110 protein-coding genes and 1 tRNA gene (2 of these 111 cut by a window edge) are annotated in these 115343 nt (G+C 35.7%); 64 read left to right on the plus strand and 47 right to left on the minus strand.

What is annotated here, in order from left to right; translation table 11 throughout:
* Positions 1 to 3521, minus strand: the 5' portion of a protein-coding gene (locus BHE19_RS06925) for an Ig-like domain-containing protein (RefSeq protein ID WP_070906465.1). Its footprint begins 2794 nt before the window's first position; only the first 3521 of its 6315 coding nucleotides appear in the window; it begins with the start codon at positions 3519 to 3521; the stop codon falls past the left edge of the window.
* Between the two features lie 32 nt (positions 3522 to 3553).
* Positions 3554 to 3997 (minus strand): hypothetical protein, encoded by a 444-nt coding sequence (locus BHE19_RS06930; protein ID WP_070906466.1) that lies wholly within the window; start codon positions 3995 to 3997, stop codon positions 3554 to 3556.
* 763 nt (positions 3998 to 4760) lie between these two features.
* On the opposite strand from BHE19_RS06930, the gene BHE19_RS22585 reads away from it, so the two are divergent.
* Complete coding sequence (locus tag BHE19_RS22585) at positions 4761 to 4973, plus strand: hypothetical protein (RefSeq protein WP_123923407.1); 213 nt, start codon at positions 4761 to 4763, stop codon at positions 4971 to 4973.
* 34 nt (positions 4974 to 5007) lie between these two features.
* Here the strand turns inward: BHE19_RS22585 and BHE19_RS06935 are convergent, their stop codons facing one another.
* Positions 5008 to 5598 carry a riboflavin synthase gene (locus BHE19_RS06935; protein WP_070906467.1) on the minus strand — a complete coding sequence of 197 codons (591 nt, stop codon included), beginning with the start codon at positions 5596 to 5598 and terminating at the stop codon, positions 5008 to 5010.
* A 57-nt stretch (positions 5599 to 5655) separates the two neighbouring features.
* On the opposite strand from BHE19_RS06935, the gene pdxA reads away from it, so the two are divergent.
* From pdxA to BHE19_RS07000, 13 genes are all read left to right on the plus strand, one after another.
* Positions 5656 to 6705, plus strand: coding sequence for a 4-hydroxythreonine-4-phosphate dehydrogenase PdxA (gene pdxA, locus BHE19_RS06940; protein ID WP_070906468.1), 1050 nt, complete (start codon positions 5656 to 5658; stop codon positions 6703 to 6705).
* Between the two features lie 106 nt (positions 6706 to 6811).
* The gene (locus tag BHE19_RS06945) at positions 6812 to 7354 is read left to right on the plus strand and encodes a YceD family protein (RefSeq protein ID WP_017496279.1); all 543 of its coding nucleotides are present in this window, start codon (positions 6812 to 6814) and stop codon (positions 7352 to 7354) included.
* Between the two features lie 9 nt (positions 7355 to 7363).
* Positions 7364 to 7558, plus strand: coding sequence for a 50S ribosomal protein L32 (rpmF, locus tag BHE19_RS06950; protein WP_007137315.1), 195 nt, complete (start codon positions 7364 to 7366; stop codon positions 7556 to 7558).
* 173 nt (positions 7559 to 7731) lie between these two features.
* A complete protein-coding gene (locus BHE19_RS06955; protein WP_017496278.1) occupies positions 7732 to 8730 on the plus strand; it encodes a beta-ketoacyl-ACP synthase III in 999 nt (332 codons plus the stop codon).
* 23 nt (positions 8731 to 8753) lie between these two features.
* Positions 8754 to 9245 (plus strand): acetyl-CoA carboxylase biotin carboxyl carrier protein, encoded by a 492-nt coding sequence (gene accB / locus BHE19_RS06960; protein WP_017496277.1) that lies wholly within the window; start codon positions 8754 to 8756, stop codon positions 9243 to 9245.
* Between the two features lie 107 nt (positions 9246 to 9352).
* Positions 9353 to 10702 carry an acetyl-CoA carboxylase biotin carboxylase subunit gene (gene accC / locus BHE19_RS06965; RefSeq protein WP_017496276.1) on the plus strand — a complete coding sequence of 450 codons (1350 nt, stop codon included), beginning with the start codon at positions 9353 to 9355 and terminating at the stop codon, positions 10700 to 10702.
* A 298-nt stretch (positions 10703 to 11000) separates the two neighbouring features.
* Positions 11001 to 11297 carry a hypothetical protein gene (locus BHE19_RS06970; protein WP_070906469.1) on the plus strand — a complete coding sequence of 99 codons (297 nt, stop codon included), beginning with the start codon at positions 11001 to 11003 and terminating at the stop codon, positions 11295 to 11297.
* Between the two features lie 73 nt (positions 11298 to 11370).
* Complete coding sequence (locus tag BHE19_RS06975; RefSeq protein WP_070906470.1) at positions 11371 to 11667, plus strand: hypothetical protein; 297 nt, start codon at positions 11371 to 11373, stop codon at positions 11665 to 11667.
* Positions 11668 to 11695: 28 nt separating this feature from the next.
* On the plus strand, positions 11696 to 11986 hold the full coding sequence (locus BHE19_RS06980) for a hypothetical protein (protein ID WP_070906471.1): 291 nt from the start codon (positions 11696 to 11698) through the stop codon (positions 11984 to 11986).
* A gap of 29 nt (positions 11987 to 12015) precedes the next feature.
* The gene (locus tag BHE19_RS06985) at positions 12016 to 12312 is read left to right on the plus strand and encodes a ubiquitin family protein (RefSeq protein WP_017496272.1); all 297 of its coding nucleotides are present in this window, start codon (positions 12016 to 12018) and stop codon (positions 12310 to 12312) included.
* A 47-nt stretch (positions 12313 to 12359) separates the two neighbouring features.
* Positions 12360 to 12665, plus strand: coding sequence for a hypothetical protein (locus tag BHE19_RS06990; RefSeq protein WP_017496271.1), 306 nt, complete (start codon positions 12360 to 12362; stop codon positions 12663 to 12665).
* An 11-nt stretch (positions 12666 to 12676) separates the two neighbouring features.
* Positions 12677 to 12973 (plus strand): hypothetical protein, encoded by a 297-nt coding sequence (locus BHE19_RS06995; protein WP_070906472.1) that lies wholly within the window; start codon positions 12677 to 12679, stop codon positions 12971 to 12973.
* A gap of 129 nt (positions 12974 to 13102) precedes the next feature.
* Positions 13103 to 14452 carry a sigma-54-dependent transcriptional regulator gene (locus tag BHE19_RS07000; protein WP_070906473.1) on the plus strand — a complete coding sequence of 450 codons (1350 nt, stop codon included), beginning with the start codon at positions 13103 to 13105 and terminating at the stop codon, positions 14450 to 14452.
* On the opposite strand, the gene BHE19_RS07005 is transcribed toward BHE19_RS07000, so the two are convergent.
* Together BHE19_RS07005 and BHE19_RS07010 are read right to left on the minus strand one after the other, a co-directional pair.
* Positions 14449 to 16890: an ATP-binding protein gene (locus BHE19_RS07005; RefSeq protein ID WP_070906474.1), complete on the minus strand. Its 2442-nt coding sequence runs from the start codon at positions 16888 to 16890 to the stop codon at positions 14449 to 14451. The genes BHE19_RS07000 and BHE19_RS07005 overlap by 4 nt on opposite strands.
* Positions 16891 to 17068: 178 nt before the next feature.
* Complete coding sequence (locus BHE19_RS07010; RefSeq protein WP_070906475.1) at positions 17069 to 18970, minus strand: S9 family peptidase; 1902 nt, start codon at positions 18968 to 18970, stop codon at positions 17069 to 17071.
* A 279-nt stretch (positions 18971 to 19249) separates the two neighbouring features.
* Between BHE19_RS07010 and BHE19_RS07015 the strand changes: the two genes are divergently transcribed.
* From BHE19_RS07015 to BHE19_RS07025, 3 genes are read left to right on the plus strand one after another with little or no spacing between them, the layout of a single operon-like run.
* Positions 19250 to 20362: an NAD(P)/FAD-dependent oxidoreductase gene (locus tag BHE19_RS07015; protein WP_070906594.1), complete on the plus strand. Its 1113-nt coding sequence runs from the start codon at positions 19250 to 19252 to the stop codon at positions 20360 to 20362.
* Positions 20362 to 21132 (plus strand): monofunctional biosynthetic peptidoglycan transglycosylase, encoded by a 771-nt coding sequence (gene mtgA, locus BHE19_RS07020; protein ID WP_070906476.1) that lies wholly within the window; start codon positions 20362 to 20364, stop codon positions 21130 to 21132. Before BHE19_RS07015 ends, mtgA begins: the two co-directional genes overlap by 1 nt.
* A complete protein-coding gene (locus BHE19_RS07025; RefSeq protein WP_070906477.1) occupies positions 21122 to 22078 on the plus strand; it encodes a lipid A deacylase LpxR family protein in 957 nt (318 codons plus the stop codon). The genes mtgA and BHE19_RS07025 overlap by 11 nt, the downstream gene beginning before the upstream one ends.
* A 155-nt stretch (positions 22079 to 22233) precedes the next feature.
* Here the strand turns inward: BHE19_RS07025 and BHE19_RS07030 are convergent, their stop codons facing one another.
* Positions 22234 to 22614, minus strand: coding sequence for a hypothetical protein (locus BHE19_RS07030; RefSeq protein WP_070906478.1), 381 nt, complete (start codon positions 22612 to 22614; stop codon positions 22234 to 22236).
* Between the two features lie 271 nt (positions 22615 to 22885).
* Between BHE19_RS07030 and BHE19_RS22735 the strand changes: the two genes are divergently transcribed.
* Positions 22886 to 23062 carry a hypothetical protein gene (locus BHE19_RS22735; RefSeq protein ID WP_165607907.1) on the plus strand — a complete coding sequence of 59 codons (177 nt, stop codon included), beginning with the start codon at positions 22886 to 22888 and terminating at the stop codon, positions 23060 to 23062.
* Between the two features lie 107 nt (positions 23063 to 23169).
* On the opposite strand, the gene BHE19_RS07035 is transcribed toward BHE19_RS22735, so the two are convergent.
* The 3 genes from BHE19_RS07035 to BHE19_RS07045 form a co-directional block, all read right to left on the minus strand.
* Positions 23170 to 23418, minus strand: a complete 249-nt coding sequence (locus BHE19_RS07035; protein ID WP_070906479.1) for a GIY-YIG nuclease family protein — start codon at positions 23416 to 23418, stop codon at positions 23170 to 23172.
* Positions 23419 to 23529: 111 nt separating this feature from the next.
* Entirely contained in the window at positions 23530 to 23778 is a 249-nt protein-coding gene (locus BHE19_RS07040; protein ID WP_070906479.1) for a GIY-YIG nuclease family protein, read from the minus strand.
* Between the two features lie 59 nt (positions 23779 to 23837).
* Positions 23838 to 23911: transfer RNA gene (locus BHE19_RS07045), tRNA-Ala, on the minus strand.
* Positions 23912 to 24106: 195 nt separating this feature from the next.
* On the opposite strand from BHE19_RS07045, the gene BHE19_RS07050 reads away from it, so the two are divergent.
* The 4 genes from BHE19_RS07050 (at position 24107) to BHE19_RS07060 (ending at position 26481) form a co-directional block, all read left to right on the plus strand.
* Positions 24107 to 24871 carry an enoyl-CoA hydratase/isomerase family protein gene (locus tag BHE19_RS07050; protein WP_070906480.1) on the plus strand — a complete coding sequence of 255 codons (765 nt, stop codon included), beginning with the start codon at positions 24107 to 24109 and terminating at the stop codon, positions 24869 to 24871.
* A 127-nt stretch (positions 24872 to 24998) separates the two neighbouring features.
* Positions 24999 to 25175, plus strand: a complete 177-nt coding sequence (locus BHE19_RS22740; protein ID WP_165607908.1) for a hypothetical protein — start codon at positions 24999 to 25001, stop codon at positions 25173 to 25175.
* Positions 25176 to 25206: 31 nt separating this feature from the next.
* Complete coding sequence (locus tag BHE19_RS07055) at positions 25207 to 25656, plus strand: 6-pyruvoyl trahydropterin synthase family protein (protein ID WP_017496258.1); 450 nt, start codon at positions 25207 to 25209, stop codon at positions 25654 to 25656.
* Between the two features lie 81 nt (positions 25657 to 25737).
* Positions 25738 to 26481: a UDP-2,3-diacylglucosamine diphosphatase gene (locus tag BHE19_RS07060; RefSeq protein WP_070906481.1), complete on the plus strand. Its 744-nt coding sequence runs from the start codon at positions 25738 to 25740 to the stop codon at positions 26479 to 26481.
* Between the two features lie 43 nt (positions 26482 to 26524).
* On the opposite strand, the gene BHE19_RS07065 is transcribed toward BHE19_RS07060, so the two are convergent.
* The 6 genes from BHE19_RS07065 to BHE19_RS07090 all read right to left on the minus strand — a co-directional run bounded on the left by BHE19_RS07065 (position 26525) and on the right by BHE19_RS07090 (position 32611).
* The gene (locus BHE19_RS07065) at positions 26525 to 26881 is read right to left on the minus strand and encodes a hypothetical protein (protein WP_017496256.1); all 357 of its coding nucleotides are present in this window, start codon (positions 26879 to 26881) and stop codon (positions 26525 to 26527) included.
* A 203-nt stretch (positions 26882 to 27084) separates the two neighbouring features.
* Complete coding sequence (locus BHE19_RS07070) at positions 27085 to 28368, minus strand: MFS transporter (RefSeq protein WP_070906482.1); 1284 nt, start codon at positions 28366 to 28368, stop codon at positions 27085 to 27087.
* Positions 28355 to 30058, minus strand: coding sequence for a single-stranded-DNA-specific exonuclease RecJ (recJ, locus tag BHE19_RS07075; RefSeq protein WP_070906483.1), 1704 nt, complete (start codon positions 30056 to 30058; stop codon positions 28355 to 28357). Before recJ ends, BHE19_RS07070 begins: the two co-directional genes overlap by 14 nt.
* A gap of 81 nt (positions 30059 to 30139) precedes the next feature.
* The gene (locus tag BHE19_RS07080; protein WP_070906484.1) at positions 30140 to 30484 is read right to left on the minus strand and encodes a HopJ type III effector protein; all 345 of its coding nucleotides are present in this window, start codon (positions 30482 to 30484) and stop codon (positions 30140 to 30142) included.
* Positions 30485 to 30631: 147 nt separating this feature from the next.
* Positions 30632 to 31351 (minus strand): 16S rRNA (cytidine(1402)-2'-O)-methyltransferase, encoded by a 720-nt coding sequence (gene rsmI, locus BHE19_RS07085; RefSeq protein ID WP_070906485.1) that lies wholly within the window; start codon positions 31349 to 31351, stop codon positions 30632 to 30634.
* Positions 31352 to 31477: 126 nt separating this feature from the next.
* Positions 31478 to 32611: a hypothetical protein gene (locus BHE19_RS07090; protein WP_070906486.1), complete on the minus strand. Its 1134-nt coding sequence runs from the start codon at positions 32609 to 32611 to the stop codon at positions 31478 to 31480.
* A gap of 236 nt (positions 32612 to 32847) precedes the next feature.
* Between BHE19_RS07090 and BHE19_RS07095 the strand changes: the two genes are divergently transcribed.
* Together BHE19_RS07095 and BHE19_RS07100 are read left to right on the plus strand one after the other, a co-directional pair.
* Positions 32848 to 33438, plus strand: coding sequence for a thymidine kinase (locus BHE19_RS07095; RefSeq protein ID WP_017496250.1), 591 nt, complete (start codon positions 32848 to 32850; stop codon positions 33436 to 33438).
* Between the two features lie 31 nt (positions 33439 to 33469).
* Positions 33470 to 33898, plus strand: a complete 429-nt coding sequence (locus BHE19_RS07100; protein ID WP_070906487.1) for a hypothetical protein — start codon at positions 33470 to 33472, stop codon at positions 33896 to 33898.
* 276 nt (positions 33899 to 34174) lie between these two features.
* Here the strand turns inward: BHE19_RS07100 and rpoN are convergent, their stop codons facing one another.
* The 4 genes from rpoN to BHE19_RS07120 all read right to left on the minus strand — a co-directional run bounded on the left by rpoN (position 34175) and on the right by BHE19_RS07120 (position 40482).
* On the minus strand, positions 34175 to 35635 hold the full coding sequence (gene rpoN, locus BHE19_RS07105; RefSeq protein ID WP_070906488.1) for an RNA polymerase factor sigma-54: 1461 nt from the start codon (positions 35633 to 35635) through the stop codon (positions 34175 to 34177).
* A 139-nt stretch (positions 35636 to 35774) separates the two neighbouring features.
* Positions 35775 to 37223, minus strand: coding sequence for an asparagine--tRNA ligase (gene asnS, locus BHE19_RS07110; protein ID WP_070906489.1), 1449 nt, complete (start codon positions 37221 to 37223; stop codon positions 35775 to 35777).
* A 305-nt stretch (positions 37224 to 37528) separates the two neighbouring features.
* Positions 37529 to 38059: an STM3941 family protein gene (locus BHE19_RS07115; protein WP_070906490.1), complete on the minus strand. Its 531-nt coding sequence runs from the start codon at positions 38057 to 38059 to the stop codon at positions 37529 to 37531.
* Positions 38060 to 38115: 56 nt separating this feature from the next.
* Complete coding sequence (locus BHE19_RS07120) at positions 38116 to 40482, minus strand: efflux RND transporter permease subunit (RefSeq protein ID WP_070906491.1); 2367 nt, start codon at positions 40480 to 40482, stop codon at positions 38116 to 38118.
* 178 nt (positions 40483 to 40660) lie between these two features.
* Here BHE19_RS07120 and BHE19_RS07125 point away from each other — a divergent pair, with 178 nt between their 5' ends.
* The 4 genes from BHE19_RS07125 (at position 40661) to BHE19_RS07140 (ending at position 45241) form a co-directional block, all read left to right on the plus strand.
* Positions 40661 to 40990 (plus strand): DMT family transporter, encoded by a 330-nt coding sequence (locus BHE19_RS07125; protein ID WP_017496243.1) that lies wholly within the window; start codon positions 40661 to 40663, stop codon positions 40988 to 40990.
* Positions 40991 to 41266: 276 nt separating this feature from the next.
* Positions 41267 to 42028 carry a sensor histidine kinase gene (locus tag BHE19_RS07130; protein ID WP_017496242.1) on the plus strand — a complete coding sequence of 254 codons (762 nt, stop codon included), beginning with the start codon at positions 41267 to 41269 and terminating at the stop codon, positions 42026 to 42028.
* Positions 41991 to 42710, plus strand: a complete 720-nt coding sequence (locus BHE19_RS07135) for a LytR/AlgR family response regulator transcription factor (protein ID WP_070906492.1) — start codon at positions 41991 to 41993, stop codon at positions 42708 to 42710. Before BHE19_RS07130 ends, BHE19_RS07135 begins: the two co-directional genes overlap by 38 nt.
* Before the next feature lie 260 nt (positions 42711 to 42970).
* Entirely contained in the window at positions 42971 to 45241 is a 2271-nt protein-coding gene (locus BHE19_RS07140) for a cation:proton antiporter (RefSeq protein WP_070906493.1), read from the plus strand.
* A gap of 296 nt (positions 45242 to 45537) precedes the next feature.
* Here BHE19_RS07140 and BHE19_RS07145 read toward each other — a convergent pair whose 3' ends face one another.
* The 3 genes from BHE19_RS07145 to pyrH all read right to left on the minus strand — a co-directional run bounded on the left by BHE19_RS07145 (position 45538) and on the right by pyrH (position 49583).
* Complete coding sequence (locus tag BHE19_RS07145) at positions 45538 to 48033, minus strand: DUF5686 family protein (protein ID WP_070906494.1); 2496 nt, start codon at positions 48031 to 48033, stop codon at positions 45538 to 45540.
* 118 nt (positions 48034 to 48151) lie between these two features.
* Positions 48152 to 48715: a ribosome recycling factor gene (frr, locus tag BHE19_RS07150; protein ID WP_017496237.1), complete on the minus strand. Its 564-nt coding sequence runs from the start codon at positions 48713 to 48715 to the stop codon at positions 48152 to 48154.
* Between the two features lie 160 nt (positions 48716 to 48875).
* Positions 48876 to 49583, minus strand: coding sequence for a UMP kinase (pyrH, locus tag BHE19_RS07155; protein ID WP_017496236.1), 708 nt, complete (start codon positions 49581 to 49583; stop codon positions 48876 to 48878).
* 187 nt (positions 49584 to 49770) lie between these two features.
* On the opposite strand from pyrH, the gene BHE19_RS07160 reads away from it, so the two are divergent.
* Both BHE19_RS07160 and BHE19_RS07165 read left to right on the plus strand, forming a co-directional pair.
* Positions 49771 to 50385 (plus strand): thioredoxin family protein, encoded by a 615-nt coding sequence (locus BHE19_RS07160; protein WP_070906495.1) that lies wholly within the window; start codon positions 49771 to 49773, stop codon positions 50383 to 50385.
* Between the two features lies 1 nt (position 50386).
* Complete coding sequence (locus tag BHE19_RS07165; RefSeq protein WP_070906496.1) at positions 50387 to 51124, plus strand: phytanoyl-CoA dioxygenase family protein; 738 nt, start codon at positions 50387 to 50389, stop codon at positions 51122 to 51124.
* 985 nt (positions 51125 to 52109) lie between these two features.
* On the opposite strand, the gene BHE19_RS07175 is transcribed toward BHE19_RS07165, so the two are convergent.
* The 5 genes from BHE19_RS07175 to BHE19_RS07195 form a co-directional block, all read right to left on the minus strand.
* Positions 52110 to 53408 carry an Ig-like domain-containing protein gene (locus tag BHE19_RS07175; protein WP_070906498.1) on the minus strand — a complete coding sequence of 433 codons (1299 nt, stop codon included), beginning with the start codon at positions 53406 to 53408 and terminating at the stop codon, positions 52110 to 52112.
* 86 nt (positions 53409 to 53494) lie between these two features.
* On the minus strand, positions 53495 to 54190 hold the full coding sequence (gene truB, locus BHE19_RS07180; protein WP_017496232.1) for a tRNA pseudouridine(55) synthase TruB: 696 nt from the start codon (positions 54188 to 54190) through the stop codon (positions 53495 to 53497).
* Positions 54190 to 54987: an undecaprenyl-diphosphate phosphatase gene (locus BHE19_RS07185; protein ID WP_070906499.1), complete on the minus strand. Its 798-nt coding sequence runs from the start codon at positions 54985 to 54987 to the stop codon at positions 54190 to 54192. The genes truB and BHE19_RS07185 overlap by 1 nt, the downstream gene beginning before the upstream one ends.
* 104 nt (positions 54988 to 55091) lie before the next feature.
* On the minus strand, positions 55092 to 55343 hold the full coding sequence (locus BHE19_RS07190; protein ID WP_017496230.1) for a DUF3098 domain-containing protein: 252 nt from the start codon (positions 55341 to 55343) through the stop codon (positions 55092 to 55094).
* An 82-nt stretch (positions 55344 to 55425) separates the two neighbouring features.
* Complete coding sequence (locus BHE19_RS07195; RefSeq protein WP_017496229.1) at positions 55426 to 56301, minus strand: cell division protein FtsX; 876 nt, start codon at positions 56299 to 56301, stop codon at positions 55426 to 55428.
* A 255-nt stretch (positions 56302 to 56556) separates the two neighbouring features.
* On the opposite strand from BHE19_RS07195, the gene BHE19_RS07200 reads away from it, so the two are divergent.
* The 5 genes from BHE19_RS07200 (at position 56557) to BHE19_RS07220 (ending at position 62989) form a co-directional block, all read left to right on the plus strand.
* Complete coding sequence (locus BHE19_RS07200) at positions 56557 to 59604, plus strand: leucine--tRNA ligase (protein ID WP_070906500.1); 3048 nt, start codon at positions 56557 to 56559, stop codon at positions 59602 to 59604.
* A 656-nt stretch (positions 59605 to 60260) separates the two neighbouring features.
* Positions 60261 to 61106 (plus strand): alpha/beta fold hydrolase, encoded by an 846-nt coding sequence (locus BHE19_RS07205; RefSeq protein ID WP_070906501.1) that lies wholly within the window; start codon positions 60261 to 60263, stop codon positions 61104 to 61106.
* 5 nt (positions 61107 to 61111) lie between these two features.
* Positions 61112 to 61585 carry an RNA polymerase sigma factor gene (locus BHE19_RS07210; RefSeq protein ID WP_070906502.1) on the plus strand — a complete coding sequence of 158 codons (474 nt, stop codon included), beginning with the start codon at positions 61112 to 61114 and terminating at the stop codon, positions 61583 to 61585.
* A complete protein-coding gene (locus BHE19_RS07215; protein ID WP_070906503.1) occupies positions 61572 to 62168 on the plus strand; it encodes a hypothetical protein in 597 nt (198 codons plus the stop codon). The genes BHE19_RS07210 and BHE19_RS07215 overlap by 14 nt, the downstream gene beginning before the upstream one ends.
* Before the next feature lie 134 nt (positions 62169 to 62302).
* Entirely contained in the window at positions 62303 to 62989 is a 687-nt protein-coding gene (locus tag BHE19_RS07220; protein ID WP_070906595.1) for a zinc metallopeptidase, read from the plus strand.
* A 181-nt stretch (positions 62990 to 63170) separates the two neighbouring features.
* Here BHE19_RS07220 and BHE19_RS07225 read toward each other — a convergent pair whose 3' ends face one another.
* From BHE19_RS07225 to BHE19_RS07235, 3 genes are all read right to left on the minus strand, one after another.
* On the minus strand, positions 63171 to 63641 hold the full coding sequence (locus tag BHE19_RS07225) for an Lrp/AsnC family transcriptional regulator (RefSeq protein WP_017496220.1): 471 nt from the start codon (positions 63639 to 63641) through the stop codon (positions 63171 to 63173).
* Between the two features lie 262 nt (positions 63642 to 63903).
* Entirely contained in the window at positions 63904 to 64653 is a 750-nt protein-coding gene (locus BHE19_RS07230) for a uroporphyrinogen-III synthase (protein WP_026109960.1), read from the minus strand.
* A 14-nt stretch (positions 64654 to 64667) separates the two neighbouring features.
* On the minus strand, positions 64668 to 65336 hold the full coding sequence (locus tag BHE19_RS07235; RefSeq protein ID WP_070906504.1) for a DUF4271 domain-containing protein: 669 nt from the start codon (positions 65334 to 65336) through the stop codon (positions 64668 to 64670).
* Positions 65337 to 65441: 105 nt separating this feature from the next.
* Here BHE19_RS07235 and BHE19_RS07240 point away from each other — a divergent pair, with 105 nt between their 5' ends.
* From BHE19_RS07240 to BHE19_RS07250, 3 genes are read left to right on the plus strand one after another with little or no spacing between them, the layout of a single operon-like run.
* A complete protein-coding gene (locus BHE19_RS07240; protein ID WP_017496217.1) occupies positions 65442 to 66167 on the plus strand; it encodes a polyprenol monophosphomannose synthase in 726 nt (241 codons plus the stop codon).
* Positions 66168 to 66177: 10 nt separating this feature from the next.
* Entirely contained in the window at positions 66178 to 67518 is a 1341-nt protein-coding gene (locus BHE19_RS07245; RefSeq protein WP_070906596.1) for a dihydroorotase, read from the plus strand.
* A 9-nt stretch (positions 67519 to 67527) separates the two neighbouring features.
* Positions 67528 to 67989 (plus strand): DUF4296 domain-containing protein, encoded by a 462-nt coding sequence (locus BHE19_RS07250; protein WP_070906505.1) that lies wholly within the window; start codon positions 67528 to 67530, stop codon positions 67987 to 67989.
* On the opposite strand, the gene BHE19_RS07255 is transcribed toward BHE19_RS07250, so the two are convergent.
* Entirely contained in the window at positions 67990 to 68994 is a 1005-nt protein-coding gene (locus tag BHE19_RS07255) for an NAD-dependent epimerase/dehydratase family protein (protein ID WP_070906506.1), read from the minus strand.
* Positions 68995 to 69189: 195 nt separating this feature from the next.
* Between BHE19_RS07255 and tyrS the strand changes: the two genes are divergently transcribed.
* The gene (gene tyrS, locus BHE19_RS07260) at positions 69190 to 70485 is read left to right on the plus strand and encodes a tyrosine--tRNA ligase (RefSeq protein WP_070906507.1); all 1296 of its coding nucleotides are present in this window, start codon (positions 69190 to 69192) and stop codon (positions 70483 to 70485) included.
* Between the two features lie 145 nt (positions 70486 to 70630).
* On the opposite strand, the gene BHE19_RS07265 is transcribed toward tyrS, so the two are convergent.
* Entirely contained in the window at positions 70631 to 70840 is a 210-nt protein-coding gene (locus BHE19_RS07265; protein ID WP_070906508.1) for a hypothetical protein, read from the minus strand.
* A 130-nt stretch (positions 70841 to 70970) separates the two neighbouring features.
* Between BHE19_RS07265 and BHE19_RS07270 the strand changes: the two genes are divergently transcribed.
* From BHE19_RS07270 to BHE19_RS07280, 3 genes are all read left to right on the plus strand, one after another.
* Complete coding sequence (locus BHE19_RS07270) at positions 70971 to 71186, plus strand: helix-turn-helix domain-containing protein (RefSeq protein ID WP_070906509.1); 216 nt, start codon at positions 70971 to 70973, stop codon at positions 71184 to 71186.
* 61 nt (positions 71187 to 71247) lie between these two features.
* Positions 71248 to 71838, plus strand: a complete 591-nt coding sequence (locus BHE19_RS07275; protein WP_070906510.1) for a uracil-DNA glycosylase family protein — start codon at positions 71248 to 71250, stop codon at positions 71836 to 71838.
* Between the two features lie 229 nt (positions 71839 to 72067).
* Positions 72068 to 72412 carry a hypothetical protein gene (locus tag BHE19_RS07280; protein WP_017496211.1) on the plus strand — a complete coding sequence of 115 codons (345 nt, stop codon included), beginning with the start codon at positions 72068 to 72070 and terminating at the stop codon, positions 72410 to 72412.
* Between the two features lie 59 nt (positions 72413 to 72471).
* Here the strand turns inward: BHE19_RS07280 and BHE19_RS07285 are convergent, their stop codons facing one another.
* From BHE19_RS07285 to BHE19_RS07300, 4 genes are all read right to left on the minus strand, one after another.
* On the minus strand, positions 72472 to 73452 hold the full coding sequence (locus tag BHE19_RS07285; protein WP_070906511.1) for a LuxE/PaaK family acyltransferase: 981 nt from the start codon (positions 73450 to 73452) through the stop codon (positions 72472 to 72474).
* Positions 73453 to 73592: 140 nt separating this feature from the next.
* Positions 73593 to 73931, minus strand: a complete 339-nt coding sequence (locus tag BHE19_RS07290; RefSeq protein ID WP_017496209.1) for a T9SS type A sorting domain-containing protein — start codon at positions 73929 to 73931, stop codon at positions 73593 to 73595.
* Positions 73932 to 74167: 236 nt separating this feature from the next.
* Complete coding sequence (locus BHE19_RS07295) at positions 74168 to 75301, minus strand: hypothetical protein (RefSeq protein ID WP_070906512.1); 1134 nt, start codon at positions 75299 to 75301, stop codon at positions 74168 to 74170.
* Between the two features lie 208 nt (positions 75302 to 75509).
* Complete coding sequence (locus BHE19_RS07300; protein WP_070906513.1) at positions 75510 to 78284, minus strand: TonB-dependent receptor; 2775 nt, start codon at positions 78282 to 78284, stop codon at positions 75510 to 75512.
* A 230-nt stretch (positions 78285 to 78514) separates the two neighbouring features.
* Here BHE19_RS07300 and BHE19_RS07305 point away from each other — a divergent pair, with 230 nt between their 5' ends.
* From BHE19_RS07305 to BHE19_RS07315, 3 genes are all read left to right on the plus strand, one after another.
* Positions 78515 to 79198: a response regulator transcription factor gene (locus tag BHE19_RS07305; protein ID WP_017496206.1), complete on the plus strand. Its 684-nt coding sequence runs from the start codon at positions 78515 to 78517 to the stop codon at positions 79196 to 79198.
* 238 nt (positions 79199 to 79436) lie between these two features.
* Positions 79437 to 80516, plus strand: coding sequence for a sensor histidine kinase (locus BHE19_RS07310; RefSeq protein WP_017496205.1), 1080 nt, complete (start codon positions 79437 to 79439; stop codon positions 80514 to 80516).
* A gap of 174 nt (positions 80517 to 80690) precedes the next feature.
* The gene (locus BHE19_RS07315; protein ID WP_070906514.1) at positions 80691 to 81995 is read left to right on the plus strand and encodes a porin; all 1305 of its coding nucleotides are present in this window, start codon (positions 80691 to 80693) and stop codon (positions 81993 to 81995) included.
* On the opposite strand, the gene BHE19_RS07320 is transcribed toward BHE19_RS07315, so the two are convergent.
* From BHE19_RS07320 to BHE19_RS22745, 4 genes are all read right to left on the minus strand, one after another.
* On the minus strand, positions 81992 to 83068 hold the full coding sequence (locus BHE19_RS07320; protein WP_017496203.1) for a glycosyltransferase: 1077 nt from the start codon (positions 83066 to 83068) through the stop codon (positions 81992 to 81994). The genes BHE19_RS07315 and BHE19_RS07320 overlap by 4 nt on opposite strands.
* A gap of 238 nt (positions 83069 to 83306) precedes the next feature.
* On the minus strand, positions 83307 to 83897 hold the full coding sequence (locus tag BHE19_RS07325) for a hypothetical protein (RefSeq protein ID WP_070906515.1): 591 nt from the start codon (positions 83895 to 83897) through the stop codon (positions 83307 to 83309).
* A 63-nt stretch (positions 83898 to 83960) separates the two neighbouring features.
* Complete coding sequence (locus tag BHE19_RS07330; protein WP_070906516.1) at positions 83961 to 87392, minus strand: hypothetical protein; 3432 nt, start codon at positions 87390 to 87392, stop codon at positions 83961 to 83963.
* A gap of 89 nt (positions 87393 to 87481) precedes the next feature.
* Positions 87482 to 87652, minus strand: a complete 171-nt coding sequence (locus BHE19_RS22745; RefSeq protein WP_017496200.1) for a hypothetical protein — start codon at positions 87650 to 87652, stop codon at positions 87482 to 87484.
* Positions 87653 to 88306: 654 nt separating this feature from the next.
* Here BHE19_RS22745 and BHE19_RS07340 point away from each other — a divergent pair.
* From BHE19_RS07340 to BHE19_RS07350, 3 genes are all read left to right on the plus strand, one after another.
* Positions 88307 to 88639 carry a helix-turn-helix transcriptional regulator gene (locus BHE19_RS07340; protein WP_017496198.1) on the plus strand — a complete coding sequence of 111 codons (333 nt, stop codon included), beginning with the start codon at positions 88307 to 88309 and terminating at the stop codon, positions 88637 to 88639.
* A gap of 81 nt (positions 88640 to 88720) precedes the next feature.
* Positions 88721 to 89794 carry a helix-turn-helix domain-containing protein gene (locus BHE19_RS07345; protein ID WP_070906518.1) on the plus strand — a complete coding sequence of 358 codons (1074 nt, stop codon included), beginning with the start codon at positions 88721 to 88723 and terminating at the stop codon, positions 89792 to 89794.
* A gap of 102 nt (positions 89795 to 89896) precedes the next feature.
* Positions 89897 to 92068 (plus strand): outer membrane beta-barrel family protein, encoded by a 2172-nt coding sequence (locus tag BHE19_RS07350; RefSeq protein ID WP_070906519.1) that lies wholly within the window; start codon positions 89897 to 89899, stop codon positions 92066 to 92068.
* 64 nt (positions 92069 to 92132) lie between these two features.
* Here BHE19_RS07350 and BHE19_RS07355 read toward each other — a convergent pair whose 3' ends face one another.
* Complete coding sequence (locus tag BHE19_RS07355) at positions 92133 to 92621, minus strand: hypothetical protein (RefSeq protein WP_123923409.1); 489 nt, start codon at positions 92619 to 92621, stop codon at positions 92133 to 92135.
* A gap of 152 nt (positions 92622 to 92773) precedes the next feature.
* Here BHE19_RS07355 and BHE19_RS07360 point away from each other — a divergent pair, with 152 nt between their 5' ends.
* Positions 92774 to 93127, plus strand: coding sequence for a helix-turn-helix domain-containing protein (locus BHE19_RS07360; RefSeq protein WP_070906521.1), 354 nt, complete (start codon positions 92774 to 92776; stop codon positions 93125 to 93127).
* A gap of 68 nt (positions 93128 to 93195) precedes the next feature.
* Here the strand turns inward: BHE19_RS07360 and BHE19_RS07365 are convergent, their stop codons facing one another.
* Together BHE19_RS07365 and BHE19_RS07370 are read right to left on the minus strand one after the other, a co-directional pair.
* Positions 93196 to 94455, minus strand: coding sequence for an aspartate kinase (locus BHE19_RS07365; RefSeq protein WP_026109956.1), 1260 nt, complete (start codon positions 94453 to 94455; stop codon positions 93196 to 93198).
* 117 nt (positions 94456 to 94572) lie between these two features.
* The gene (locus BHE19_RS07370; protein ID WP_017496191.1) at positions 94573 to 95061 is read right to left on the minus strand and encodes a GNAT family N-acetyltransferase; all 489 of its coding nucleotides are present in this window, start codon (positions 95059 to 95061) and stop codon (positions 94573 to 94575) included.
* 171 nt (positions 95062 to 95232) lie between these two features.
* Between BHE19_RS07370 and fbp the strand changes: the two genes are divergently transcribed.
* A complete protein-coding gene (gene fbp / locus BHE19_RS07375) occupies positions 95233 to 96240 on the plus strand; it encodes a class 1 fructose-bisphosphatase (RefSeq protein ID WP_017496190.1) in 1008 nt (335 codons plus the stop codon).
* A 174-nt stretch (positions 96241 to 96414) separates the two neighbouring features.
* On the opposite strand, the gene BHE19_RS07380 is transcribed toward fbp, so the two are convergent.
* Positions 96415 to 96846, minus strand: coding sequence for a tellurite resistance TerB family protein (locus BHE19_RS07380; RefSeq protein WP_017496189.1), 432 nt, complete (start codon positions 96844 to 96846; stop codon positions 96415 to 96417).
* Between the two features lie 171 nt (positions 96847 to 97017).
* On the opposite strand from BHE19_RS07380, the gene BHE19_RS07385 reads away from it, so the two are divergent.
* From BHE19_RS07385 to BHE19_RS07400, 4 genes are read left to right on the plus strand one after another with little or no spacing between them, the layout of a single operon-like run.
* On the plus strand, positions 97018 to 97611 hold the full coding sequence (locus BHE19_RS07385) for a HupE/UreJ family protein (RefSeq protein ID WP_017496188.1): 594 nt from the start codon (positions 97018 to 97020) through the stop codon (positions 97609 to 97611).
* Positions 97612 to 97616: 5 nt separating this feature from the next.
* Positions 97617 to 98048, plus strand: a complete 432-nt coding sequence (locus BHE19_RS07390) for a deoxycytidylate deaminase (RefSeq protein ID WP_017496187.1) — start codon at positions 97617 to 97619, stop codon at positions 98046 to 98048.
* Positions 98049 to 99626, plus strand: a complete 1578-nt coding sequence (locus tag BHE19_RS07395; RefSeq protein ID WP_070906522.1) for a S41 family peptidase — start codon at positions 98049 to 98051, stop codon at positions 99624 to 99626.
* 17 nt (positions 99627 to 99643) lie between these two features.
* Positions 99644 to 100009: a nuclear transport factor 2 family protein gene (locus BHE19_RS07400; RefSeq protein ID WP_070906523.1), complete on the plus strand. Its 366-nt coding sequence runs from the start codon at positions 99644 to 99646 to the stop codon at positions 100007 to 100009.
* A gap of 61 nt (positions 100010 to 100070) precedes the next feature.
* Here BHE19_RS07400 and BHE19_RS07405 read toward each other — a convergent pair whose 3' ends face one another.
* From BHE19_RS07405 to BHE19_RS07415, 3 genes are all read right to left on the minus strand, one after another.
* Positions 100071 to 100676 carry an FAD-dependent oxidoreductase gene (locus BHE19_RS07405; RefSeq protein ID WP_070906524.1) on the minus strand — a complete coding sequence of 202 codons (606 nt, stop codon included), beginning with the start codon at positions 100674 to 100676 and terminating at the stop codon, positions 100071 to 100073.
* Between the two features lie 4 nt (positions 100677 to 100680).
* Positions 100681 to 100881, minus strand: coding sequence for a hypothetical protein (locus tag BHE19_RS07410; protein ID WP_017496183.1), 201 nt, complete (start codon positions 100879 to 100881; stop codon positions 100681 to 100683).
* Between the two features lie 107 nt (positions 100882 to 100988).
* Positions 100989 to 101567: a MarC family protein gene (locus tag BHE19_RS07415; RefSeq protein WP_070906525.1), complete on the minus strand. Its 579-nt coding sequence runs from the start codon at positions 101565 to 101567 to the stop codon at positions 100989 to 100991.
* A 317-nt stretch (positions 101568 to 101884) separates the two neighbouring features.
* Here BHE19_RS07415 and BHE19_RS07420 point away from each other — a divergent pair, with 317 nt between their 5' ends.
* From BHE19_RS07420 to BHE19_RS07465, 10 genes are all read left to right on the plus strand, one after another.
* Positions 101885 to 102454: a DUF3109 family protein gene (locus tag BHE19_RS07420; protein ID WP_017496181.1), complete on the plus strand. Its 570-nt coding sequence runs from the start codon at positions 101885 to 101887 to the stop codon at positions 102452 to 102454.
* 335 nt (positions 102455 to 102789) lie between these two features.
* Positions 102790 to 103767, plus strand: a complete 978-nt coding sequence (locus tag BHE19_RS07425) for a ribonucleotide-diphosphate reductase subunit beta (RefSeq protein ID WP_070906526.1) — start codon at positions 102790 to 102792, stop codon at positions 103765 to 103767.
* A gap of 252 nt (positions 103768 to 104019) precedes the next feature.
* Positions 104020 to 106413: a ribonucleoside-diphosphate reductase subunit alpha gene (locus tag BHE19_RS07430; RefSeq protein ID WP_017496179.1), complete on the plus strand. Its 2394-nt coding sequence runs from the start codon at positions 104020 to 104022 to the stop codon at positions 106411 to 106413.
* A 400-nt stretch (positions 106414 to 106813) separates the two neighbouring features.
* The gene (locus BHE19_RS07435; protein WP_070906527.1) at positions 106814 to 108211 is read left to right on the plus strand and encodes a DUF1800 domain-containing protein; all 1398 of its coding nucleotides are present in this window, start codon (positions 106814 to 106816) and stop codon (positions 108209 to 108211) included.
* An 11-nt stretch (positions 108212 to 108222) separates the two neighbouring features.
* Complete coding sequence (locus BHE19_RS07440) at positions 108223 to 109389, plus strand: DUF1501 domain-containing protein (protein WP_070906528.1); 1167 nt, start codon at positions 108223 to 108225, stop codon at positions 109387 to 109389.
* A gap of 439 nt (positions 109390 to 109828) precedes the next feature.
* Positions 109829 to 110668 (plus strand): prephenate dehydratase, encoded by an 840-nt coding sequence (locus tag BHE19_RS07445; RefSeq protein ID WP_070906529.1) that lies wholly within the window; start codon positions 109829 to 109831, stop codon positions 110666 to 110668.
* A 101-nt stretch (positions 110669 to 110769) separates the two neighbouring features.
* The gene (locus tag BHE19_RS07450; RefSeq protein WP_070906530.1) at positions 110770 to 111915 is read left to right on the plus strand and encodes a pyridoxal phosphate-dependent aminotransferase; all 1146 of its coding nucleotides are present in this window, start codon (positions 110770 to 110772) and stop codon (positions 111913 to 111915) included.
* Positions 111916 to 112061: 146 nt separating this feature from the next.
* On the plus strand, positions 112062 to 112919 hold the full coding sequence (locus BHE19_RS07455) for a prephenate dehydrogenase (protein ID WP_017496172.1): 858 nt from the start codon (positions 112062 to 112064) through the stop codon (positions 112917 to 112919).
* Positions 112920 to 112931: 12 nt separating this feature from the next.
* Complete coding sequence (locus BHE19_RS07460; RefSeq protein WP_070906531.1) at positions 112932 to 114014, plus strand: bifunctional 3-deoxy-7-phosphoheptulonate synthase/chorismate mutase type II; 1083 nt, start codon at positions 112932 to 112934, stop codon at positions 114012 to 114014.
* A 218-nt stretch (positions 114015 to 114232) separates the two neighbouring features.
* Positions 114233 to 115343, plus strand: the start of a protein-coding gene (locus BHE19_RS07465) for a VIT domain-containing protein (RefSeq protein ID WP_233431361.1). It continues 2252 nt past the right edge of the window; the window shows 1111 of its 3363 coding nt (coding positions 1-1111); the start codon lies at positions 114233 to 114235; its stop codon lies beyond the right edge, outside the window.

Raw genomic sequence — 115343 nt, forward strand, 5'->3', positions numbered from 1 at the left:
TCGGTCGGGATGGTATACAGATCCACAAAACCAGCAGAAGTAGAGGTGTTAGAACCCTGGAATTTTCCACCTGTCATTCTTTTTTCAAAAGATTCTCTTGGATAAAAACGTATTGCTTTAACCACTTTTGCTGTTCCAAAATCTAATCCGGTATAACCTGAACTAGCAGATTTAGCACTAAAATTTGTATTTATATCTCCGTCAAATGCTTTATCATATTCATAACCAGCTGTCCAGGGAGAAGTGCCAAAAGTACTGCCCGAAAGTGTAGAGCAAGGGAAAATATCATTAACAGTGATAGGTGAAGAGCTTGTAATCCCGCCGCTATTATCATACGCCTTAGCGGTTAGCGTGTAAGTTCCTATAGGTACATTGGTCCAGTTATAACTGTATGGGCTGGTTGTTGAAGTTCCTAACAAAGAGGTGCCATTATAAAACTCTACTTTACTGATCGTACCATCAGCGTCAGAGGCTGTTGCATAAATAGTAATAGCTGAAGGATTTGGAATGTCAGCATAATCATCAGGTGAAATAATGGAAACTGTTGGGTTTTGATTTCCTACTATTACAGTAATATTAGAGGAAACCGCTACAGCATTTAGGTTGTCATAAGCCTTTGCATTAAGTTGATAAGTGCCGCTGGGAACTCCCGTCCAGTTAAACGAATAGGGACTTGAGGTAACAATACCAAGCAAAGTTGCCCCTTGATAAAATTCGACTTTGCTTATCGATCCATCTGCATCAGAAGCAGTTGCTGTAATGTTTATATTCGCAGGAACAGTAGCATAAAGTTTATTATTGATTGGTGCTGTAATGTTTACTGTTGGAAGCTCATTAGAAGCGCAGAACTCAATCTCAGCGACATCAGCATAATTATCGGGTGGAGTGCAATATCTGTAATACCTGTAGGCTGTACTGTTAGGTATACTAACGTCATGCCAGGCATAATTTGGCTCGGTTGGGATGGTATACAGATCAACAAAACCGGCAGAAGTAGAGGTATTAGAACCCTGAAATTTCCCACCTGTCATCCTTCCTGCTCGCGAATCTCTTGGATAATATCGGAGATTTGTAATCACTTTTGCTGTTCCAAGATCTAATCCGACATAAGCTGGATCTTCTGAATCATCAGCATCAAAAGAGGTGTTTATATCTCCGTCAAAAGCTTTATCACATGTATAGTGGTAATAAGGAGCGGTCCCAAAGGCAATTCCTGTGACTTTATTACAAACTAAAGTCACCATAACAGTTACTAAGGAAGAGCTTTTCTTATTTCCCAGATTATCATAAGCCACAGCCGTCAGATCATAGTTTCCGGGCAATACTCCAGTCCACACATAATTATAGGGAGAGGATGTGCTTGTACTCAGTAAGGTAGTTCCATTATAGAATTCTACTTTGCTAATATTTCCTGAGCTTACAGAAGCAGTAGCATTGAGATTGATAGTAGCCGGACCGCTAAATGTTGTATTGTTGACTGGCGAAGTCATAGCCACCATAATGTTACTCGGAGGTGGGACTAGATCACTCTGCCATACCCCTCTCCCATAATAATAAACGGTCAATATGCCTTTAGAAATACCATCATTATAGATATCCATATCTGTTATGTTGCAAATTATAGGAAGGCCTGAAGAGTAATTGATCCAAGAGGATTTAGTGATGTCCTTATAATAAACACCCAAGGCATAAGAAGCATAGACCGCCTCATTTATACTTTTGTTATCGGCCACCACTTTTTGAACTTGTGCTGAAGGAAATCCTTTTGTAGGGGTCCATGTTGTTCCTTTATCGACAGAGCGATAAATAGTAGTTCCAAGTCCTAAGTATACAACATCTGAATTTGGTATGGGAGCTACAGAACCATTAGTCGATGTAGAAGGAAGTGTTGTCTGAACAAAAGAGGCATCAGTCTTTGCATTGTCTGATCTGTATAATGCAGGTAAATCTGTAAATACATATAAACGATCTGCATTACCGGGATCTATCTGGAGGTCTCTTATGGTACCAGATGGTACAGTGTAAATAAGTGTCCAGGAAGGAGAGGCTGAAGTTAGATTAAGACAGCGGTAAATTTTTCCGGCATTAGCGTGGTAAGCAATATCGGCATTTTCCGGAGTGAAGGCAAATTTTCCGCCCGATGGGGTTTCTGGCAGATTCAAATCTACACAAGAACCTGAGCCAGGAGGATAGGGGCATTTATATTTGTTTGACTCAGAGTAAAAATTACTTAAATAATCAAACCACATATATGGGCCATAGTCACCAGCCCTGTTATTATAAAAGATACCGTTATTATAGTAAAATCCGCCATTATCCTGTGTGCCTATATACTGTAGGTTTCTATTCGTTTTACCAAGAGCACCATGATAAATTTCGGTGGCTGCAATACCGTCAGACTTTGGAGTCCATGCTCCTGTTCCATTGGCTGTATTGCTCCAGACTCCACCATCGTTGGCATTCCAGAGCTGACCGCTAACATAAGGATCAAATACAATATGATGTTGGTCGGTATGAAGATCCTTTGACCAGGAGGATTGTTGCTGTACCCAGGTAACACCTGCATCTGTAGAACGCCATATCACATGAGCACATACATAAAGCTCATTTGAGTTAACAGGATTGACCTCAAAATCAAAATTATAATCTCCCTGGCCGCCCCCTGATGCCGAATATGCGGCAATACACTCCGTAGTCGAACGCATGTTTGTAAAGGTGCTTCCTCCATCTGTTGATCTGTAAATTTCTCCTATAGCATTAGCACCAACATTGGCAACATAAACAACATTTGGATCGGCGTCACAAACCGATACTCTTGTTCCGTTAGCTCCGAATACAAAGGCTGGAGAAGTGATTTCAGTCCAGCTGCTTCCGGCATCAAGAGAACGATAAAAATTTTTAGATGCTGTTGCATAAATGATCTGACCGTTTGTGCCCGGTTTGTAGCAGATATCCTGAACTTCAATGCCAGAAACAGATTGTAAGGTCCAATTAGCCCCTGCGTCTGTCGATTTATAGATACCGTTATTGGTAGCCGCAATGATAGTATTGCTATCTGTGGGAAGAATAAGTACGTCTCTAACCAATCGATTATCCATTCCGGAATTAGATTTTGTCCAGGTGGCTCCTCCATTGATCGTTTTATAGACCCCCAGACCATCATAAGAATAATTTGCATCACCTGTTCCCCAATAAATCACCTGATTGTTAGTAGGATCTACAGTTATGGAGGAAGACGAAGCATTAATAACTTGATCGGTTCCTAATGAAGTCCAATTAAGACCTTTGTCATTACTCTGATACAGCCCCCCTGAAGCACTGGCAACATACATTTTGTTAGGATCTGTGGGGTGAAATTTAATCTGAAGACAACGTCCAATACCGTGTACCTGACCAATGGTTTTCTGTGGAAAGGGTATAGGGCCGATATTTTTCCAATTCGGAGCAGAATTTTGAGCACTTGTAAGGTTAAAGAAAAGAGAGTATACAAGTAACACTGCAATACGTAGATTTGTTTGCATAGATTATTTTAAGATTATCGGGAAATTATTTTTTATTTTTTTTGCCTGCTTTGTAGTTCCTGTTGGACCATCTCCTGAATTTCATCGGGAGTCATTACCCTTCCGTCAGATTTTACAAACCCTTCACTTTGGATTCTCCAAAATTTAAATTTCTTAAAATCTTCAGCGTACTGAAGCGATTCTTTTTTTAGTACCCTATTGCTTTTAAAGAGTCTGGAAATAAAGGATCTTTCTTTTAATTCTTCCAACGCTTCTTCTTCTCCCTCCATCAATTCTAACGGATTAGGTTTTCCTTTCCAAAATTCCTCAAAAGCAACCTTAGTTTCGTCGAAATTTGCATTAGGGTCCTTCATCATTTCTTTCCATTTCGCACTTTTACGAAACTCTTTCAGTTTTTCCTTTTTAATCTGTGATTGGGCAATTGACAGTTGCAAAAAGAACAACAATGGAAGCAGTATAATAGTAGTTTTCCTCATTTGATAATAGATTTGAATTAATTGTCTGTTTTTAAGGGGGTAAGCAAGCAAAAATGGAAATGAACTTTTTTCGTTTTTTCTTTGTATATGAATCTTTTTAAATAAAAAACTTACTATAAAAAGACATAAGTTAAGTTGTCAGAATTGAGTTAGTTTTCTTTAAATCAGGTGTTTTTGTTTTCTGATAATAGCTGATTTACTCCCTGATTTAGAATTCAAAGAAAACGCGGTTTAAAACTTATTTTGATTAGAAATAGACTCAAATTTTTGTTTTATATAGGACAAAAGTATCTCTTTGGCCTTGCTTTTAACGGGCTATTGTAACAACTGTAATTGGTGTGTAATGGGAGGTCATTTTTGGTTAATATCTGGTTTTTTGAATATAAAGCAGTTGCTCGTGTTTTAGAGTAGGTGGTTTTACGAAATAACAATGTAATGAACTAAAAAGGATGTGTTTTTTTTCGTAAATCACGCAATCCTGATTTATTGTGATAAAAAAAGGAGTTTTGATTTGTGGAAATAGAAAACTAACAGACAGAAATATACGTAAATAGCAGTGGAGGATTGATACTTTAAAGTTTATTCTTACGGCAAAATGGGCAGATTATTTTTGTTTTGCTTTTTTTGTTTTAAACCTTGTGGTTCTATAAAAATCTTATACATTTGTCGCACAATTCGCTGTAAGCCCCTGTTTTTGTGAGAATTGTAGTAGATAAAAATAAGTTTAACAACCTACCTTGCTGTTTTGCAGCATGTTAAAATTATGAAGACAATAAAGATCGTTTTTTTTACAGTTTGCCTGACCTTGATGAATGGTTTTAGTGCTTTGGCGCAAAAACCTCCGCCTCCACCAGACGATCCGAATGATCCGGAAATAGTGCCAATAGATGATCATTTAGTATTTTTGGCAATAGTGGCCATTGTTTTAGGGATTACAATTATATATCGAAATAAAATAAAAAAAGCTTCAGCGTAAACTGAAGCTTTTTTTTATGGGTATATTCTGTAAATTATTTGTTTATCGCATAAAGTCTTGAAATGTATTTTCCAACAACGTCAAATTCAAGGTTTATTTTAGTCCCAACTTTGAAGTTTTTAAAATTAGTATTTTCAAAAGTGTAAGGAATAATCGAAACGCTAAATTCGTTTGTTTTTGAGTTTACTACCGTCAGGCTTACTCCGTTTACCGTAATAGAGCCTTTTTCGATGGTAATATTGCTGAGGTTTTTGTCGTATTCAAAAGTGTAATTCCAGCTTCCGTGTGCTTCTTCGATTTTAATGCAGGTTCCGGTTTGGTCAACGTGCCCCTGTACGATGTGCCCGTCCAGACGGTCTCCAAGTTTCATTCCTCTTTCCAGATTTACAATATCGCCTTCTTTCCAGTCGCTAATATTGGTTTTTAAAATGGTCTCGTCGATAGCGGTTACGGTATAAAATGAATCTTTTATAGCTACAACCGTCAGGCAGATTCCGTTATGAGAAACGCTTTGGTCAATTTTTAATTCATTAGTGATTGTGGAGTCAACTGTGATGTGAAGATTGTTTTGATCTTTTTTTATTTCGTGAATCCTTCCTAGGGTTTCTATAATTCCTGTGAACATTTTGGTTTTATTTTACTAAATTTGCACATCAAAATTAGTAATAAATAATCTGAGCTCATGAATAAAAAAGCAGAAAATATAATTGTTGGAATTTCGGTTGGAGATTTAAACGGTATTGGAAGCGAAGTTATATTAAAAACATTCGAAGATTCTCGTATGTTGGAGATGTGTACGCCAGTTATTTTTGCAAACGCCAAAATACTTTCTTTTGTTAAAAAGAGCTTCACGTCGACTGTTCAGTTTCACGGTGTAGATAAATTAGAGCAGGTTTTGCCGGGAAAAGTCAATGTTTTTAATCTTTGGAAAGAAGGGGTTGATATTAACTTCGGTAAAAATGATGAGAAAATTGGCGAATACGCAATTAAATCATTTGTTGCGGCTACCAAAGCGCTAAAAGAAGGTTTGGTAGATGTTTTGGTAACGGCACCAATAAACAAATACAACATTCAATCGGAAGATTTTAAATTTCCGGGACATACCGATTATTTGGACAAAGAATTAGAGGGAAATGCTTTAATGATGATGGTTCAGGATAATTTACGAGTAGGTTTGCTTACCGATCATGTACCGCTGAATGAGGTTTCTTCGCATTTGACAGAAGAATTAATCGTTAGAAAGATTGAAACAATCAGAAAATCACTGGTTCAGGATTTTAGTATTGTTAAACCAAAAATTGCTGTTTTAGGATTGAATCCGCATAGTGGTGATGGTGGTGTGATTGGGAAAGAAGAAGATTTGATTTTGAAGCCAGCTTTGAAAAAGATTTTTGAAAAAGGAACTATGGTTTTTGGACCATTTTCGGCAGATGGTTTTTTTGGAAGTGGTCAATATGAGAAGTATGATGCTATTGTAGCTACTTATCACGATCAGGGATTGATTCCGTTTAAAACATTGTCGTTTGGTAAAGGAGTGAATTATACGGCTGGTTTGAATAAGGTTAGGACCTCACCGGATCATGGTACGGCTTATGATATTGCCGGAAAAGATATGGCAGATTTTAACTCATTTAAGGAGGCAGTTTATCTTGCAATAGATATTTTTCGCTCGCGTAATCAGTATGAGGAGATTACTGAAAAACCACTCAAAATAAAAGAAAAACAGTTATAAACAAAAAAAGGTGAATAAGATTATTAGTTTTATAATAATTTTATATCTTTGCACCCCAATTCAGGTATCTGAGTTTTAGATACGGATTGGACAAATTGATGTTGAAATGAGCAAAACAAAAGAATTTTTAATTCCTTTCGTAGGATTAAAACTAGGAAAACACCATTTTGAGTATCAAATAAGTAACACGTTCTTTGCGAACTTTGATTACGACGAATTTCAAAGTTCAGATATCAAAGTAGGTTTAGTTTTAGATAAGAAAAGCAACATGTTAGAGTTGGAATTCAAACACAAAGGGACTGTAAATGTACCTTGTGATCTGACAAGCGAAGATTTTGATTTGCCTTTAAAAGGTAAAATGAAATTAATTGTTCGTTTTGGAGAAGAATTCAATAACGATAATGAAGAGCTTTTAATTTTACCGCATGGAGAGCATGAAATTGATGTAGCCCAGTACATTTATGAAATGATTGCACTGTCGGTACCTCTAAAACGAGTTCATCCGGGAGTGAAAGACGGCAGTTTGCAAACTGACGCTTTAAAAAAACTGAATGAGCTAACGGTTAAAGAAGAGAAAAAAGAGAGTAAACAAGAAGAAGATATTGACCCGCGTTGGGACAAATTAAAGAAACTATTAACGGATAAATAATATAGTAAAATGGCACATCCTAAGAGAAAAATCTCGAAAACAAGAAGAGATAAGAGAAGAACACATTATAAAGCTACTGTAGCTCAAATCGCTACATGTCCTATTACTGGAGAAGCACATTTATACCACAGAGCTTACTGGCATGAAGGTAAAATGTACTACAGAGGGCAAGTTGTTATCGATAAATCTGTAGCGGTTGCTTAATACGTTTTTGTAAATGATACTGGAACTCTCACATAGTGAGAGTTTTTTTTGTTGGTTATACTTTTCTTTTTTTAAGAAAATAACTGCAAATTAATTTCGTTTTTTTTTGTAATTTTCAAGTCTTTTAAAAATTTTTCAGATACGCTGTATTTGAAACGAAATAATAGAATATAATGAATACAATCACAGCCGCAATTACCGCTGTTGGAGCTTACGTTCCCGACTTTGTACTTTCGAACAAAGTTTTGGAAACGATGGTCGATACCAATGACGAATGGATTACTACTCGTACCGGAATTAAAGAAAGAAGGATTTTAAAAGATGCTGATAAAGGAACATCGTTTCTTGCTATAAAAGCAGCACAGGATTTAATAGCAAAAGCTAATATTGATCCGTTAGAGATTGATCTGATTATAATGGCAACAGCTACAGCAGATATGCCGGTAGCCTCTACAGGAGTTTTTGTTGCGACAGAAATTGGAGCTACCAATGCATTTGCTTATGATTTGCAGGCGGCATGTTCAAGTTTCTTATACGGAATGTCTACCGCTGCAGCTTATGTGCAGTCAGGAAGATATAAAAAAGTATTATTAATTGGTGCCGATAAAATGTCATCAATTGTAGATTATACAGACAGAGCAACTTGTATTATTTTTGGCGACGGAGCGGGAGCCGTTTTATTCGAACCTAATTATGAAGGCTTAGGCTTACAAGATGAATACTTACGAAGCGACGGTGTAGGACGCGATTTTCTTAAAATTTCTGCAGGAGGTTCTTTAACTCCAACTACAGCGGAGACCGTACAAAACAAACAACACAATATTATTCAGGACGGAAAAACCGTTTTTAAATACGCTGTAACCAATATGGCCGATGCCAGCGAATTGATTTTGCAAAGAAACAATCTTACGAATCAGGACGTGAATTGGTTAGTGCCACATCAGGCAAACAGACGTATCATCGATGCTACTGCAAACAGAATGAATCTTGAGGATTCAAAAGTATTGGTGAATATTGAAAAATATGGTAACACCACTTCAGCTACGTTGCCATTAGTATTAAGTGACTTTGAACATTTGCTTAAAAAAGGAGATAATATTATTTTTGCCGCTTTTGGTGGAGGATTCACTTGGGGATCTATTTACCTAAAATGGGCATACGATAAAAAATAAATCAAAACTAAAAACGAATCATTATGGATTTAAAAGAAATTCAAAACCTAATCAAATTTGTAGCAAATTCGGGTGTTGCAGAAGTAAAGTTGGAAATGGATGATGTAAAAATCACGATCAGAACAACTTTAGAGACGAATGTAACTGAAGCTACTTATGTACAGCAATTACCAGCTCAGGCAGCATTGCCACAAGCAGTTGTTCCTCAACAAACAGCTCCTGTAGTTGTAAATGTAAGTGCAGAAGCACCTGCTGCTGCTGTTGAAGATTCTAAATTCATTACTATTAAATCTCCAATTATTGGAACTTTTTACAGAAAACCATCTCCAGACAAACCAGTATTTACTGAAGTTGGAAGCACTATCGCAAAAGGTGATGTTCTTTGTGTAATTGAAGCAATGAAATTATTCAACGAAATCGAATCGGAAGTTTCAGGTAAAATTGTAAAAATTCTTGTTGACGATATGTCTCCTGTAGAATTTGACCAACCTTTATTCTTAGTTGATCCATCATAAATAAATTTAGATTTTAGATTTTAGATTTTAGATTGATCTGACAGAATTAATACAGACATCTAAAATTATCTAATGATCAAATTGTCTAATTATCTAATTAAAATAAGATGTTTAAAAAAATATTAATTGCAAATAGAGGAGAAATTGCACTTCGTGTAATTCGTACATGTAAAGAAATGGGGATCAAAACCGTAGCAGTTTACTCTACGGCCGATGCTGAAAGTTTACATGTTAAGTTTGCTGATGAAGCGGTTTGTATTGGCCCCCCTCCAAGTAACTTATCGTATTTGAAAATGTCAAATATAATTGCTGCTGCCGAAATTACTAACGCAGACGCAATACATCCAGGTTATGGATTTCTTTCTGAGAATGCTAAATTCTCAAAAATTTGTCAGGAGCACGGAATCAAATTTATTGGTGCAGCTCCTGAGATGATTGACAGAATGGGAGATAAAGCTTCTGCAAAGGCGACAATGAAAGCTGCGGGAGTTCCATGTGTACCAGGTTCTGACGGATTATTAGAATCTTTCGAACAAACACAAAAGTTAGCTAAAGAATTTGGTTACCCGGTAATGCTTAAAGCTACTGCCGGTGGTGGTGGAAAAGGAATGCGTGCGGTATGGAAAGAAGATGAATTATTGAAAGCATGGGAAAGTGCACGTCAGGAAGCTGCCGCTGCATTTGGAAATGACGGAATGTACATGGAGAAACTTATCGAAGAACCACGTCATATCGAAATTCAGGTTGTTGGAGATTCATACGGAAAAGCATGTCACCTTTCTGAAAGAGATTGTTCTGTACAACGTCGTCACCAGAAATTAACTGAAGAAACACCTTCACCATTCATGACTGATGAATTGCGTGCGGCAATGGGAGAAGCGGCTGTAAAAGCGGCAGAATTCATTAAGTACGAAGGAGCCGGAACTGTAGAGTTTTTAGTGGACAAACACAGAAACTTCTATTTCATGGAAATGAATACCCGTATTCAGGTAGAGCACCCGATCACTGAACAAGTAATTGACTACGATTTAATTCGTGAGCAAATTATGGTAGCGGCCGGAATTCCAATTTCAGGAAAAAACTACTTACCACAATTACACGCTATCGAATGCCGTATTAATGCTGAAGATCCTTATAACGATTTTCGTCCTTCACCAGGAAAAATTACGACGCTTCATATGCCAGGAGGACATGGTGTTCGTTTAGATACTCACGTATATTCTGGTTACAGCATTCCGCCAAATTACGATTCGATGATTGCAAAGTTAATCACAACTGCACAATCAAGAGAAGAAGCTATCAGTAAAATGCGAAGAGCTTTAGATGAATTTGTTATTGAAGGCATCAAAACTACAATACCATTCCATAGACAATTGATGGATGACCCAAGATATATTGCAGGAGATTATACTACTGCTTTTATGGATACATTTAAAATGAAACCTATAGAGGAATAAAATTAAAGGCTGTTGATTCTTCAACAGCCTTTTTTTATGTTACCAACTGGTAAACCCGATAGGTTTTAGAAACTTATCGGGTTTGCTTTTTGGTAGAGTAAACACTTTTGGTGTGTATTTTTTATACAGGTTTTTCCTGAGTTACACACTTTTTATAAATTTTGAATTTTGGCACAAATGGTTTAATTCCTTTAAAAATAAGGATTTAGCTAATTGTAGGTACAACGTTTTCGTTACGGCATAATAATTTCATTATCTAAAGCGTAAACAACTATTAATAATTTAAAACGTACACATTATGAAAAATTTATTTTTATCAGCCGCAATTGTTTTAGGAGGTTTAACATCATTCGCATCAAATGCTCCAATTGCAAACATTATCGTTAAAACGGTTTCTGTTGCAGACGAATATACAGAGATCAAACTAGAAGAGCTACCTGCTCCAATTACCGAAGCTTTGAAAAAAGCATATCCAAGTGCTGTAGTTACAAAAGCGTATAAAAACGAAAAATCCGAGTACAAATTAGACGTTACAGTAGGAGAAAAGGTAGGTAACCTTTTTGCTAATGCAGACGGAACCTGGATTAAAAAATAAGGTAAAGCCGTTCTTATGTTTATACAAATTAAGAACATTAAAATAAAATTAAGAGTACTAAAATATACACACTATGAAAAATTTATTTCTATCAGCCGCAATCGTTTTGGGAGGTTTAACATCATTTGCTTCAACTTCTCCAATATCAAATACAATCGTAAAAATAGCAGTTATCCAGGACGAGTACACTGAAATTAAAGTGGAAGAAGTTCCTGCTGCTGTAATCGATGCTCTTAAAAAAGCGTATCCGGATGCAATACTTTCAAAAGCATACAAAAATGAAAAATCCGAGTACAAGCTTAGTGTTACAGTAGGTGACAAAGTAGGCTCTCTTTATGCAAATGCAGATGGAACCTGGATCAAAAAATAATTAATAAGAACCATTAAAAAGGATCATTATGAAAAAGTTAATCTTATCGGCAGCTATTGTGTTAGTTAGTTTGTCTATGCAGGCAGGAAATGGAACAATGACAGGTTTATTGGTAAAAACTGTAAGTGTTCAGGATGAATATAAAGAAGTTGATGCGGTTCCGGCTGCGATCAAAACCGCATTAGACAATGCTTATCCGGGAGTAAAACTGGATAAAGCTTATGTAAATGCAAAGAAGGAGTATAAAATTGAGATAACTGTTAGAGGAGAAAAATCTACAGTTTATACAGATGCTTCCGGAAATATTCTTAAAAAATAACGATTAGTAACCCATAAAAACCATTTATTATGAAAAAGTTAATTTTATCAGCAGCGATTGTTCTTGGAGGTTTATCCGTTCAGGCAGCAACTTCGACAGTGAAAACTTCAGACATTCAATCTGTAATTGTTCAGGATGAATACAAAGAGATTGGTACAGATGCAGTTCCGGCGGCAGTAAAGTCAACAATCGAAAAATCTTTCCCTAACACAAAACTTGAAAAAGCATATAAGAGTGAGAAGGATGAGTATAAATTGGAAATTTCCAGCGGAGATAAAAAATACACTGTGTTTACAGATGCTTCCGGAAATATTCTTAAAAAATAATTGCCTAATTTTATCAGCTAATACTAATTAAAAAAAAGCAAGTACTTATGAAAAAATTAATTTTATCAGCTGTAATCATTTTAGGAGGTTTATTAACGAATGCAGAAGCGACTACATTAAAAAAATCAGTTTTGAATGTTGTTAAATTTCAAGACGATTTTAAGGAAATAAAACCAGAAGCACTTCCTGCTGAAGTTAAAGCGACTTTAGAAAAATCTTTTCCAGGTTCAAAGCTTGTAAAGGCTTATGTAAATCCGAAAAAGCAGTACAAATTAGAACTTAATTCCGGGGCCGATCAGGACAAACATTTTGTCTTCACAAATGACAAAGGAGTCATTGCTCCGAAATATTAAAAAAGAATAATATGAAAAAGTTAGCCTTATCAGTAGCAGTTGTTTTAGGAAGTTTATCCGTTTCTGCGAATACTGTTGTTGCTCAGGAGCAAATAAAAATTGCTGTTGATGTTCAGACAGAATATACAGAAGTTGCTGCAGATGCTGTGCCAGCTGCTGTGAAAACGGCATTGCAAACAGCGTATCCTGGAGCAAAACTCGCGAAAGCATGGGTAAACGAAAAAAAGGAATATAAACTTGAGATATCAGTTGGGGACCAAAAGGCTACTGTTTTTTCAGATGTCAATGGCAACTGGTTAAAGATATAATTAGGTGAATTTTAGATTTATGTTTTTGGTGAAAAAGAGATTGCGATAAGCAATCTCTTTTTTTTTACATAATTTTGTGAAAAGACAATTTTATTAGTATTATTTTAGCAAAAAAGTCCTCAGAAACAAATGCCAAAGATATTACTGATAGAAGATGATATTTCGTTCTGCAAATTATTAGAGAAATTTCTAATCAAAAAAACATACGAAGTAGCCATTGCTTTCTCAGCTGCCGAAGCCAGAGTTGCAATCAAAAAAGAATCTTTCGATTTGATTTTAACAGATCTCCGTTTACCTGATTCTGATGGTATCGGACTTATGGCTGAAATTAAAACGGCATATCCGCAAGTTCCGGTAATTTTGATGACAGGCTACTCTGATGTTAATACTGCAGTTAAAGCCATCAAAAATGGAGCAGCTGATTACATTTCAAAACCGTTCAATCCTGATGAAGTTTTACTGGTCATCACAAATGCGTTAAAAGCTTCAGAAGAGGAGACAGATGAAGTAGTGGTGAAAGAGAAGAAAACTACAAAAAAACAAACTGCTGCCGAAAACGAATTTGTAAAAGGGATTTCTATAGCCTCTAAAAAACTTCTGGATCATATTCAATTGGTAAGCCCGACAGATATGTCGGTTTTAATTATCGGAGAGAGTGGAACCGGAAAGGAGATTATTGCCAAAAGTATCCATCAGCAAAGTTTAAGAAAAAACAATAATTTTATTGCGGTCGATTGCGGAGCTATTCCGAAAGAATTGGCAGCAAGTGAATTCTTCGGACATTTAAAAGGATCTTTCACTGGTGCTATCAGCGACAAAATGGGTTATTTTGAAGCAGCTAATGGCGGAACGCTTTTTCTGGATGAAATAGGGAATCTCTCTTATGAGAATCAAATTCAACTGTTAAGAGCACTTCAGGAACGAAAAATTAAACCCGTTGGAAGTAATAAAGAAATAAACGTCGATATACGTATTATTACCGCTACGAACGAAGATTTGCGTGAGGCAGTAAAAAACGGCGATTTTAGAGAGGATTTATACCATAGAATCAACGAGTTTTCTATATTGTCGCCTTCTTTAAAAGAGAGAGAGGAAGATTTGATGGTTTTTGCAGATTATTTCCTCGAAAAAGCAAACCAGCAGCTGAACAAAGAGGTGATTGGATTTTCACCCGAAGTAGTTGCGATTTTTCAAAATTACAACTGGCCGGGAAATTTACGTGAACTGCAAAATTGTGTCAAACGTTCAACATTGTTGTCCAAAGGTGAATTTATCGAAAGTGACGTTCTGCCGGCAGAGTTTTTTCAGATACAAAAGCCGACAAGTTCCAACGATAATTTTTCGCTATCTGAAAATGAAAGAGAAGCCATTATTCAGGCTTTGTCGAGAGCGCAGAATAACAAATCAGAAGCAGCAAAATTACTTAAGATTACCAGAAAAACGCTTTACAATAAATTAAAGCATTACAATATAGATTAAACTATTTCTTGTTGTAAGGCATCAAAGAGTATAGTTGTTTTAGATCTTAAATTGCGCAAAATATCCTCTGCTTCAGTAATATCAAGATTCGTACTTTCTAAAGTTTTTAAAATTTCACTAATCTCTTGTGTCTGAATTTGCTTGAACATAGGAGCCATTCGATGTGCAATTGAGTTAATCTCGGCCGTGTTTTTTGCCCTAAAGGCATTTTCTAAAGCGTTCAGATTCTCAGAACTGTTTTCGATAAACGATTTCAGAATTTCTTTTAGTTCGTCATTGTCGTTGCCTAGAAACTCTTTAAGGGTATCCAGAGAATACAATGTTGAATTTACAGTTTCTTCCTCTTTGTTAATGTCAATATTGGGCAAGGTGTCGTTTTCCAAAATTAGATGAATCGTCTCCAATAGTATTTTAGGGGAATAAGGTTTTTGAATTACCGTGGTAAAACCTGCCTTGGTATAAATCTCAGCATCCAGATCAGTCCTTCCGGTTAAAGCAATTACAGGCTGGTTTTTAAAAGTAGAGTAACCGTTGTTTTTGAGTTTTTCCAGAAACATAAAACCATCCATTTCCGGCATTTGTATATCTGTAATGATAAAATCGAAAGGAGTATTTCCAATTGCTTCAAGAGCTTTTTCGGCGCTGTTAAAAGAAAAGACCTCATGTTTCTCCTGTCTTAAAACACCACTCGTTAAATTCAGAAGATTAATATCATCGTCAAGAACGATAAAGGTTTGTTTTGGAGTATTCAGTATAATAGGTTCTTTTTCTTCAATTACTAAATTCTGACTGTTATCGAACAATAAAGGAAGTTGAATTTGAAAAGTACTTCCTTTCCCAAAAGTACTTTCAAGATTTAAGTTTCCGTCTAAAATCGAAATTATTTTTTGACAAATGGATAATCCCAAGCCGGTTCCACCATATTTTTTTTCGATTCCTTCATTCGCCTGAGCAAACTCTTCGAAAACTAATTTTTGATTTCCTTTTTCGATTCCAATCCCTGAATCCTGAATAGAAATAATAAAAAAATCATCATTTTCTGTGGTGTAAGCGCTTATTTTTATGAAGCCTTCTTCGGTAAATTTATAGGCATTTCCAATAATATTGCTTAAAATTTGCTTTAGCCTGAACGGATCGCCTACAATTCGCGTATTCAGCTTGTCATCGACGTTAATAATCAGGTCGATGTTTTTTTGTTGGTATACGGTTTGAATGCTCTTGGCTACTCCATCGATTATTTCCGGCAATAAGAATGGGACCTTTTCAATGGTGATTTTTCCAGCTTCGATTTGAGAAAAATCCAACAAGTCCTGAACCAGCTGTGTGATGTATTCAGAAGAATTTTTAATGTTTTTGATGAAATAAGACTGCTTGGAATTCACTTCAGAATTACCCAGCAGTTCTGAATAGCCTACAATTGTGCTCAGAGGTGTTTTTAAATCATGACTTACCGTCGAAATGAGCTGTTCACGGCTTTTCAGTAGATTCTTTGTTTTGAAATTCGCAATCTCCAGCTTCTTTTTATAAACCTGCGATTTAGAGTAATCGCTTACAATTAGTATCGAGAAAAACAACGTCAGTATCAAGCCAATAATTGCCGAAGCCGTAACAATATCATTCACTTTTTTAAGTGATTTTTCTTTTAAAGAATTGTTTTTTATCGAGTTGATGATGATTTCTCTTTCAATAATTCGAAGTACTTTTCGGAGTTGTTCTGAAATAGCGATTTCATTTTTTAATAATTTGTTCTCTTCAAAATTCAATGATTCCTTTTTCTTTTCAGCTTTCAGCTTCACATTGCTTAAAAGTTTTTTGGAATTGGCGAGGATCGAATCTGAGGCTTGTTTGCTTAAGGTATTGGTGCTGTCGTCAGGAATATTCTGATTGAGATAATCGACATATTTTTGAAGTACACTGCGTTGATAACTCCCCAATTGATTCGGATTCTTGTTGAAATCCTGGAGTTCTAATTTACGGAGTTTAAACTCCATTTTGGTAATTTCATCAATGGCCGTATTTACCGAAACTTCGTCGTCGGCTTTGTTTTTTATGGTTTTTAACTGTTTGATGTTTTTTGTCTTTTCTGACAACAGGTATGTAACACTGTCGAGCAGTGTCTTTTGATATTGTGTGGTAACAATTTGTTTTAAGGTATCGATTCTGCATTTCAGGGAATCGGTTTCGATAAGGTAACTTTTAAAATCAGCCTCAGAATTAGTCTGGATGGTTTTTCTGGCTAAACTTTCGGTCTTATAAACGTTAGAAAACAGTTTACTTACTTTTAATATTTTAGTTTTCTCAAAAGCAATTTTACTTTCGAGTTTATTGTAGACTACATTTTCTGAGTACAAAAACCACCCCACGGTAACCACTAATCCCAGTAGAGCAATATAACTGAAGAGTACTTTTATCGGCATGTAACTTTTTTTACTCTCCATGGGGTAATGTTATAGGTTTTGGGATGTTTATATTGGAAATCAGTGCAATTTATTTAAAATTTCGGTTTTTGAAATACAAAATAATGCTAATGTTTTACATAATTAAGAGGGCTCAGAAAATAAAATAGCCGCAGATTTTTAAAATCTACGGCTATTTTTTAATTTAATATGTTTAGACTTAAAGCGTCTCGTTCAGCCATTTGAAGAATTCACCTTGCCAAACCTGAGCGTTTTGCGGGTGTAAAACCCAGTGATTTTCATCAGGGAAATATACAAATCTGCTTTTAAGGCCTCTTAATTGTGCCGCCTGAAAAGCTTCTTGTCCCTGTCCGATCGGTACGCGGAAATCTTTTCCTCCCTGGAAAATTAAGATGGGTCTGTTCCAGTTTTGTACCATTGTTGCAGGGTTAAAAACAGTATACGATTTTTGAGCAGCTGCATTGTCTTTCTCCCAGTACGGACCTCCAAAATCCCAGTTGTTAAAGAAAACCTCTTCAGTAGTTCCTAACATACTCACAGTATTGAAAACACCGTCGTGAGCGATAAAAGTTTTGAAACGGTTTTTGTGAATACCTGCTAAATAAAACACAGAATATCCTCCGTAGCTTGCGCCTACACATCCTAAACGAGATTTGTCTACATAGTTTTCTTTAGAAACATCGTCGATTGCTGATAGGTAGTCATCCATAACCTGTCCGCCCCAATCTTTACTAATCTGCTCGTTCCATTCAACACCATGACCCGGCATTCCGCGACGGTTTGGTGCAACCACCACATAACCTTTTGCAGCCATTAATGAGAAATTCCAACGGAAAGAATACGATTGTGTTAAAGCACTTTGTGGCCCACCTTGACAGAATAATAAAGTTGGATATTTTTTAGAAGCATCAAAATTTGGAGGTAAAATTACCCAAACCAACATTTTTTTACCGTCTGTAGTAGTTACATAACGCTTTTCTGTTTTGCTAAGCGCTAATGTTTTGTAGATTTCTGTATTTACATTTGAGATTTGTTTCCAGGTGTTTTTCTTCAAATTAAAAGAATAAATTTCCGGAGCGTGATTCATATCATTTCTGGTAACAATAATATCATCACCGGCAAAACCTACTAAATCATTTACATCAAAATCCCCATTAGTCAATTGACGAACTTGAATAGCGATTCTGGTCAATCCCGGAAAGTTAACTGTAAAAAGCTGTTTTGTACCATCCACCGGAGCTACAAAGTATACGTTTTTACCGTCTTTACTCCAGATAAAATTATCTACAGTTCCGTCCCAGTTTGCCGTTAAATTTGTTTTGATGCCTTTAAATTCAACAATAAGATCGTTTTTATCCGCTTCATAACCGTCACGTTTCATTTGTAGCCAGGTTAAGTTTCCTGTTGGCGAAAATTGTGGGGCTGTATCGTAACCTAAATTACCTTCGGTTCTGTTTATTGTTTTCTGAGTTTCTAAATTATACTCGTAAATATCAGTGTTAGTAGAAATTGCATATTGAGTTCCTGCTTTTTTCTTGCATACATATAAGATGCTTTTCCCGTCAGGAGACCAGATGTAATCGTCGTCACCGCCAAAAGGTTTTTGCGGAGAATCAAAATTTTCACCTTTCAGGATATCAATTCCGGCAGCACCTTCTTTGTTTTCTTTGTAAAAAACATGATTGAATTTACCTTCATTCCAGGTATCCCAATGACGATAATCCAATCCGTCATAAATTTGAGCATCAGATTTATCCAGTTTTGGATAAAAATCTTTGCCTAAAACTTTGTCCAGTTTCACCTCTTCGTTGTACACTAAAAATTTTCCGTCAGGCGAAACGTTTTTATCTGCCAAAACTTCTTTAGTGTCTTTAATTTCGGTTGCAGTTCCACCACCTACAGGAATGATGTAAAATTTAGAAGACGATTTGTTTTCTTCAACCGAAGGGGTAGAAACTTTAAAAACAACATTTTTTGCATCTTTTGAAAGTCCGAGTGCACTCACTCTTCCTAATTTCCATAACAACTCTGGGGACATTACATTCTGTCCGATAGCGTTTAAACTCATCATTATTAAGGTTGTAAATAATACTTTTTTCATAATAAAATTCTAATTTTTCGTGGGACTAAAAATACAACAATTAAATTCCAAATTAGCTAAATTCCAAATTCCAAAAATTGTTAAAGTTTATGGGCTAAGTTTTTTTCAGCCACGAATTCCCGAATTTTTATTCTTAAGGATCAGCAAAAATAATTTGTGAATTCGTGGCTGAAAAAAAATAGTACGCGTTTTGGAATTTTAAAAAATGAAAGTTCTGGCTTAAATTTATTTCCTAAATTGTGATTTGGATTTTAACTAATTGGAATTTATTATTTTATGATGGAACTAAGCTACTGGGAACTCAAGAACTGGTTTACAAATATTGATTATACTATTGTTGGCAGCGGAATCGTAGGACTGCACGCGGCACTGCGCTTACGCGAAAGATTTCCAACCGCAAAAATTCTGGTTCTGGAAAAAGGAATGTTGCCACAAGGGGCCAGTACTAAAAATGCCGGCTTTGCATGCTTTGGAAGCCTTTCTGAGATTATGGAAGATCTTAAAACGCATTCAGAAGAGGAAGTGGTACGGCTTGTAGAGAAAAGATGGAAAGGATTGCAGCTGTTGAGAAAAAGATTAGGTGATACCGCAATAGATTTCAAACCATATGGCGGTTATGAATTGTTTTTAAGAGAAGATGACTTAAGTTTTGAGGAGTGTATTTCGAGACTGCCTTTTGTAAATGAAATTTTAAGACCACTTTTCAAAGCGGATGTTTTTGCCAAAGAATCCGATCGGTTTGGCTTTGGAAACAGTCATGATTATTTAATTTTTAATCCTTTTGAGGCACAAATTGATACCGGAAATATGATGCAGGAATTGCTGAGACAGGCCGTTTCTGAAGACATTTTAATTCTCAATCAGCAAACTCTTACTGCTTATTCTGATTTAGGAAGTGAGGTTGAACTGGTGTTGAACCATTTTAGTTTTAAATCCAAAAAAGTACTTTTCGCGACCAATGGTTTTGCAGCTCAGCTGACAAAGGGAGCGGTAAAGCCTGCCCGAGCGCAGGTTTTGATTACAGAACCCATTGCAAATTTAGCCATCAAAGGAACTTTTCATCTGGATCGCGGGTATTATTATTTTAGAAATATAAACGATAGAGTTTTACTTGGCGGAGGCAGAAATCTTGATTTTGAAACCGAAACAACAACGGAATTTGGGGAGACGAAAATTGTACAAAATAAATTGGAGGATTTACTTAAAAATGTAATTTTACCGAATCAGGATTTCCGAATCGCCCATCGTTGGAGCGGTATCATGGGAATAGGAAACAGTAAAAATCCTGTTGTTACTCAATTGTCTGAAAACGTGTTTTGTGGAGTGCGTTTAGGAGGAATGGGAGTAGCAATCGGGAGTTTAATAGGAACAGAATTAGCAGATTTAATATAATGGCAGCACCCAAAAAACCGGCACCAAAAAAAACAACCACCAGTAAACCAAAACCGGCACCAAAGAAAGGCAATCGTTCTTTTGGCGAAAAAGTAAAGTGGTTTTTCATCAAATTATTTTTATGGTTCTTCGGAATCTCGATTGCGTCTGTCGTGTTTTTTAAATATGTGCCTGTACCTTTTACACCTTTAATGATCATCCGGGCGATCGAAAACAAAATGGCCGGTAAAGAAGTCTATTTTGATCATGACTGGGAGCCGATCGATAAAATCTCAATGAATTTGCAAAAAGCGGTTATTGCCAGTGAAGATGGAACTTTTCTAAAACATAATGGTTTCGATTTTAAAGCACTTCAAAAAGCCTATAAAAGCAACGAACGCGGACGTCGTATTCGTGGCGGAAGTACCATCTCGCAGCAAACAGCTAAAAACGTCTTTTTATGGCAGGGGAAAAGTTATTTCCGTAAAGGTTTAGAAGCTTATTTCACTGTTTTAATAGAACTCATTTGGGGTAAAGAACGTATTATGGAGGTTTACCTGAACAGCATCGAAATGGGAGATGGAGTGTACGGAGCTTATGCCGCAACCGAACATTGGTACCGTCGTGATGCGTCAAGTTTAACACCTATGCAGGCAGCCGGAATTGCAGCCATTTTGCCAAACCCAAGAAAATTTAAAGCAACAGGATCTTCCAGTTATATCAACCGTAGAAAAGAACGAATTGTTCGTGAAATGCGCTCGGTTGGGAAAATAAATTACAATGCAGAATAAAAAAAGCTTTCTCGGATTTCTGTTATTGACGACGGTTTTCAGTTTTGGACAGGCAAAAACGACAGAAATAGGTTTAATTACAGATAACGATTTATATACTTCGTCTAAAAACGATATGTATTATACCAATGGTCTGGAGCTTTTTTATCGATTTTTGTCGAAGAACAATAACGAAAAAATAAGCAAGAAAATCACCGAATTTCGTATTGGGCAGTATATCTATAATCCGAGATTTATAAACAAAGAGGCTGTTACGATTAACGATCGACCTTTCACAGGTTATCTTTTTGCCGAAGCAGGACGAAGTTTTTTCTATAAAAGCGAATCCGTTTTAAAGACCGATTTTCAGTTGGGCTTTATGGGACCCAATGCCCTTGGAAGAGAAACTCAGGAAAGTTTCCATCATCTCATTGGGTACAAAACGGTGTATGGTTGGGAAAACCAGCTGCACAACGCATTCGCTATTCAGGCGCATATAATGTATTCGAAGAAATTATTTCCCTCAAAGCACAATGATTTTGTCGATCTTCACTTTCAGTCGGAAGCCAATGTAGGGACAATCTTCACAGGTGTTTCAACAGGTTTACTGATTAGAATTGGTTTCAAAAAACTACTCCCGGTTTATGATTCCAATTTACACGATGCCGCGGTAAGCAATACTCGGCAATACAATATCCGTGAGTTTTACTTTTATGCAATGCCAAGTGTCAATTACCAGTTTTACGACGCTACCATCGAAGGCAGTATGTTTAGCAACACCAGTCCGCTAACGTTTGACTTGGAACCCCTTCGTTTCAATGCCGAGGCCGGATTAAAATACCGTCACAATAACTTCAATATGTCGTACTCGTTTATCTATCGGGGCAGAGAATTAAACGATCCGAATACCAATACCAATGCGGGTTACTTTTACGGGTCGATTCGATTTGGGTATTTGTTGAAGTAAGCTCTTGTAATTTTGGTTTTCGGTGATGTAAATATGCCTTCAGGATTTCGTGAATCTTTGTGTGTACATTTTGTGGATCTCTGTGTAATGTCTCGACTAGAATGATGATTTTTATTCTGACAGCTATAAGAAATACGCGATAAAATTGGGGTTAATTATAATCGGGTATAATTCCCGGGTAAATGTCCTTTTGATTCTATTGTATTATCTGTCTTTTTGAAAAAGTTAAATCGGATTAATGACCCTTCAAGTCCCTGACCAAAGTCTACAATATACAGATTGTCAGTTTTAGCTATTTGCTGTGGAATGATTCGGTTGGAGGATGTCCTAATTTGATTTTTACTGAAAGAATAGGTGTTTCCGCCAGAATTGTACTTGATATCATTTTTAGTAAAAGTAAGGATCGCTCCGGTGGTATTATCTTTCCAGCTTCCTTGTATCCAGGAAGGAGAATAGAAAACACCTTGGGTATCTTCGTCGCTTGACGAACAAGAGGTAATTAAAACTAAGCTCAGGAGTAAAATTAAATTCTTCATTTTTTTGGCGTTTAAAAGTTGTATTCGATAAGTTTAACAAAAACAATTCCGAACTCTCTTCTTTTGATACATTTAACTTTTATTTATAGGTACAACCTCAGTTTTTATGAAAATATTAAAACAAATCTTTCTAACTTAATGGAGTGAATTGTAAGGAGATTGTTTTTTCGCGAGCAATTTTTTCGATTCCGGTTTTTTTTAAGTTAAGGTTTAACTTTTTGGTAATGTTACAAAGCTTCTAAATTTTTATTTTTAACTCAAAATTAAAGTTATGGAAATCAATTGGATAGTAATAGGAGCCGTAGTGCTTGTTGTAATCATTGTGATCGTATTTACAGTCAGAAAGAATCAAAGAGAGAAAAAGAAACTGACAGATCTCTTAAATAATGATTTTAAAAAGGCTAAAAAAGATAGAATAGATGCCGAAGATTCTGCGAATGAACACTAAGAAAATTTCTTTCAAAATAAAAAAACCGTATTCCAATGAAGTAATACGGTTTTTTTGTGGAGAATATCGGATTCGAACCGATCACCTTCCCGATGCATCGGGACGCTCTAGCCTTTTGTTTTGATTAGGGTTTCGATATATTTTCGGCTTTTCATCTTCTTGATTTGTGATTCTCTTTTGCAGGCTTCACTTCTGGTTGGAAAAGTTTCATAATATTTTAGTTCCCAATCTTTGGCAACTTTTGTGTAATTGCTTCTACTGTTTAAATGATCCTGAAGTCGTTTTTCAACATCCTGACAGGAACCGATATAATATTTGTCAAGCGCTTTTGAGTATATGATATAAGTGTAGAACATAATGGTTATAAACAAAAAATACCCAAACGTACGTTTGGGTATTTTTTTATAAAAACTTTAGTGGAGAATATCGGATTCGAACCGATCACCTTCCCGATGCATCGGGACGCTCTAGCCTTTTGTTTTGATTAGGGTTTCGATATATTTTCGGCTTTTCATCTTCTTGATTTGTGATTCTCTTTTGCAGGCTTCACTTCTGGTTGGAAAAGTTTCATAATATTTTAGTTCCCAATCTTTGGCAACTTTTGTGTAATTGCTTCTACTGTTTAAATGATCCTGAAGTCGTTTTTCAACATCCTGACAGGAACCGATATAATATTTGTCAAGCGCTTTTGAGTATATGATATAAGTGTAGAACATAATGGTTATAAACAAAAATACCCAAACGTATGTTTGGGTATTTTTTATAAAAACTTTAGTGGAGAATATCGGATTCGAACCGATCACCTCTACGCTGCCAGCGTAGCGCTCTAGCCAAATGAGCTAATCCCCCGTGTGTTTTGTTTGTTGGACAACATTAGATTTGAACTGTCACCTTCCCGATTTTTCATCGGGATACTCTAGCCAAATGAGCTAATCCCCCAAAGCGATAGCAAATAAAGTCAATTAATTTTCAAAAAGCAAATTTCAAATCACTTCCGATGAAAATATTTTTCAAAACCGTAACTTTACGATCAAATTTATTTTTATGAGTGCAGAAAAACTTGAAGGTTCTTTACAGACTACTTACCATAATGCTGTTGCAACAGTTGAATTTGGGCATCCGGCCAGCAATTCTTTTCCAAGACAATTATTAGATCGTTTAACTTCCGAAATTAATACTCTAAGTCAGAATAAAGCCGTTTCGGTTATTGTTTTACAAAGCTTAGGGACGAAAGTTTTTTGTTCAGGTGCTTCTTTTGACGAGTTGTTAGCCGTGAAAAATGAACAACAGGGAGCACACTTTTTCTCCGGTTTTGCTCATTTGCTGAACGCGATGCGAAATTGTTCTAAAATTATTGTGGCCCGTGTTCAGGGAAAAGCAGTTGGTGGCGGTGTCGGAATTATTTCGGCTTGTGATTATGTTTTTGCGACTCCTGAAAGTGCTGTGAAATTGTCGGAACTGGCCATCGGAATTGGTCCGTTTGTGATTGAACCCGCGGTCTCGCGTAAGATTGGAAAAGCTGCGATGGCCGAAATGACCTTGGCGGCACAGGCATGGAAATCGGCAGCATGGGCATTAGAAAATAAACTGTTCACAGAGATTCATAATGCTGAAAATTTAGATGTTGCGGTAGCAGATTTTGCTCAACAATTAAGTTTGTATAATCCTGAAGCTTTGTACGAAATGAAGAAAATTATTTGGGAAGGAACCGAACACTGGGAATCTTTACTTGTCGAGCGTGCCTCTATAACGGGAAAATTAGTTTTGTCGGACTTTAGCAGAAATGCTTTAGAGCAGTTTAAGAAATAGCGGAATCCTAAAATTTTTATCTGGTTCTTTTCAGAGATTTTGGATGATGATATTTGTCATTGGATGCAGCGTCAGACAGGCATAAATTTGAAATGTTTTTGAAGTGAAACATAAAAAATAAATCAAGATGAGAATTATTTCGTTGTTGCAGCAAGTTGATGTTGCAGAGAAAATTAAGGCTGCTCCGGACAGCAGTTATCAGATAGGAGTGGTGATCGGATCCTTTATTCCTTTCGTTGTTTTAGTCGGAATTGCATATTGGATGTATAACAGAGCCAAAAAAAGAGACGAGAACGGTTATTAATTTGTAAATTTGCAACCTAAAATTCAAATCGATGAGTAATATCAGAATTACAAAACAATTTAGTTTCGAAACCGGACATGCTTTATACGGTTACGACGGGAAATGCAAGAACGTTCACGGACACAGTTATAAATTATCGGTAACGGTTATTGGTTCGCCAATTACAGACCGATCGAATGTGAAATTCGGAATGGTAATTGATTTTTCGGATCTAAAGAAAATTGTAAAGGAAGAAATCGTCGATCAGTTTGATCATGCGACGGTTTTTAATCAAACAACACCACATATCGAATTGGCAAATGAATTGAAGAATCGCGGTCACCATGTAATTCTGGTAGATTATCAGCCCACAAGTGAAAACATGGTAGTTGATTTTGCAGACAGAATTATAGCACGTTTGCCTAAAGAGATTTCCCTTTTTTCGCTTAAACTTCAGGAAACCGAATCTTCGTTTGCCGAATGGTACGCTTCAGATAATTAATTTAGTCGAAAGTTAAAAGTCGAAAGTCAGGCGATCTCACAATTTAAAACATCTAAGAAGTCCAACAATCTAATAATCTAAATGAAAAAAGTATATTTTGCTTCAGATCAGCACTTCGGAGCACTAACGCCAGAGTTGAGTTTGCCACGCGAAAAGAAATTTGTGGCCTGGCTGGATGAGGTGAAAGAAGATGCAGAAGCTATTTTTTTACTGGGGGATTTGTTTGATTTTTGGTTCGAATATAAAACGGTTGTACCAAAAGGATTTGTTCGTATTTTAGGTAAGTTGGCTGAAATTCGTGATAGTGGTATTCCTGTTTATTTTTTCGTGGGAAATCATGATTTATGGATGGATGATTATTTTGAAACCGAATTAAATATTCCGGTTTATCATGATAACAAGGAGTTTACTTTTAACGGAAAGACCTTTTTAATTGGTCACGGTGACGGGAAAGGACCGGGAGATAAAGGCTATAAACGTATGAAAAAGGTCTTTACTAACCCGTTTTCAAAATGGCTCTTTCGTTGGCTTCATCCCGATGTTGGTGTAAGTCTGGCGCAGTATTTATCTGTTAAAAACAAATTGATTTCAGGGGATGAAGATGTAAAATTCCTGGGAGAAGAAAACGAATGGCTGGTTTTATACGCCAAACGTAAACTGGAGACCAAACACTACAATTATTTTATTTTTGGTCATCGCCATTTACCAATGATTCTTCCAGTTGGAGAAGATTCCAATTATGTGAATTTAGGCGACTGGATTGGCTATTTTACTTATGGAGTATTTGACGGAGAAAACTTTGAACTTAAAAAATTCGAGAAATAATCACTTTGTTTTTGTTATAAACGAATGATCTTGAGCGTTTTTTCTAGTTTAAGCCAACTCCGTAAACATATTCATCCAGTTCGATTCTGAATAAAGAACCTTCAACTAAGTCTTTAATTGATTTTAATTCTTTGATAGAAACCGCCAAATCTATTGCAGCGCAAGGAGTTTTGAGCAGGAATTTATGACAGGAGTTTTTTAGTTCGCAAGCTTCACAACAAGCATTTTCAATCATACTGTCCTCAATTAAATCGCAAAAATAATTCAGTTCCTGAACCGTGAAATAAAATCCGGTTTCTTTAAAAACCAATTGTACTTTGTCGGTGATGGTTTCGTTTTCCTTTTTCCAGTAAAAGGCAATCCCAAAATTATTATGATATAATTGTTCTATTTCTCTCATTACAGATTCTTTTATTTCAACAAATATAGATATTATTTATATTTGTTCTAAATAAAAAAGTCTTAAAAAAATGTTTTTTTTAAACGTATAAGTTATATAAGCTAATTTGGTTTTCTTTCTAAGTCAAAAAATATATAATGTTTATGAGGTCTAAACCTCTTTTACTGAAATTTTGGAATTTGAAAAATTAGAATTTGAATGTTTTACTCCATATTATGATGGTCGTCCATGTCTTTTTGAAGATCCAGATTCCTAAAAGTAGGAGAGATCAGTCCAAAGCCTAAAACAGTTAGAAGTGTGACACTACCTCCAAAAATGACTGAAGTAACAGTTCCCATTAATTTGGCGGTTGCTCCACTCTCAAAGGCTCCCAGCTCATTAGAAGATCCAACAAAAATAGAGTTTACTGCACCCACGCGTCCGCGCATATGATCCGGAGTTTTAAGCTGTAAAATCGTTTGACGGATTACGACCGAAATTCCATCGGCAAGTCCGCTTAAAAATAAAGCAAAAACAGAAAGCCAGAAATAGGTAGAAAAGCCAAATAAGATGATCGATAATCCGAAAACGAATATGGCAATCAAAAGTTTTTTTCCTGCGTTTTTATAGAGAGGTACGTAAGCCGAAACCAGCATTGTTATAAAAGAACCCACGGCAGGAGCGGCTCTTAAAATACCAAATCCTTCTGAACCGACTTTTAGAATATCCTGAGCAAAAATAGGCAATAAAGCTACGGCACCTCCAAAAAGGACTGCAATCATATCCAGTGATAAAGCTCCTAATACAATTTGGTTTCTAAATACAAACGTTAAACCTTCGGTAAGACTGTCTTTTATTGATTCTCCAATCTTCGGATTTATAATAGGCTTTTTGCTGATTTGTGATAAGGCAATTAAGGAAAGTACAGAGAACCCGAAAACAAGACACATCGACCAGTGAACCCCAATCCAATTGATTGAAAAACCTGCAACGGCAGGGCCTAATACAGCACCAATTTGCCAAACTGTACTACTCCAGGTTGCGGCATTGGGATATGCCTTTTTAGGAATTATCAAGGATAAAAGAGAAAAAATAGTCGGCCCGAGGAAAGCTCTGACTAATCCGCCCAAAAAGACTAAGATATAAATGGAGTATAAAATTACATTTGAAGATAAACCGCCAACAATTCTTGGCCAGGTTACCAGAAATAATCCGAAACTGATTACCGAAAAGCCCAGAATACATTTTACCAATAATCCTTTCTTTTCTCTTTGATCGACAATGTGTCCGGCAAATAGTGCCATTGAAACAGCCGGAATAACTTCCATTAAACCAATAATTCCAAGCGATAACGGATTTTTAGTGATGCTGTAAACTTCCCACTCAATTACGATAAACTGCATTGCCCAGGCAAAAACCATCGCAAAACGCAATATTAAAAACACGTTGAATTCTCTGTAACGTAAGGCCTGATACGGATCAGGTTTGGTTGAATTATTTTTTTCCATTTGTTCTGATATCTTTAAGCATAAGTTGGTTCGAAACGGTTCCGTTCCATTCATTTTCGGCCAGAGAATAAGCCAGCTGAAATGAATTTTGATTTTTTGCGAGGTCTAATTTTTTTCCAAGACCAAAGCCTATTGCGGCAATTCCATCTGAATTATTTTGCTTTACGAAAAGCCTCAAATGTTCCTCTTCAGCACCTAAAGTTTTGGCATATCCCGTGTCTTTTATATCCGAAGTCATAAAAACCGGTGTCATATTCTGCGGACCAAAAGGTTCGAATTGTTTTAGGATACGGATTAGTTTTGGAGTGATGTCTCTGAAATTTATTTCAGCGTCAATTTCTATTTCCGGCGTTCGCATTTCCGGAAGTATGGTTGCAGAAACTTGTGTTTCAAAGGCTTCTTTAAAGGTTTTATAATTTTCGGCTTTCAGAGTCATTCCTGCGGCGTACATGTGTCCTCCAAATTGTTCCAGATGTTCAGAGCAGGCATCAAGCGCATTATAAACGTCAAATCCTTTTACGGATCTTGCTGATGCGGCATATTTGTCTCCGCTTTTGGTAAAAACCAAAGTAGGGCGATAGTAAGTCTCGATTAATCTTGAAGCCACAATTCCGATGACACCTTTGTGCCAGTCTTCCTGAAAAACAACCGTTGAAAATCGATCTTGTTCGTTGTTTGCTGTAATTTGCTGAAAAGCTTCTTTCGTAATTTTTTTGTCCAGATCTTTTCGGTCTGCATTGTATTGCTCAATTTCTGAAGCAAATTGCTGTGCTTGTTCAAAATTAAACTCTGTGAGTAGTTCCACAGCATGATTGCCATGTTTGATTCTTCCCGCTGCATTTATTCGCGGAGAGATGATAAAAACAACATCGGTTATGTCTAATGTTTTCTTTTTTACCTGATGTACCAAAGCCTTGATTCCGGGTCTTGGGTCAGAATTGATAACTTGTAAGCCATAAAAAGCCAGAATTCTGTTTTCACCCGTTATAGGTACGATATCTGCAGCAATTGCCGTGGCAACTAAATCAAGATAGGGAACGAGATCGTGAATGGTTTCGTTTCTGTTTGTTCCTAAAGCCTGAATTAGTTTAAAACCAACACCACAGCCGCACAGCTCATCATAAGGATAAGAGCAGTCGTCTCTTTTTGGGTCTAAAATGGCGACAGCATCCGGAAGAGAATCCCCAGGTCTGTGGTGATCGCAGATGATAAAATCAATGTTCCTTTCTTTTGCATAAGCGATATGATCAATCGATTTTATGCCACAATCAAGAGCAATAATTAATGAAAATCCGTTATCATCGGCAAAGTCAATTCCCTTAAAAGAAATTCCGTAACCCTCATCGTAACGATCCGGTATGTAAGTTGCAATATTGGGATAATGTGATTTCAAATAGGAAGAAACCAAAGAAACGGCCGTTGTTCCGTCGACATCATAATCACCAAAAACCAAAATGTTTTCCTGATTTTTAATCGCCAGTTCTATTCTTGAAACCGCTTTATCCATGTCTTTCATCAAAAATGGATCGTGAAGCTGTTCTAATTGAGGGCGAAAGAAATCCTTTGCCTGATCAAAAGTCTCTATGCCACGCTGAATCAAAAGTGTTGCGACAAAATCTTCTACATTTAAAGCTTGTGCTAAATGCTTGATTTTTTCTTCAGAAGGTTTTGGTTTTATGGTCCAACGCATGGTTGATTTTAGATTTTAAATTGTTGATTTTAGATTGCTGATTTCTGAAATCAAAAATCGTTAATCAAAAATCTTAGATAATTATTTTTGTTCTAAAGCATTTCCTTCAAACTGAATTCCATCCCAGCCTAAATTGATGAAGTTTCTAATGTTTTGATGGTTAGTTCCGTTGGGATCGCCCAAAACTTCATCAAAATAGAAAGCTCCAAAACAGGCCAAAGTTTCGTCTTTAGTTAAGTTTTGCAGTTTTGCGAAAGAGAATAATTTGCAGGAACCGGAATTTTCTCCGGCAGCATTATGTTGTATTCCGTTTTGGAATGCAGTTGGAGTGAAGTTGTAGTTTTCTTCAATTATTGCAATAGTTTCCGGGAATGTTATTTCGTTTGGAGTTTGTTTTACTTTCTCTAAAAAGGCTTGTATGCTCATGATTATGGTTTATTTTTGACCACAGATTAGAAGATTTCAAAAGGATTTTTTATTGTTTTTTTCTAATTTAATTTGCTGTCATATTAGTAGCAAACTTCATTATATCAATCAGTGAGAATCATTTTAATCTGTGGCTAATATTGTGTTTTATTCTTCTTCGTTTTTCGAATATTTACTTTTCTTCGTTTCTTTTTCTACTGTTTTTCCGGCAACCACCACGACAATTTCGCCGCGTGGTGCTGTTTTTTCAAAATGTGCTAAAATTTCCTTAGCCGTTCCGCGTACATTTTCTTCATGCAGTTTCGATAATTCTCTGGAGACACAAACTTGTCGGTCTTCTCCGAAATATTGAATGAATTCGGCTAAAGTTTTGACCAGTTTATGTGGCGAAACATATAAAATCATGGTTCGGGTCTCCTCGGCTAAAGTCAGAAAACGAGTTTGACGTCCTTTTTTGTCCGGTAAAAAACCTTCAAAGACAAATTTGTCATTGGGCAATCCGCTATTGACTAAGGCCGGAACAAAAGCTGTGGCTCCGGGAAGGCACTCCACTTCAATTTTATTCTCGACACAGGCACGCGTGAGTAAAAAACCGGGATCTGAAATAGCAGGAGTTCCTGCGTCTGAAATCAGGGCGATATTTTCACCCGCCTTCAGACGTGCAATTAAATTTTCGGTTGTTTTATGCTCGTTGTGCATGTGATGACTGTGCATGTGCGTACCAATCTCAAAATGCTTCAACAGTTTGCCACTGGTTCTGGTGTCTTCCGCCAAAATCAAATCGACTTCTTTCAGAATCCGGATGGCACGAAAAGTCATGTCTTCAAGATTGCCAATTGGCGTGGGAACGATATATAATTTAGACATAATTTTTCTGAATTCTAAATGGATTTATTGGACACGAATTTTACTAATTGACACAAATTTTAAGTGTCTTTAGGAATTTTACAAACAAAAGGTTCGTGCTAATTCGTGTAATTTGTGTTTTAGTTTTTATGAAAATTTCTTTTCTACAATTCCTAAGAAACGTTCTGCATAATCATCTTTTCCATCCCAGTTGTTGTAATCCGGTTTTACCATATCCTCAATAAATTCTTTTGCTTCACCGTAAGTGTCAAAAGTCAGTAACTGATTTAAAACACGGCTGTAATCTTCTGAACTGTTTCCAAAAAGATTTTTAGTGAAGGCAATTCGGTCGTTTAAATCAATGTGAAAACCTTTTGCCAGTTTTTCATTTAGAGTGGCAGCTTTCGGTTCAGCAGGAGTTTCTAATACAGTTGTTTCAACTGTTTTTTGCTCTTTGAACTCATTGATTGACGGTGTTGGAGTAGGAGAAACCGCTTCGAAACTGTCTACTTTTACAAAATGCGCATCGGCATAGTTTACACCTAATATCTCTTCAAAAGAAATGTGAACAGGTTCCGGTTTTGATGGATTTTCTGCTTTTGGTTCCTCTTTTTTCGGTTTCTTTTCTTCTTGTACCTCTTCTGATTTATCCAATTCAAAAGCTGGAATAAAAGCAGGAATTGGTTTAGAATCACTAATAGTTGTAAACGAAAGTTCTGCTATAGTTTCCGGTTCTTTTGTTGTTTCTGAAATTGGTTCTTCCATTTTTTCAACAATTGGTTCGGCTGTGATTTCGGCTACCGGTTCGGCAATGGTTTCTACAATTGGTTCGGCTGCTGTTTCTTCAGGAATTTCTGTTGCTATCTCTGCGAAAATCTCAGGTTCCGGATTTATATCTTCGGAGGGTTCACCAATTGCTTCTTCAGGAGTTTCAGGATCCGGATCTGATTCTTTTGGCGACTCAGCAGTAATTTCTTCAGCAATTACGGGCTCCAAAGTTTCTTCAGTAGCTATTTGTTCAACGATTATCGGAGTTTCAGTCTGAACTTCTGTTGAGATTGCTTCTTCTTTTTCAAAGACAGCTTCAATTTCAGAATGGATTTCGCTGTGGCCAATGGTTGGCTTCAGAGTGTCGAAATTTTCATCTACAAATTTTAAAACCGCTAGTTTTTCATATAATTTCTGCGTTTCAAGATACAATTGATTGATATCGGATTTGTTTTTAAGCTTTAAAATTCGATGAGCAATGCTGATTAAATCGGCTTCCAATTTTTTTTTCATAACTGTTGAAATTATAGTGAATAGGGTATTTTAGTATATTTTGTATTTGAATGTCTTTATTCGTCGCCGAAATCTGAGAGATATTTTTTTATTTCTGTTAATACGCGTTTGCGAATCTTCGATTTGATAAAAATTTTCTACTTTTGAAAAAGTGTAAAAACGCAATTTTTCACGTCGATTTATTACCAGTACAAAGTAATAAAAACTATTCATTTTTAAAGGTAGAAAAATACAAAATGTTTCTCGAAAATACAGTAAATCACAAAGAACAATTTGGTTGGATTGAAGTTATTTGTGGATCAATGTTTTCGGGTAAAACCGAGGAATTAATCCGCAGATTAAAGCGCGCCCAATTTGCCAAACAAAGAGTCGAAATCTTTAAACCCGCTATTGATACCCGCTATCATGACGAAATGGTGGTGTCTCACGATGCCAATGAAATTCGTTCTACTCCGGTTCCGGCGGCGGCCAATATCTCTATTTTAGCACAAGGTTGTGATGTTATCGGTATTGATGAAGCACAATTTTTTGATGATGAGATAGTGACAGTATGTAATGATCTGGCCAATCAGGGAATTCGTGTGATAGTTGCAGGACTTGATATGGATTTTAAAGGAAATCCTTTTGGTCCCATGCCGGGACTTATGGCAACCGCCGAATATGTCACTAAAGTTCATGCGGTTTGCACCCGAACAGGAAATCTTGCCAACTACAGTTTTCGTAAAACCGATAATGATAAGTTAGTGATGCTTGGCGAAACGGAAGAGTATGAGCCACTGAGCCGTGCAGCCTATTTTAATGCCATGAAAAAGATTCAGGATAAATAAATTTTTCTTTTCTTAACAAACAAACGAACAGATGCAGCAACCAACTAAAAAAAAGAATTCAACCATTTTAATAGTGTGTGCAATTGCGGCATTATTGCTGGCTTTGATTGCATATTGTTCTTTTAAAGAGCCTGTAACAGATAAGGAAATGATTGAGTTGGTTGAAAAATACAACGAAAATTGCCCTTTAACCATTCAGGAAGGAATTCGTCTGGATAATGTTACACTGCCTAAAGATAAAGTGGTTCAGTACAATCTGACTTTGTTAAATGTTGAAAAAGAAACTGCCGAAATTGAAGTAATTAAGCGAAATATAGAAGAAAGTCTCCTAAGTACGGTTAAAGCAAATCCGGGGCTTAAAGCTTTTAGAGATAATGATTTTACCCTGATCTATAATTACGATGACAAAAAAGAAAATTATCTGTTTCAGATTACGATAACGCCTAGTCAGTACAAATAATTTAACGACTTTAATAAGTAAACCCGACAGGTTTTTGAAACCTGTCGGGTTTGTTTTTTTCGAAAACGACTGTCAGGCTGAGCGAAGTCGAAGCTTTGCGCATAGGGCTTCGACTTCGCTCAGCCTGACAGAACGATAAACTTGATAAAAACAGTTATAAAACAAAAACCTGTCGGGTTTGTTGTTTTTGAGGTAAAAAAAAACCTAACAGTGTTTAAAAAGCTGTTAGGTTTGTTTAATAGAATATTTTTTTCTTCTTGTAAGAAGATTAAAAACTTAAATTTTCTTCCTCATTCTTGCTACCGGAATGTCTAATTGTTCTCGGTATTTTGCAATAGTTCTTCGGGCAATTGGGTATCCTTTTTCTTTCAGGATTTCGGCCAGTTGATCGTCCGGTAAAGGTTTCTTTTTATCTTCTTCTTCAATGGTATTTTGAAGAATTTTTTTAATTTCTAAAGTAGAGACATCTTCTCCCTGATCATTTTTCATGGCTTCAGAGAAAAACTCTTTGATCAGTTTTGTACCGTATGGTGTTTCTACATACTTACTGTTGGCTACACGTGAGATCGTCGAAATATCAAGACCAACCATATCCGCAATGTCTTTTAGTATCATTGGTTTTAGTTTGGTTTCGTCACCGTCCAGAAAGTATTCTTCCTGATAATGCATGATAGCGTTCATGGTAACAAAAAGAGTTTCCTGACGCTGTCTGATAGCATCGATAAACCATTTGGCCGAATCCAGTTTCTGTTTGATAAACTGAACAGCATCTTTTTGTGCCGATGATTTATCACGAGAATCTTTATACGTCTGCATCATTTCCTGATAATCTTTAGAAACGTGCAGGGAAGGAGCATTTCGTCCGTTTAAGGTAAGTTCCAGTTCTCCGTCAACAATTCTAATGGCAAAATCGGGAACAACGTTCTCCGTTACTTTATTGTTTCCGGTGTAAGAACCTCCGGGCTTTGGATTCAGTCTTTCGATTTCGTGAATGGCTTTCTTAAGCTGTTCGTTCGAAACACCGTATTTCTGTAAAAGCTTGTCGTAATGTTTCTTGGTAAAAGCATCAAACTGATTCTCGATAATATCAATCGCTAAATCAATATATTCGGTTGGAGTTTTGTGTTTTAATTGTAGTAGCAGACATTCTTGTAAATCACGTGCTCCGACTCCCGAAGGTTCGAGCTCATGAATGACATGAAGCATTTTGTCGACCATTTTCTCATCGGTGTAAATTCCCTGAGTAAAAGCCATATCGTCTACAATATCCGGAACACTTCTGCGGATGTAACCCATATCATCAATACTTCCAACAAGGAATTCAGCGATTTCGCGTTCTTCATCATTGAGAATAAAAGTATTCAGCTGATTGATTAAATCCTGGTGGAAACTAATTGGTGAGGCAAAAGGAGTTTCGCGCTCCTCGTCTTCGCTGTAATTGTTAACCTGAGTTTTGTAATCGGGTGTGTCGTCGTCGCTTAGATATTCGTCAATGTTAATGTCGTCTGCTTCGATTCTGTCTGATTCAGCATCATCGTAATCGTCGTAGTCTTCATTGGCAAATTCATCGGCTTCGTATTCGTCTTCTTTACCGGCTTCGAGGGCCGGATTTTCGTTCATTTCTTCCAATAAACGTTGCTCAAAAGCTTGCGTAGGCAATTGAATTAACTTCATCAGCTGAATTTGCTGTGGAGATAATTTTTGGGATAATTTTAGATTTAAAAATTGCTTTAGCATTTGTTTTTGTTAAAAGTTTCAAGTTTCAGGTTTCAAGTTTCTCCTAAAATGAGCACAACCTGAAGCCTGAAACTTGAAACAAATTTTATTATATTTAAAAAACTTAGAACCTCAGTATCTCAGTACCTTAGAACCTTTTTTAAAACTCTGCATTCCCCGGAGTTCTCGGGAAAGGAATTACGTCTCTGATGTTTGTCATTCCGGTTACAAACAATACCAAACGCTCAAATCCAAGTCCGAAACCTGCGTGAGTTGCCGATCCGAATCTTCTGGTGTCTAAATACCATGATAATTCTTCTTCGTCAATTTCTAAGGCTTTCATTTTTTCAACCAAAACGTCGTAACGCTCTTCTCTTTCAGAACCACCAACGATTTCTCCAATTCCAGGGAAAAGAATATCCATTGCACGAACGGTTTCTCTTCCAGGTTCAGTATTGTCGTTCAAACGCATGTAAAACGCTTTAATATTTGCCGGGTAATCAAACAAGATTACCGGACATTTAAAGTGTTTCTCCACTAAATAACGCTCGTGTTCTGACTGTAAATCAGCTCCCCATTCGTTGATGATATATTGGAATTTTTTCTTTTTGTTTGGAGTAGAATCTCTCAAAATGTCAATTGCTTCTGTATAAGAAACACGTTTGAAGTTGTTCTCTAAAACAAAGTTTAGTTTCTCTAACAAAGCCATTTCGCTTCTTTCCGCCTGAGGTTTTGATTTCTCTTCGTCTAAAAGCCTTCCTTCTAAAAATTTCAAATCATCCTGACAGTGGTCTAAAGCATATTTAATTACATACTGAATAAAATCTTCAGCCAGATCCATGTTGTCATCCAGATTGTTGAAAGCAACTTCCGGCTCGATCATCCAAAATTCTGCCAGGTGGCGAGAAGTATTTGAATTTTCGGCTCTAAAAGTTGGCCCAAAAGTATAAATCTGACCCAAAGCCATTGCATAGGTTTCACCTTCTAATTGTCCCGAAACCGTTAAGTTGGTTTCTTTTTCGAAGAAATCTTCTTTATAATTTACTTTTCCGTCTTCTGTTCTTGGGGTGTTGTCAAAAGGTAAAGCTGTAACTTTAAACATTTCTCCTGCACCTTCAGCATCAGAACCTGTAATAATTGGAGTATTTACGTAAACAAAACCTTTGTCCTGAAAATATTTATGAACAGCATAAGACAATACCGAGCGCACACGCATAATAGCACCAAACATATTGGTACGTACGCGTAAATGTGCATTTTCGCGCAAGAAGTCTAAGCTAGGTTTGTTTTTTGGCTGTATTGGGAATTTCTCTGCATCCGAATCTCCTAAGATTTCCAGTTTGTTTACCTGAATTTCGTATTTCTGACCCGCACCTTTACTTTCGATCAAAGTACCAATTACAGAAATAGCAGCACCGGTAGTGATTCTTTTTAAAGTTTCATCAGGTGTATTTTCAAAATCAACAACACATTGTATATTATTAATGGTAGAACCGTCATTAAGCGCGATGAACTGATTATTTCTAAAAGCTCTCACCCATCCTTTTGCATTCACTTCCTGTAACGTCGTCGTACTGTTTAATAAGTCTCTAACTTTTGTGTGTTTCATTTTTATATATAATTGATATTAAGTAATATTCATTTTGAACAACTGCAAATATAATCGATAATAATTAATTTTTGAAGCTGATTCCCGCTCTTCGCTGTATCTTTCTGTTTTTGGCGGCAAAAACAGAAAGGATGCCGCTTCGATCGGGGCTAGTGCTCTCGGTTTCAGGAGAAGCATTTTTTTTATTTTGCGTTTTTATCATTCCGAGGGACGAGGAATTGCACTAGTAATTCCGTAAGGAAATTTGTCAATCTTTGTCGAGTTTCGACTGCGATTCCTCGTTCCTCGGAATGACAAACTATGCGCTAATTTTTATATTTTTCTAAATTTTCATTTAATATTTTAACAAGCTCGGCATGATTTATTTGCATTGATCCAGCAGAAACCACAATTGGCGAACCATAATTGTTAAAATTATATTCTATTAGTTTTCTCTTTATAGCGTTATTTTCGTTTTTTATCCAGTATTCAGGATTGTTAACTTCAATAACGACCATTTTTTGACTTTGTATTTTTAGTTCTGAAAATGCCTCAACATTATTCCATTCAATATTTTGAGCAGGAGTTTTTTTTGGATTGACATTAATTCCATTTTCATCAATAAGAATTAGTAATCTGTTTTTTACTAGCTGTTTTATTGCGGTAAAAAGGGCCATTCCAAAAAGTAAAATCGAGATAATTCCAATTGCTTTTATAAAAATTGGGCTTTTATATCTAAAATTTGCTAAATTTTCAGAATCAATAAAGAACCAGATTCCTCCAGTTACAAAAAGAAGTGATAAAATTAGTAATAAGAATGATTTTTTCTTACTTGAATATATTTCAATCCTTTCCATTGATTAATTCGTGAATTTGTGGCATTTCTTATCGTGTTAATTCGTGCAATTCGTGTTTATCCTTGCAAATTCTCCAAATCCTCTTTCTTGGCTTTCTTTTTCTCAAATGTCAATACCAAAGCAGGTAAAACCAATAGATTCGCAAACATTGCAAACGCTAATGTACAGGAAATTAATCCTCCCAATGCGATGGTTCCGCTAAAGCTGGAAAGCGTGAAAGTGGCAAATCCTAAAATTAAAACCACCGAAGTGTAAAAAGTACTGATTCCGGTTTCTCTTAAAGCACTGAAAACTGATTTTTTTACCTTTCCGTTATTTTGTAATAAATCATGATGGTACTTCGCCATAAACTGAATCGCATTATCAACTGAGATTCCGAAAGCGATACTAAATACCAGTATCGTTGAAGGTTTTAATGGAATTCCAAAATACCCCATCAGTCCTGAGGTGATACAAAGCGGTAAAATATTGGTGATTACCGATGCAAAAACCATTTTGAACGATCTGAACAAGTAAAGCATCAACACAGCAATTACAAGTATCGCAAAGATCAAAGACTCGATTAAATTATCAACCAAATAAGAGGTCCCTTTTTGAAACACTAATGCTTTTCCGGTTACGGTAACTTCATAACGGTCTTTAGGGAAAATTTCATCGATTTTGCTGTGCAGTTTTTTCTCCACTTTTGCCATTTCATCCGTACCAATATCTTTCATGAAAGTAGTGATTCGGGCATATTGTCCGGTTGAATCTACGTAAGCTTTCATCAGATTTTCTTTGCTGTTTTTGGTAGCATTTTTAGCATACGACAAAATAAAAGTCTGTTCCTGCGATGTTGGCAATTGATAATATTCCGGATTTCCGTTATAGAAAGCCTGTTTCGAATACTTCACCAGATTTACAATAGAAACCGGTTTCGCTAATTCAGGCATTTCTGTGATGGTGTTCTGCAATTCATCCATTTTGCGAATGGTAGAGGCTTTCATGACACCTTTTTTCTTTTTGGTATCAATCATAATCTCAAGCGGCATTACACCGTTAAATTCTTTTTCGTAGAAGATGATATCCTTAAAGAAAGAGGCGCTTTTTGGCATTTCGCCAATCAAACTTCCCGAAACTTTCATTTGAGTAACTCCAATAACACTGAAGGCTAACAATAAACCGTAAATGATATAGATTACTTTTCGTTTATTTTTTACCACATTTTCAACAAAATCCAATAGGGTTGAAATGTATGTTTTGGTCAGATGGTACAAATGTTTTTCGCCCGGAACCGACATAAAACTGTAAATGATCGGTACAATTAAAAGCGTCAGGAGGTATACAGAAATAACATTGATAGAGGTAACCAGACCAAATTCAAAAAGCAAATCGTTTCCGGTAATCATAAACGTTGCAAAACCTATTGCTGTCGTTAAATTGGTCATTAGAGTCGAAACTCCAATTTTCGAAATGATACGCTGTAAAGCTTTTGCCTGATTATTATGAAGTTTGATTTCCTGTTGGTATTTATTGATCAGGAAAATACAATTCGTAATTCCGATTACAATAATTAATGGCGGAATAATCGCAGTTAGAATCGTGATTTTATAATGAAATAATCCTAAAGTTCCGAAAGACCAGATTACTCCAACAATCAAAATACAGATGGAGATAAAGGTAGCTCTGTACGAACGGAAGAAGAAAAAGAAAATCAAAGAAACCGTTAATAATGCCGCGCCAATAAAAAGCCCGATTTCACCTTTCATATTGTCAGCATTGATCGTTCTGATGTAAGGCATTCCCGAAACACGCAAATCGATTCCGGTGGTTTTCTCGAATTTATCAATTTTCGGAACCAGATTTTCCAGAATAAATGTTTTCCTTTCAGCAGTGTTTACAAGCGCTTTGTTGATGTAAATGGCCGAACGGATACTGCCGCTTTCTTTGTTGTAAAGCAATCCTTCGTAAAAAGGTAAATTATGAAACAAGTCATATTGTATCTTTTTTAAATATTCCGGATCTATTGCTTTGCTTTGATCGATGAACGGAGCGAGAACAAATTTTTCGTTAACAGTATCTTTTTCCAGTTTCTTTAAATCGTTTAAGGAAACTACTAAATCTACTTCTTTCGATTTTTTAAGACCCGTCATTAATTCGTTCCAGGCAGCATAATTTTTTGGCGTGAAGAATTTTTTATCCTGAAAACCAATTACAACCAGGTTTCCTTCTTCGCCAAACTTATCCAGAAATTTTTGATAGTCTTTGTTTGCAATATGATTTTTAGGAAGCAAGTTTGCTTCGGTATAAGTCATGGAAAGGTTTTTCCATTGGTAACCAAGGAAAATTGTCAGGGCAGCGACCCCAACGAGTATAGAAATTCTATTTTTAAGTATGATTCGGGCTAATTTTTCCCAAAATCCAACTTGTACGGCGTTTTTCATAAAAATTGTAAAATGGATGCAAATGTAGTGAAAAGTGCTCGAAATCATAAATATTCGGCTTGGTTTTTACGGTTTGTTAACACAATTGGACTGCTCCCGTAATCTAAAAATGGGATATTTTGTAGCATTCTACGCTAGGTTTTCTCATATTTGTATCTCATTTAAAAAGGCGTAGAAAATGAATTGGATTTTATTAGTAATCGCAGGACTTTTTGAAGTTGCATTTGCCTCTTGTCTGGGCAAGGCCAAAGAAACAACAGGAATGGTTTCGACTTATTGGATGATTGGTTTCTTCGTTTGTCTTTCTATCAGTATGTTTTTGCTGTATAAGGCGACACAGGTACTGCCTATTGGTACTGCCTATGCAGTTTGGACAGGAATTGGAGCCGTTGGAACTGTTCTGGTTGGAATCTTAATTTTTAAAGAACCCGCTACTTTCTGGAGAATATTTTTTCTTTCAACTTTAATTGCTTCGATTATTGGGCTGAAATTTGTTTCCAGTCATTAATGAATGTTGGCACGCGGATTTTACAGATTAAACGGATTTACGCGGATTGATTTGATATTAATTCGTGCTAATTCGTGACTCGAGCGACAACAAACAGACGAGGTAAATTCGTGGCGAAAAAATAGCATGCAGATTTTGTAGATTAAGCAGATTTACACGGATTGGTTTATTTTTTATGCGATTTAAAACACAATTCAATCTTAAAAAAATCTGTGACAACCTATTTAATCCGTAAAACCCGTGGGCAAAAAAAAACTTTTAAACTTTACATAAACAATGCAAGAAAACAATACAATCACTTTTATTTTTCTGGCGATTCTTTTATTACTTATCGTTATCATCTGTTTTTTGATGTATCAATTGATGCAGTTCAAAAAGGCAAAGGACGATGCTGAGAAAAGTTTCTATGCACTCGAGATGAAGGTTAATGACTTGCAGTTGGAAACTTTAGAGTCTAAACTGAATCCGCATTTGTTTAAGAATATTTTAAATTCGATACAATCTCATGCATACCAAACGTATTTTGCTTTAGATAAACTGGCCAACGTATTGGACTATATTCTGTATGAGAGCAAAAAGAAATTTGTTACTGCCCGGGAGGAAATTGACTTTGCACTCAATTTAATCGAAATCAATAAAATTAAAGTCAGTCCACTTTTTGAATTGAAAATCAAAACCAATATCAATAAAGAAGACAAATTGTACGAACAGCCTCTATTGGCACCGTTAATTTCGATTGATTTAATTGAAAATGCGTTTAAACATGCCGATCTTCAGAGTGCCGATGCCTTTATCTCGGTAGTTTTTGAGTTCAGAGACAATGCTTTTTTTATGACGGTTTCGAATAAAATATCAAATAAAAAAGTCTTAAAAAAAGAACGAAGCGGTTTTGGTCATGCTACTTTAGAACACCGATTAAGAATTATTTATAAAAACAACTTCAAACTCGAAAGGTTTGTCGAAAATGACGTTTATATTGCTCATCTAAAAATAGATTTACTTGAATACAAAACTGAAATGCTTGCTGCTGGACGATGAGCTGCCGGGCTTAACGTATCTGAAAATGCTTTGTGAACAGATTCCTGAATTGGAAATTGTAAAAACATTTAACAATCCCGAAAAACTCCTTGCCGAAATACCGAATCTCGATTTTGATTTGTTGATCTCAGATATCGAAATGCCAGGGATCGACGGTTTGCATCTGGCAGAAATGCTGGACAATAAGCTGGTTATCTTTTGCACTGCTTACAAAGAGTATGCTGCTGAAGCATTTAATATTGACGCGGTAGATTACATTACCAAACCGGTAAAACTCGAACGTTTGCAAAAAGCGATTTCGAAAGCCCTGGAGCGTTTCGATAAGCCTGATGCAGCAAAGAAGTTCATTCAGTTAAATACAGATAAAGGCAAAACATTGCTTTACTTCAATCAGATTCTATACATCAAAACGGCAGTTAGTGACAGTCGTGATAAAACCGTACTTCTTACCGACGGCAGTTTTCTGAACTTAAAAAATGTGAAATTCGACACCCTTTTACAGGAACTTCCCGAAGCCAATTTTTGCCGTGTCAACAAAAAGGAAATCGTAGCAGTAAAGGCAATAAAGTTTTTTAATCACAATGAAATCGTTTTGCATCATCAGGAAAAAGACGGTAAAAACAGTGCATTGATTCTAAGTGAAACCTATCGTGCCGATTTCCTGAAAAGAGTCAAACTATAAGATAATCAGTTAAGGCCGAAGTCCGAAGCCCTGTCCAGCTGAGTGAAGTCATGTCAGGCTGAGCGAAGTCGAAGCCCCCCCCTTTTTTTAGTTAGAAAAGCTTTCGACTTCGCTCAGAATCACAATCGTTTTAGCTGTCGTTATTAACTTATTACAAAGTTTTTCGGACTTGTTACATGGATTGAAAATTAGCTGTAAATTTACTTTTGCACTACAGTTGGAGTGTTGATATTTGCAGCAATAAATCTAAAAAACGAGTTATGAATAATCTAAAAAACTCCTTGTTTTACATTACGGTTATTGGTGGTTTTACAGGCCTGATCTATTGGGTAATTTCAAAAGGGGTTTCACTTGAGGCCGGACGCGGAGTCGTTCATAAAAAAATAGAAAGCAACCACTGGAATGATTTTCTTCATTCGATGATAGAAAACCTACAGCATCCTTTGGCTATTTTATTAGCACAGATCGTGACTATTATTTTAGTAGCCCGTTTGTTCGGATGGTTTTTTAGAAAAATAGGACAGCCTTCCGTAATTGGAGAAATGATTGCCGGAATTGTTTTAGGACCTTCTTTGGTCGGAATGTATTTTCCTGAATTTTCAGCTGCTTTATTTCCAAAAGAATCTTTAGGGAATCTGCAATTTTTAAGTCAGATTGGTTTGATTCTTTTCATGTTTGTGATTGGCATGGAATTGGATTTGAAAGTTTTGAAAAACAAAGCACATGATGCTGTAGTTATAAGTCACGCGAGTATTGTAATCCCTTTTGCCCTGGGTCTTTCATTAGCTTATTTTATCTACCATACTTTTGCTCCGGTTGGGGTGGAGTTTGCCTCTTTCGGACTGTTTATGGGAATTGCGATGAGTATTACGGCATTTCCGGTTCTTGCGCGTATAGTGCAGGAGCGCGGAATGCAAAAAACAAAACTCGGAACTATCGCCATTACGTGTGCCGCTGCCGATGATATTACGGCATGGTGTATTTTGGCAGTAGTAATTGCTATTGTAAAAGCAGGTTCGTTTACAAGTGCTTTGTATGTAATTGGTCTGGCATTATTGTATGTAATTGTCATGCTGAAAATAGTTCGTCCGTTTTTAAAACGTGTAGGGGATTTAAATTCAACACGCGAGAGCTTGAATAAACCTGTGGTTGCCATCTTTTTTCTAACATTGTTGTTCTCTGCATACGCTGCCGAACTTATCGGAATTCACGCTTTGTTTGGCGCTTTTTTAGCCGGAGCCATTATGCCTGAAAACAACACCTTCAGAAATATTTTTATCGAAAAAGTAGAGGATGTTGCGATCATCGTTTTATTGCCATTGTTCTTTGTGTTTACCGGTTTACGCACACAAATTGGTTTGTTGAACGATCCGTATTTATGGAAGGTAACTGCCGTAATTATCGGAGTAGCCGTAGCTGGAAAGTTCTTCGGAAGTGCCTTTGCAGCGAAATTTGTCGGACAAAGCTGGAAAGACAGTTTGGCGATCGGAGCTTTAATGAATACGCGTGGTTTGATGGAGCTTGTGGTTCTAAACATTGGTTACGACTTAGGGGTTCTGTCAACAGAAATTTTTACCATGATGGTTATTATGGCTTTGGTAACTACGTTTATGACTGGTCCGGCACTGGATTTAATAGATTTTATATTTAAAGATAAGGTAACCGCCATTCCGCAGGAAATAGGAAATAAAAGCAAGTATAAAATCCTGCTTTCTTTTGCAACACCTGAAAAAGGAAAAAAACTGCTTAAACTGGCCAACAGTCTGGTTAAAAAACAAGCCGATAATTCGATTGTAACAGCCATGCATTTGTCGTTAAGTACCGAAATACATTCGTTTGATATAAAAGACCATGAGCGCAAAATGTTGTTGCCGGTCGTCGAAGAATCAGAACGTCTGAATCAGAATATGGTTAGCGTTTTTAAAGTAACAAATGATATTGATACTGATATTATTGATACAGCAAATCAGGGAGAATATGATTTATTATTAGTCGGATTAGGGCAGTCTATTTTTGAAGGAACCTTACTGGGGAAAATTCTTGGATTTACGACCAGAATCGTAAACCCGGACCGCTTAATTGATAAGTTTACCGGAAAAGAAGGGTTGTTTGAAAATTCTCCTTTTGACGAAAGAACACGTCATATTATTGCAAAAAGCAAAATGCCGGTAGGAATCTTTATTGATAAAAACCTGGAAGAAATCAATCAGGTTTTTATGCCGGTTTTTAGTAAGGAAGATGCTTTTTTAATTGATTATGCCAAAAAATTAATCAATAACAACGGGTCTCAGATTACCGTCCTGGATGCCAGTGGGGAAGTAAAAAGTACCAGAGATATTCAGGAAACGATTCGTTCTATCGAACAGATTGCGCCGAATCACATTATGATCATGCACGACCGGACGATTAAGAAAGAATTTTTAGAAACTCAAAATTTAATGATTATCAGTTTAGACAGCTGGAAGAAATTAATAGAATCTCAGAGTACCTGGTTGAACAATACCCCTTCGGTATTGATCTTAAAACCATAGAGGAATTAAATTACAGTTTTTTTAAATACCAAATCTCAAATCCCAAATCCCAATTTTGTTGGAGTTTGGGATTTTTTGTTTTCTTACTTCTTTGTGTTTTCTCTTTCTGTTGAAACAAAACGAAGCCTCCAATTGGAATTTGGAATTTAAGACTTTTCTTTTAGGCACGCAGATGAAACAGATTCGCTTTGCGAAAACGCTGATTTGCACGGATTTTATTATGCTTGCTCCTTTCTTCGGAACGAAACGATACGTCACATTGGAATTTGGGATTTAAAAGAATTGGAATTTAATATTTATAGCCCCAAATCCAAAACATAAGAAATTTTAACGGCAATGTTATCTTCAAATTTCATTAACTGGTTCGGGCCATATCGATAAAAGCCGCCGAAACCAATGCCTTTGTAAATTTTGTTTAGTTCGATTCCGGATTCAAAAAAGCCTCTGTCTAAAGTTTTATAGATTGGACCTACATGCTGTTGCGGATTTTCCATATTTCCCCATGCCATTCTCGTTACCAATACTAAAGAAGGACGTACTTTTTTGAGGATTCTGATTCGGTCAAAACCATGTTTAAGTTGAAAGAAGACATATTGACTGGAGAAAAACTCATTAAAAAACATCGTTTCAAAACTGTTTCGTCCGGCAAAGGTAATACGCTGGATAATGGTTTCCTTTGTTAAGTTGTTGGGCATGGTATTGTAAAGATGGGTAATGGGAACATCGCCCGTAGCATAACCTCCCTGCAAAAGCAAACTCGTTTTTTGACCGTTTAGGTATTTCTTCTCGTATTCAGCTTTGAAATCTATTTTCCCAAAAGTAAAATCGTTTTCCATCACATTAGGTAATGATTGTGTGTACTGAAAAGTAAACCTTGGAAATCTTTTATCGGTTTCACTTCTCCCGGTTGGAGTTTGCATAAAAGCACTAAAAGGAGCCCATACGATCGAAACCATTGCTGTAGTCATAATATAATCCGAATACAGCTTTCCATTGTAATTAAAAAGATAATCAAATTTGGGCTCGACATAAGTTCTCGAAAATTCCACTACGGCTTCTGTTTTAGGAATAATTTTGGTCTGTATATTAGCTTTCCAGCCCACATATTGATAAAAAGTACTAATGTTGATCGGACGCGGATCGTAAATTTTGAAAACACGTTTGTCAACAGCAAAAACGGTACTCGCAATTTCCCGAACATCATCGGTATAATATCCGTTTACCCAGGTATTGGTGTTTTTGTCCAATAAAAATCCTGCTCCCAGACTGTATTTGTGCTGACCGTCTTTTGTACCGTAAGCCGAGTATCCCTCAATTCTGAAGTTTTTAGAAAAACGATCATTGGTAATACCGCCAAGCCCCAGTCTGAAACCTTCGTAATTGTTGTAACTGATAATCTTTTTTAAATCCAGATCAACAGGTCCAATCGGGAAATAGCCATTGATGATTTTTCGCCCAAGTCCCAAACGATTTTCGATTCTTTTCTTTATCGAAAGACTGTCAATTAACTGATAGGTTCTCTGGCTTTTTAAGTCAAGATCCTCTTTTCTGTATTCTTCCCAGAAGGCTTCCGGTTTTTTGTTGGCATCATCTTTAATTTCAATGTAAAGTGCCGGATCTTTTATAGGGGCAGTAGTGTTATAGTGAATGTCAAAATTGTTACTTTCAGATAGCAGATAAGTAAAATCGGAAGCCGATTTTTTTCGGGGTTCAAAATTATCCTCAACATCTCCGTCAAACTGAATGGTTCCACCTAAAATTTTAATATCATCATCGTTTTTTCCTTTAACAATTTTAAAGGTAGTGTTGCTTTGGAACCATATTTTTTCACTCGGTACATATTCAAATTCATGAATTCCGCTAATGTCGAGAACCCCTTTGATACGCATTACCGCTTTGGCTATAGCAAAATTCTCCTGATCGATATACAAAACCCCTTCTAAACCGGATGACTTTCTTCTTTGTTTGTTTTTGAAGTAAATCATGTACGTTTCACGTCCTTTTATAGTTACTGTGTCCAGAATCTTGTAATTGTAACTTTGAGGAGCACTATTCGAAATTGGATTTTCGTATTTCGTTTCAAACAGTTCGTATTTCGGATCGTAAATCGAAATCGATTGGAGATTAAAAGCAATAACCTCATAAATAGGTTGTTTAAACCCGGACATTTTGGTTCCCAGTATCGTTTCTTTCAGTTTGTTGTTGCCAAACTGGTATTGTGAAACTTTCTCGGTTTGAAACAAGTGCTGCTTGCTAATTATTTCTTTGAATTTATAATCCGAAGAATCAATATTAATACGCTTTTTGTCGAAATTTTTGTACGTGGCTGTAGAGTCAATTCTGCCGTCAATAGAATCAGGATTCGCTGTTACAATAAGTTTATTGTAGCTTTTGTATTCGAAACTGTTCAGTTTTTTTTGTGGATTGTTTTTGTTTTTATTCGCAATGACCTTCTTAATTATCGTGAGGGCCGGATTTTCATTTGAAACCACGACCTCCTTCAAATCGTCGGTTTTTTGAAAAAGAAAAACGGGGTAAAAAGTTTTGTGGTCCGTAATTAGAATTGTCTTCGTTTGAAAACCAATGTAAGAAACGGTAAAAGTCTCCGGTTTTGAAAGAGCTTTTAGAATAAACTTTCCGTCAACATCCGTAATTGTGTTATTACTGTCGGAAGTTGTAATAGTAGCAAAAGGAAGCGGTTTGTTATTAGAGTCCGTTACAATTCCGTTTATTTGAAATTGTGCCTGAATGGTAAGCGTGAAAAACAAAGTCAACAAACAGAATAGCTTCATAGAGAATGTTATAGTTTCAAAAACGGACAACTTGTACTTTTGGTATGCAAAAATAACAATAAAAAAAATCCGTTCAGTATAATTTAACTAAACGGATTTTATTTTGTGTTGAATAGAATTACACCTTCATGATTTCGGCTTCTTTAGCAGCCAGTAATTCATCGATTTTTTTGATGTAAGTATTGGTTAAATTCTGAACCTGCTCCTCAGCTGATTTGCAAATATCTTCAGAAGTTCCTTCTTTTTCTAGTTTTTTGATATCGGTATTAGCATCCTTACGTACGTTACGAACCCCAATTTTAGCATCTTCTGCTTCAGCTTTCGCTTGTTTAGCCAGTTCTTTACGACGTTCCTCTGTTAAAGGCGGAACACTGATGATGATAACATCTCCGTTGTTCATTGGGTTAAAACCAATGTTGGCGATCATGATTGCTTTTTCAATTACTTGAAGCATGTTTTTTTCAAAAGGCTGTAGTGTAATTGTTCTGGCATCAGGAACGCTAATTTTTGACACTTGAGAAAGTGGTGTTGCAGCTCCGTAGTAATCTACAAAAACACTTCCTAACATTGCCGGAGAAGCTTTTCCTGCACGAATGTTAAGAAATTCTTTCTCTAAGTGCGCAATCGAACCGTTCATAGATTCCTCCGTACTGTCTAATATAAATTCTATTTCTTCCGTCATTTTTTTAGATTTTTAGATTTTAGAGGATTGGGTTTTCAAGTTTTAACGAAAATACTCCTCTAATTTACTAACTAATATATTTTATTTTTACGAATACTTTGTAAACATTGTCAAAATTTATAAAAATCTAATGATCTAAAATTCTAACAATCTAAGTAGTCTAAATGTTAACTACCGTTCCAACGTTTTCACCTTCACAGATTTTCAAAAGATTACCAATTTTGTTCATATCAAAAACAACGATTGGCAATTTGTTCTCCTGGCTTAAAGTAAAAGCGGTAGTATCCATAACGTTTAGTCCTTTTTTAAGAACATCATCAAACGAAATAAAATCAAATTTCACAGCCGATGCATTTTTTTCCGGATCAGAATCATAAACACCATCTACACGGGTTCCTTTTAAGATGACATCTGCATTGATTTCAATTCCTCTTAAAACGGCCGCTGTATCAGTTGTAAAATATGGATTTCCGGTTCCGGCACCAAAAATTACAATTCTTCCTTTTTCAAGATGACGGTCTGCTCTTCTTTTAATGTAAGGTTCTGCAATAGACTCCATTTTCAAAGCAGTCTGCAAACGCGTTTTCATTCCTTTGTCTTCAAGTGCCCCCTGCAAAGCCATTCCGTTAATTACGGTAGCAAGCATTCCCATATAATCGCCTTGTACTCTATCCATACCGGCACTTGCACCTGCAACGCCTCTAAAAATATTTCCTCCTCCAATTACAATAGCAATTTCTACTCCTTTACTGTGAATTTGCTTAATCTCTTCAGCATATTCGGCTAATCTTTTAGGGTCAATACCGTATTGTAAATCACCCATTAAGGCTTCGCCGCTAAGTTTTAGAAGAATTCTTTTATATTTCATTTGTGTGTTGCGTTAATTTGTGCAAATATAGACATATTCTGATTTTTAGAAATAATGTTTTAAAAAAAATAATAGTTCTTTTCGTTTTGAATTTATACCGTTTTTTCGGATTTCTCCGAATGTGACAAAAGTCATTCTTTAAGTCCTCTTAAAAGTTGTAATTTTATACAACTCAAAAAAACTAAATATGAAAAGTACCATAGCGAAATCATTATTCAACAGTCATTCGTATACCGAATATCGAAAAATAGTTACCGATTTATTACTGGAAGGGAAATCAACAGGCAATGAACAATCCGAAAGCTTAACCAATTACAGTAAGCTGAATGAGGCCAGGATGAACCGACTGGAGAAAACCATGAAAGTTTCCGATGAGGTAGTTTCCGAATTAGAAAAGGTAAAGCACAATTATATCTGGCTGGTGATTTCTGAAGGCTGGTGTGGTGACGCGGCACAAATACTTCCTATTATTAATAAGATGGCTTTAGCTTCACATAAAAAAATAGATCTCCGAATCGTTTTTCGTGATGAGAATGAGCCTCTGATGAATCAATACCTGACCAATGGCGGGAGGGCCATTCCAAAAGTAATTGTGATTTGTAAAGAAACCGGAATAGCCCGCGCTGACTGGGGACCTAGACCCAAAGGTGCTGCTGAATTATTGGTAAACTATAAAAAAGAGTTTGGCGTAATTGATGAAAAAATCAAAACTGATTTGCAATTGTGGTATCTGGCTGATAAAGGATTGAGTACTCAAAACGAACTTATGGATATCATGCGTGCACTCGAAATTAGGGAGTAATATGAATAATTTTGAGCAAAACGGATATATGTTTCTGAAGGATTTCTTTTCGGAAAATGAACTGGCAGCTATTGAAAAAGTACTCATTAAATTTCACGAAATCTGGTTGCATGATAATGAAATAAGTTATGAAAAAGGGGCTATAAACAGTCACAGCCTGACCAAGGGAGATTGTTTAAAGGAGGAAGAAAAAACACGTCTTTTTGAATTCATAACTCAAACCAAATTTGAAGAAATACGAAGTATTATCTTTCCTAAACCGCCTGTTTTTTTGAACACCCAGCTTTTTTTTGATCCAAAAGAGGAAACCCGGAAGAATTATTGGCATCGTGACATACAATATACAGGAATGTCTGTTGAAGATCAAAAGAAGGCCATCAAAACTCAAAATGTAGTTCACTTCAGGATTCCCCTGAAAAGTGAACGAGGAATTGAATTGATTCCAAAAACACATCGCGAATGGGATTTACCGGAAGAGTTTGAGGTTAGAAATTCTTTGAACGGCCGTCTCCAAAGTGACGATTTAAAACGTGGAGAAATTGTAAGATTAAATCGGGGAGATTTATTGGTTTTTTCTGCCAATATGATTCATCGTGGTATTTATGGAAAGGATAGATTTTCTCTGGATATCATTTTTTGCGATAATATTCCTGTAATGAAAACTTTTATTGATAAAGATAATTTACCATCAGCAAAAATCTTGGAGAAGCTTACAAACAAACAGCTTTTTGATATTTAGTAAGTCGATAATGGTGATTAAGAGTGTTGAAATAGATTCCTTAAGTTTTTAAGAAATAAATCGTTGAACAGCCTTGTTTTTCGGGTATTTCGCTGTAAATAAGAATTTTAGTAATAAAAAAGATGCTAAAATATTTTGTGTTGCTTCAATTTTTTGTAACTTGCAGGAGTCATCCCACTTCTATTATTCATTTTCTTATTTACTCTTTTTATTGGTGTTTATTTAATGTTTAACAACTAAAAATTACACTATCATGAAAAAGTTATTCGAAAGATTTTACGATTTTGTTTCGGGCTTGTTGTTTGGAGGAAAGAGTATATCTCATTATTAACTTCAAAAAACAGAGCTTATGAAATAGAACTACTTTGTAAGAAGTTGGCACATTGCTATGGGTATTCCTGAAGTAATGTGCTTTTTGTTTTTGAATTCAGCAGATTTGGACTTTGAGATCAAGACAAAATAATCAAGACTCTTTTTGTATATGTTGAATTTATTGATCAATATGTAAATCTGTGCTGTAAAAAATAATGAAAAATAGCATCTGACAAGAGATTTAGAATATAGCTTAGAATCTTCGCCATGTAAGGTTATTTAAGCAGGTTACTCTGAAAGAGCTCCAGCCATAGCATAGTGCTTTGCACTATGAATGAAGATAATGATTATTTGTGCCCTGTAAGGGCAAAAGACTACAGACAAAGAAAAAAAGTACTCACCCAGTCTTTTGTGTTATGTTTTCTGATAAAATTTATTGATCTACAGGTTTCTTTGTTTGCTTTTGCTCTTTCAGGGCATTACTTGTTGTTAAATCTGTTTTATAGTGCGTTGCACCATACTGATGCTTTTAGGCTTTCAGCCTTTTTTGTAAAATAGGGTTGAAATTCTTTGCTCTTTCAGGGCGTTACTTATTTTTAAATTTGTTTTATAGTGTGTTGCACCATACTGATGCTTTTGGGCTTTCAGTATTTTCTAAAATGGGTTTAAAATTTTACTCCGCAGTTTTAAAATCGATTAAAAAAGGTTTTAGCCTCACTCCGTTTTGTTTTCTGAAATTATCCGAAATTAAAATTTGGTAATGTTGGCCGGGTTTTAAATCCGCTTTTATAGTCCAGGATTTCATATCCGATGACCAGATTCTTTCTGTGCTTATTCTTGGAAAAAAGTTTTCACCAAGCGGGCCAAAATCAATACCTGTACTGCGTCCGTTTAAAGGTTCCGAAAAAGTAATCGTAATTTCAGTTTCTCCCGATTTTACTTTTTGACTTCCGTTTTTAAATGCAGAGACAGATACAACGCGAGGTCTTTGTTTTTCGTAATTCTGACGTAATTTTTTTAGATTTTGCGGAAACAATTTGGTACCATCTACTATGCGTGCCACTTCTTTTTCATTGTGGTAATCTAGTTCAATTAAGGTCTTTATTGCTTTTGCTTTGTCTTTGGATGAATTGTAGTAACGTTCGCAAATTTCATAACCTACATAATATCCCAGATCTCTAACTTTTAAAAAGTTTCTGTTTTCTCCCCAGATCCAGTTGTAATTGTTGCTTTTGATGTACAAATCTGCGATGAACTGATCGATTACTTTTTGCTGATTGCTTTTCCCGAATTCAATTGCAGGAGAGCTTGATTTTTTATGGGTTACTTTGCAGGAAACAAATTCGGCAACACCTTCGTAAAGACACATCAAAAGCAAATCCTCGACCAGCTCTTTTTGCTGAGTATGCACATATTCATGCGTGCAGAGCAGGGCAATGTTTTTTCTCGGCTCGTATTCTTTGTAAAAGGGTTGTCTCCAGGCTGGGAGTTCTTCTATAACGGTAGTTTCATCTGCCAGACTCAGTTCGCTTCCAATTAAAACACGATCTCCCTGAATGGTTCCGTTTGTTCGAAATACACCAATAGAAAAATAAATAGTGGATGGTTTTAAATCGGGATAGGCTTGTTTTAGTTTATTGATGTCGGCATCAATTTCCGGATAAAGTCCGGCGGAATTTAAAGTGTTTGGTTTTAATGAATTCCAGAATTTAGGATATTTATTTATGGCATTGATGTAGTCTTTGGCAGTATAATTTCGAACCTCGAGCAAGCTTTTTAAGCCCGGAGTAGCTTTGTCCAGGTAGAGTTCTTTTAAAAAAGAGTATTGTTTGATGCTGTCTTTTTCGGCGACAATTTTATCGTAAGCCTTCCAAAAATTATCAATATCAGTGGAAACCATTTTTTGATTAACGGTTTGACTGTTTGATGTGATTGTGAAGAAAAACAATAGTAGTAGAAAGTGGTTTTTCATGTTTTGGTTTTTAATCTTGCGACTAAAGTACAAAAAAAGAAAAAGACACGACCTTGCTTAAAGGGGCTTGAAAAAAAAGTTATGCTTTATTCCTGCTGAAGACTTTCTTCAAAAAGTGTAATATCAATAGCATTTTTCACATCGTAATCGCCAATTTTAGTTCGGCGTAAAACAGTTAAATGCGATCCCGAATTCATAGCTTTTCCAAAATCAAAAGCCAGAGAGCGAATATAAGTACCTTTACTGCAAACCACTCTGAAATCTACTTCAGGTAAAGCGATTCGGGTAATTTCGAATTCATGAATGGTCGTTTTTCTGCTGGCAATTTCTACTGTTTCTCCTGCACGCGCATGCTCGTACAAACGAACACCGTCTTTTTTTATCGCAGAGAAAATAGGTGGTTTTTGGTCAATTTCACCTAAAAATTGTTTCACCGTTTCATGAATCAGTGTTTCGTCAATATGATCAGTTGGAAAAGTCTGATCGATTTCGGTTTCTAAATCGTAAGATGGAGTAGTAGCTCCAATGTAAAATGTTCCGGTATATTCTTTTGCCTGCCCCTGTAGTTCGGAAATTCTTTTGGTAAACTTTCCTGTGCAGATTAGCAATAGGCCAGTTGCCAAAGGATCTAAAGTTCCGGCATGACCAATTTTGAACTTTTTAGGAAGTCCGACTTTATTAATTAAAAGATATTTTAATTTATTGACAGCTTGAAACGAACTCCATTTTAAAGGTTTGTCAATCAGTAAAACCTGTCCGTTTAGATATTCTTCAGGAGTCATTATATAATCGTAAGAGGATGAATGAAAAAGTGAATCAGCAACAGAACGATTCCTGCTATGATTCTATAGTAACCAAAAACTTTAAATCCGTTTTTAGTCAAAAATCCAATAAAGGATTTGATTGCCAGAAGCGCTACAATAAAAGCAACGACATTTCCAATTACCAGTATGTTAATCTGATCGTGAGACAGTTCGAATCCGGCTTTGTAATAATCATAACATTTTTTTACTGTCGCACCCAACATGGTTGGAACGGCCAAAAAGAAAGAGAATTCTGCTGCTGTGGTACGGGATAATTTTTGAGACATTCCGCCTACAATACTGGCCCCGCTTCTTGAAACTCCCGGAATCATAGCAATACACTGGAATAAACCAATTTTAAAAGCTTGTAAATAGGTAATTTCAGAAGAACTTTCAGTTGCATTTGGATGGTTGAACCACTCGTCAACTTTTAGTAAAATTAAACCTCCTATCAAAAGAGAAATAGCAACTGTAACAGGATTTTCTAATAAGCTATCGATAAAATCACTTAGCAATAAACCTAATACGACAGCCGGAACAAAGGCAACTAAAAGTTTAAAATAAAAATCAAGTGTTTGAAAGAATCGTTTGAAATACAAAACCACTACCGAAAGTATCGCGCCAAGCTGAATGACAATGGTGAAAAGTTTAGTGAAATCTTCATGAGCAATTCCGAAAAAGGAAGAGGCAATAATCATGTGACCAGTTGAAGAAACAGGCAAAAATTCAGTGATGCCTTCAATAATAGCAAGAACGATAGCTTGTAATGTATTCATTTAATAAGATTGTTAGATTTTAGACTCCTTAGACTTCTTAGATTTTATAAAAGATTATTTGAATAATCTAAAGATCTAAGAAGTCTAAGGAGTCTAAATAAAGTCTATTTGGATTTTTTGAAAATAGAATAAATCGTGATTCCAAAACCGATTAAAACTGTAGTTGGAGCCAAACGAATACGTCTGAAATTAAATACATCTTCATTAAACACATTCGGATCGTTGCTCCCTCCGCCAGACATTAAGATAAAGCCTAAGGCAATAACTCCAATTCCAATTAATAGAATTTTGTAGTTGATTCCGTCAAAAAGGAATTCTTGTTTTGGTGCGTGTTCTTCTTTATTGTTGTTTTTCATTTTATTTCTTTTGTGAGCCCGAGCAAAGTCGAAGGTATTTTTTTAAATCTAAAATCTATAATCTATAATCTGCGATCTGAAATTAATAAAGATCGTCAGTTCTTAAGTTTAGGAAACGTTGTGTGGCAAAGTGAGTACTTACCCAGGTAATCAAAACTCCTAATCCGAATACGGCTAATAACACCAGTCCAATTAAGGCTTTATCTTCTAAAATACCCAAGCCCGGGAAATTAGTTTCTACATAGAACAAAAGTCCGATAAGGGCAATAATAGCCAGACCGGCACCTAACATTCCTAATTTTACACTGCGCATTACAAATGGCTTACGGATAAACGATTTTGTTGCACCAACCATTTGCATCGTTTTGATGATAAAACGATTCGAATGAATAGATAAACGTAACGAACTGTTGATTAGTAGAACAGCAATAACCGCAAGGAAACCACTGATAATCAAAATCCACATACTTACTTTTTTGATATTGTCATTTACCAGATTAACCAATTGTTTATCATAAACAATATCTTCAATCATGGTGTTCTGACGTAGTTTGCTTTCTATTTTCAGGATACTGTCTCTTTCAACATAATCCGCTTTTAGGTGAATGTCGTAAGAATTCAATAAAGGGTTTTCACCTAAGAAAGTCAGGAAATCTTCTCCGATAATGTCAGTGTGTTCTTTTGCCGCTTTTTCTTTTGTTACATAAACGAATGATCTGGCAAAAGGCGCTCTTTTTAGTTCCGTATTGAAAGCTTTTATCACGCTGTCATTAGCCTCGTTTTTAAAGAAAACCGTCATGGCAATTTTTTCTTTAAAATCATTAGCCAGTTTTTTAGAATTGATAATGAATAATCCCAGTACTCCTAGTAGGAATAAAACCAGAAATACACTTAATACAACCGAAAAATAAGAGGAAATTAACCTGCGCTTTTGAAATTTATCAAAGTTAGAACTCATAGTTTGCTTAAATTATGGGGTAAAAATAATAAAGAATTTCTTTATATGAAGTTAATAACGGCCAAAGTTTTAACTTTCGTACAATATAAGCAATTTTAGACTTGTATTTTATCTTGATAAAAATGAAGAATTTGTAATTTATTTTTATGTATTAAAATACTTTTGTTACAATCTGTAATAAATGTAAATTTGCGGCTTAATTAATTTAGTGAAAAGCTTAGAACCTTAGTAACTTAGAATCTTAGTCACTTAGAAATGAAATACAATCCAAACGAAATAGAAGCCAAATGGCAAAAATATTGGGCCGAAAACCAAACTTTTGCCGCAAAGAATAATTCTGAAAAACCCAAACATTATGTGTTGGATATGTTTCCGTACCCATCCGGGGCAGGATTACACGTAGGACATCCGCTGGGTTATATTGCTTCAGATGTTTATTCTCGTTTCAAAAGGCATCAGGGTTTCAATGTTTTGCATCCAATGGGGTACGACAGTTTTGGATTGCCGGCAGAACAGTATGCGATTCAAACCGGGCAGCGTCCGGAAGATACTACACGTGTTAATATTGACGGGGGAGTAGATAAAGAAGGAAAACAAATAGCAGGATACAGAAAACAGTTGGATAAAATTGGATTTTCATTTGACTGGGGGCGTGAAGTACGAACTTCAAATCCGGACTATTATAAACATACACAATGGATTTTTATCCAGTTGTTTAATTCCTGGTATAACAAGAATGTTGACCAGGCAGAAGATATAACAACTTTAGTTGCTCTTTTTGAAAAAGAAGGAAATGTAAATGTAAATGCAGTTTCTGATGATAATATCGGAACTTTCTCAGCTGAGGAGTGGAATGCTTTATCGGCTGACCAACAGGAGAAAATCCTTTTACAATACAGATTGACTTATTTGGCAGAAACAGAAGTAAACTGGTGTCCCGGTTTAGGAACGGTTTTAGCCAATGATGAAATCGTAAACGGTGTTTCAGAACGTGGTGGATTTCCGGTAATTCGTAAAAAAATGACCCAATGGAGTATGCGTATTTCAGCTTATGCAGAGCGCTTGCTTCAAGGTTTAAATGAAATCGACTGGAGCGAGTCTATCAAAGAATCGCAAAGAAACTGGATTGGAAAATCGGTAGGCGCAATGGTTACTTTTAAATTGAAAAATCACGATGAAGTAATTGATGTTTTCACAACCCGCCCTGATACCATCTTTGGAGTAACTTTTATGACTTTGGCACCGGAACATGATTTGGTGGCTAAAATTACAAGTCCGGAACAAAAAGAGGCAGTTGAAGCGTATATCGAAAAAACAGCAAAACGTTCCGAGCGCGAGCGTATGGCTGATGTAAAAACCATTTCGGGAGTATTTACAGGTGCTTATGCAGAGCATCCATTTACGAAAGAACCAATTCCGGTTTGGATTGGGGACTATGTTTTGGCGGGATACGGAACAGGTGCAGTGATGGCAGTTCCTTGTGGAGATGAGAGAGATTATGCTTTTGCGAATTTCTTTAAAGGTCAGAACGGAATGCAGGAAATCAAAAATATTTTTGCCAACGTTGATATTTCTGAAGCCGCTTATGGTTCGAAAGACAATGTGGAGATCGCAAATTCTGATTTCCTAAACGGATTAAATTATAAAGAAGCTACTAAGACCGCTATTACGGCGTTAGAAAAATTAGGACAGGGAATTGGAAAAACCAATTACCGTTTGCGTGATGCAGTTTTCTCCCGTCAGCGTTATTGGGGTGAACCATTCCCGGTTTATTATGTGAATGGTCTTCCAAAAATGATTGATGCACAGCATTTACCGATTATTTTACCTGAAGTAGAGAAATATTTACCAACCGAAGATGGTTTGCCTCCATTAGGAAATGCAGCAGTTTGGGCTTGGGACACCACAAATAATAAAGTTGTCAATACCGATTTAGTAGATCATGCAACGATTTTTCCTTTAGAATTGAATACCATGCCGGGTTGGGCAGGAAGTTCATGGTACTGGATGCGTTATATGGATGCGCACAACGAACCCGAGTTTGCAGGCAAAGAAGCATTAGCGTACTGGGAAAGTGTTGATTTGTATATCGGAGGAAGCGAGCATGCAACCGGACACTTATTATATTCCCGTTTCTGGAACAAATTCTTAAAAGACAAAGGTTTTGCTCCAACCGAAGAACCATTCAAAAAACTGATCAATCAGGGAATGATTTTGGGAACGAGTGCTTTTGTTTATAAAGTTATTCCGAAGTATGAGATTGAAGGAAGTCTGTATATAAAAGAACTGAATAAGCCTCTTTTAGTTCCATATGTTTATTACAAAGAAATTCAAGAAAAAATAGATAAATTACCAGGAGGATATACTTATGTTAATTCGGAGATATTTGTTCAAGGTGATAAGTATTATGAAATTTTAGATAAAATTTATTCTGAGAATAAGGATATCTTTGATGGACAAGAACCAGATTTCTTTCTTCAGAAAAATCACGTTGATGTTTCTATGGTAAACTCTTCTGATGAATTAGATGTTGAAAAATTCAAAGCTTGGAGAGAAGATTACACGAATGCTGAATTTATTTTAGATGATAATGGAAAATACATTGTAGGTCGTGAGGTTGAAAAAATGTCTAAGTCAAAGTACAATGTAGTAACTCCGGATGATATTTGTAACGAATACGGAGCCGATACCCTGCGTTTGTATGAAATGTTCTTAGGACCGTTAGAACAGGCAAAACCTTGGAATACGGCTGGTATTTCGGGAGTATTTGGTTTCCTTAAAAAGTTATGGAGATTGTACTTTGATGATAATGGTTTAATCGTAAACAACGACGAACCAACAAAAGACAATTTAAAATCATTGCACAAAACCATTAAAAAAGCGGCAGATGACATCGAGAGTTTTTCTTTCAATACCTCTGTTTCTCAGTTTATGATTTGTGTGAATGAATTGTCTGCGCAAAACTGTCATTCGAGAGCCATTTTGGAGCCGTTAGCGATTTTAGTTTCGCCTTATGCACCGCATATTGCAGAGGAATTATGGCAGCAATTAGGAAATACAACTTCAATTTCAGAAGTTTCTTTCCCGGTTTTTGAAGCAAAACATCTGGTAGAAACAAGCAAAGAATACCCGGTTTCTTTCAACGGAAAAATGCGTTTCACCATCGAATTGCCTTTGGACTTAACCAAAGAGCAAATTGAAGAAATTGTCATGAAAGACGAAAGAACTTTACGTCAATTAGATGGGAAAACACCAAATAAAGTGATTATTGTTCCTGGTAAGATTATCAATCTTGTAGGATAAATAAATTTTTCAATATTATAAATTCCAAATTCTAATTTTACGATTGGAGTTTGGGATTTTTTTTGCGCTTATTTTTCAGCCACGATTTGCACAAATTTTGAATATAGAAATTTCAAATTCTAATTTTTGTTGGGATTTGGGATTTTTTTGTCATTTCGACCAACGGGAGAAATCACACTAGTTAATCGACAAAGATTGCCGAGCTGGTTTGCAGAGTTTCTTATGTGATTTACTTCGTCAGTCGCTATCGCTCGAGTATCCTTCGTCGTAAGGATGAAAAGCTAGGGCTGAGTTTCTTTGAAACAGCTCCAGCGGAGCAAAATATTTATAGCAAATGTAATTTTTCAGTATCAAGAAGCTCCAGCGGAGCGGAATATAAATATTTGAGGCAGTCCCGTTTTATAGTTTTTTTGTATTGACCGGAATTGATATTGACGTGTGAGAAGATATTTTTTATGAAAAAAAAATAATTAATTTTTTGGAGTATCTGAGCCCTTGTAAAGATTGGGGTTTAGACCTATAGATGAAGGTTGGAATTTGGAATTTGGCGATTAATTTTTGTTTTTTTTTAAAACGATTTGTAACATTTTAAAACATCTCGTATCCAAAAGGCGAATTTAACTAATAAACCATTTAACAACTTAAATCTATTAAAAATGAAAAAGTATATCATCTTAGTTATCGCCTTATTATTTTCAGCAGTATGTTTAAATGTATTTGCACAAACAAAATCGTATCCGTTCGAAGTTCTTAAAACCGGAAAAGGAAAACAAGCCGTTGTATTTATTCCAGGATTTGCCTCTTCCGGAGATGTGTGGAAGGAAACCAGAGCCAATTTAGAAAAAGATCACACTTGTTATACACTTACCATGGCAGGTTTTGCCGGAGTGAAACCACAGCCGAATGCAAGCTTCAAAAATTGGGAAACTGAAATTGCAGACTTCATCAAAACAAATAAAATCGAAAAGCCAATTGTAATTGGTCACAGTATGGGCGGAGGATTTGCATTGGCTTTGGCAGCAGATTATCCGGAATTGGTTGGTAAAATTGTTGTAGTAGACGCGCTTCCGTGTATGGCTGCTCTGATGGATCCTAATTTTAAATCAAAAGAAAATAACGACTGTTCGTCAATGGTGAATCAGATGACGGCTATGACGGAGACTCAGTTTTTGGACATGCAGAAAAAAACAATGCCAAGACTGGTTCAGGATGCTTCAAAAATTGATATGATAGTAGACTGGAGTGTAAAATCAGACCGAAAAACATTTGCCGAAATGTATTGCGATTTTTCTAATACTGATTTAAGAGAAAAAATCTCACAAGTAAAATGCCCATCATTGATTTTACTGGAATCATATTTTGTAAATTTAAAACCTGCTATTGAAGGACAGTATAAAAATTTAAAAAATGCTAATTTTCAATATGCCGGTAAAGGGTTACACTTTATTATGTATGATGATGCAGCGTGGTATTTAAATCAGGTGAATAATTTCGTAAAATAATACTAATGGAATTTGAAGTTATCTATAAAACGTATTGGGATAGGATTTTCAGGCTTTGCATGGGTTTTGTTAATGATTATGATATTGCTCAGGATTTGGCTCAGGAGACTTTTGTTATTGTCTGGCAAAAACTGGACACTTTTAGAAGCGAGTCGGGCATTGGAACCTGGATTTTTAGGATAGCTTCTAATAACTGTTTGCGGCAAATAGAAAAAGAAAAGCGTTTTCTTAAATCAGATCTTCCGGTTAATTTGCAGGAAGAGAAACAACAATCGTTAGAACCGCAAATCCAGTTTTTGTACCAGTGTATTGCTGAATTGCCTGAAACGGAACGTATTATTATTTCGCTCGAACTTGAGGAAGTAAAGCAGGTTGAAATTGCCAAAATTGTCGGGCTTTCGGAAGCAAATACAAGAGTGAAAATTCACAGGATAAAGGAAAAACTGACTCAAAAATTTAAGGAAAATGGACCAAAATAACAATATAGATTTCAAAGATTTGTGGAAAAAACAATCCGTAAGTCAGCCCGATATGAAAGATTTATTGGGGAGATTGAAAGAATTTAAAGCAGCCGGCCTTCGCCATCTGTGGATTACTAATATTTTGCTTTTGGCAACTACTGCATTTATTCTTTTTGTCTGGTACTACTATCAACCGGAATTTATTTCTACCAAAATAGGAATTGTACTGGTGATTGTGGCCATGGTAATGTATGTTGGTGTTTATAATGGATTATTGGTCGGTTATAAAAATATCGATACGACACAATCCAATCAGGAGTACCTGCAGCGATTGATTCTAATCCGAAAAAAACAGCAGTTTATGCAGTCGACGATTCTAAGTTTGTACTTCATTTTATTGGGTGTCGGGATTGGTTTGTATATGTATGAGTATACTTTGAGAATGCCCCTTGTTTATGCGTTGCTAACGTATGGAGTGGTATTACTTTGGATAGGAGTGAACTGGTTTTACATTCGTCCGAAACAAATTAAAAAACAGCAAGCAAAAATCAACGATCTGATTGGGAAATTTGAAGAAGTCAATAAGCAATTGGAGTTGTAGAGAAATTTTTTAGCTTTTGTAAAGTCACTTGAGGAATACCCTGACGCCAAAATGTCAAAATGACATTTTTTGAAATTGGTTCAGAATTTGCGGTTTGTACTGTAAATTTAGTAATCAATCAAAAAAACAAAGATATGGGAAGTGGATATTTAATTCTTGCCGGAGCAATTATGTTGTTCAGCTGGATAGTGAGTTCAAGACTCAAGAGTAAATTTGAGCAGTATTCTAAACTGCAATTAAGAAATGGAATGAGTGGTGCTGAAATCGCCGAAAAGATGCTGGCTGATCATGGTATTAGAGATGTTCGAGTTATTTCGACATCTGGTCAGTTAACCGATCACTACAATCCTGCAGATAAAACCGTAAATTTAAGCGAGGTGGTTTACAACGAACGCAATGCGGCTGCGGCTGCGGTGGCTGCGCACGAATGTGGTCATGCGGTACAGCACGCTGTTGGTTATGAGTGGTTGACAATGCGCTCCAGATTGGTGCCGATTGTAAGTCTTGCATCCAATTATGTACAATGGATTTTGTTAGCCGGAATTTTAATGATCAGAACCTTTCCGGGGCTATTGCTGATCGGAATTATCATTTTTGCTGCAACAACTTTATTTACAATTATTACGCTGCCGGTAGAGTATGATGCAAGTAACAGAGCATTGGCTTGGTTGGAAAATAAAAATATGCTGACGCAGCAAGAGCAAGCCGGAGCTAAGGATGCGTTGAAATGGGCTGCAAGAACTTATGTTGTTGCTGCTATCGGATCAATCGCAACCTTGTTGTACTATATCTCGGTCTATTCCGGAAGTAGAAGGAACTAAAGATATAAAATTCAAATTTTTAAAAATCCAAATTCCAACTTTGTTGGGTTTGGATTTTTTTTTTTTTTTTTTTTTTTTCGCGCCGAATTCACAAGGCATTTAAATATTTAGTGAATTCGTGGTGGAAACTTTGAGTAAATCACTTTGGAATTTGGAATTTCAAAGATTGGAATTTTGTTTTTTAAAGTTGAATTTGCCTGTCGATTTGCTGATCCAGGGAAATAAAGGTTTCTGTTCTGGAAACGCCTTCTATTGCCTGAATTTTAGTATTTAGAAGCTGCATTAAGTGTTCGTTATCGCGACAGATGATTTTAATCAATACCGACCAGTTTCCTGTGGTGTAGTGGCATTCTAAAACTTCAGGGATTTTTTTTAAATCTTTCACAGCTTCGGAGTTTCTGGAGGCTTTGTCCAGATAAACACCAACAAAGGCCATGGTGTTGTATCCTAATACTTTTGGATTAACGGTGAATTTAGAGCCTGAAATAACACCCGATTGTTCCAGTTTTTTCAACCGCTGATGAATAGCGGCTCCGGAAATACCTATTTTATTAGCAATTTGCAAAATAGGTTTTCGCGCATCATCCATCAGGTAGCGTAGGATTTCTTTGTCGATACCGTCAATTTCAATAATAAGGGAATTGATTTTCATTGGAGTTGTGATTTGAAACTAATTTTAGTTATTTGGTTGTAGTTGTAAATCAAATGTACTCAAAACGATTTGAAAAATAAAATTCCAATCTTTGAAATTCCAAATTCCAAATGGAAACTGAAAATGTTGCTTGCTTTTCTTTGTTAGAGTTTTAGTGCTTTAACAAAGATTGAGGAGAGGATTATTTTTAAAAATAAAAATTCCAAATTTCAACCCTAAAGTTGGAATTTGGAATTTTAAAAATTGTTATTTTCTAAAAGGATTATTTTCCTTTGTTTGCTTCTGCAATATATTTCTCTAAAGCCATCGTCATCGAAGGTGTTTCAGGAGTTGGGGCAAGAATATCAATTCTTAAACCATGATCAAGCGCTTCTTTTTGAGTTGTGCTTCCAAAAACAGCAATTCTGGTATCGTTTTGTTTAAAATCAGGAAAGTTTTTAAACAATGATTTGATTCCGGTTGGACTGAAAAAAGCCAAAACATCATAGTAAACATCAGCCAGATCAGACAGATCGCTCATTACTGTTTTGTAAAAAACAGCTTGTGCCCAATCTACTTTCAGATTGTTTAATGTTACAGGTGCATCAGCGTTTAACTGATCAGACGCCGGTAAAAGGAATTTTTCGTCTTTGTATTTTTTGATAAGCGGCGATAAATCTGCAAAGTCTTTTGCTCCCACGTAAATTTTACGCTTTCTATACACAACATACTTTTGCAGGTAAAATGCAACAGCTTCAGATTGGCAGAAATATTTCAATCCTTCAGGAACTTTATAACGCATCTCATCTGCTACTCTAAAAAAATGATCCACCGCATTACGGCTCGTCAAAATGATTGCAGTATAATGATTAAGATCGATTTTCTGTAATCGGATCTCTTTTGCATTAACCCCTTCCACATGAATAAATGGTCTGAAATCAATTTTTATTTTGTGTTTTTGTTGGAGCTCAAAGTAAGGAGAATTTTCCACTTTAGGTTCAGGCTGTGACACCAAAATTGTTTTCACTTTCATATTATAAACATTTACTAAGCCGCCTGTTTTGTAATCCAATAATACAGGAAATAATAAGGGGCTATTTCAAGAGCGCAAAGATATAAAATAAAATAAAATAACTTGCTGATTATTGCATTTTGATACGTTTTTATTGAAATAAAATAAGAGTACAGGCTAATACACAGCGAAATGGCGATTATTGCCAGGGGTACAATCTTAGGAATATTGTCATAATAAAACAAAACAGCATTAATAGGAAGGATTAAAACGCCTATATAAGTCCTGTAAGTTACTTTTTGTAAGTTAAAAAGTTCTGCAAATTCGTCAATGTTGAATGAAGTGGCTACAATTTTTTCAATTAAAAATTTTCCCAGAATAAAGTAAAGTAAAAAGGTAGCCAGCTGAATGAATAAAATCCAGTCTGTTTTCGATGCATATCCAAAAATGTGCATGGTAAGCTGGATGAAAAAAGCATACGAAATAACTTGTACAAAAAACAAACCAACCGTAAAACTGCTTCTTAAATGATTGTTGTCGCGATAGATTTTAGCATACTTGTCAGAAAAAATAAGCTTACTGAATTCACTAAATCGGGTTTCGTAAGCTGATTTAGTCATGGCAACAACAGCAAAGGTCAACACGAATAAAAGTGTTGCCCAGTCTTTGTTTTCCAGAATTCGGGGGTGAAGTTGTTCAATCATAGCGATGCAAAATTAGTAATTTTTTGTATCAATAGTTTTATTATATATTTATTATGAATCAAATGCTATAAAAAGTTTACTTTTGCGGTGAAATTACTCAGAAAAATGAATGATTGTATTGTCATAATCCCCACTTACAACGAAATCGAAAATATTGAAAGCATAGTTAGAGCTGTACTTTCGCAACACAAACCTTTTCATCTTTTAATTATTGATGATAATTCGCCTGATCACACTGCCAATAAAGTAGTCGCATTACAGGAAGAATTTCCGGAACGGTTATTTTTAGAAAAAAGAGCTAAAAAATCCGGTTTAGGAACTGCCTATGTCCATGGTTTTAAATGGGCGTTAGAACGTCAGTACAATTTCATTTTTGAAATGGATGCTGATTTCTCGCATAATCCAAATGATCTTGAGAAATTGTTCGATGCCTGCCATTTTGGTGGAGCAGATTTAGCGATTGGTTCCCGATATGTAACAGGTGTAAATGTGGTGAACTGGCCCTTAAGCCGTGTTCTGATGTCGTATTTCGCTTCGGTGTATGTGAAATTTATTACGGGAATGAAAATTCACGACGCAACGGCAGGTTTCGTTTGTTATAAACGAGAAGTGCTGGAAAAAATCAATCTCAATAAAATTAAATTCGTGGGTTATGCGTTTCAGATTGAAATGAAGTACAGAACCTATTGTGCTAAATTTGAAATTAAAGAGGTTCCGATTATCTTTACTGACAGAACAAAAGGAGTTTCTAAAATGAGCAATGCCATTATCAAAGAAGCTATACTGGGAGTGATTTCACTTCGATTGAAAAAACTAGTCAATACTTTATAAAGCTATGAAAATAAATAGGGTTCTAATAAAAAATGCCAAAATTGTAAACGAAGGATCTATTTTTGAAGGAGATGTTTTAATCGAAAACGATCTGATTGTTGAAGTGGCAGACAGCATCAGTTTAAAAACATCCGATTGTAAAGTAATCGATGCTGAAGGGAATTATTTAATTCCGGGAGCTATTGATGATCAGGTTCATTTTAGAGAACCGGGACTAACACACAAAGGAGATATCGAGTCAGAGTCAAGAGCTGCGGTAGCTGGAGGAATTACATCTTTCATAGAGCAACCTAACACAGTTCCGAATGCCGTAACTCAGGAAATATTAGAAGATAAATATCAGGTTGCAGCAGTGAAATCATTTGCGAATTATTCGTTTATGATGGGGGCAACTAATGATAATCTGGAGGAAGTTCTAAAAACTAATCCAAAGAATGTTGCCGGAATAAAGATCTTTTTAGGATCTTCAACAGGAAATATGCTGGTAGATAATAAGGCAGTTTTAGAAAAGATTTTTTCAAGTACTCCGCTTTTAATCGCGGTACACTGTGAGGACGAAACGACGATTAAAAATAATTTACAACTGTACAAAGAACAATATGGTGATGATATTCCGGTAACGGCACATCACTTAATTCGCAGTGAAGAGGCCTGTTATATTTCTTCTTCAAAAGCAGTAGCACTAGCGAAGAAAACAGGAGCTCGTTTGCATATTTTTCATCTTTCGACTGCGAAAGAAATGGAATTGTTTACCAATAAAATTCCACTTGAAGAAAAGAAAATTACTGCTGAAGTTTGTGTGCATCACTTGTGGTTTACAGACGAAGATTATAAAACCAAAGGGAATTTTATTAAATGGAATCCTGCGGTAAAAACAGCAGACGATAGAAAAGCATTGTGGGAAGCTTTAAATGACGGACGTATTGATGTAATTGCAACCGATCATGCGCCACATACTAAAGAAGAAAAAATGCAGCCTTACCTGAATGCTCCATCTGGCGGTCCGCTTGTGCAGCATGCTGTTGTAGCGATGTTTGAAGCGCACCATCAGGGGAAAATCAGCGTGGAGAAAATTGTCGAGAAAATGTGCCACAATCCGGCTAAACTTTTCAAAATAGAAAAAAGAGGTTTTATCAAAGAAGGTTATTTTGCTGACTTAGTAATTGTAAACCCAAGTTTGCCATGGAGTGTGAAACCTGAAAATATTCTGGCGAAATGCGGATGGTCACCTTTTGAGAATTTTACCTTTAAGTCGAGAATTACACATACTTTTGTAAACGGTGAAATGGTTTACAATAACTTTAAAGTAAAAGACATTCGCGCAGGAAAACGTCTATTGTTTGACAGATAAAAAGCTGAGATGAAAAATTTTATAGTAATAATATTGGTGTTGTTTCTTTCTGTAAGTTGTAAAAAAGAGCTGGTAAAGCAGCCTGCAAAACTTATTGAGAAAGATAAAATGATTGATATTATGTATGATTTGTCTATCCTTGAAGCTATGAAATACCAGCATCCGGTTTCGGCAGATTCAGTTGAAACCAGCCCTACTGCTTTTATTTTGAAAAAATATAAAGTGGATAGTGTGCAATTTTCACAAAACAACCGTTACTACGCTGCCGATTATGAGAATTATAAAAGCATATTCGATGAAGTAGGAAAGCGTTTGGCTGTCAACCAGAGAGCTACAGATTCAATTGTGAAAATTGAAGAGAAGAAAGCAGCAAAAGAAAAGAAGAAATCTATAGTCAAAGATACAATCAAGAACAAGCTGAGTAAGACGAGCTTGGATTCTATCCGAAAAACAACACGATTAAAGAGATAGTTAAAGTCTCGAAACATCTTTTATGTACGCATGTACATCCTGAAAAACCGTTCCTCCCAGAGCGGTTTTTATTTTTTCATTAGAATATAAATTACTGGAATAAGAAGCTTTTGCAGTTGCTTTTGTCAGGCGTCTTTTTTGAAAAAACAGAGTCGAAAAAATTCCGTCGGCAATCCAAAGGAAATTCATGAATAAAGGCGTGGCATGAATGGTTGGTCTTTTTACTTTTAAAGCATCGGCAATAGTATTCAGGATGTCCTTAAAAACAATATTGTCGGCAATTAAGGTAAAGCGTTCATTTTTAATCTCACTCTTCATTAATACGTCAGCTATTTTTATGACATCCGTTATGGTGACAAATCCGGTACTTCCAAGAGTGTAAAAAGAAAGACCGTTTGCAACTTTTGCATAAAGCTCTGCGCTTCCTTGTATGTGAGTTTTGTTTTTTGGAATTGGTCCTAAAATAACACCCGGGTTTAAGATGATTACATCTAAACCTTCCTGTAAACCGCGCCAGACTTCCATTTCGGCTCCGTATTTAGAAATCGCGTAATCACTATGAGGTTTTTCAGGATTCCAGTCTGTTTCTTCGGTGATGTAAGTTTCGTGAGCTGCTAAATCACCTAAAGCAGCGATAGAGCTTATAAAACAGAACTTTTTTACATTTTTGGCAATAGAAAAATTAACCATATTGGCAGTTCCTTCGATATTGGTTTTTCGAAGCAGCTCTTCGTCTTTTGGATCAAATGAAATTAAAGCAGCACAATGGTAAACGTAATCAATACCCGAGAACGCAGTTTCCAGAGAGGGAACATCCAGGATATCGGCTTCAAGCCATTCTATTTTTTCAAACAGGTCCACTTTTTTGTACAACTCAAAAACCGATTTGGTTTTTTGAGTGTTATTTTGAGTTCTGTAAATAGCCCGAACACTTTCTCCATTCTCAATCAGATGAAGTAATAAATGTGCGCCAACTAAACCTGTACCTCCTGTTACTAATATCATTTTGTAAAGATAACTTTTTTGTTTTGAAGGTGCAAAAGCTCAAAGATGCAAAGGTCTGATTTTGCTATCAGCAATTATGATCTTCTCTTTGTTATTAAGAATTTAGATGTTGAAATTGCTTTTTACCATTGATATTGAAACTGCTTTTTGTCATTGCCATTGTCATTGATTATATTTGCACAAATTATTTAAAAAATGAAGAATCTAGTTGAAGAATTAAAGTGGCGCGGGTTATATCATGATAGCATGCCAGGAACGGAAGAACAATTGCTAAAAGAAGTAACTGCTGCTTATATAGGTTTTGACCCAACAGCAGATTCGCTGCACATTGGCAGTATGGTTCAGATTATTTTATTGGTTCACTTAAAGAATTTTGGACATCAGCCTATCGCTTTGGTAGGAGGTGCAACCGGTATGATTGGTGATCCATCGGGGAAATCTGATGAAAGAAATCTGTTGAATGAAGAAACTTTGGCTAAGAACGTTGCAGGTATCAAAAGTGTTTTGTCGCGTTTTCTTGACTTTAATTCAAAAGAAGCAAATGCTCCTGTTATGGTAAACAACTATGACTGGATGAAGGAATTCTCATTTATTGATTTTGCACGTGAAGTTGGAAAACGTATCACGGTAAATTATATGATGGCGAAGGATTCCGTTAAAAAAAGATTTGCCGGAGACGGTGTAGGAATGTCTTTTACAGAGTTTACCTATCAGTTAATTCAGGGTTACGATTTTTATCATTTATATAAAAATAACAATTGCGTGCTTCAAATGGGAGGTTCGGATCAATGGGGAAATATCACCACCGGAACGGAGTTGGTACGCAGAATGGGAGGAGAAAGTGCAAAAGCTTTTGCATTGACAACGCCATTGATTACAAAAGCAGACGGATCTAAATTTGGAAAATCTGAAGGTGGAAATGTTTGGTTGGATACTGATAAAACCTCAGTGTATAAATTTTACCAGTTTTGGGTGAATTCAACTGATGTTGATGCAGAGAAATACATCAAAATCTTTACGTTTTTAGATAAAGATACAATTGAAGCTTTAATCGAAGAGCATAGAACAGCTCCGCATTTAAGAGTTTTACAAAAGAAACTGGCAGAAGAAATTACCATTTTTGTTCACTCTGAAGAAGAATTGGAAAAAGCAATTCAGGCGTCGAATATTTTGTTTGGAAATTCTACAGCCGAAGATTTGAAAAAACTGGATGAAGCTACTTTTTTGGAAGTTTTTGACGGTGTTCCTCAGGCTGAAATCGCAAAAGCTGATTTAGAAAATGGTTTGGAGATTATTACAGTTTTAAACGAAAAAACAGGTTTCTTTAAATCAAACGGAGAAGCGAGACGTGCCTTAACCGCAAATTCGATCTCGGTGAACAGAGAAAAAATAAAAGAAGATTTTGTCTTAACTGCAAATGATTTAATTAATAATCAGTTTGTGTTATTACAAAGCGGAAAGAAGAATTATTTTGTGATTAGAGTAAAGTAATCTTTGAGCCAGATCAAATATTTAAATTTTAAAGACCGTTTCAATACTTAATTTGGAACGGTTTTTTTTTATCTGTTTTTTAGGGATTGTTTTGCGAAGTGTATAATCTAAAGTAAGCCCCTAACACTTATTTATCTCCTGGTTTTTAAGAGGTTCGTTTTCTTCTTGTGGCGTATTTTATTTGATACTCTTTGAAATCTGTTATTTCTTCTTTCAATTTCTTATTAGCATTTTTCAGCAAATCATTCTGGTGTCGCATGATACTGATCAAATCGTTCATTGCGTTTAGGTTTTCTAGCTGACTGTGAATTAATTCTTCTAATTGTAATTTCGTATAGGTGTTTCGTAGTGACATGTTTTTTAGTTTAGTTATCCGATTTTCTAAACAAACGTATTGATTTTCGGATAAAAATCCAAATCAAGTTTTAGATTTTCAGAAAAATTGTTCTGTTTTACTAGATTTATGTCTGTAAAAACAGATAATAATGACAGAATTAGGATTATTTTTTTCTAGAAAATCAGTAAATCGTTCAGATGTTTCCCGTAAAACCGGAATTAGTAAAACACGTTTGAGCGAATTAGCAAATAGCACTAGCACAAAATTACGTGCAGACGAATTGTATTTGATTGCTTTGGCAATTGATGTCGATCCATGTGAATTATTAAAGGATGTTTGCAAAGGACTTAAACTTGTAGATTAAGAAATAAGGATAACACAGTCATAGCAGGAGGGTGCTTTAATTTAAATAATTGATCAGATTTATGGAAGAGCTTCTGGAACAAATTAAAAACTGCCGTGTTTGTGAAGATTACCTTAAAGATGGCGTAAATCCCGTTGTTGCTGCCAGCAGAAAGAGTAAAATTGTAATTATAGGGCAGGCACCAGGGCGAATCGTACACAATACAAATATTGCATGGAACGACAAAAGTGGAGACAATTTGAGGAATTGGCTGCAAATTGATAAAACAGTATTTTATAATACCGATAAGATAGCGTTGATGCCAATGGGTTTTTGCTTTCCGGGTACGGGAAAGACAGGAGATTTACCTCCACGTCCAGAGTGTGCACCATTATGGCATGAAAAAGTATTGAGATTAATGCCTGATGCAGAGCTTGTGTTATTAATAGGGCAGTATTCGCAGAAATATTATTTAGGGGATACTATCAAAAATACACTGACCGAAACGGTACGAAATTTTGAGGATTATTTACCGTACTTTTTCCCCTTGCCGCATCCGTCACCAAGAAACAATATCTGGCAGGCCAAAAATGAATGGTTTCAGGAAAAAGTTTTGCCTCAGTTAAGAGAAAAGGTCAAAGTTATATTAGATAACAGCTCTTTAAAGAAGTAAGTTTTATATTAGAATGTGGTTTTTTAATCGATTTTTTCGCGATTAAACGATTCAACAAATTAACGATTCAACATCTAAAGTACCATTAGGTTACAGCCACGAATATCAGAATTATTAAAACGTCCCAATAGCTCGAAAGAGTTGTTGGGATTTTTATTTTAAAGTTCTGATATTAAAAAACGTGATGTTTTTTTTATTAAGTTTATTTCCTAAAACTAACCTTACAGATATGATCGGAATTTTATTTATTTACTGGATTTGGAAAGCATTTACAGGCTTAGCTCTTGAATATGATAAGAATAAATGGGGCTATTTTGCGATTGGAATAGTATCGTATTATGGCGGGACTCTTGTTTCAGGATTTGTCGCTGGTTTTTTGAATGTTCTTATTGGTGGTCTTGACAGTGTTGATGATGCAGGGGTTATTAATTCAGGGTGGAATATACTTTTTGTACTTTGTGGAGGTTTGGCCTGCTACGGTGTTTACAAGTTGTTAGAACGCAAAGGAGAAAAAGAAAAAGCCCTTAAGAAAATTGAAAGCATTGACAGCATTGGTCTAACGGAGGAGAATTAGTTTTTTGTTTAATCAATTTTTTATCGATTAAACGATTAACCAGATCAACGATTCAACTTTTACAAAACCATCAGGTTACAGCCACGAATATCAGAATTATCAAAACGCCCCAATACCTCGAAAGAGTTGTTGGGATTTTTTTTGCCTAAATCCTGAGTAGCAATGAAGGAGCAGGAATTAATGTTGGCCAAATCAATCACATTGATTCCACCGGTTTTTCCGTCTTTTACGTAAGTGAGTGCATCTTCGGGATCGCGAACCAAAATGTGCATCCACGACGGGCATTCAAATACACCTTCACCCAGAGAATAAGCCTGTCCCAGAAGTTCGGTCATACCGTATTCCGAGTGAATGGCCGAAACACCGAAACCCGAACAAAGCTGCTCGTGTAATTCCTCACGAATCATTTCTTTTCGTTTGCCTTTCATACCGCCAGTCTCCATAATAATAGTATTCTGAAGATTGAATTGGTGTTTCTCAATCAAATCGAGTAAGGCGTAAGTAACACCAATCAGGATTACATTTTGACCAGATTCGTCTAAAGCGGTTAATTTTTTTATAAGATCGTCGTGATTGTGCAGGTAAAACCCACTCTCAGGCTGATTGGAGAGTTTTATTAGATCTTCAACCATGTAAATTAGCGAAGATCCATCTCGCTCGAGATAAGACGGCAAAAGGGCTAAAACAACGTAATCCTCTATGTTGCCATAGAATTGTGAAAATCCGTTGCGATAACTTTCTTCGTAAAGGGTTACATCGGTCACAATATGTCTGCTGGTAATCATGCCTGTAGTTCCGCTGCTTGTAAAAGTTACCTGAGCAGGATCGTTATTAGAAACTACATTATGACTTTTGAAAAACTGAATAGGTAAAAAAGGAATTTGTTCCAATGATTTTACCTGTTGTGGATTTACTTTTAAAAAATCGCAAAAATCACGATAGACAACGTTATTCTCATGTTGAAAACGAAACACTTTTAGTGCTATTTTCTCAAATTGTTTCTGACTCGAAATCGTGAATATATCGTTGGCTGTGATCAAAACTTTTTTTGTGCAAAGATATTGTTTTTAGTTTTTAGTCATCGTTTTCAGTTGCCATTTTTAGGATTTCGCAGAAATTGAAAACTGTGACCGCGACTGAAAACTAAAAAAGCTCTAATTTTCATTAGAGCTTTTGTGTTTTATCGAATAATGAGCTTTCGTGTTGCTGAAGCATTTTCTTCGCTTATTTTGATGATGTAAACGCCTGGAACCAGATCAGAAACGTTTAACTCTCGAGAACTTAAATGTGTTTGAAGTACTTTTTTACCCAGAACATCAAAGATGATAATCTCTTTTTCTAAATCATTTTTAGAGGAGATAGTTACTTTTCCACCGGTCACGGGGTTAGGGTACAAGCTTAGACCCTCAATGGTTGCTACCTGTTGAGGTTTTGGTAATTGCTTACTGTCTTGTGCCGAAACACTAACAGTAAAGAAAAAAGCCAATAAGAAAGTAATATAAAAGTAATTTTTTGCCATCGCGTTATTTTGGTTAGTGTAAATATACAAAAAAAAGTACAAAAATTACACCAAAAAAAAACATCCTAAATATTTAGGATGTTTTTAACAGTTTCTACTCGAAGTAATTAGAAACCAACTACTACCGATGATTATCGATTATTGAAGTATGTCGTGATATTTAGGAATTTAACGCGATAAAAAAAGCTGCCTGAATTCAATTTCAGACAGCTTCGTTTTTAATTTTTTGTATTTAATTACTTAGTCCAGCTTGCCCAACTTGGTAAGTCAGCACCAGCACCAGCTCCAACTGCACCAGTCGTAGTTCCTGATAATTTAGGACCAACTAAATTAGTTACAGAAGCTCCAAAAGTATAGTTTGTGATGGTAAAGTTACCAGCAGCAATGTTTGCAGTTGCACCAGCATCAGTAGACAATTTAGCTAAGTCTGCAGGCATTCCGTTAGCAACATATAAGTTTGTGTAAGCTTGTTTTCCACCACCTTCTTTGTAGTTGATTGCTTTTTCGTCTGCTAAGAAAGCAGCATCACCTTTAACGATAGAGATATTAATGATTTTAGCGTTAGTCATTGGAACAGCTCCACTTGGATCTTTTGCGTTTGTAGATCCTTCAACACCTGCTTTAGTAACACCTTTAATATAAACGTTTGTAGCAGTACCTACCCATCCGTCAGCAAAATCTAATGAATCATCATAAGAGTTGATGATTGTAAGGTTAGTAGCGTTTACAGCTCCACCAAAAAACTCTATTCCGTCATCACCACTTTCAAAAGTGTAAATGTCAGATACTACAGTTCCAGAACCTACTCCGAAGAAAGAAACTCCATTGTATTCTTTTTCAGCAGTATATTTAGAACCTGTATAAGATATTTTTAAGAAGTTGATATTTCCAGAAGAATCTGCATTATCATTACCTCCGTAGCTTAAACCACCAACTTCAGTTGTACCGTTATCTCCAGTGTTTACTTTAGCATTACCAGCGATAATTAATCCACCCCAGTCACTTTGAGCAGGAGCTGCTTTTCCAGAGGTCATAATTACTGGTTTAGCGGCAGTACCGTTGATGTTGATTTTAGCGTTTCTTTCTACAGCAATAAATAAAGATGTAGCAGGTGCAGTAGCAGAACTTTTAATTGTAGTTCCAGCAGGAATAATCAAAGTAGCTCCACCTTTAACAACTAAACCTCCAGTTAAAGTGTAAGTTTTAGTTGGGTCTAAAGTTACAGTACCGTCATTAATGTTTCCTTGTAAATCGTCAACTTTCAATACAAAAGTACTTGTGTTTTCGTTCTTTTTATTGTTGTCGTCAGAACTACAGCTTGTTAAAGCAAGTCCTAATATTGCAGCCATTGCAAATAATGATTTTTTCATTGTTGTTGTGTTTTATTGTTTTATTTATTCATGGCAAAGTAAATGAACATATGTTTTTGCTGAGTTAAGACCGCATTAACAATATATTAAGTATGCCGGATAATAAACAAAGCGGCTTAATGTAAAGTTTACATTGGATCATGGCTAATAAAAAAAGGTGATTAGTTAATACTAATCACCTTTTGAGTTTTTATTGATTTCGTTTCTTTTAGAATGTGTAGCTTAAAGTAAGTCTGAAATCTGAACCTGCTTTATATGAAACTGCGGTAATATCACCAATAGATTCTTTTCCTGGTACTTTTCCCTGCTCTTGTACACGCTTGAAAGTTGGATTCAGGATGTTATTGTAAATAAGACCTAATTTTAAGTTTTTAGTTAAACTTGCATTAGCGATAAAGTCTAATTTGTTTACAGCTTTGTCAACCAGGTTACCTACTCTTGAAGTTCCAATAACAGCTAATTTATCTGAAAAATAAGAATAAGATATTGTTGCGCTGAAATCCTTTCCTTCTCTGTATTCATTTAAAAATGATAAGTTAGCATTTGCTAAAAAATTAGAAGCTCCTGTTAATTTACTTTTTGTAAAAGTAAAGTTTGCTCCAAAATCATTTTCGTTGTTTACTTTATCATTGCTTAGGTCTTGGTTTGTGTATAAATAAGATCCGTTTGCGTCAAAAGTAAGTTTTGTCTTTAAGTTGTTGTCTTTTTCAATTTCAAAAATTTCTTTTTTAAATTCTACTTCAACTCCTGCTACTGTTGCTTTATCACCTGTATTTGCATAAGAAATATCATTTGAAGAAGAGTTTAGGAACATTTCATTGATTGGATTTTGAATAATTTTTCCGAAAGCCGTTACAGAGATTAATTCTGAACTTTTCGGGAAGAATTCCCATCCTAAATCGAAGTTGTAATTTGTTGAAGCATATAATCTTGGGTTTCCTTCGTATGCTTGTGCAACATCTTCGTAAATAATTGGTACTTTTTCTTTAAACTGAGGAAGTGTATACGTTTTACTTGCAGAGAATTTTAAATTTTGCTTATCTGTCAAGGTGTATTTTGAGATTAAACTTGGTAAAATGTTAAACTTTGAATCATTAGAATTATCACCATTTGGAACAGTAGTGGTGATATAGAAAACATTTTGAGTTAATTGCTCTAATCTTGCTCCCAATATTACACTTAATCTATCCGTTAAAGAATATTGAACATTTGCGAATGCAGCATTAATATCTAAATTTCCATTGTACACTTGGTTAATTCTGTTTGAATAAGAAGAACCCCAGTTTGCTTGATTTAAATACTTGTCTACATGATGAATATCTTCTTTAGGGAAAGAAATGGTAGTTCTGTTCGGGAAGAATGAATATTGTTCCATGTTATAATCTACATCCTTGAACTTTCCTGAATAACCAACAGTTATTTTTCCTTTGTAGGTATCATCGCTTTTTTTGTTGAAATTATACGATAATGCAATATTTGCAGCGATTTCATTTTCCTTTAAGTCTTGAAAGAATCGGTGATTGTTGATGTTAGAGTTGGTGAAAAATGTATAATCTTTAGCATTAGGGGCGTATACAAAAGAGTTTTGCATACGATCCGGAATTGAACTGTTAGACATACTGTATCCTACTCCCCAGTTTAAATTCCACTGATCGTTGAATTTGTTTTTTCCTGTTAATTGATTTACAATTAATTGAGTTCTTTCAAAAGTTCCACGTTTGATAAAACCTGAAATTTGTTGAAGAGCGTCTCCGCCACCGTCAAAATTCTGGTTTGTTCCTTCGTACTCACTGTAATCCTGATCACTTGAATTTAAGAATAAAGAAGTAAAAAAGATTGAATTTTTGTTGTTGATTTTATAATCAGCAGTACCCATAACAGTTGTAGTGGTGCTATGTTTGTAAGACGTTCTGATAAAGTCAGAGAAGATGTCTCCATCAGAAGTAATTCCTCCTCTGCTGTATCCTTCTGTGTATTTGTTTTTTGCGCTAAATGAACCGGTAACAAAAGTACCGATTGAACTTTCGTCATTTATAGTAAATCTTTTACCGGCAGATAACGTATAAAAAGCATTTAATATATTTTTGTTTGCTTGTCTGTCCCAGCTTGTTGCATAGCTATATGGCTGAAGTGGAGCATTAGGAACACCAACTTTTTTAAATCCGGTATAAGTTGGTCCGTCTTGTAAGTAAAATTGATCCTGACTTAATACGTTTGTGTTAGCTCCTGTTCCAATTGAAAAAGTAACGAATGGTTTTCCATTGAATTTTTTTGCGCTAATATCAATATTTGCTCCTCCGAAATCTGCATAATTTTGAGATTCAAAAGTTTTACTAATTCCGATATTGTCTACAATATTTGTAGAGAAAATTTCCAACAAAATATTTTTGTTTGCCGGATTGTTGGATGGTAAAGGAAGGCCGTTTAAAGTAGTAACATTATAACGATCTCCTAATCCTCTTACGAAAACATTTCCCGAGTCATCCTGTTTTGAAACACCACTTACTTTAGCAACAGCATTTGCAACATCGTTAACTCCCTTTCTTGAAATTTCTTCAGCACCAATTGCAGCTTTAAATGCTACTGCATTTTTTTGTTCCAATAGCAGTGCAGATTCTTTTTGTTTGTTTACTGCCGATGATTTTACAACAACATCTTTAAGTGTAAAACTTCCTGACGAAAGTACCTGATTTACAGTGATTGTTTCATTTGCTTTTACAGTAACTGGCTTTTCTACAGATTCATATCCAACGAAACTAAAAATAATGATATAATTTCCCGGATTTACATTTAAGGAATATTTTCCCTCAATGTCAGTGTTTGCGCTAATGTTGGTTCCCTTTAATAAAACATTTGCAAAAGGTAGGGCTTCATTGTTGGTTTCTTTGTCGGTTAATACACCAGAAATCGTACCTTTGTTTTGTGCGATCGAAATCGTACAGATGAATAATGTGATAAATAGAAATTTTAAATTGAATTTCATTTCAGTGTTGTGTTTAAATTTTTGTGCAAAGAAAAAGACGCTGTGTAAAGTTCATGTTAGCCACTTGTTATGTTTTCGTGTCGTGTAGATTATCAAATTGTTACCAGATTAAATTACCGTTAACCGCAATTTTTAACGGTCGTTTTATTAGTATATTTACCATCTCAAATGAAAATCATCGAATGTATAATAAAGAAAATTTGATGTAAAAATCTCAATTTTTGCTATTTATGAAAAAAACACAAACCAAGATTTTACTAGTTGACGATGAACCAGATATCTTAGAAATCGTTGGCTATAACCTTGCTCAGGAAGGCTACCAGATTGTAACTGCCTCTAACGGAAAAGAAGCAATTGCAAAGGCTCAGAAAGAATTGCCGGAATTGATTATTATGGATGTAATGATGGCAGAAATGGATGGAATGGAAGCTTGCGAACACATTAGAAAAATTCCCGAATTAAATAATGTTATCATAACATTCCTTACAGCAAGAAGTGAAGATTATTCACAAGTAGCTGGTTTTGACGCAGGTGCAGATGATTATATTACCAAGCCAATAAAACCGAAATTATTGGTCTCCAAAGTAAAGGCGCTGTTAAGAAGGTTAAAAGAACAAGAAGTCGTAAGTGATACCCTAAATGTAGGCGGAATAGAGATTAACCGTGAAGAATACAAAATCATTAAAGGTAACGTTGAGATTGCCTTACCAAGAAAAGAATTTGAATTGTTTTACCTGTTAGCCTCAAAACCGGGGAAAGTTTTTAAAAGAGATGAAATTCTCGATAAAGTCTGGGGAAATGAAGTTGTAGTAGGAGGAAGAACGATTGATGTTCATATTCGAAAACTTCGCGAAAAAATTGGAGAAGACCTTTTTAAAACAATAAAAGGAGTAGGTTATAAATTTGAAGTTTAGATTTTTAAGGTGCTGAGGTTCTGAGAAGTTAAGTTACTAAGAACTTTAGTCGGGATCTAAATTCATTCAAATTGTTTTAAAATATTCAATACATTTAAACCATATAAGAATTGAAGTTTGTGTAATCTTCATTTTCTTATATGGTTTTTGAGTTAATCCTTTTCTGCTTTTGCCTGAGAAAATAGTACTCAAAAACAAAACTTAATTTTTTTAATCTCTTAATGACCCAATAATTTCAATGAAAATTAATTTTAAAAAAACATACAAATTTGCGGTAAAGTCAGCATTATACATAAGTCTTTTTGCAACAGGATTTGTGATGATATTGATGTCTTTGTTTTATAAAAACCAATTAAAGTATCAATTTGCATTCGCCATAATCTTTATAATATCCATTTATGCTTTTTCGTTCCTGGTCTTGCAATACCGTGTGGAGCGTTTTATTTACAGAAGAGTCAAAAAGATATACGATGAGGTTTCATTATTAGAGACAACAACATTGATCAATCAGCCTATAACTACTGATATGGAAACACTTTCGCGTGAAGTGAAAAAGTTTGCCACCGATAAAAAGCTGGAAATTGAAATGCTGGAGATCAGGGAGCAATACCGACGTGAGTTTCTTGGAAATGTTTCGCATGAGCTGAAAACGCCTTTGTTTACGGTTCAGGGTTATGTTTCAACTTTGCTGGATGGCGCTATGGAAGATAAGAATATTCGAAAAAAATATTTAAAGCGAGCGGAGAAAGGGGTTGAGCGATTGATTTATATCGTTGAAGATCTGGACATGATTACCAAATTAGAATCAGGAGACCTGGATTTAATCATGAGTGATTTTGATATTGTAGAACTGATTCAAAACGTTTTCGATTTATTGGAGATGAAAGCCGACAAAAAGAAAATTAAACTGGCGTTTGAAAGCAAGAACATTAAGTCAGTAATCATTCGCGGAGATAAGGACAGAATTCAGCAAGTTCTGGAAAACCTGATCGTGAACTCTATTAAGTATGGTAAAGAAGGTGGTTTGACTGAGGTGGGAGTTGTTAATCTAACCAAGAAAAAAGTACTGATCCGTATTAGTGATAATGGTGAAGGTGTTGAAAAACAAAACATTCCGAGACTTTTTGAACGCTTTTACAGAGTTGATAAAAGTGGAACCCGTTCAGAGGGCGGTTCCGGATTAGGATTGGCTATTGTAAAACACATTATTGAAGCACATAAAGAGAAAGTATATGTAGAAAGTGAGTTCGGAATTGGTTCTGAATTCTCTTTTACGCTTGAAAAAGCAAATAAAACCGTAAAAGCCGAAGTTAAATAATTGTAAGCTTGTTGGAGTGAAGTACCGTGAAATCTAGTGTTTTAACACTAATAAAATTTACGTAACCATTTCGAAACAATTCCTTTTTGTTATAGTAACACCTTGTTAATGATATCTTAACATAGGTGATGGATCTTTGCATTCGAAAAATTAAGGGATCAGAAAACAAAAAGAATGAAAATAAAACTAATAGCAATTCTGTTGCTAATTACTTGTGTATCAAACGCACAGGATTTAAGTAAAGAAGAGGTAAAAAAAGAAGTAGTACGTCTTCTTGATTCAATCAACAAAGCAAAATTGCCGGATACTGAATCCGAAAAGAATGATGATGAAACGAATAAAGATCGTTGGTACGACAAGATTTCTTTAAGAGGTTATGCACAGATACGATACAACGGTTTGTTTTCTACAAATGATAAAGTATCGTGTGATCAGTGTGACAGATCATGGGGGACAACTTCTACGGCCCCGGATGCAAAAGCAAACAATGGTTTATTTATCAGACGTGCACGTTTAGTGTTTTCCGGTCAGGTTCATCCAAATGTATTTTTTTATTTTCAACCTGATTTTGCGAGTTCTCCGGTTACAGGAGTTCAGAATTTTGTTCAGGTTCGTGATTTATATTTTGACCTTTCTTTTGATAAGAAGAGAGAGTACAGATTACGTGTCGGGCAGAGTAAAATACCATACGGTTTTGAGAATATGCAGTCAAGCGGACAGCGTTTAACTTTAGATCGAAACGATGCGTTAAACAGTGCCATATTAAACGAGCGCGATTTAGGAATGTTCTTTTATTGGGCACCGGCTAAAATCAGAGAGCGTTTTGAAATGTTGGTAAAAGACGGTTACAAAGGATCAGGTGATTATGGTGTTTTCGCTTTTGGAGTTTATAATGGACAGATTGCGAATAGATTAGATGGAAACAGAGATTTGAATGTGGTGGCAAGAGTAACGTACCCATTTGTAATTGGAAGTCAGATTATCGAACCCGGAATTCAGGCTTATGCCGGAAAATGGGCTTTTTCAGGTGAAATTTCATCAGGAGTTAAAGTGAACAATTCGCAGCACGTAAAAGATCAAAGGGTTGGAGCAACTTTTGTACTGTATCCAAGACCTTTCGGAATTCAGACAGAGTACAATATCGGAAAAGGACCAAGATACAATTCAGTAACAAACGCAGTCGACGAAACAGATCTGGACGGTGGTTATGTTTTACTGAACTACAAATTAGATATTAAAAAACAAGTTATTTATCCTTTCGCCAAATTTCAATATTACGACGGAGGGAAGAAATATGAGAAAGATGCCAGAAGTTATGTCGTTAGAGATTATGAATTTGGTATAGAATGGCAGCCTCTAAAAGCCTTTGAACTTACGGCGGAATACGTGATTGCCGACAGAACTTTCCAGGACAGTGCACTTCCTGTGAACAGACAACAAGGAAACTTATTGCGTTTGCAGGCACAGTTTAACTTCTAGTTTTCATCCTCAAAAACGGTAAACAAAGTATCCCAGTCTATCGTATCGTTAAATTGAGTCAGACCTTTAAACGACTTTACTTTTGAAAGATCTTCAATCGTAAAGTCGTCTTGCATTGCATAAGGTACTAAATTTTCTTTCTGAAGCTTTATGGCCAGATATTCCTGCTCGTATTGCCCCGGAGTTGGAATAAAAAAGGCTTTCTTGCCTAATTTTGCCAAATCCATTACAGTCGTGTAACCGGAGCGGCATAAGACAAATTCACTTTCGTTAAAAGTCTGCTCCAGCTGTTTAGAATTCATGAAATTATAATACGTAACATTTCCGGCTTGCCATTTGGTTTGTATTTTTTCCACAATACCTTGAACAAACACTACTTTACCTTTATAATTGACAACTTCTTTCTGTAATTTTTCGTCCAAAAAAGTACGCTGAGGTTCAGGTCCTGATAGGATAATCATCAGATCATATACTTTTGGAGTGTCCTTTTTACGCATTCTGCTCAATGGACCAATATATTTTAATTTTAGATCATCCGTTTTAAGATGCCCCAGTTCTCCGGTTAGATTTACCGTGTCATTGGTGTCCGGAACCCAGCACTCTGTGTATTTTTTTATGATATGCTGATGGCATTTACTGGTGAACCAGGTGGTGTTCCCGGTCATGACATTCAATTGATGTGTCATAAAAACGGAAGGAACTTTTTTACTGAAAACCCCTAGTCGGTTATCCGAAATAATACCGTCTATTCCGTGTTTTTTGATCCAGCTTTTTACGATTTTTTTTTCGTCAAGGATGGCAACAATCATTTTTGGCAGGTTTTTAATCAGCTTCCATTTGAAGTTTTTAGCATTCTTGGCGTATTCGATATGATAAGATGGTAATTCAAGGGTTTGAATGTATGGAAACTCTTTTCGTAACAATGCTAACGCAACACCGTCAGAAGCAATTATCGGGATGTAATTGTTTTCCTGAAGTGCTTTTATAATAGGGATGCATCTTGTCGCATGACCTAATCCCCAGTTTAATGGAGCAACTAAAATTGTTTTGTTCGCAGAATAGTCAATGCTCATAGTGTAACACTTTTTAAAAACGAAGATAAAGAAATATGCTTTTTATGTTATTTCGTACGTATTACTAAATTATTAACTCTATAAGGGTCTTCAGCCCATATAATTCGTTGTTTAGGTTGTGGAATTAGTAGTGTTTGGAAGGAAAAGTTACTTGTATGTTAACGAATATTTGGTTTCTCAATAAACAAAAAAAGGAGTTACTGTAAGTAACCCCTTTCAGATATTGGTAAAAGGAACTTTAATCCTGAATATAGGTTTTGTTTCCATTTTTATTAATGTAGTATTTACCGCCTTTTGGTCCGGTATATACTTTTTTTCCATTGTACTCGCCAGTTACTTTATCGGCTACTTTTGGAGCTTTTTCATTTGTTTCTTTTATTGTTTTCGAAACTGTTTTTTTCGCAGCAGTGGCGTCTTTTTGTGCTGCTTTTGAAGCTTCAGTTGCTTTTGCTGCTGTTTTTGTTGCCTCAGCTTTTACACCGGCGGCTTTTGTGCTTGCCGCTTTGTCAGCAGTTTTTGTGGCTTTTACAGCATCAGTTTTTGCTTTTGTGGCCTCGTTTTTAGCTTTGGTTGCCTGTTTGTCGGCCGTTTTTTTTGCTGCGCTTGCAGACTCTTTTGTCGCTTTTGCTGCCGCTTTGCTGGCATCATCAGCTGCCTTTTTGGATTTTGCAGTTTCTTTTTTAGCGTCTGCTTTCGCTTTATCTGCTTCCGCTTTTTTCTTTTTCGCAGCAGCCTCGGTTTTGCTTTTCACTGCTTTTGTAGTTACATCTTGCCCATAGAAATTAGAAGACAGAAGAACTACAAAACAAAGTACTAATAATTTTTTCATAATGTTACAAGTTTAAATTCCTACTAAAATTAAACAATTTATGAATATGATTTTCGTAAACTGTTAAAAATAAGCGCGGAGCTGTATGTTTCCGGTGTGAATTACCGGACCAGTCTCACTCTTTCGTCCCTGATAATTTAAATTCACATCTAAAAACTGAGTTATATTTTTTTGTAAAAGAAACTTCCACACCAGATTTTGTCCGGCCTGTAGCCCTTCGAGCATTTGAAATCCTACTGATGAAAATTCATTTCCTGTGAATTTATTCCGGTAAAAAGAAAATTCTCCGTTTACCGTTATTTTTTTTTCTCCCGCAAACGAAAAAGAAGTTCCCAATCGATTTTGAACCAGAGTTTCAAAATTTCCTATCTGATTTTCTTTGTTCTGAAACTCAAAAAAGAAATCCAGACTGGTGTTTTTTGAGAACAAATAACTCACTTTGGGAGCCATTTGGTAGCCTGTGATATCATAATTTTTTTCGACAAAATCTTCAGAAACCAGGTCGGTTTTAATCGTTTTGGTAAAGAAGTTAAACAGCCAGCTTTTTCGATACAAATGAGTGTATTGCAATTGATGTGAATTGTTTTGAACATTTTGCGATCCGATCGAAAGCAGGCTTTTACCTTTATTGACCAAATAAGTATAAGTAACAGAATGTTTTTGTTTGCCGCGTTTATAGTATAGACTATTTCTGAAACTCGAATTAAGTCCCAGAATATTTTCTTCTGAAGAATTAAACGGATTCAATTCCAGACGCTCTCCCTGACTTTTTACTTTACGATCCATGATAAAGGATGTCTGATTGTAAAAATAAGAGAGGAGTTTTTTGAAACCAGTTTCGTTCTGCCATTGCAATGGGTTTAATGCCACAGATTGGGAGAATCTATTTTGATTGGTTTTGATGTACACCCGATTTGGTAAAAAGATTCGGATGTAGCGAGCCTGATCGGGAAAGGCTGCAATTTCAAATTCTTCTAGTTCCTGAATTCCGTTTCCGTTGTAATCGTTCCAGGTATAAACACCCTGACCCGTCGGAACTTCAATATAGGTAAACTCCTGTTGGGCGATCGTTCCTGAACTGGTTTCATAGGTGGTTCCAATTTGCACAAGCTGATTAAAAAAACGATCGTTATAAAGTATTCTGGAGTTTAACGAAGGTTCATTTTTTCGGGAAGCATCTGTAAAATCCAATTTGCGATAGCTGGCATATACGGCCAGATCCGTTTTCTTATTCTGAATCAATTTTGATTTTAAAAAGTAAGTTTGAGAATTGTTTACATGCTTTAAAAATCCGTTTTGCAAACTATCGTTTCGACGTTGCAAATAACCAATTTCAACAAAAACTTTAGTGCTGTCACCACGGCCAATAAAAGCACCATATTCTGAAAATCTTTGGCTTAAAGCCGAAAACTGATTAGTGATTTTATTCTTCTGCTGATTGTTTTCAAGCTGCATACTGGCGCCGACCCAGTTTTTACCAAAATGATATTTAGTTCGGGTTTGATTCCGGATAAATTTTGAAGTAGAATTTATAGCATCTGAATTCAGGAAGCTGCCCCTGTTTTCGATCGTCCATTGCTGCAGTTTAAAAAGTGCTGTTGAGGTGTGACGCGATCCGGAATAACTTTCGGAGTAATCTAACTTCTCAAATTGATAGGTAAACAATCCAATATTGGAAGTCTCTTTTTTGGCAAATAAATCAAAATTTAGTCCTGTGATCAACATGTTTTGGTTCCCCAAAAGTATCTCGTTTAAATTCCAGTCACGGTTGAATTCGATATTGTACAAACGCTCAACAGACCTAAAATCTTCCTGAACGAATTGATAGTTTGCAAAGGCATCCAAGGACCAGCTTCGTGTAAAAAGACGTTTTTTGATGTTGGTTTTAATAGCGATACCGTCATTATTAGCATCATCTATTTTAGAGAACAGGTTTTTGTCGTTGTTGCTTACTGCAATCTCAAAGTCAACCAGGGTCTTTTCGTCCGGATTGTATTTTCCTAAAAAGGTAGCAACTTGCAATTTTATAGGGGCGACCAGATTTACAAGTGGTTCATAATTTCCTTGTAAAATTCCGTTAACAGGAGCTACATATTCATAAATGCGTTCTACCGAATTGTTGTTCTGAATGATGTAATTACCCGTATTGTTTCCGACAAGACTAAATTTTACGTTGTATAAAACAGTGCTCGCATCTTTTGAATATTCATAAATTTCGACAGAATTGACTAGCTTTTTTTTGTAAAGTATTTTAGTATCGGCATAGCTGTCTTCATAGGCCGAAGGAGCTTTCATTAAATTCGGATCATCTCCGGCCTGACTTAAAATCTGAACCTGCTCTTTTGAAAGATTTTGCTGTAAGGGCTGATTCTTCATGTCGTTTTCAGAATAGAGATAACCGCCAAAACTCCAGTTTTTGCTTTCGTGAGTTCCGCCTGCGTAGGTCACGAGTCTGTTGTAATTTCGTTCAGAATACTGGTACTCTACATTAATTCGCATTTCGGAAGTAATCGTAAAAAGAGAAGTGAAAGTAATTTCACCGGCATTATAGTCGATCACATAATCGTTATTTTCTCCACGTTTCAGTAAAACACCATTGACGTAAACACGCTCAGAGCCTGAAATTACCAGAACATATAATTCACCATTTTGTCCTTTTAATTTATATGGTCCCTGATTTCCTTCCTGGCCTGTAAAAGTACTTTTGGCATATTGTCCCTTTACAAAAGCGACCGAAGCAAAAATGTTGGTTTTGTTTTCGTCGGTACCAAAATTAAAACTGGCCGAGAGCCCCTGAACTTTTTTATTGAAATTTAAAAACTGAGTTTTTCTGTTCTCTAAAAAAACATCTCCGGCTCGAATATTCCAGTCGTCTGTGAAAAGTTCCATGAAGATATTATCAAACTGATCCAGTTTTTGAGAGTAACCGCCATCCTGAAGGGGGATATTGCTGTCTTGTAAGGAGGCTCGTAAACTAATTTTGTCGGATATTTTTCCTGTGATCTGCAAATCCAGATTGGAATTTAGAACAGTGTTTTGGTTGTTTCCAACAGTTACCCCTCTTGTAATGCTTCCGGATGTATTTAAACCATCAAACGGAGTGACTTTTTTGGTGACAGCATTATCAATTTTATACAGCTTTTCAGTACCAATGTCGTTGGATACGACCTGATTTGATTTGTATAAAGTATATTCCCTGGTGAGAAAATCGGGGTACTTTAAATAATTGACCAATAAAGTATCACCTGTTGTGACAAGTTTTTCATTGAGGAGTAGAGTACCTTTTTTAAAATCAACTTTATAAAAGGTAGAATCGAGAGGTTCGTTTTTGGTATTGAAAAGCTGAAAGAATCCCGAATTGATACTTACTTCTTCAAGATGAATAGTATCCCGACGGGCAATTATTTTCCTGGTTTTGTACGAAGATACCGTTTCCTGTGCCTGAAGCCCGGAAAACCAGATGAAAATAGTAAGAACCAGTAATTTTTTCAACATAAATACTTTAACTCTCAAAAATCAAAAGTAGTATTTATAATTGGGAAATAAAGAGTCTGTAATTCAGACTAACTTATGATTGATCAGCGTTATCTTCCGCTTCTAATCTGGCAGCACATCGTCATAAAAATAGAAAGTGCTAAAACAAGAGCGGTTCCCGTTTTGATCATGCTGCCGGCACGTTCTGAATTGTAAAAGAAGTAGGCCAGATAAAGACAGCTTATAACAGCAATGCTATATTTGAGTATAAAAAGTTTCATGTTTTTAAGGGTGATTTAAAAATAATAATCAGCTGTTTTGAATTCAGGTACTAAGAGTTTCTTGTGAAAATTAGTAGTACAGCGATTATTGCTATAGCGGTGCATATTGAATTGGGGTTTGCAAAATTTATGGTCCACCTAAGTTGCTTAATTTTTTTTGCAGGAAATAATCTTTTATCCAGAGGATTGTAATAAAAAATTCCCCAAATCCAATTATTTGGATCGCGGTTCCAGTTGTTTTGGGTTTCTTTTGTAGGTTTAGTATTGAAATCCATTATTTTCGAGGGTTAAGTTTTTATCAGAGGAGGGGGATTTTGATAAAATGATTTAACTGTTTTTTCTACTAAAGCGATATCCTAATGCTATAATAATGATCAAAAGGCAGAGAAATAAGACTGGTCGGGTCATGGTTTTTTGGGTTTAGTGTTTTTGGTGTTAATCAAATTCCTGGGCGTGGTTAAGCACAAGAAATTATTTATTTGTTTTTCGGTGGCGCTAATTTAACATTTTGTAAGGTTCTCTATTATGTGATTATCGGGTATTTTTAATAAGAAATTGGCATATGTTTTTTTATTTTAAAAATTATTTGTTTTTTGTGAGTATATATATGTAAAAGTGTCCTCTATTATTTTGGACGGAAAAATTTGCTAAATCATGAATGTAATTGTAGGAAACAAGCTTAAAATACTTCGGAAAAATAAGAGAATGTCACAGGAAGAAGTGGCAGATTTTCTTCATATCTCACAATCAGCATATGCCAGAATGGAAAGTGGTGAAAGCAGTTCATGGGCGAATCATATTTTAAGAATCTGCGAAATTTTTGAGATAATTCCCGAGGATTTATTGAAAGTTGAACATAAAAAACAGGATCTGAATGGAGAGGGTTCCTCCACTACCACCGCTCATTTATCGGGTAAAATAATTGAGGAATATGAAGAACGTATAAAAGAGTTGAAACAAACCATTCGCGATCTGAAGAAGGTGTAGTTTTTATTTTAAGAAATAGAAGAAAAGTAGTTAAAATAGTATTTTTTTTTAGCTTTGCACGGAATGTAACAACCTTAAACAATGGATTCCAGTAAAGAACTTTTATTCTTTTTTAGTGCATTAGGAGCTTTTAACGGAATTATCTTAAGCATCTATTTCTTCTTTTTTACTAAAAAAAGATTTCTTACAAACTATTTTTTAGGAGGCCTTTTGTTTGCTTTAAGTATACGAATCGCAAAATCAGTATTTGTTTATTTTAATCCAACTTTACCCAAAATGTATTTGCAGATTGGGCTGACAGCTTGCTTTTTCATAGGTCCTTGTTTGTACTTTTTTCTAAAATCAGCTGTAGATGAAATAAATGTAATGCCAAAATCCTGGAAACTCACGTTTCTATTTTGGGGGATCCTTAGTGTTTTAGCTGGTGTTATTTTTCCTTATGAATATTATCCGGAACTTTGGAGTTTTCGTTTTATCAGAATTATTTATCTGCAATGGTTTATTTATATTGTCGCTTCAGGGTTTACCATTAAAGCAATTCTGAAAAAAATCTTTAGCAGAAAAGAGAAAACGTCTCCATCTGAAATGTGGTTTGGAATGCTCTTTTTAGGTATCCTTTTACTTTTCGTTTTTTATTTTCTTGCTTTAATTGGAGCACCGGCCGCAATTTATATCAGCGGTGCAGTTGTTTTTTCTTTTATTCTATACTTAGTGGTATCAATCCTTTTGTATCGAAAGAGGACTGATGATTTATTTCTGTTAAATGGTACAAAAGGTGCTGTAAAAAAAATAGATACTGAAGAGGCAGGAGTTTTATCTCAGAAGTTAGAAAGTGTAATGAATGAAAAAGCATTGTATAAAAATCCAAATCTTTCACTGCAAGATCTGGCTAAAGAGGTCAATATTACCAGCCATCAATTATCACAGTTTTTAAACAATAATTTAGGTAAGAACTTTACCAGTTTTGTAAATGAATTCAGAATTAGAGAAGCCCGCGAAATTATAATTTCAAATGATAAGCTTACTTTAGAAGCTATTGGTTACGATGTTGGTTTTAATTCCAAATCGACATTTTTTGCGACATTTAAAAAGTATACCGGAAAAACGCCTTCTTATTATCAAAGTGCAGATTTTAGAAACTCAAACCAAGTGTGAATTTATAAAATTGTACTCCTGATTTCTATTTTGAAGATCTCATAACGTGATTTACTGCTGACTTTTGTTCCAATAAAAGTCAAATTTTAATTACCACAAACGATGAGATCTGTTGTTACTCTTTATTCCTGTTTTTTATTTTTCTGTTCTATAAGCTCAAAAGCACAATCTAAACCAACAAATCAAGATAAGGTTTTAGATCAGATTGATGAGTTAAAGGAAGTGGTCATAAAAAGCCAGCCGTCATTGATAAAACATGGAGCAAACGGAACTGTTGAGGTTCAGGTCGCAAATACATTACTTTCTACAAGCAGTTCTGTTACTGAATTATTAGGGAGAGCTCCAAATGTTATTGTGGCTGATGGGCAAATTAGTGTGCTGGGTAAAGGTGAAGCAATTATTTATCTCAATGGAATTCTGATTAACAATGAACGATTTGCCGCAATTCCGGTTTCGCAAATTTTGAAGATTGAAGTTGTTTCTAATCCTTCCTCAAGATATGATGCCGAAGGAAAAGCAGTGATCAATATTATTACCAAAAAGAATATTGAAAGCGGAATTATGGGGACAGCAAGTCAGCAAATTACTGTTTCAAAATTTGCCGGAACCAGCACCAATACACTGCTTGATTTTAATTATACAAAAGGCAAATTCTCCTTTGTAACCAATTACGGATTGCAATTAGGAAAAGGTCGGGAATTATTATATACCACAAGAACAAGATCCAGTACCGACGAGTATATGCAATCAAAACTGACTACAGATTGGCAAAGACAATTTAACAATTATTCCAATTTTGGATTTGGATTACAATATGCCTTCTCGGACAAACAGTACATTACGTTGGGATATAGCGGTAATGTCGCGGACCTAGGGGGAGCCGTAAAGAGTCGAAATACAATAACAAATAACATTGGTAATAGCCTTTACAGTACTAACATTTCTAAAAATGATGTGTTGTTAAATCAGTTCATTAATTTAAATTACAATCTGGTAACGGATGATCTGGGTTCGTCATTATTTGTGGGCACCCAATATTCTAATTATAATGGAAATGTTAAGGATTTCATTGATGAAAATGGTCTGGTCGATAGCTTTCTGACCGAAAAATACTTGAAGAACAATGTAGAAAACACTACAAATATTACAAGCATACAGTCAGATTATGCTAAAAAGATCGATGAAGATACAACATTAGAAATGGGAGCTAAATTTAGCCGTGCTGCGATTAATTCTAAAACGAATTTTCTGGTATCAAAAGTAAAAGAAGGCGATTTTGAAGTTGACACAGAGCTTTCAAGTGATTTTAAATACGATGAAAAAATTGGTGCGGCTTATTTTAGTTACCTGTCATCATTAAGTGAAAAGTTTAGTTATTCACTTGGTGCCCGTGGGGAGTGGACCAATTACGATTTGCGTACCAATGCTAACGGAAATCAGGAATTTAAAAAAAGTTATGCGAATCTTTTTCCAAACGTTCTGTTGAATGTGAAGGTTTCGGATGAATTTAAAGCACATGTTTCTTATGTCTCCAGAATAACAAGACCGCGGTATCAGTCTTTAAATCCATTTGTTATTTACCAGGATCCTTTTACGACCATAGAAGGAAATCCTGATTTGTTGCCGGAAAAAGTTCATGCTTTTGAAATTGGCGCATTCTACAGAAAATTCGATTTTAAAATAGGATATACACATAAAACAGATCCTATATCCGGAGCCGCTTTGCGAGGAGATAATCCGAACAGTTATATCTTAAGATCGATAAATTTTGATAGAGAAAATACTTTTTTTGCTTCTCTTTCAAGATCGTTCAAGAATAAAATTTGGAGCTCTGTAAATACGGTAAGTGTAAGTTACAGCAAAGCGGTTGATCATAAATATTCGTATGAATTTGGGGCTGTTAAACCGCAGTTGTATTTGTATTCGAACAATACATTTACAATCCCTAATCTGTTCAAAATTCAACTACTTGCCTGGTATTTGGGAGACAGAAGCTACGGATTAGGTCATGATGATGATCGGTCAATAGTAACTATTGGGATTGAAAGAAACTTTTTTGATGATGCATTAAAACTAAATTTTACAGCGAATGACATACTCCACAAATTTAGAACTTCCGGAAATTATAATGTTGGACAAACCGAAATCTATTATCACAGGACCTATACAACAAATTATTTCAGACTGGTTGCGACCTATACTTTTGGAAACTCAAAGAAACAAACATTTAGGAAATTGAAAACAGAAGAAGTAGAGAATAATAGAGCACGATGATTGAAATGAAAAAGCATCACTTATTCAATTAGTAAAACACTATCATTTTTTTCATTTCTTTAGTCTATTGGGTTTTTAACTGTATATTTTTTCTTTCTAATAGTAATTGTTTCATTTTTTCATCTCCGATTTGAGATCGTCGGTTTTTTAAGAAGTAGGGGTAAAATTTTTTCTTGTTGACTTTCAGTTCCGGGTATTTTTGGAAAAGTTTTTCCTCAGCTGCTTTAAAAGCAATTAGATTGCGAACTCTTTTTCCAAAATCAACGTATCCTGTTTTTTCCTTGGCTTTTGCAAAATCTTTGAAATTTTTAAATTTATTTAGTTGTAAGTCTTCCGTGAATTTTTTCTCTAAGGTTTGATTTACATTGTCTCGAGGATATTTTAAAACATCTTCCCAGTACTTGTTGTAGGCTTTATCCATCGACTCAAATAGAGGGTCGTTTTTTAATTCTTGTGAAATTTCTCCGTTCTTGTTAATCATTTCATCTTTTGCACAGGATAAAAAAGAGAGAGATGACACTAAGAGGAGCATTGCAAATGATTTAATTTTCATAGTGGAGCAGTTCTTAGTTAATGTAGAATTTTTCTTTTATTAAAGTTAAACTGCTTTCGGGGAAATTGTCAGCCGAAAATCGGTTATTTAAAACCTGTTTTTAAATAATTGTAAAACAATTCCTATATTTATACGCAAGAAAAGTATCAATCATGAATAAGACTGTAGGGGAAAAATTAAAGATGCTGCGTAAAGCGAAAAATATGTCACAAGAAGAAGTAGCAGACAGTCTTCATATATCACCATCGGCTTATGCAAGAATGGAACGCGGAGAAAGTACTTCCTGGGCAGTTCATTTTAAAAGGATTTGCGAGGTTTTTGAAATAGCACCAGAAGAATTAGTGCGAGAGGAGATAGGGGTTAAAACTTATGAGAGTTTGATGAATATTGATGAATTGATAGACTATTCTATGCTTGGTGTTTATCGAAAGATTATCAGAAAATACGAATTAGAGATTGAAGATCTTAAAAGTATAATTAAACATTTGAATAAAGGACAGGAATAAAAAAAGCTTCACCAGTAAAGTGAAGCTTTTTAAGTATATGAATTATATAATTAACGTATAATGTAGATTTAGTTAATTTCTTTAGTAACGATTTGCATCGTTTCGCGGCTTACTTGTTTTAATAAAACGGCTTTGTTTTCTTCTACCGTTTGTGCCGCTTGTTCTGTAAAATGACGAATGGTATACAAAGTCACATTCTCGCTAAATTCTACTTTGAATTTTTTCGAAAGAATGGCGTTCAGGTCATTAAAATTCCCAAATTTATCTTCCACACAAACCGAAAAACTAATGGCAGAATTCTGAATCAGATTTACTTTTATTTTAAATTGGTGAAACAAAGCAAAAATCTCGCTGATATTCTCTTCCATAATAAAAGAAAAATCAATCGAAGAAAGAGAAATTAAAAGTTGTTCTCTTTTTACGATAAAACAAGGATATTGCGGCTCCAAATCGACACCTTTAGAAACACAAGTCCCTTTTAAAAGTGGATTAACAAAAGATTTTACGTACAACGGAATTTCCTTTTTCTGTAAAGGCTGCAATGTTTTTGGGTGAATTACAGTAGCTCCGTAGAAAGCCAGCTCGATCGCTTCACGATAAGAAATCTGGTTTAATAAACTTGCATTCTCAAAATAACGCGGATCGGCATTCATAACTCCCGGAACGTCTTTCCAAATTGTAACACTTTCTGCATTTAAGCAGTAGGCAAAAATTCCGGCAGTATAGTCAGAACCCTCACGACCTAAAGTGGTAGTAAAGTTGTTCTCATCGGCACCTAAGAATCCCTGAGTAATGTTTAGAACTTTACGAGGAACATTTTTACTGATGTTTTGTTGTGTAACCTCCCAGTCTACTTCAGCATCACGGTAGTTGGCATTGGTTTTGATAAAATTTCGAACATCCAGCCATTGCGTTTGAATGCCCATAAAATTCATAAAATGGCTTAAGATAGTCGTTGAAATCAATTCTCCGAAGCTCACAATCTGATCGTAAACAAAATTATAGTTTGGGGATTTATTGTGTGCCAGGAAATATTCCAATTCAGAGAATAGCGCTTTTACAGCAGTAAAAACAGCATGTTCTTCGTTCTCAAACAAATCCAGTAAAATTTGATTGTGGTATTTCTTTATTTCCTGTACGGATGAACTCAGTTCTGATGATTTATCAAAATAATTTTTGATTACTACTTCAAGAGCATTTGTCGTTTTTCCCATTGCGGAAACTACTAAAATCACATCTTCATAACCTACTTTTTGTAAAACGTCGTATACGTTTTTAATTCCTTCGGCATCTTTAACCGATGCTCCACCAAATTTAAATACTCTCATTTTTAATTTTAGATTTTTTATTTCAGATTTCAGACCGGATGAAATCTTGTATGTGTTATCATTTTTTCTGCCATGAATCTATCCTAATTGGAGAAATTCGTGGCAAAATATTGTTCTTTATAATTTTTCTAAAAACGAATTAATTCCCGTTTCGTCCATTTGAACAACTCTCCAGTCCTCAAGGATTTTTGCACCCGAATTCTCGTAGAATTTTACAGCAGGAGTATTCCAGTCCAAAACATTCCAATCGATTCGGAGAACATTATCCCGCTTTCCCTGTTTGATGATTTCGGCATAAAGTGCAGACCCTAAACCTGTACCTCTCATCTTTTCTTTAACGACCAAATCTTCAAGATGTATTGTTTTTCCTTTCCAGGTCGAGTATCGGTAATAGTAGAATGCGATTCCAACAATTTCTTTATGATTTTCGTCAGTATCAATTTCTGCAACAAACACATGAAACAGTGGTTTTTCACCAAAACCGTCACGTATTAAATCTGCTTCTGTAATCACTACGGCATTTGGTTCTTTTTCGAATATTGCCAACTCCTGTATTAATCCCAGAACCGATTTCATGTCTTCAGGATTCCCTTTTCTAATATTCATATATTCTTATTATTAAGCATTTATTGGCTAAAAAAGTATTCTTTTGCTCAGTACTTTAGGGCTTTATTTAGCAAATATACAATAGTGGCAAACTAACGAAATAATTTTTAAACCATTCTCACAAAAAAAACGATATTTGTGACTTAAAAACAAAATTACAACGATTTAGTAATGGAAGAACGCAATAAAACACTGGGAGAGTTTATTATTGAGAACCAAAAAGCATTTCAATATTCGTCGGGGGAGCTTTCCCGAATTATCAATTCTATACGTTTGGCGGCCAAGGTCGTAAACTATAAAGTAAACAAAGCTGGATTGGTGGATATCATTGGCGCTGCAGGAGAGCAGAATGTTCAGGGTGAAGACCAGCAAAAATTAGATGTATATGCAAACGAAGTATTTATTCAGACGTTAATTAACCGTGAGATTGTCTGTGGTATTGCTTCAGAAGAAAACGACGATTTTATTACTGTTCAGGGGAGCGACAACAGTCATAATAATAAGTACGTGATCTTAATGGATCCGCTGGACGGATCTTCAAATATCGATGTGAATGTATCAGTGGGAACCATTTTTTCGGTTTTCAGAAGAATTACACCTATCGGAACTCCGGTTACAAGCGAGGATTTTTTACAACCGGGAGTCAATCAGGTAGCAGCAGGATATGTTATTTACGGAACGTCGACGATGTTGGTATACACCACAGGTCATGGCGTAAACGGTTTTACCTTAAACCCGGCGATTGGAACATTCTATCTGTCACATCCGAATATGAAGTTTCCGAAAAATGGAAATATCTATTCTGTAAACGAAGGGAATTATGTTCACTTTCCACAAGGAGTAAAAAATTACATTAAATATTGTCAGAGAGAAGAAGAAGACAGACCTTATACTTCAAGATATATCGGAAGTTTAGTTTCTGATTTTCATCGAAATATGATAAAAGGCGGAATTTATATTTATCCAACCAGTTCAAAAGCACCAAAAGGAAAATTGAGATTGTTGTACGAATGTAATCCGATGGCTTTTATCGCAGAACAGGCAGGAGGAAAAGCAACAGATGGTTTTGGAAGAATTATGGAAATACAGCCAACTGAATTGCACCAAAGAGTTCCGTTTTTCTGCGGAAGTTACAATATGGTCGAAAAAGCAGAAGAGTTTATGGCGGAAACAGAGTAATCTCCGTTTTTCGTTTAATTTAAACCCGACAGGTTTTTAAAACCTGTCGGGTTTCTTTTGCGGTAAATTTTAGTTTCGGTTTAAAAACAGAAAACCCGACAGTTTTGAACTGTCGGGTTTATATTTTATTTAGTTTTAACGATCAGTCTGAAAACTGAAAATTGCGACTGAATACTATTTATGCATGTGTTGCATTTCGTAAACAAAAGTATCACCGTCTACTTTTTTGTCGACTAATGATAATGCTTTAGAAATAATATAGTTTACGTTGCTTGGTGTAAAACCTAAAGCGATACCTAATTTTCGTAACATCACTTCTTGTTGGTCTTCAAGATGGTGATCTACGTGTACCATTCTTGTTAAATCATACAAACGTTCTAAACGCTGTACGTGCAAATAAGGAGGATTGATAGGGTATTTTAATGGGTCGTTAAGAATTTCTTCGTATTCAGTTTCTGAAATTTCTAAACGTGCAGCCAATTTGTCCAAGAAATTTTTTTCTTCAGGATGTACAATTCCATCAGCTAGTGCTACACGAACAATAGCAGAAAAGTGACCTTTGTTTCTTTGTTTGAATTCGCTATCAAATAAATCTGAAAATGACATAATTATGGTTTTTTTTATCCTACAAAGATAATTTTTATTTTAAATTATTAATTTTAAAGTTCTCATAAAATTTAACTTAATTTTTATCGGTTGTTTTAGTTTGGGACAGCTGTAATTGTTCAAAATAAATCGTAAGTTTACAACCCCTAATCATTATAATAGAGTACCCTTATGTCAGAATTTTGGATTTATTTTCAAATAGGATTAAAGCATGTTTTAGATATTAACGCTTATGATCACGTTCTTTTTTTAATTGCATTAACAACCCCTTATTTGTTTAAAGACTGGAAACGTATTTTGCTTCTTGTTTCTGTTTTTACAATTGGTCATACGCTGGCTTTATTGCTTTCTGTTTACGGAATTATTGCGATAAAAGTAAATACTGTTGAGTTTTTAATCCCCATAACGATTTTAATTACCGCAGTTTTTAATCTTTTAACAGCCGGAAAGAACTCTAAAAATGATGGTTTGAATGTAGTATTTTTTGTGACCTTATTTTTTGGAATTATACACGGACTTGGATTCTCGAATTATTTCAAAACAATTTTAGGAGGATCACCTGGTTCAAAATTACTACCTTTAGGAGAATTTGCTTTAGGAATTGAAGCAGCACAACTGGTTGTGGTTTTTGTAGTTTTGATACTATCTTATATTGTGCAGACCATATTTCGTTTTTCAAAACGTGATTGGGCACTTGTAATGTCGGCTTTTGTTATCGGAGTGGTTATTCCTATGATTATTGAAAGTCCAATTTGGAACAGATAAAATAAATGAAGAAAAAAAAATTAAATAAATACGATAAAGCCTATCTGAGGATTGCCAAAGAATGGAGTTTGTTGTCGTATTGCAAACGAAAGCAGGTAGGTGCTATTATTGTAAAAGACCGGATGATTATTTCGGATGGATACAATGGTACCCCGTCTGGTTTTGAAAATTGCTGTGAAGATGAGGAAGGATTAACCCGTTGGGACGTTCTTCATGCCGAGGCAAACGCCATTTTGAAAGTGGCAAGATCAACGCAATCCTGTGAAGGAGCGACCTTGTATATTACACTTTCGCCTTGCAAAGAATGCAGTAAATTAATACATCAGTCGGGTATAAAAAGAGTGGTGTATCATGACGGATATCGTGACGATTCCGGAATTCAGTTTTTAATAAAAGCAGGTGTCGAAGTTGAACATATTCCTGTTTTAGAAGAGTAAATGAAATTTAATTCAAAATATTTACCACTTGTTATCGGAGCAACCTTAGCTCTGGGTATCGTTCTCGGAAGCCTGATGAATGCTCCCGCAGATGATCAGCTTTTGGCTAAAAATTACTCAAAAACCAAACTGAATAAGCTGATCGATTTTATCAATAATGAATATGTTGACAGTATCAACACCGATTCAATTGTAAATCTTACGGTCGACAATATCCTATCAAAATTAGATCCGCATTCCGTTTATATTCCGCCAACAGAACAGGCCGAAGTAGCCGAAAGCATGAAAGGGGATTTTGTAGGGATTGGGATTAATTTTTACATGTACAAAGATTCTGTTGCCATTATAAAACCAATTGAAAATGGGCCTTCGGCAAAAGCCGGAATAAAGTCGGGTGACCGTATTCTTTTTGCCGGAAAAACCAAACTGTTCGGACGCAGATTGTCTTCAGATATTTTGTTTTCTAAGTTAAAAGGATTAAAAGGATCTGAGATTGAACTGACTGTTTTTAGAAGATCAGAACAAAAGAAACTTAAGTTTAAAGTAAAAAGAGATATTATTCCGATCAGAAGCGTTGATGCTTCATTGCTGTTGGGGAATAATGCCGGATATATCAAAATCAATCGTTTTGCCGAAACTACCTTTAATGAGTTTAAGAGTGGTCTGGATCGATTGAAGCAAAAAGGAATCGAGTCGCTGGTGATTGACCTTCGTGACAATGGTGGTGGTTATATGGAAGAAGCCATTGCAATTGCAGATGAATTTTTAAAAGACAAACAACTCATCGTTTTTACTAAAAATAAAAACGGTACAACCGAGAAGACTTATGCAACCAAAGCAGGCAGTTTTGAAACCGGAAAAGTGTATGTGCTGATTAATGAAAACAGTGCATCGGCCAGTGAAATTCTGGCGGGAGCATTGCAGGATAACGACCGAGGGACCATTGTAGGCCGACGTTCTTTTGGAAAAGGTCTGGTGCAGCGTGAAATGGATTTCAACGACGGATCGGCAGTGAGGCTGACCGTGGCTCGTTATTACACCCCAACCGGAAGATCGATTCAGAAGCCTTATAAAAAAGGAAATGAAGATTATTTTAAGGAATCTGAAGCCCGTATAAAATCAGGCGAACTTTATGCAAAAGACAGTATAAAAGTGGCCGATTCTTTAAAGTTTAAAACGCCAAAAGGTAAAATTGTATATGGCGGTGGCGGAATTGTTCCTGATGTTTTCGTGCCGATAGAGGCCGAGCATGGGAATGAAAATGTGGCCTACCTGATGCAAACCGGAATTGTGGGGCATTTCGTTTTTGAAGAATTGGATAAAAACAGAGGTGTATTTGCCGGACTCCATTTTAATGAGTTTTTGGCAAAGATGAAGAGTTCTGATCTGTATTTTAAAAAGTTTAAAACCTATGTGTTGTCAGCCGGTTTAGATTTGAAATTTGACAAAACCAAAGCGTTGGTAAATCGATATATCACTGCTGAGTTTGCCAGACAATTGTATGGCGAATTGTATTACTACGATGTTATTTTAAAAGAAGATGCCATGATCAAGGCTGTTTTGAAACCAAACAAGTAATCCCTAATCTTCATCAGATGAAAATAGAAACTATTGTAAATGCTGAGATTGAACTATTAACGGCTATGAAAAGTGCAGATATTCCAACTTTGGAAAAGATGCTGCATGACGATTTACTTTTTAATTTACCGGACGGACAAACCATTACGAAAGAGTTTGATTTAAATTCGTATCGTTCAGGTAAGATGCAAATAGATGCATTAGAAGCTTCAGATCAGACTGTAAACGTAATTGATGACTCGGCTGTAGTTGCGGTAACGATTTTATTAAAAGGAAGCTTTAATCATGATCCCTTTAACGGAACTTTCAGATATATCAGGGTTTGGAAACAGTTTGATGAAAATCTGAAAGTAATTGCCGGAAGCTGTATTCAATTGCAGTAAAAAAACGATCTAAGCTGGATTTTGTTAATCTGCGGTGCTTTTGTGCTAATTTTCCAGGGTTTTATCGAATACTGTCGTGAGCATGAGTTTGCACACCGTTGTTCCATAAAGTTAAGATGTCTGTCGCTACAGCGGCGCCGCTTCCTGCTGCAATCGCTAATTGACTTCTCCAGCCTGCCAGAGTTCCAATAACATAAATACCGTCGGCAACCTTGTGGTCGTCGTTTTTAAGTTGGATTCGCTGTTTTTCTGGAAGTGCTTTCTTGTGTGGCTCGATATAGTGCATCAAGCCTTCTATGTCAAAAGTATTCGCTGAACCAATGCCAACTACGATACTTTTTGTTTTATAAGAGTTTTTGTTGGTAGTTACGATGAAGTCCGGGTATGAACCCTCAACTTTAACTACCTTTTCGTTTTCTATCTGAGTGATATGCGGATAAGTTTTGGCTAAATCCTGAGTACTTTCTACTAACAAATCAGATCCCAGTTTGCCGGGTGTAATGCCGTAAGCATTGTAAAAAATGGCTTCCTGTAGAGAAGAGTTTTTTTGATGTGTAAAAATTCCGATTTTTTTGTCGGTTACAAAAGCTTTGTTTTTGGCTGATCCCAATACAAGAGCACAGGACATGCCTGAAACACCTCCGCCAATAATTAAAACATCAAACATAAGATTATCGTCCGTTTGTTTTTTCTTCAATTCTTTTAGAGATTCTAAAAATCAAAAGAATTAAAACGGCGCAGAATGAAGCAGCGATTCCAATAAAAGCAACTACACTGTCTCCCTGAAAAGGATTTTTGAAGTCCAGTAGCGTAATATTAAAAACGATTAATGCCAAAGCCAAAAGCACTAAAATTGAAGTAAAAATTTTCATAATGGTTGTTTGTTTGTCTAAAATAATAAAGTAGAACCGTCAGATGTGAAAAATATCTTAAAGTTATATTTTAGAAATTTTATGGGGTAAATTTATAAAAATAAATGTTAGACAAACAAACCTTTAACATTAGCAGCAAATAATTTAACAGCAATTGCTAAAAGGATTACTCCAAATGTCTTGCGAACTACGCCAAGTCCGTTTTCTCCTAATAAATTTTCTATTTTTTTAGAAGATTTCAAAACAATGTAAACCAGAATAATATTTAGTAAAATGGCAATAATAATGTTAATAGTATGAAACTGAGAGCGTAATGATAATAAAGTAGTCATTGTACCGGCGCCAGCAATTAAGGGGAAGGCCAAAGGAACAATCGAGGCTGATCCCGGTTCTTCGTCACGATAAATTCGGATTCCTAAAATCATTTCCAAAGCCAGAAAGAACAATACAAAGGAACCCGCAACAGCAAAAGAATGTACGTCAATTCCAATAAGATGCAGAAAACCTTCTCCGACAAAAAGAAAAGTAATCATGATCAGACCGGCTACAATTGAAGCTTTCTCTGAATCTATATGGCCAACTTTCGCTCTCAAATTTAATATAATCGGAATTGATCCTACAATATCGATTACGGCAAAAAGTACCATTCCAACGGTGATAATTTCCTTAAAATCAATTTCTAACATAATTTTTTTATTTACTGTTTAGAGATGTGCAAAAGTAGATAATAAAGTTAATGCTTTTTTGTGATATAGTGAAAGGGCTGTATTTTTGTTATAAAAACACGTGTTACTGCTTAAAAAAGTGATTTTTGTAACAATTGCTAAGTTGTTTTGCATATTTGCAAGGCGTTTGGTGAAAAATGTTGCGACGGTTTTTCGTCCATGACCAACATAAAGTGTTTTGGATGAGAATCTCTTGGGTAAGTATGAGAAAAGATTAGGCAGAATATCTGCTTTCTTTGCGTATCTTTGCACTTTATAAATTACAGTATTTCAATATCATGTTTCAATTAGGGAAAACCATTATTTCAGAAGATATTCTTGAAAAAGAATTTGTGTGCAACTTGTCAGCTTGTAAAGGAGCTTGCTGTGTTGATGGAGATGCCGGTGCGCCTTTGAGCGAAGCTGAGACTAAAATTCTGGAAGAAATCTATCCTAAGGTAAAACCTTTCTTGCGAAAAGAAGGGATTGCTGCCATCGAAGCTCAGGGAACCTGGGTAAAAGGAACGGATGGTGATCTTGAAACGACTCTGATTGATAATAAAGACTGTGCTTATGTTATTTTTGATGGCAAGACCGCGCTTTGCGGAATTGAGCAGGCGTACAATCAGGGAATCGTAGACTGGAAAAAACCTGTTTCCTGTCATTTGTATCCAATCCGGGTGAAAGACTTTACAGAGTTCGCTGCTGTAAACTATGACAAGTGGGACATTTGCGACGATGCCTGTTCGTTAGGTAAGGAGTTGGAAGTTCCGGTGTATAAATTTGTCAAAGAAGCATTAATTCGCCGTTTTGGACAGGACTGGTATTTGGAGCTTGAAAAAGTTGCAGAAGAGCTCAAAAAATCGTAAAAAATCGGTAGCCATTACCATTGCTGGGAAGTGTTCGGATTTTGATTAAAAAACATTTAAGAAGTCAGGTTAAAACTTTTAAAAACATTTAAAATTTTCTTGCTTTTTGTTTCAAAAATTCTATATTTTACTTCCAAAAATGAGATGAAATTTAACATTAATTTGCTTGTTTTCAGTATTTTAGTTATTGTATGAAAAATATCTCATTTTCGGTGTGTTGTTAAAAACTACGCCCGATTGTGAATAAGTTTGACTTTTATTTTCGGCAACAAATGACAATCTTTGTAGTCTACTGAATGAGCTAAAATTTAGTATAAAAATTAAAGAAAAATTTCATGTTACAAGTCGAGCCAATATTACAAGAAAACAAAAATCGTTTCGTTATTTTCCCAATAAAACACCATGATATTTGGGAATGGTACAAAAAGATGGAGGCTAGTTTCTGGACTGCCGAAGAAATCGATTTGCACCAAGACTTGACTGACTGGAATAATAAATTAAGTGACGACGAAAGATACTTTATCAAGCACATTTTAGCTTTTTTTGCAGCTTCTGACGGAATTGTAAATGAAAACCTTGCAGAGAACTTTGTAAATGAAGTTCAATATGCCGAAGCTAAATTTTTCTATGGCTTTCAAATTATGATGGAGAATATTCATAGTGAGACTTATTCTTTATTAATTGATACCTATGTAAAAGATGAAGCAGAGAAAGCGGAATTGTTTAATGCTTTAGAAGTTTTTCCTGCGATTGGTAAAAAAGCAGAATGGGCTTTAAAATGGATCGAATCAGATTCGTTTGCTGAAAGACTAATTGCTTTTGCAGCAGTAGAGGGGATCTTTTTCTCAGGTGCTTTCTGTTCAATTTATTGGTTGAAAAAACGTGGTTTAATGCCAGGTTTAACTTTTTCGAATGAATTGATTTCGCGTGACGAAGGTGTACACTGTGATTTTGCAGTGCACTTACACAATCATCACCTGGTTAATAAAGTGCCAAAAGACAGAATTAAAGAAATCATCGTTGATGCTTTAAATATCGAAAGAGAGTTTGTAACAGAATCTCTTCCGGTAAGTTTAATAGGAATGAATGCTACTTTAATGACGCAATATCTAGAATTTGTTGCGGATAGATTATTAGTGGAATTAGGTTGCGAGCGTGTGTATGGATCAGCGAATCCGTTCGATTTCATGGACATGATCTCTCTTCAGGGAAAAACTAATTTCTTTGAAAAACGTGTTGCGGAGTATCAAAAATCAGGTGTGATGAACACAGATAGTGATGCTCAGAAAATTTCATTTGATGCAGATTTTTAGCCAACAGCAATAAATTTAGTGTATACCAAAACACTAAAAAAATAAATCATTTTATAAGATTGAATCTTCATCCCAAATCGTTGATTCAAGTACAATTTTTAATGCCTTTCAGTTTGTTTTTCAAACTGGAAAGAGACAACTATTGAGAATCCTGCAATTCTCAAAAAATAATTTAAAAACACACAATGTTTAAGCCTTGGAAATCGTTATTCCCGAGACTTTCATTTTTTCAATAACTAAAAAAGTAAGCTTATGTATGTAGTAAAAAGAGATGGCCATAAAGAGCCGGTAATGTTTGATAAGATTACAGAAAGAATCAAAAAATTGTGTTATGGTTTAAATGAACTTGTAGATCCTGTTAAGGTGGCGATGAGGGTTATTGAAGGATTGTACGATGGGGTTTCGACTTCTGAGTTGGATAATCTTGCGGCAGAAACGGCGGCTTCTATGACGATTGCGCATCCTGATTATGCACAATTGGCGGCACGTGTGGCAATTTCAAATCTACATTCCAATACCAAGAAATCGTTCTCAGAAACGATGAAGGATATGTACAATTATGTAAATCCAAGAAACGGACAAGATGCTCCGTTACTTTCGGATGAAGTATTTAAAGTAATTCAGGAAAACTCTGCTTTCTTAGATTCTCATATCATTTACACAAGAGATTTTAATTACGATTACTTTGGTTTTAAAACCTTAGAACGTTCTTATCTGTTAAAAATAAACGGTAAAATCGTCGAAAGACCACAGCACATGTTAATGCGTGTTTCGGTTGGTATTCACCTTGACGATTTAAAAGCTGTAATTGAAACCTACGACTTAATGTCTAAAAAGTTCTTTACGCATGCAACGCCAACGTTGTTTAATGCCGGAACTCCAAAACCACAAATGTCTTCTTGTTTCCTATTGGCCATGCAGGACGATAGTATTGATGGTATTTATGATACTTTAAAACAAACCGCTAAAATTTCACAATCGGCGGGAGGAATCGGACTTTCTATTCATAACGTTCGTGCGACGGGATCATACATTCGTGGTACAAACGGAACTTCAAACGGAATTGTTCCGATGTTGAGAGTTTTCAACGATACTGCTCGTTATGTAGACCAAGGTGGCGGAAAACGTAAAGGAAGTTTTGCGATTTACATCGAAACCTGGCATGCTGATATCTTTGATTTCTTAGATTTAAAGAAAAACACAGGGAAAGAAGAAATGCGTGCGAGAGATTTATTCTTCGCAATGTGGACTTCAGATTTATTCATGAAACGTGTACAGGAAGATACTACCTGGACTTTAATGTGTCCTAATGAGTGTCCTGGTTTGTACGATGTTTATGGAGAAGAATTTGAAGCGTTGTATACCGATTATGAATTTAGAGGAAAAGGTAGAAAAACGATTCGTGCACGTGAATTATGGGAGAAAATCCTGGAATCACAAATCGAAACGGGAACACCGTATATGTTGTACAAAGATGCAGCAAACCGTAAATCAAATCACAAGAATTTAGGAACCATTCGTTCGTCTAACTTGTGTACTGAGATTATGGAGTACACTTCTAAAGATGAAATTGCAGTTTGTAACCTGGCTTCTATTTCATTACCAATGTTTATTGATAACGGAAAATTCGATCACGAAGCGCTTTACAATGTAACGAAACGCGTAACACGTAACCTGAACAAAGTAATCGACAGAAACTATTACCCGGTTAAGGAAGCTGAAAATTCTAACCTTCGTCACCGTCCGGTGGGATTAGGAGTGCAAGGTTTAGCAGATGCTTTTATCATGTTGCGTATGCCATTTACAAGTGATCAGGCTAAAGCATTAAACCAGGAAATTTTCGAAACTTTATACTTTGCAGCTGTAACCGCTTCTATGGAAATGGCAAAAGAAGAAGGACCGTATTCAACTTTCGCAGGTTCTCCAATGTCACAGGGAGAATTCCAATACAATATGTGGGGATTGAAAGACGAAGAATTATCAGGTCGTTGGGACTGGGCTTCTTTAAGAAAAGAAGTAATGGAGCACGGAGTTCGTAACTCATTATTAGTTGCGCCAATGCCAACAGCTTCGACTTCGCAGATTCTTGGAAACAATGAAGCTTTCGAACCGTATACCTCAAACATTTATACACGTCGTGTATTGTCTGGAGAATTCATCGTAGTAAACAAACATTTACTTCATGATTTAGTAGACAGAGGTTTGTGGAACGAAGATTTGAAACAAGAAATTATGCGTCATAACGGATCTGTTCAAAACATTGATATTATCCCACAAGATTTAAAAGATCTTTATAAAACAGTTTGGGAAATGTCGATGAAAGACATTATCGATATGTCACGTCAAAGAGGTTACTTCATTGATCAATCACAATCGTTAAACTTGTTCATGCAGGATGCTAACTATTCTAAACTAACGTCTATGCATTTCTATGCTTGGCAATCAGGTTTAAAAACAGGAATGTATTACCTAAGAACAAAATCAGCAGTTGATGCGATTAAGTTTACGTTGAACAACGATAAAAAAGAAGAAACAAGCCCAACTTTAGTTCCGGAAACTGAAGCAATCAGCGTTGAGGATTATAAAGCAATGTTGCTAAAAGCACAAGCTGGAGATCCTGAAGATTGTGAAATGTGTGGATCTTAATTTTTTTTAGAAGAAAGAAGATAGAGTAAAGAAAATAGAGTAGTGATTATTTTTATTCTTAAGTTTATAGAAAGCAGTTATCGTAAGGGTAGCTGCTTTTTTTGTTGTCGTTTGTTTTTTTCAATGTAGAGGAACGAGGTGTTTTTGTCCACTGCTATTTTAATATTGTCCAGGGTTTCAACCGTTAAATACACTGTATTTTGTCATAGGTTCCCCAGACTTGAAACTATAACTTGTAATGTATATAAATGTTGTAAAGCGCGTAATATCCCATAAAAAAATCCGTTCTAATTATTACCAAAGATTTTAAAGCCTTAGCACCTTAGTAACTAAGCATCTCAGAACCTTCTCTTTAAACCTTTAAGAGAAAGTCAAGTCTTATTGTAATACTTTCTGAATTATGAAAAAAAGCAATCTTTGGTCATTACGATTGGGTTTTTCCGGAAAAGAATCCGATGCGATTGAAAAATTGGGAATAGAAAAATTCCTGAAGCAGTCTTATCAATCAAAATTTGATACCCAGCTCCCCGCTTTTCTGGAAGATGATCCCAAAACATTATTAGAACTCAAAGAACTTAAAGAGTCTATTAAAGTCGCAGATTCAGAGGAAAAAAAGAAAGCGCTGAAAAAAGAATTTTACTCCGCTGTGGAGTTGAGAAAATGGTGGATCGGAAAAATGCGTAATGACGAATTTCCATTACGGGAGAACATGGTTTGCTTTTGGCACAATCACTTTGTCTCTACTTCTCAAAAAGTAAAAGTCAATTACTGGATTTACCAGCACAATATGATTTTACGTGAACATGCCTTTGGAAACTTTAAAGAGCTTACCAAGCAAATCATAAAATCGAATGCTATGGTGAAGTATCTGGATAATGTCGATAATAAAAAAGGGAAATACAACGAGAATCTCAGTCGTGAATTATTGGAACTGTTCACCATTGGAATTGGAAACTACACCGAAAACGACATTAAGAACGGTGCAAGAGCTCTGGCGGGACTCAATTATGGCGACAACAGAGCTGCTTACAGACGGTTTGCTGAAGATGATACAGACAAAATGTATTTTGGTAAAACTGGAAATTGGAAAGCAGATGATTTGGTCGATATTATTTTCGAACAGAAAAACATTCCATATCTCATTACCCGAAAAATTCTGGAATGGTTCATTTATGACAATCCACCTGAAGATTTGGTCACTTACTATGGGGATTATTTTAGAAAGGTGAAATTTGAAATACAGCCTTTATTGACTAAGATCTTTACCGAAGAGTATAAGAAAGAGAATTCAGGAACTAAAATCAAAGATCCGTTAGTTTATATTTTGCAGCTTTTAAATGAACTGCATATCGACGATCTTGATGAGGGTATGATTTTGTTTTTTCTGAAGCAACAAGGAATGGATTTGTACAATCAGGTTAATGTGAAAGGCTGGGAGGGAGGGAATTCCTGGCTGACTTCTCAGGTGTATCTGCAGCGCAACAACACAGCCGACTTACTTTGTTCAGGAAAAAGTATCACTCGAAAAACTTTGAACACAATGACCGCTGATGATGAAAAACCAAAACCGCAGTTTGAAAAAGTGGATGTAAAAATAGACTTTGATACCAATGGTACTAATAAAACGATCATCACGGAACTGTCAAACAGATTATTGTTTAAAGTAAATGATTCGATGCAAAAAGACATGGAGAATTTACTAAAATACGATTTCGATCCAAAAGAGGAACACGCCAATTTTGCCGTAATTCGGCTCTTCAATTATATTACAAAACTGCCCGAGTATCAATTAATTTAGAAGTTATTATCATGAACAGAAGGAATTTTCTAACGCTTACAGGAACTCTTACCGGCGGAATGTTGGTACTTCCTGATTTTTTACACGCATTTGGTTCGCAGAGCAGTTTAATTGTAGGGGAGCAATGTGTGGTGTTTGTTCAGTTAAATGGTGGGAATGATGGTCTGAATACTTTTATTCCGTACGACAATCCCTTATATTATGACTACCGTACAAAAATAGCTTTGAATAAAGACATTGTTATTGGTAAAAATAAAGGAATGGCATTTCATCCGGCATTGAAAGATCTGGCTCAGATACAACAAAACGGAGATTTGACTGTAATTCAAAATGTAGGTTATCCCGAACCCATTCGATCACACTTTAGAAGTCAGGAAATTTGGCAAACCGCAACAGATTCTAATAAGTATAGTAACGAAGGCTGGTTAGGGCGTTATTTAGATTTACAATGCAACGGACATCAGGCTACGGCGGGAATAAATCTGGATTCGATCGATAATTTAGCTTTAAAAGGGAATGAGCCTAATTTTATAACCGTAAAAGACCCAAACCGATTTAAGGTAAAATCAGATAAAGAAGTAAATGTAACCTTGTCTGATAATCCGCAATTGGATTTTGTTCGAAAAATTGCCAATTCGGTTACAGAAGGATCGGATGAGATTCAGAAGGCATTGGCAAAATCAAAGGCGGAAATTAGTTATTCGAAAACAGAATTGTCTAAAAACCTGGAATGGATTGGCCGACTAATTAAAGGAAATCTAAATTCGAAAGTATATTATACCTCGCTGGGTGGATTTGACACTCATGACAATCAGCTGGCTTTGCACGAAAGAAAATTAGGGGAGCTGAATGACGCCTTGTATAGTTTTTATCAGGATTTGAAACAGGCAAAGCTGCTTCAGAATGTAACGGTCGTAGTTTTTTCTGAATTTGGAAGACGTGTTAGAGATAACGGAAATGGTACAGATCACGGAACTGCGGCGCCAATGTTTATAATTGGTGGAAACAACCAAGGAACAATTTTAGGTAAGAACCCTGATTTATCTAATTTGGATAACGGAGATTTGAAATATGAAATTGATTTTAGAAGTGTGTACGCCTCATTATTACAGCAAAAAATGAATTTCGATTATACTAAAATAGGAATTAAGAATGCACCGGTTTCAGGATTATTTTAGGATTGCGAGATAGTCACGAATTCACGAATTTTTTGTTTAAAAGCTGCAATAGTTTGAAATCATTTGTGAATTCGTGGCGAAAAAACGTAGCACATTAGTACCTCAGAACCTTAGCATCTTCAAAAAACCAATTGTAAATATCTCATTTTAAGAGGATATTTTTATATTATCTTACAAAACATCATAAATTTGTTAAGAAATCCTTTTTTGTTTCATAAAAAGTATTATTTTTTTTGGTGCGGTAAAAATAATTTATACATTCGCAGAGTATTTATTGAAAAACACAAACAAAATGACTAATAACCGTTTTTATTTTAGCAACTCTTTTTATTTCTTCTTTAGTAGAAGTGAGGATTGTGCTATGGTTATTTGAGAAAATTAAAAGACAAATAAAACTAATATACAATCCTGATGCAAATCAGGATTTTTTTTTGAATATATGACAACGAAAATTGCAATACAAGGTATTAAAGGATCTTTTCATCATCAGGTAGTGAAGGAGTATTTCTCTGAAAACGTGTACATTGATGAGTGTTTATCTTTTGAAGAATTAATTGACAGTCTACTTTCAGGAAAATCAGAGCAGGCAGTAATGGCTATTGAAAATTCGATTGCGGGGCCAATTATTCCGAATTATGCCTTGATTGATAAGAATAATATTCACATTATCGGAGAGCATTATTTGAATATTCACCAAAATTTAATGGCTTTAAAAGGTCAGAAAATTGAGGATATAAAAGAGGTTCATTCACATCCGATGGCCTTATTGCAATGCATGGATTTTTTGAAACAATACCCCAATATTAAATTGGTTGAGGATAAAGATACGGCCGAAACAGCAAGAAGAATTCAGGAGAAACAATTGACCGGAATTGCAGCGATCGCAAGTAAAACGGCTTCAGAAATGTACAATTTAGAAATTATTGCTCCTGAAATCCAAACCATCAAAAACAATATGACCCGCTTTGTAATCATTAAAAAGGAGAATTCATTTTTGCCGGAAAATGAAATTAACAGAGCCTCAATTAAATTTGAACTGGATCATAAGAGAGGAAGTCTGGCAGCGGTTTTAAATGTAATGAGTGACTGCAAATTGAATTTGACGAAAATTCAGTCCCTTCCAAAAATTGAAACACCTTGGAAATATGCGTTTTTCGTAGACGTAACCTTTGAGAAATATGAGGATTTTGCAAAAGCCAAATCGTTATTAAACATTATGGCAGAGTATTTTAAAGTATTGGGAGAATACAAAAACACCAAGCCTTTAAGTGAGTCTTAAAGTTGAAAAGTCGAAAATAATAAAGTTAAAAAAATAATATAGCAAATTAAAAAGTTTAAATGAGCCTAAAGCATACAGCTTAAAGCCTAAAGCAAAAAAAAATGATCACAACAGCAAAACGATTAGATACAGTTGAAGAATACTACTTCTCCTCAAAATTGAGAGAAGTTCGTCAACTGCAATCTGAAGGGAAACCTATCATCAATATGGGCATCGGAAGCCCTGATTTGAGTCCGTCTAAAGCAGTAATTGAAGCGGTAGCCGCAGCAATTCAGGAGGAAAACGGACATGGCTATCAAAGCTATCAGGGGTTGCCGGAATTGAGAAAAGGGATGGCTGATTTTTATCAGAATCAGTTTGGTGTTGTGTTGAATCCGAACAATGAGATTTTACCGTTGATGGGTTCGAAAGAAGGAATTATGCACATTTCGTTAGCATTTTTAAATGAAGGCGATCATGTTTTAATTCCGAATCCGGGTTATCCAACTTATACTTCGGTAACCAATTTGGTTGGAGCAGTTCCGGTTTATTATGATTTGAAAGAAGCAAATGCGTGGGAGCCGGATTTTGAAGCTTTAGAGAAATTGGATCTTTCGAAGGTAAAAATTATGTGGCTGGGGTATCCCCATATGCCAACGGGAGCAAGAGGAAGCTTGACGTTATTCGAAAAACTGGTTGCTTTTGCTAAAAAACACAAGATATTATTGGTCAACGACAATCCGTATAGTTTTGTTTTAAATGATAATCCAATGAGTTTGCTGCAGGTTGAAGGGGCAAAGGATGTGGCTTTAGAATTGAATTCATTGAGTAAAACATTCAATATGGCCGGCTGGAGAGTTGGAATGGTTTTAGGAAATCCTGAAATTATAGATGCTGTTTTGAAAGTAAAAAGCAATATGGACAGCGGTATGTTTTACGGAATTCAGAAAGGCGCTGTTGCAGCTTTAAATTGTGATAGAAGCTGGTTCGAAGATCAAAATGTAATTTACAGACGCCGTAGAGAATTAACAGAAAAATTAGCAGAGAAATTGGGCTGCGAAGTTTATAAAGAAGGTGTTGGACTATTTGTCTGGGCAAAACTTCCGGAAGGAATAGCATCAGCAGAGAAGTTCATCGACGAAATATTATATGAGAAACATATTTTCATCACGCCGGGAACTATTTTCGGAAGCAATGGCGAAGGATACATCAGATTCTCATTGTGTGTAAAAGAAGAAAAAGTACAAGAAGCGATAGAGCGATTTTAGGGATTAAGATTTTAGAATCAAGAGTCTAGATTTTTATCCAGATGTTAGGCTGAGCGAAGTCGAAGCCCACATTCCAATTGGAGCGCGACCTTCAACTTTGCTCAGGGAGACAAATAAGATCAAAAATTGGAAATTAAAGAAATAGTATGAAAATATACGTAATAGGAATAGGATTAATTGGCGGTTCGATGGTGTTGGACATCAAGGACCAACATCCAAATGCCGCTGTTTTTGGAATTGACAGTAACGAAAAACACCTGCAGGAAGCAATTGATTTAGGAGTTATTGATCAGGAAGGACATTTTGAAGATTTATCAGGAGCTGATTTTGTAATTGTTTCGGTTCCTGTAGATGTGGCGCTAACGGTTTTACCAAAAGTATTGGATTTAGTGGGCGACAAAACAATTGTTTTTGAAGTAGGGTCGACTAAAAAACCAATTTGTGATGCAGTAGCAAGCCACCCAAAGAGAAGAAATTTTATTGCGACACATCCAATAGCGGGTACAGAGTTCTCAGGACCTTCGGCGGCGATAAGAGGGTTGTTTAAAGGGAAAACGAATATTATTTGTGAGGTGGAAAAAACCACTTTTAAATTGCAGGAAAAAGCATTGAAACTTTTCAGCGAAATAGGAATGAGGATTCGATACATGGATCCGGTGTCGCACGACAAACACATTGCTTATGTGTCGCATTTATCGCACATCAGTTCGTTTATGCTCGGGAAAACGGTCATGAATAAAGAAAAAGACGAGCAGGATATTTTCGATATGGCGGGAAGCGGATTTGAAAGTACAGTGCGTCTGGCCAAAAGTTCTCCTGCAATGTGGACCCCCATTTTTGAGCAGAATAAAGAATACGTTCTCGAAACTTTAGAAGCATACATTTCAAATCTCAGTCGGTTTAGAGATTTGCTGAAAGAAGAAGATTATAGCGCCATTTTTGAAGAAATGGAAAGCACCAATAAAATTAAAGAAATACTAAACGGATTAACAATTAAAAAATAAACTATAACAAAGATGGAAAATAAGAAAGAAATGAGAAAGTGGTTAGAAGATTTCAATTTAAATCACCCACTTGTGATAGCAGGACCATGCAGCGCAGAAACAGAAGATCAGGTATTGAAGATTGCACGTGAGTTGAAAGATTCAAAAGTTAGCGTATTCAGAGCGGGAATCTGGAAACCAAGAACGCGTCCGGGAGGATTTGAGGGTGTCGGGGAAATTGGTTTGAAATGGTTACAAAAAGCGAAAGCTGAAACCGGTTTATTAATGGGAACTGAAGTAGCAACTGCAGCACACTGTAAATTGGCTTTAGAACACGATATCGACGTTTTATGGGTGGGTGCCCGTACAACAGCAAACCCTTTTGCAGTTCAGGAAATTGCAGATACTTTGAAAGGAACAGATAAAATCGTTTTGGTTAAAAACCCGGTAAACCCTGATTTAGCTTTATGGTTAGGTGGTGTGGAGCGTTTGCACATGGCAGGAATCGAAAAATTAGGAGTGATTCACAGAGGATTTTCGACTTACGAAAAAACAAAATACAGAAACATTCCGGAATGGCAAATTGCAATTGAATTGCAAAATAAATTCCCTGATCTACCATTAATCATCGATCCGTCTCATATTACCGGAAACCGTAACATGATTTTCGAAGTGACTCAGGAAGCTTTGGATTTGAATTACGATGGTATGATTATCGAAACGCATTACGATCCGGACAATGCCTGGAGTGATGCCGCTCAACAAGTAACTCCGGATGCCTTGAAGCAAATCATAAAAGATTTGACCATCAGAAAAACGGATGATACTACAGATGAGTACAACCAAAAAATGAAGAAATTAAGAGCAAACATTGACGTTTTGGATGCTAACTTATTAGAGTTGCTTGGAAAACGTATGAAAGTTGCTGATGAAATCGGACAGGTGAAAAAAGATGCAAACGTTGCGATTCTTCAAAATAACCGTTGGAATGAAATCTTAGGAAAAATGATTTTGGAAGGAGAGAAAAAAGGACTTACCGAAGAATTCGTTTTGAGAATGTTTAAAGCAATTCACCAGGAGAGTATCGGTCATCAGGAAAAAGTATTCAATGCATAATTTTTTCTAAGCACATAAGTGATATAAGTTAATTAGAACTTTTTAAACGCTGCTCTGCGATTTTCTTATGTCACAATTTTAAAAATAGATTGTTTTTTTTTACATTAAATCTCCTTTGCTTTTGGGCTTTGGAGATTTTTTTTTGAAATAAATAGTATCTTCCCAACCTTTTGATGTTTTTTGTTCTCTATAAAAGTATAAACCTAAATTTTCGTATCATGAAGTCAAAATTGTTTTCGTCTGTGCCGGGCATTTTTCGGATGAATTTGCATGTATTGTTTTTATTCTTTTTGTTTATGGGAATAAAAAGTTTCGCACAAAGTCCTGAACTAACGGTTAAAGGGGAGGATGCTGAAAAAGTGAGAATGAACAAACTTTTCGTCAATGTAAAAGTGGTAGGAAACATTGCTTATACTACTGCCGAAATGCACTTTTTTAATTCAGGAACCCGTCAGATGGAGGCAGAACTTATTTTTCCGTTACCGGAAAATGTTTCGGTTTCCAGATATGCTATTGATATTAACGGAAAAATACGTGAAGCAGTTCCGGTTAATAAAAATAAAGGGAAACAGGTTTTTGAAGCGATTGAACATCGTGGTGTTGACCCGGGATTACTGGAGAAAGTAGATGGAAATAATTTTAGAACCAGAATTTATCCGTTACTGCCAAATGGAGAACGAACCGTGATTATTGGTTACGAAGAAGAACTTTCGGCTTTTGATAAAGACAATCTGGTGTATCAATTGATGAGTCGTTTTCCAAAAAAAATAGATCAGTTTGAAATTAATGTATCAGTTTTAGGAGCTTCAACGGCACCAACAGTTACTGAGAATTCAGGAAACGAGATTACTTTTTCAAAATGGAACCAATCTTTTCAGGCTTCGATCAAAAAAGAAAACTATCAGCCTGCAGAAAAAATAGTTTTTAAAATTCCATTGCAGCAGAATATTCCAAGTGTATTGATGCAGGATGTTGGTGGCCAACATTATTTTTACGGGAATACTTTTGTAGAAGGGAATAAAACAGTGAAAAAGACACCAGCTTCGATTGGTTTAATTTGGGATAACTCGCTTAGCTGTCAGAATAGAGATTTAAAAAAGGAACTGGATTTGTTAAATGTTTATTTCCAGAAAATAAAAAATACAAAAGTTACCCTGTACTTTTTGAACTATACTTTCGAAAAACGAAAAGAATTTGTAGTTTCTGATGGAAATTGGGCCGAATTAAAAACAGTTTTAGAAAATACGAAATACGATGGCGGAACTCGTTTTTCACAAATCAGTTTTGAAAACCAGGATGAATTTTTATTTTTCACAGATGGATTATCTT

This window comes from Flavobacterium tructae (assembly GCF_001853485.1).
Classification (GTDB): Bacteria; Bacteroidota; Bacteroidia; order Flavobacteriales; family Flavobacteriaceae; genus Flavobacterium; species Flavobacterium tructae.

Excerpts from the sequence above, each read along its gene's own strand:
- BHE19_RS07460 (WP_070906531.1), top strand. The coding sequence starts at position 112,932 with ATGGAAAATAAGAAAGAAATGAGAAAGTGGTTAGAAGATTTCAATTTA.
- BHE19_RS06945 (WP_017496279.1), top strand. The coding sequence starts at position 6,812 with ATGAGCAAAACAAAAGAATTTTTAATTCCTTTCGTAGGATTAAAACTA.
- BHE19_RS07000 (WP_070906473.1), top strand. The coding sequence starts at position 13,103 with ATGCCAAAGATATTACTGATAGAAGATGATATTTCGTTCTGCAAATTA.
- BHE19_RS07185 (WP_070906499.1), bottom strand. The coding sequence starts at position 54,987 with ATGAATACATTACAAGCTATCGTTCTTGCTATTATTGAAGGCATCACT.
- BHE19_RS07395 (WP_070906522.1), top strand. The coding sequence starts at position 98,049 with ATGAAATTTAATTCAAAATATTTACCACTTGTTATCGGAGCAACCTTA.
- BHE19_RS07340 (WP_017496198.1), top strand. The coding sequence starts at position 88,307 with ATGAATGTAATTGTAGGAAACAAGCTTAAAATACTTCGGAAAAATAAG.
- BHE19_RS07305 (WP_017496206.1), top strand. The coding sequence starts at position 78,515 with ATGAAAAAAACACAAACCAAGATTTTACTAGTTGACGATGAACCAGAT.
- BHE19_RS07320 (WP_017496203.1), bottom strand. The coding sequence starts at position 83,068 with ATGAGCATTGACTATTCTGCGAACAAAACAATTTTAGTTGCTCCATTA.
- BHE19_RS07205 (WP_070906501.1), top strand. The coding sequence starts at position 60,261 with ATGAAAAAGTATATCATCTTAGTTATCGCCTTATTATTTTCAGCAGTA.
- BHE19_RS07355 (WP_123923409.1), bottom strand. The coding sequence starts at position 92,621 with ATGAAAATTAAATCATTTGCAATGCTCCTCTTAGTGTCATCTCTCTCT.
- BHE19_RS07415 (WP_070906525.1), bottom strand. The coding sequence starts at position 101,567 with ATGTTAGAAATTGATTTTAAGGAAATTATCACCGTTGGAATGGTACTT.
- BHE19_RS07230 (WP_026109960.1), bottom strand. The coding sequence starts at position 64,653 with ATGAAAGTGAAAACAATTTTGGTGTCACAGCCTGAACCTAAAGTGGAA.
- BHE19_RS07275 (WP_070906510.1), top strand. The coding sequence starts at position 71,248 with ATGGAAGAGCTTCTGGAACAAATTAAAAACTGCCGTGTTTGTGAAGAT.
- fbp (WP_017496190.1), top strand. The coding sequence starts at position 95,233 with ATGGAAGAACGCAATAAAACACTGGGAGAGTTTATTATTGAGAACCAA.
- rpmF (WP_007137315.1), top strand. The coding sequence starts at position 7,364 with ATGGCACATCCTAAGAGAAAAATCTCGAAAACAAGAAGAGATAAGAGA.
- BHE19_RS07435 (WP_070906527.1), top strand. The coding sequence starts at position 106,814 with ATGAAAAAAAGCAATCTTTGGTCATTACGATTGGGTTTTTCCGGAAAA.
- BHE19_RS07210 (WP_070906502.1), top strand. The coding sequence starts at position 61,112 with ATGGAATTTGAAGTTATCTATAAAACGTATTGGGATAGGATTTTCAGG.
- BHE19_RS07350 (WP_070906519.1), top strand. The coding sequence starts at position 89,897 with ATGAGATCTGTTGTTACTCTTTATTCCTGTTTTTTATTTTTCTGTTCT.
- accB (WP_017496277.1), top strand. The coding sequence starts at position 8,754 with ATGGATTTAAAAGAAATTCAAAACCTAATCAAATTTGTAGCAAATTCG.
- BHE19_RS07010 (WP_070906475.1), bottom strand. The coding sequence starts at position 18,970 with ATGAAAAAAGTATTATTTACAACCTTAATAATGATGAGTTTAAACGCT.
- BHE19_RS06935 (WP_070906467.1), bottom strand. The coding sequence starts at position 5,598 with ATGTTCACAGGAATTATAGAAACCCTAGGAAGGATTCACGAAATAAAA.
- BHE19_RS06990 (WP_017496271.1), top strand. The coding sequence starts at position 12,360 with ATGAAAAAATTAATTTTATCAGCTGTAATCATTTTAGGAGGTTTATTA.
- BHE19_RS07055 (WP_017496258.1), top strand. The coding sequence starts at position 25,207 with ATGAGTAATATCAGAATTACAAAACAATTTAGTTTCGAAACCGGACAT.
- BHE19_RS07270 (WP_070906509.1), top strand. The coding sequence starts at position 70,971 with ATGACAGAATTAGGATTATTTTTTTCTAGAAAATCAGTAAATCGTTCA.
- BHE19_RS07345 (WP_070906518.1), top strand. The coding sequence starts at position 88,721 with ATGGATTCCAGTAAAGAACTTTTATTCTTTTTTAGTGCATTAGGAGCT.
- BHE19_RS07120 (WP_070906491.1), bottom strand. The coding sequence starts at position 40,482 with ATGAAAAACGCCGTACAAGTTGGATTTTGGGAAAAATTAGCCCGAATC.
- BHE19_RS07360 (WP_070906521.1), top strand. The coding sequence starts at position 92,774 with ATGAATAAGACTGTAGGGGAAAAATTAAAGATGCTGCGTAAAGCGAAA.
- BHE19_RS07130 (WP_017496242.1), top strand. The coding sequence starts at position 41,267 with ATGCAAGAAAACAATACAATCACTTTTATTTTTCTGGCGATTCTTTTA.
- BHE19_RS07035 (WP_070906479.1), bottom strand. The coding sequence starts at position 23,418 with ATGTTCTACACTTATATCATATACTCAAAAGCGCTTGACAAATATTAT.
- BHE19_RS07065 (WP_017496256.1), bottom strand. The coding sequence starts at position 26,881 with ATGAGAGAAATAGAACAATTATATCATAATAATTTTGGGATTGCCTTT.
- BHE19_RS07200 (WP_070906500.1), top strand. The coding sequence starts at position 56,557 with ATGAAATACAATCCAAACGAAATAGAAGCCAAATGGCAAAAATATTGG.
- BHE19_RS07295 (WP_070906512.1), bottom strand. The coding sequence starts at position 75,301 with ATGAAAAAATCATTATTTGCAATGGCTGCAATATTAGGACTTGCTTTA.
- asnS (WP_070906489.1), bottom strand. The coding sequence starts at position 37,223 with ATGAAACACACAAAAGTTAGAGACTTATTAAACAGTACGACGACGTTA.
- BHE19_RS06975 (WP_070906470.1), top strand. The coding sequence starts at position 11,371 with ATGAAAAATTTATTTCTATCAGCCGCAATCGTTTTGGGAGGTTTAACA.
- BHE19_RS06995 (WP_070906472.1), top strand. The coding sequence starts at position 12,677 with ATGAAAAAGTTAGCCTTATCAGTAGCAGTTGTTTTAGGAAGTTTATCC.
- BHE19_RS07250 (WP_070906505.1), top strand. The coding sequence starts at position 67,528 with ATGAAAAATTTTATAGTAATAATATTGGTGTTGTTTCTTTCTGTAAGT.
- rpoN (WP_070906488.1), bottom strand. The coding sequence starts at position 35,635 with ATGCTAAAGCAATTTTTAAATCTAAAATTATCCCAAAAATTATCTCCA.
- BHE19_RS07220 (WP_070906595.1), top strand. The coding sequence starts at position 62,303 with ATGGGAAGTGGATATTTAATTCTTGCCGGAGCAATTATGTTGTTCAGC.
- recJ (WP_070906483.1), bottom strand. The coding sequence starts at position 30,058 with ATGCGTTGGACCATAAAACCAAAACCTTCTGAAGAAAAAATCAAGCAT.
- BHE19_RS07300 (WP_070906513.1), bottom strand. The coding sequence starts at position 78,284 with ATGAAATTCAATTTAAAATTTCTATTTATCACATTATTCATCTGTACG.
- BHE19_RS07255 (WP_070906506.1), bottom strand. The coding sequence starts at position 68,994 with ATGATATTAGTAACAGGAGGTACAGGTTTAGTTGGCGCACATTTATTA.
- mtgA (WP_070906476.1), top strand. The coding sequence starts at position 20,362 with ATGGCAGCACCCAAAAAACCGGCACCAAAAAAAACAACCACCAGTAAA.
- BHE19_RS07265 (WP_070906508.1), bottom strand. The coding sequence starts at position 70,840 with ATGTCACTACGAAACACCTATACGAAATTACAATTAGAAGAATTAATT.
- BHE19_RS22735 (WP_165607907.1), top strand. The coding sequence starts at position 22,886 with ATGGAAATCAATTGGATAGTAATAGGAGCCGTAGTGCTTGTTGTAATC.
- BHE19_RS07385 (WP_017496188.1), top strand. The coding sequence starts at position 97,018 with ATGTCAGAATTTTGGATTTATTTTCAAATAGGATTAAAGCATGTTTTA.
- BHE19_RS06980 (WP_070906471.1), top strand. The coding sequence starts at position 11,696 with ATGAAAAAGTTAATCTTATCGGCAGCTATTGTGTTAGTTAGTTTGTCT.
- BHE19_RS06955 (WP_017496278.1), top strand. The coding sequence starts at position 7,732 with ATGAATACAATCACAGCCGCAATTACCGCTGTTGGAGCTTACGTTCCC.
- pdxA (WP_070906468.1), top strand. The coding sequence starts at position 5,656 with ATGAATAAAAAAGCAGAAAATATAATTGTTGGAATTTCGGTTGGAGAT.
- BHE19_RS07030 (WP_070906478.1), bottom strand. The coding sequence starts at position 22,614 with ATGAAGAATTTAATTTTACTCCTGAGCTTAGTTTTAATTACCTCTTGT.
- BHE19_RS22740 (WP_165607908.1), top strand. The coding sequence starts at position 24,999 with ATGAGAATTATTTCGTTGTTGCAGCAAGTTGATGTTGCAGAGAAAATT.
- BHE19_RS07445 (WP_070906529.1), top strand. The coding sequence starts at position 109,829 with ATGACAACGAAAATTGCAATACAAGGTATTAAAGGATCTTTTCATCAT.
- BHE19_RS07095 (WP_017496250.1), top strand. The coding sequence starts at position 32,848 with ATGTTTCTCGAAAATACAGTAAATCACAAAGAACAATTTGGTTGGATT.
- BHE19_RS07070 (WP_070906482.1), bottom strand. The coding sequence starts at position 28,368 with ATGGAAAAAAATAATTCAACCAAACCTGATCCGTATCAGGCCTTACGT.
- BHE19_RS07325 (WP_070906515.1), bottom strand. The coding sequence starts at position 83,897 with ATGAAAAAATTATTAGTACTTTGTTTTGTAGTTCTTCTGTCTTCTAAT.
- BHE19_RS07080 (WP_070906484.1), bottom strand. The coding sequence starts at position 30,484 with ATGAGCATACAAGCCTTTTTAGAGAAAGTAAAACAAACTCCAAACGAA.
- BHE19_RS07145 (WP_070906494.1), bottom strand. The coding sequence starts at position 48,033 with ATGAAGCTATTCTGTTTGTTGACTTTGTTTTTCACGCTTACCATTCAG.
- rsmI (WP_070906485.1), bottom strand. The coding sequence starts at position 31,351 with ATGTCTAAATTATATATCGTTCCCACGCCAATTGGCAATCTTGAAGAC.
- BHE19_RS07060 (WP_070906481.1), top strand. The coding sequence starts at position 25,738 with ATGAAAAAAGTATATTTTGCTTCAGATCAGCACTTCGGAGCACTAACG.
- frr (WP_017496237.1), bottom strand. The coding sequence starts at position 48,715 with ATGACGGAAGAAATAGAATTTATATTAGACAGTACGGAGGAATCTATG.
- BHE19_RS07330 (WP_070906516.1), bottom strand. The coding sequence starts at position 87,392 with ATGTTGAAAAAATTACTGGTTCTTACTATTTTCATCTGGTTTTCCGGG.
- BHE19_RS07235 (WP_070906504.1), bottom strand. The coding sequence starts at position 65,336 with ATGATTGAACAACTTCACCCCCGAATTCTGGAAAACAAAGACTGGGCA.
- BHE19_RS07125 (WP_017496243.1), top strand. The coding sequence starts at position 40,661 with ATGAATTGGATTTTATTAGTAATCGCAGGACTTTTTGAAGTTGCATTT.
- BHE19_RS07290 (WP_017496209.1), bottom strand. The coding sequence starts at position 73,931 with ATGGCAAAAAATTACTTTTATATTACTTTCTTATTGGCTTTTTTCTTT.
- BHE19_RS07015 (WP_070906594.1), top strand. The coding sequence starts at position 19,250 with ATGGAACTAAGCTACTGGGAACTCAAGAACTGGTTTACAAATATTGAT.
- BHE19_RS07225 (WP_017496220.1), bottom strand. The coding sequence starts at position 63,641 with ATGAAAATCAATTCCCTTATTATTGAAATTGACGGTATCGACAAAGAA.
- BHE19_RS07450 (WP_070906530.1), top strand. The coding sequence starts at position 110,770 with ATGATCACAACAGCAAAACGATTAGATACAGTTGAAGAATACTACTTC.
- BHE19_RS07005 (WP_070906474.1), bottom strand. The coding sequence starts at position 16,890 with ATGGAGAGTAAAAAAAGTTACATGCCGATAAAAGTACTCTTCAGTTAT.
- BHE19_RS07380 (WP_017496189.1), bottom strand. The coding sequence starts at position 96,846 with ATGTCATTTTCAGATTTATTTGATAGCGAATTCAAACAAAGAAACAAA.
- BHE19_RS07195 (WP_017496229.1), bottom strand. The coding sequence starts at position 56,301 with ATGAGTTCTAACTTTGATAAATTTCAAAAGCGCAGGTTAATTTCCTCT.
- BHE19_RS07160 (WP_070906495.1), top strand. The coding sequence starts at position 49,771 with ATGAAAAGTACCATAGCGAAATCATTATTCAACAGTCATTCGTATACC.
- BHE19_RS07240 (WP_017496217.1), top strand. The coding sequence starts at position 65,442 with ATGAATGATTGTATTGTCATAATCCCCACTTACAACGAAATCGAAAAT.
- pyrH (WP_017496236.1), bottom strand. The coding sequence starts at position 49,583 with ATGAAATATAAAAGAATTCTTCTAAAACTTAGCGGCGAAGCCTTAATG.
- truB (WP_017496232.1), bottom strand. The coding sequence starts at position 54,190 with ATGACTCCTGAAGAATATCTAAACGGACAGGTTTTACTGATTGACAAA.
- BHE19_RS22585 (WP_123923407.1), top strand. The coding sequence starts at position 4,761 with ATGAAGACAATAAAGATCGTTTTTTTTACAGTTTGCCTGACCTTGATG.
- BHE19_RS07430 (WP_017496179.1), top strand. The coding sequence starts at position 104,020 with ATGTATGTAGTAAAAAGAGATGGCCATAAAGAGCCGGTAATGTTTGAT.
- BHE19_RS07370 (WP_017496191.1), bottom strand. The coding sequence starts at position 95,061 with ATGAATATTAGAAAAGGGAATCCTGAAGACATGAAATCGGTTCTGGGA.
- BHE19_RS07405 (WP_070906524.1), bottom strand. The coding sequence starts at position 100,676 with ATGTTTGATGTTTTAATTATTGGCGGAGGTGTTTCAGGCATGTCCTGT.
- BHE19_RS07100 (WP_070906487.1), top strand. The coding sequence starts at position 33,470 with ATGCAGCAACCAACTAAAAAAAAGAATTCAACCATTTTAATAGTGTGT.
- BHE19_RS06930 (WP_070906466.1), bottom strand. The coding sequence starts at position 3,997 with ATGAGGAAAACTACTATTATACTGCTTCCATTGTTGTTCTTTTTGCAA.
- BHE19_RS22745 (WP_017496200.1), bottom strand. The coding sequence starts at position 87,652 with ATGAAACTTTTTATACTCAAATATAGCATTGCTGTTATAAGCTGTCTT.
- BHE19_RS07165 (WP_070906496.1), top strand. The coding sequence starts at position 50,387 with ATGAATAATTTTGAGCAAAACGGATATATGTTTCTGAAGGATTTCTTT.
- BHE19_RS07280 (WP_017496211.1), top strand. The coding sequence starts at position 72,068 with ATGATCGGAATTTTATTTATTTACTGGATTTGGAAAGCATTTACAGGC.
- accC (WP_017496276.1), top strand. The coding sequence starts at position 9,353 with ATGTTTAAAAAAATATTAATTGCAAATAGAGGAGAAATTGCACTTCGT.
- BHE19_RS07390 (WP_017496187.1), top strand. The coding sequence starts at position 97,617 with ATGAAGAAAAAAAAATTAAATAAATACGATAAAGCCTATCTGAGGATT.
- BHE19_RS07425 (WP_070906526.1), top strand. The coding sequence starts at position 102,790 with ATGTTACAAGTCGAGCCAATATTACAAGAAAACAAAAATCGTTTCGTT.
- BHE19_RS07115 (WP_070906490.1), bottom strand. The coding sequence starts at position 38,059 with ATGGAAAGGATTGAAATATATTCAAGTAAGAAAAAATCATTCTTATTA.
- BHE19_RS07025 (WP_070906477.1), top strand. The coding sequence starts at position 21,122 with ATGCAGAATAAAAAAAGCTTTCTCGGATTTCTGTTATTGACGACGGTT.
- BHE19_RS07365 (WP_026109956.1), bottom strand. The coding sequence starts at position 94,455 with ATGAGAGTATTTAAATTTGGTGGAGCATCGGTTAAAGATGCCGAAGGA.
- BHE19_RS07400 (WP_070906523.1), top strand. The coding sequence starts at position 99,644 with ATGAAAATAGAAACTATTGTAAATGCTGAGATTGAACTATTAACGGCT.
- BHE19_RS07215 (WP_070906503.1), top strand. The coding sequence starts at position 61,572 with ATGGACCAAAATAACAATATAGATTTCAAAGATTTGTGGAAAAAACAA.
- BHE19_RS07410 (WP_017496183.1), bottom strand. The coding sequence starts at position 100,881 with ATGAAAATTTTTACTTCAATTTTAGTGCTTTTGGCTTTGGCATTAATC.
- BHE19_RS07315 (WP_070906514.1), top strand. The coding sequence starts at position 80,691 with ATGAAAATAAAACTAATAGCAATTCTGTTGCTAATTACTTGTGTATCA.
- BHE19_RS07455 (WP_017496172.1), top strand. The coding sequence starts at position 112,062 with ATGAAAATATACGTAATAGGAATAGGATTAATTGGCGGTTCGATGGTG.
- BHE19_RS07175 (WP_070906498.1), bottom strand. The coding sequence starts at position 53,408 with ATGAAAAACCACTTTCTACTACTATTGTTTTTCTTCACAATCACATCA.
- BHE19_RS06970 (WP_070906469.1), top strand. The coding sequence starts at position 11,001 with ATGAAAAATTTATTTTTATCAGCCGCAATTGTTTTAGGAGGTTTAACA.
- BHE19_RS06985 (WP_017496272.1), top strand. The coding sequence starts at position 12,016 with ATGAAAAAGTTAATTTTATCAGCAGCGATTGTTCTTGGAGGTTTATCC.
- BHE19_RS07140 (WP_070906493.1), top strand. The coding sequence starts at position 42,971 with ATGAATAATCTAAAAAACTCCTTGTTTTACATTACGGTTATTGGTGGT.
- BHE19_RS07190 (WP_017496230.1), bottom strand. The coding sequence starts at position 55,343 with ATGAAAAACAACAATAAAGAAGAACACGCACCAAAACAAGAATTCCTT.
- BHE19_RS07440 (WP_070906528.1), top strand. The coding sequence starts at position 108,223 with ATGAACAGAAGGAATTTTCTAACGCTTACAGGAACTCTTACCGGCGGA.
- BHE19_RS07040 (WP_070906479.1), bottom strand. The coding sequence starts at position 23,778 with ATGTTCTACACTTATATCATATACTCAAAAGCGCTTGACAAATATTAT.
- BHE19_RS07420 (WP_017496181.1), top strand. The coding sequence starts at position 101,885 with ATGTTTCAATTAGGGAAAACCATTATTTCAGAAGATATTCTTGAAAAA.
- BHE19_RS07090 (WP_070906486.1), bottom strand. The coding sequence starts at position 32,611 with ATGAAAAAAAAATTGGAAGCCGATTTAATCAGCATTGCTCATCGAATT.
- tyrS (WP_070906507.1), top strand. The coding sequence starts at position 69,190 with ATGAAGAATCTAGTTGAAGAATTAAAGTGGCGCGGGTTATATCATGAT.
- BHE19_RS07050 (WP_070906480.1), top strand. The coding sequence starts at position 24,107 with ATGAGTGCAGAAAAACTTGAAGGTTCTTTACAGACTACTTACCATAAT.
- BHE19_RS07310 (WP_017496205.1), top strand. The coding sequence starts at position 79,437 with ATGAAAATTAATTTTAAAAAAACATACAAATTTGCGGTAAAGTCAGCA.